This is a genomic window from Erwinia psidii (genome assembly GCF_003846135.1).
Lineage (GTDB): Bacteria > Pseudomonadota > Gammaproteobacteria > Enterobacterales > Enterobacteriaceae > Erwinia > Erwinia psidii.
Map to the genome: position 1 here is coordinate 243,322 of NZ_RHHM01000002.1, position 115,343 is coordinate 358,664.

Annotated in this window: 99 protein-coding genes, 2 pseudogenes and 1 riboswitch (1 of these 102 running past the window's edge); of the genes and pseudogenes, 46 read left to right on the plus strand and 55 right to left on the minus strand. The window is 53.0% G+C overall.

The window, feature by feature from the left end; all coding sequences use genetic code 11:
* The 9 genes from sctL to EB241_RS03810 all read right to left on the minus strand — a co-directional run.
* On the minus strand, positions 1–576 hold a 576-nt coding region (gene sctL, locus EB241_RS03770; RefSeq protein ID WP_124232033.1), incomplete at its 3' end, for a type III secretion system stator protein SctL.
* The gene (locus tag EB241_RS03775) at positions 570–1,160 is read right to left on the minus strand and encodes a type III secretion system protein (RefSeq protein WP_124231874.1); all 591 of its coding nucleotides are present in this window, start codon (positions 1,158–1,160) and stop codon (positions 570–572) included. The genes EB241_RS03775 and sctL, both read right to left, overlap by 7 nt.
* Positions 1,153–1,926, minus strand: a complete 774-nt coding sequence (sctJ, locus tag EB241_RS03780; RefSeq protein WP_124231875.1) for a type III secretion system inner membrane ring lipoprotein SctJ — start codon at positions 1,924–1,926, stop codon at positions 1,153–1,155. Before sctJ ends, EB241_RS03775 begins: the two co-directional genes overlap by 8 nt.
* Positions 1,927–1,932: 6 nt before the next feature.
* On the minus strand, positions 1,933–2,298 hold the full coding sequence (locus EB241_RS03785) for an EscI/YscI/HrpB family type III secretion system inner rod protein (protein ID WP_124231876.1): 366 nt from the start codon (positions 2,296–2,298) through the stop codon (positions 1,933–1,935).
* Positions 2,299–2,365: 67 nt separating this feature from the next.
* Positions 2,366–2,596 carry a hypothetical protein gene (locus EB241_RS03790; protein ID WP_124231877.1) on the minus strand — a complete coding sequence of 77 codons (231 nt, stop codon included), beginning with the start codon at positions 2,594–2,596 and terminating at the stop codon, positions 2,366–2,368.
* Positions 2,597–2,845: 249 nt separating this feature from the next.
* A complete protein-coding gene (locus tag EB241_RS03795; protein WP_124231878.1) occupies positions 2,846–3,826 on the minus strand; it encodes a sigma 54-interacting transcriptional regulator in 981 nt (326 codons plus the stop codon).
* A 359-nt stretch (positions 3,827–4,185) separates the two neighbouring features.
* Positions 4,186–4,827, minus strand: coding sequence for a response regulator (locus EB241_RS03800; protein WP_124231879.1), 642 nt, complete (start codon positions 4,825–4,827; stop codon positions 4,186–4,188).
* Positions 4,820–6,316 (minus strand): PAS domain-containing sensor histidine kinase, encoded by a 1,497-nt coding sequence (locus EB241_RS03805; protein WP_124231880.1) that lies wholly within the window; start codon positions 6,314–6,316, stop codon positions 4,820–4,822. Before EB241_RS03805 ends, EB241_RS03800 begins: the two co-directional genes overlap by 8 nt.
* Positions 6,317–6,463: 147 nt before the next feature.
* Positions 6,464–7,012 carry an RNA polymerase sigma factor gene (locus EB241_RS03810; RefSeq protein ID WP_124231881.1) on the minus strand — a complete coding sequence of 183 codons (549 nt, stop codon included), beginning with the start codon at positions 7,010–7,012 and terminating at the stop codon, positions 6,464–6,466.
* Between the two features lie 276 nt (positions 7,013–7,288).
* On the opposite strand from EB241_RS03810, the gene sctW reads away from it, so the two are divergent.
* From sctW to EB241_RS03875, 13 genes are all read left to right on the plus strand, one after another.
* The gene (gene sctW / locus EB241_RS03815; protein ID WP_124231882.1) at positions 7,289–8,455 is read left to right on the plus strand and encodes a type III secretion system gatekeeper subunit SctW; all 1,167 of its coding nucleotides are present in this window, start codon (positions 7,289–7,291) and stop codon (positions 8,453–8,455) included.
* Positions 8,456–10,609 (plus strand): type III secretion system export apparatus subunit SctV, encoded by a 2,154-nt coding sequence (sctV, locus tag EB241_RS03820; protein WP_124231883.1) that lies wholly within the window; start codon positions 8,456–8,458, stop codon positions 10,607–10,609.
* Positions 10,588–11,526, plus strand: a complete 939-nt coding sequence (gene sctD / locus EB241_RS03825) for a type III secretion system inner membrane ring subunit SctD (RefSeq protein ID WP_124231884.1) — start codon at positions 10,588–10,590, stop codon at positions 11,524–11,526. The genes sctV and sctD overlap by 22 nt, the downstream gene beginning before the upstream one ends.
* Positions 11,520–12,884 carry a type III secretion system ATPase SctN gene (sctN, locus tag EB241_RS03830; RefSeq protein WP_124231885.1) on the plus strand — a complete coding sequence of 455 codons (1,365 nt, stop codon included), beginning with the start codon at positions 11,520–11,522 and terminating at the stop codon, positions 12,882–12,884. Before sctD ends, sctN begins: the two co-directional genes overlap by 7 nt.
* Complete coding sequence (locus EB241_RS03835) at positions 12,871–13,314, plus strand: type III secretion system protein (protein ID WP_124231886.1); 444 nt, start codon at positions 12,871–12,873, stop codon at positions 13,312–13,314. Before sctN ends, EB241_RS03835 begins: the two co-directional genes overlap by 14 nt.
* Positions 13,314–13,784, plus strand: coding sequence for a type III secretion system HrpP C-terminal domain-containing protein (locus tag EB241_RS03840; RefSeq protein WP_124231887.1), 471 nt, complete (start codon positions 13,314–13,316; stop codon positions 13,782–13,784). Before EB241_RS03835 ends, EB241_RS03840 begins: the two co-directional genes overlap by 1 nt.
* Positions 13,784–14,800 (plus strand): FliM/FliN family flagellar motor switch protein, encoded by a 1,017-nt coding sequence (locus EB241_RS03845; protein ID WP_124231888.1) that lies wholly within the window; start codon positions 13,784–13,786, stop codon positions 14,798–14,800. Before EB241_RS03840 ends, EB241_RS03845 begins: the two co-directional genes overlap by 1 nt.
* Complete coding sequence (sctR, locus tag EB241_RS03850) at positions 14,797–15,450, plus strand: type III secretion system export apparatus subunit SctR (RefSeq protein ID WP_124231889.1); 654 nt, start codon at positions 14,797–14,799, stop codon at positions 15,448–15,450. The genes EB241_RS03845 and sctR overlap by 4 nt, the downstream gene beginning before the upstream one ends.
* Positions 15,451–15,457: 7 nt before the next feature.
* Positions 15,458–15,718, plus strand: a complete 261-nt coding sequence (gene sctS, locus EB241_RS03855; protein WP_124231890.1) for a type III secretion system export apparatus subunit SctS — start codon at positions 15,458–15,460, stop codon at positions 15,716–15,718.
* Between the two features lies 1 nt (position 15,719).
* A complete protein-coding gene (gene sctT / locus EB241_RS03860; protein ID WP_124231891.1) occupies positions 15,720–16,517 on the plus strand; it encodes a type III secretion system export apparatus subunit SctT in 798 nt (265 codons plus the stop codon).
* A complete protein-coding gene (gene sctU / locus EB241_RS03865; protein ID WP_124231892.1) occupies positions 16,517–17,599 on the plus strand; it encodes a type III secretion system export apparatus subunit SctU in 1,083 nt (360 codons plus the stop codon). Before sctT ends, sctU begins: the two co-directional genes overlap by 1 nt.
* Positions 17,600–17,716: 117 nt before the next feature.
* The gene (locus EB241_RS03870; protein WP_124231893.1) at positions 17,717–18,154 is read left to right on the plus strand and encodes a GNAT family N-acetyltransferase; all 438 of its coding nucleotides are present in this window, start codon (positions 17,717–17,719) and stop codon (positions 18,152–18,154) included.
* An 18-nt stretch (positions 18,155–18,172) separates the two neighbouring features.
* Positions 18,173–18,556 (plus strand): acyl-CoA thioesterase, encoded by a 384-nt coding sequence (locus tag EB241_RS03875; protein WP_124231894.1) that lies wholly within the window; start codon positions 18,173–18,175, stop codon positions 18,554–18,556.
* A 1,047-nt stretch (positions 18,557–19,603) separates the two neighbouring features.
* Here the strand turns inward: EB241_RS03875 and EB241_RS03880 are convergent.
* Positions 19,604–22,093, minus strand: coding sequence for a type III effector HrpK domain-containing protein (locus EB241_RS03880; RefSeq protein WP_124231895.1), 2,490 nt, complete (start codon positions 22,091–22,093; stop codon positions 19,604–19,606).
* A gap of 685 nt (positions 22,094–22,778) precedes the next feature.
* On the opposite strand from EB241_RS03880, the gene EB241_RS03885 reads away from it, so the two are divergent.
* Entirely contained in the window at positions 22,779–23,963 is a 1,185-nt protein-coding gene (locus EB241_RS03885) for a diguanylate phosphodiesterase (protein ID WP_124231896.1), read from the plus strand.
* 73 nt (positions 23,964–24,036) lie between these two features.
* Here EB241_RS03885 and EB241_RS03890 read toward each other — a convergent pair whose 3' ends face one another.
* The 7 genes from EB241_RS03890 to pdhR all read right to left on the minus strand — a co-directional run bounded on the left by EB241_RS03890 (position 24,037) and on the right by pdhR (position 32,949).
* Positions 24,037–24,315, minus strand: coding sequence for a biofilm development regulator YmgB/AriR family protein (locus tag EB241_RS03890; RefSeq protein ID WP_124231897.1), 279 nt, complete (start codon positions 24,313–24,315; stop codon positions 24,037–24,039).
* A 34-nt stretch (positions 24,316–24,349) separates the two neighbouring features.
* Positions 24,350–24,625 carry a hypothetical protein gene (locus EB241_RS03895; RefSeq protein ID WP_124231898.1) on the minus strand — a complete coding sequence of 92 codons (276 nt, stop codon included), beginning with the start codon at positions 24,623–24,625 and terminating at the stop codon, positions 24,350–24,352.
* A 62-nt stretch (positions 24,626–24,687) separates the two neighbouring features.
* Entirely contained in the window at positions 24,688–24,927 is a 240-nt protein-coding gene (gene ycgZ, locus EB241_RS03900) for a regulatory protein YcgZ (protein ID WP_124231899.1), read from the minus strand.
* Positions 24,928–25,855: 928 nt separating this feature from the next.
* Positions 25,856–27,280, minus strand: coding sequence for a dihydrolipoyl dehydrogenase (gene lpdA, locus EB241_RS03905; RefSeq protein ID WP_124231900.1), 1,425 nt, complete (start codon positions 27,278–27,280; stop codon positions 25,856–25,858).
* Positions 27,281–27,467: 187 nt separating this feature from the next.
* On the minus strand, positions 27,468–29,357 hold the full coding sequence (aceF, locus tag EB241_RS03910; protein ID WP_124231901.1) for a pyruvate dehydrogenase complex dihydrolipoyllysine-residue acetyltransferase: 1,890 nt from the start codon (positions 29,355–29,357) through the stop codon (positions 27,468–27,470).
* A gap of 13 nt (positions 29,358–29,370) precedes the next feature.
* The gene (aceE, locus tag EB241_RS03915) at positions 29,371–32,034 is read right to left on the minus strand and encodes a pyruvate dehydrogenase (acetyl-transferring), homodimeric type (protein WP_124231902.1); all 2,664 of its coding nucleotides are present in this window, start codon (positions 32,032–32,034) and stop codon (positions 29,371–29,373) included.
* 150 nt (positions 32,035–32,184) lie between these two features.
* Entirely contained in the window at positions 32,185–32,949 is a 765-nt protein-coding gene (gene pdhR, locus EB241_RS03920; protein ID WP_124231903.1) for a pyruvate dehydrogenase complex transcriptional repressor PdhR, read from the minus strand.
* A 355-nt stretch (positions 32,950–33,304) separates the two neighbouring features.
* On the opposite strand from pdhR, the gene aroP reads away from it, so the two are divergent.
* The 4 genes and pseudogenes from aroP to EB241_RS03940 all read left to right on the plus strand — a co-directional run bounded on the left by aroP (position 33,305) and on the right by EB241_RS03940 (position 37,310).
* Positions 33,305–34,660: an aromatic amino acid transporter AroP gene (aroP, locus tag EB241_RS03925; protein ID WP_124231904.1), complete on the plus strand. Its 1,356-nt coding sequence runs from the start codon at positions 33,305–33,307 to the stop codon at positions 34,658–34,660.
* 207 nt (positions 34,661–34,867) lie between these two features.
* Positions 34,868–35,567: pseudogene (locus tag EB241_RS03930) on the plus strand (IS6 family transposase).
* 124 nt (positions 35,568–35,691) lie between these two features.
* Positions 35,692–36,616, plus strand: a pseudogene (locus EB241_RS03935) (IS630 family transposase); the annotation flags it as partial.
* Between the two features lie 424 nt (positions 36,617–37,040).
* Complete coding sequence (locus EB241_RS03940) at positions 37,041–37,310, plus strand: hypothetical protein (RefSeq protein WP_124231905.1); 270 nt, start codon at positions 37,041–37,043, stop codon at positions 37,308–37,310.
* Positions 37,311–37,364: 54 nt separating this feature from the next.
* Here the strand turns inward: EB241_RS03940 and ampE are convergent, their stop codons facing one another.
* Positions 37,365–38,219: a beta-lactamase regulator AmpE gene (ampE, locus tag EB241_RS03945; protein WP_124231906.1), complete on the minus strand. Its 855-nt coding sequence runs from the start codon at positions 38,217–38,219 to the stop codon at positions 37,365–37,367.
* Positions 38,216–38,791 (minus strand): 1,6-anhydro-N-acetylmuramyl-L-alanine amidase AmpD, encoded by a 576-nt coding sequence (gene ampD, locus EB241_RS03950; protein ID WP_124231907.1) that lies wholly within the window; start codon positions 38,789–38,791, stop codon positions 38,216–38,218. Before ampD ends, ampE begins: the two co-directional genes overlap by 4 nt.
* Positions 38,792–38,938: 147 nt before the next feature.
* Here ampD and nadC point away from each other — a divergent pair, with 147 nt between their 5' ends.
* From nadC to yacG, 7 genes are all read left to right on the plus strand, one after another.
* Entirely contained in the window at positions 38,939–39,829 is an 891-nt protein-coding gene (gene nadC, locus EB241_RS03955; RefSeq protein ID WP_124232034.1) for a carboxylating nicotinate-nucleotide diphosphorylase, read from the plus strand.
* 196 nt (positions 39,830–40,025) lie between these two features.
* Positions 40,026–40,478, plus strand: a complete 453-nt coding sequence (gene ppdD / locus EB241_RS03960; protein WP_124231908.1) for a prepilin peptidase-dependent pilin — start codon at positions 40,026–40,028, stop codon at positions 40,476–40,478.
* Positions 40,475–41,866 (plus strand): type II secretion system protein GspE, encoded by a 1,392-nt coding sequence (gspE, locus tag EB241_RS03965; RefSeq protein WP_407644251.1) that lies wholly within the window; start codon positions 40,475–40,477, stop codon positions 41,864–41,866. Before ppdD ends, gspE begins: the two co-directional genes overlap by 4 nt.
* Positions 41,859–43,058 carry a protein transport protein HofC gene (gene hofC, locus EB241_RS03970; protein WP_124231909.1) on the plus strand — a complete coding sequence of 400 codons (1,200 nt, stop codon included), beginning with the start codon at positions 41,859–41,861 and terminating at the stop codon, positions 43,056–43,058. Before gspE ends, hofC begins: the two co-directional genes overlap by 8 nt.
* 318 nt (positions 43,059–43,376) lie before the next feature.
* Positions 43,377–43,988 carry a dephospho-CoA kinase gene (gene coaE, locus EB241_RS03975; RefSeq protein ID WP_124231910.1) on the plus strand — a complete coding sequence of 204 codons (612 nt, stop codon included), beginning with the start codon at positions 43,377–43,379 and terminating at the stop codon, positions 43,986–43,988.
* Between the two features lie 4 nt (positions 43,989–43,992).
* Entirely contained in the window at positions 43,993–44,736 is a 744-nt protein-coding gene (zapD, locus tag EB241_RS03980; protein ID WP_124231911.1) for a cell division protein ZapD, read from the plus strand.
* An 11-nt stretch (positions 44,737–44,747) separates the two neighbouring features.
* Positions 44,748–44,954, plus strand: coding sequence for a DNA gyrase inhibitor YacG (gene yacG, locus EB241_RS03985; RefSeq protein WP_124231912.1), 207 nt, complete (start codon positions 44,748–44,750; stop codon positions 44,952–44,954).
* Positions 44,955–44,985: 31 nt separating this feature from the next.
* On the opposite strand, the gene mutT is transcribed toward yacG, so the two are convergent.
* The 3 genes from mutT to secM form a co-directional block, all read right to left on the minus strand.
* The gene (mutT, locus tag EB241_RS03990) at positions 44,986–45,381 is read right to left on the minus strand and encodes an 8-oxo-dGTP diphosphatase MutT (protein WP_124231913.1); all 396 of its coding nucleotides are present in this window, start codon (positions 45,379–45,381) and stop codon (positions 44,986–44,988) included.
* A gap of 123 nt (positions 45,382–45,504) precedes the next feature.
* A complete protein-coding gene (gene secA / locus EB241_RS03995; RefSeq protein WP_124231914.1) occupies positions 45,505–48,210 on the minus strand; it encodes a preprotein translocase subunit SecA in 2,706 nt (901 codons plus the stop codon).
* Between the two features lie 52 nt (positions 48,211–48,262).
* A complete protein-coding gene (gene secM, locus EB241_RS04000) occupies positions 48,263–48,784 on the minus strand; it encodes a secA translation cis-regulator SecM (protein ID WP_124231915.1) in 522 nt (173 codons plus the stop codon).
* Between the two features lie 21 nt (positions 48,785–48,805).
* Here secM and EB241_RS04005 point away from each other — a divergent pair, with 21 nt between their 5' ends.
* Positions 48,806–49,315, plus strand: coding sequence for a DUF721 domain-containing protein (locus tag EB241_RS04005; RefSeq protein WP_124231916.1), 510 nt, complete (start codon positions 48,806–48,808; stop codon positions 49,313–49,315).
* Between the two features lie 7 nt (positions 49,316–49,322).
* Here the strand turns inward: EB241_RS04005 and lpxC are convergent, their stop codons facing one another.
* The 19 genes from lpxC to ilvI all read right to left on the minus strand — a co-directional run bounded on the left by lpxC (position 49,323) and on the right by ilvI (position 71,198).
* A complete protein-coding gene (gene lpxC, locus EB241_RS04010; protein ID WP_124231917.1) occupies positions 49,323–50,240 on the minus strand; it encodes a UDP-3-O-acyl-N-acetylglucosamine deacetylase in 918 nt (305 codons plus the stop codon).
* 101 nt (positions 50,241–50,341) lie between these two features.
* Positions 50,342–51,496, minus strand: coding sequence for a cell division protein FtsZ (gene ftsZ / locus EB241_RS04015; RefSeq protein ID WP_124231918.1), 1,155 nt, complete (start codon positions 51,494–51,496; stop codon positions 50,342–50,344).
* A 70-nt stretch (positions 51,497–51,566) separates the two neighbouring features.
* Complete coding sequence (gene ftsA, locus EB241_RS04020; RefSeq protein ID WP_124231919.1) at positions 51,567–52,823, minus strand: cell division protein FtsA; 1,257 nt, start codon at positions 52,821–52,823, stop codon at positions 51,567–51,569.
* Complete coding sequence (gene ftsQ / locus EB241_RS04025; protein ID WP_124231920.1) at positions 52,820–53,659, minus strand: cell division protein FtsQ; 840 nt, start codon at positions 53,657–53,659, stop codon at positions 52,820–52,822. The genes ftsA and ftsQ overlap by 4 nt, the downstream gene beginning before the upstream one ends.
* 1 nt (position 53,660) lies before the next feature.
* A complete protein-coding gene (locus EB241_RS04030; RefSeq protein WP_124231921.1) occupies positions 53,661–54,581 on the minus strand; it encodes a D-alanine--D-alanine ligase in 921 nt (306 codons plus the stop codon).
* The gene (murC, locus tag EB241_RS04035; protein WP_124231922.1) at positions 54,574–56,049 is read right to left on the minus strand and encodes a UDP-N-acetylmuramate--L-alanine ligase; all 1,476 of its coding nucleotides are present in this window, start codon (positions 56,047–56,049) and stop codon (positions 54,574–54,576) included. The genes EB241_RS04030 and murC overlap by 8 nt, the downstream gene beginning before the upstream one ends.
* Positions 56,050–56,229: 180 nt before the next feature.
* Positions 56,230–57,288 carry an undecaprenyldiphospho-muramoylpentapeptide beta-N-acetylglucosaminyltransferase gene (gene murG, locus EB241_RS04040; protein ID WP_124231923.1) on the minus strand — a complete coding sequence of 353 codons (1,059 nt, stop codon included), beginning with the start codon at positions 57,286–57,288 and terminating at the stop codon, positions 56,230–56,232.
* Positions 57,285–58,499, minus strand: a complete 1,215-nt coding sequence (ftsW, locus tag EB241_RS04045; protein WP_124231924.1) for a cell division protein FtsW — start codon at positions 58,497–58,499, stop codon at positions 57,285–57,287. The genes murG and ftsW overlap by 4 nt, the downstream gene beginning before the upstream one ends.
* Complete coding sequence (gene murD, locus EB241_RS04050; protein WP_124231925.1) at positions 58,499–59,815, minus strand: UDP-N-acetylmuramoyl-L-alanine--D-glutamate ligase; 1,317 nt, start codon at positions 59,813–59,815, stop codon at positions 58,499–58,501. Before murD ends, ftsW begins: the two co-directional genes overlap by 1 nt.
* A gap of 2 nt (positions 59,816–59,817) precedes the next feature.
* Entirely contained in the window at positions 59,818–60,900 is a 1,083-nt protein-coding gene (gene mraY / locus EB241_RS04055) for a phospho-N-acetylmuramoyl-pentapeptide-transferase (RefSeq protein WP_124231926.1), read from the minus strand.
* Complete coding sequence (murF, locus tag EB241_RS04060) at positions 60,894–62,255, minus strand: UDP-N-acetylmuramoyl-tripeptide--D-alanyl-D-alanine ligase (RefSeq protein ID WP_124231927.1); 1,362 nt, start codon at positions 62,253–62,255, stop codon at positions 60,894–60,896. The genes mraY and murF overlap by 7 nt, the downstream gene beginning before the upstream one ends.
* Positions 62,252–63,739, minus strand: a complete 1,488-nt coding sequence (gene murE, locus EB241_RS04065; RefSeq protein WP_124232036.1) for a UDP-N-acetylmuramoyl-L-alanyl-D-glutamate--2,6-diaminopimelate ligase — start codon at positions 63,737–63,739, stop codon at positions 62,252–62,254. The genes murF and murE overlap by 4 nt, the downstream gene beginning before the upstream one ends.
* The gene (locus tag EB241_RS04070) at positions 63,726–65,498 is read right to left on the minus strand and encodes a peptidoglycan glycosyltransferase FtsI (protein ID WP_124231928.1); all 1,773 of its coding nucleotides are present in this window, start codon (positions 65,496–65,498) and stop codon (positions 63,726–63,728) included. The genes murE and EB241_RS04070 overlap by 14 nt, the downstream gene beginning before the upstream one ends.
* An 8-nt stretch (positions 65,499–65,506) precedes the next feature.
* Entirely contained in the window at positions 65,507–65,827 is a 321-nt protein-coding gene (gene ftsL / locus EB241_RS04075; RefSeq protein ID WP_124231929.1) for a cell division protein FtsL, read from the minus strand.
* Positions 65,824–66,765, minus strand: coding sequence for a 16S rRNA (cytosine(1402)-N(4))-methyltransferase RsmH (rsmH, locus tag EB241_RS04080; protein ID WP_124231930.1), 942 nt, complete (start codon positions 66,763–66,765; stop codon positions 65,824–65,826). The genes ftsL and rsmH overlap by 4 nt, the downstream gene beginning before the upstream one ends.
* 3 nt (positions 66,766–66,768) lie before the next feature.
* Positions 66,769–67,227, minus strand: coding sequence for a division/cell wall cluster transcriptional repressor MraZ (gene mraZ / locus EB241_RS04085; RefSeq protein ID WP_124231931.1), 459 nt, complete (start codon positions 67,225–67,227; stop codon positions 66,769–66,771).
* A 544-nt stretch (positions 67,228–67,771) separates the two neighbouring features.
* The gene (gene cra, locus EB241_RS04090) at positions 67,772–68,782 is read right to left on the minus strand and encodes a catabolite repressor/activator (RefSeq protein ID WP_124231932.1); all 1,011 of its coding nucleotides are present in this window, start codon (positions 68,780–68,782) and stop codon (positions 67,772–67,774) included.
* Between the two features lie 197 nt (positions 68,783–68,979).
* Entirely contained in the window at positions 68,980–69,471 is a 492-nt protein-coding gene (gene ilvN, locus EB241_RS04095; protein WP_124231933.1) for an acetolactate synthase small subunit, read from the minus strand.
* Positions 69,472–69,473: 2 nt separating this feature from the next.
* A complete protein-coding gene (gene ilvI / locus EB241_RS04100) occupies positions 69,474–71,198 on the minus strand; it encodes an acetolactate synthase 3 large subunit (protein ID WP_124231934.1) in 1,725 nt (574 codons plus the stop codon).
* A gap of 726 nt (positions 71,199–71,924) precedes the next feature.
* Between ilvI and leuL the strand changes: the two genes are divergently transcribed.
* The 5 genes from leuL (at position 71,925) to leuD (ending at position 76,788) form a co-directional block, all read left to right on the plus strand.
* Entirely contained in the window at positions 71,925–72,011 is an 87-nt protein-coding gene (leuL, locus tag EB241_RS21915) for a leu operon leader peptide (protein ID WP_124232037.1), read from the plus strand.
* Between the two features lie 90 nt (positions 72,012–72,101).
* The gene (gene leuA, locus EB241_RS04110; RefSeq protein WP_124231935.1) at positions 72,102–73,670 is read left to right on the plus strand and encodes a 2-isopropylmalate synthase; all 1,569 of its coding nucleotides are present in this window, start codon (positions 72,102–72,104) and stop codon (positions 73,668–73,670) included.
* A 2-nt stretch (positions 73,671–73,672) separates the two neighbouring features.
* Positions 73,673–74,761: a 3-isopropylmalate dehydrogenase gene (leuB, locus tag EB241_RS04115; RefSeq protein ID WP_124231936.1), complete on the plus strand. Its 1,089-nt coding sequence runs from the start codon at positions 73,673–73,675 to the stop codon at positions 74,759–74,761.
* A gap of 2 nt (positions 74,762–74,763) precedes the next feature.
* The gene (leuC, locus tag EB241_RS04120) at positions 74,764–76,173 is read left to right on the plus strand and encodes a 3-isopropylmalate dehydratase large subunit (protein ID WP_124231937.1); all 1,410 of its coding nucleotides are present in this window, start codon (positions 74,764–74,766) and stop codon (positions 76,171–76,173) included.
* Positions 76,174–76,182: 9 nt separating this feature from the next.
* Positions 76,183–76,788: a 3-isopropylmalate dehydratase small subunit gene (leuD, locus tag EB241_RS04125; RefSeq protein WP_124231938.1), complete on the plus strand. Its 606-nt coding sequence runs from the start codon at positions 76,183–76,185 to the stop codon at positions 76,786–76,788.
* A gap of 60 nt (positions 76,789–76,848) precedes the next feature.
* On the opposite strand, the gene EB241_RS04130 is transcribed toward leuD, so the two are convergent.
* Positions 76,849–77,754: an MFS transporter gene (locus EB241_RS04130; protein WP_124231939.1), complete on the minus strand. Its 906-nt coding sequence runs from the start codon at positions 77,752–77,754 to the stop codon at positions 76,849–76,851.
* Between the two features lie 258 nt (positions 77,755–78,012).
* Between EB241_RS04130 and sgrR the strand changes: the two genes are divergently transcribed.
* From sgrR to thiQ, 4 genes are all read left to right on the plus strand, one after another.
* Positions 78,013–79,674 carry an HTH-type transcriptional regulator SgrR gene (gene sgrR, locus EB241_RS04135; RefSeq protein ID WP_124231940.1) on the plus strand — a complete coding sequence of 554 codons (1,662 nt, stop codon included), beginning with the start codon at positions 78,013–78,015 and terminating at the stop codon, positions 79,672–79,674.
* A 37-nt stretch (positions 79,675–79,711) separates the two neighbouring features.
* Positions 79,712–79,819, plus strand: a riboswitch (TPP riboswitch).
* Positions 79,820–79,857: 38 nt separating this feature from the next.
* Positions 79,858–80,844 (plus strand): thiamine ABC transporter substrate binding subunit, encoded by a 987-nt coding sequence (thiB, locus tag EB241_RS04140; protein ID WP_124231941.1) that lies wholly within the window; start codon positions 79,858–79,860, stop codon positions 80,842–80,844.
* Positions 80,820–82,430, plus strand: coding sequence for a thiamine/thiamine pyrophosphate ABC transporter permease ThiP (thiP, locus tag EB241_RS04145; RefSeq protein ID WP_124231942.1), 1,611 nt, complete (start codon positions 80,820–80,822; stop codon positions 82,428–82,430). Before thiB ends, thiP begins: the two co-directional genes overlap by 25 nt.
* Positions 82,414–83,115: a thiamine ABC transporter ATP-binding protein ThiQ gene (thiQ, locus tag EB241_RS04150; RefSeq protein ID WP_124231943.1), complete on the plus strand. Its 702-nt coding sequence runs from the start codon at positions 82,414–82,416 to the stop codon at positions 83,113–83,115. The genes thiP and thiQ overlap by 17 nt, the downstream gene beginning before the upstream one ends.
* On the opposite strand, the gene EB241_RS04155 is transcribed toward thiQ, so the two are convergent.
* The gene (locus EB241_RS04155) at positions 83,102–83,869 is read right to left on the minus strand and encodes a DedA family protein (protein ID WP_124231944.1); all 768 of its coding nucleotides are present in this window, start codon (positions 83,867–83,869) and stop codon (positions 83,102–83,104) included. The genes thiQ and EB241_RS04155 overlap by 14 nt on opposite strands.
* Positions 83,870–84,042: 173 nt before the next feature.
* Here EB241_RS04155 and polB point away from each other — a divergent pair, with 173 nt between their 5' ends.
* The 3 genes from polB (at position 84,043) to rluA (ending at position 90,135) form a co-directional block, all read left to right on the plus strand.
* Positions 84,043–86,403, plus strand: a complete 2,361-nt coding sequence (gene polB / locus EB241_RS04160) for a DNA polymerase II (protein WP_124231945.1) — start codon at positions 84,043–84,045, stop codon at positions 86,401–86,403.
* Between the two features lie 133 nt (positions 86,404–86,536).
* Positions 86,537–89,443 carry an RNA polymerase-associated protein RapA gene (rapA, locus tag EB241_RS04165; RefSeq protein WP_124231946.1) on the plus strand — a complete coding sequence of 969 codons (2,907 nt, stop codon included), beginning with the start codon at positions 86,537–86,539 and terminating at the stop codon, positions 89,441–89,443.
* 38 nt (positions 89,444–89,481) lie between these two features.
* Positions 89,482–90,135 (plus strand): bifunctional tRNA pseudouridine(32) synthase/23S rRNA pseudouridine(746) synthase RluA, encoded by a 654-nt coding sequence (gene rluA / locus EB241_RS04170; RefSeq protein ID WP_124231947.1) that lies wholly within the window; start codon positions 89,482–89,484, stop codon positions 90,133–90,135.
* Positions 90,136–90,157: 22 nt separating this feature from the next.
* On the opposite strand, the gene EB241_RS04175 is transcribed toward rluA, so the two are convergent.
* Both EB241_RS04175 and djlA read right to left on the minus strand, forming a co-directional pair.
* Positions 90,158–90,448 carry a hypothetical protein gene (locus tag EB241_RS04175; RefSeq protein WP_124231948.1) on the minus strand — a complete coding sequence of 97 codons (291 nt, stop codon included), beginning with the start codon at positions 90,446–90,448 and terminating at the stop codon, positions 90,158–90,160.
* A 1,040-nt stretch (positions 90,449–91,488) separates the two neighbouring features.
* Complete coding sequence (gene djlA / locus EB241_RS04180) at positions 91,489–92,316, minus strand: co-chaperone DjlA (RefSeq protein ID WP_124231949.1); 828 nt, start codon at positions 92,314–92,316, stop codon at positions 91,489–91,491.
* A 274-nt stretch (positions 92,317–92,590) separates the two neighbouring features.
* On the opposite strand from djlA, the gene lptD reads away from it, so the two are divergent.
* Genes lptD through apaH form a run of 6 tightly spaced genes read left to right on the plus strand, consistent with a single transcriptional unit; the run spans position 92,591 to position 99,405 of the window.
* On the plus strand, positions 92,591–94,993 hold the full coding sequence (gene lptD / locus EB241_RS04185; protein WP_124231950.1) for an LPS assembly protein LptD: 2,403 nt from the start codon (positions 92,591–92,593) through the stop codon (positions 94,991–94,993).
* A gap of 55 nt (positions 94,994–95,048) precedes the next feature.
* Complete coding sequence (gene surA, locus EB241_RS04190) at positions 95,049–96,344, plus strand: peptidylprolyl isomerase SurA (RefSeq protein ID WP_124231951.1); 1,296 nt, start codon at positions 95,049–95,051, stop codon at positions 96,342–96,344.
* A complete protein-coding gene (gene pdxA / locus EB241_RS04195) occupies positions 96,334–97,320 on the plus strand; it encodes a 4-hydroxythreonine-4-phosphate dehydrogenase PdxA (protein ID WP_124232038.1) in 987 nt (328 codons plus the stop codon). The genes surA and pdxA overlap by 11 nt, the downstream gene beginning before the upstream one ends.
* Positions 97,317–98,144 carry a 16S rRNA (adenine(1518)-N(6)/adenine(1519)-N(6))-dimethyltransferase RsmA gene (rsmA, locus tag EB241_RS04200; RefSeq protein ID WP_124231952.1) on the plus strand — a complete coding sequence of 276 codons (828 nt, stop codon included), beginning with the start codon at positions 97,317–97,319 and terminating at the stop codon, positions 98,142–98,144. Before pdxA ends, rsmA begins: the two co-directional genes overlap by 4 nt.
* 4 nt (positions 98,145–98,148) lie before the next feature.
* On the plus strand, positions 98,149–98,526 hold the full coding sequence (gene apaG, locus EB241_RS04205) for a Co2+/Mg2+ efflux protein ApaG (protein WP_124231953.1): 378 nt from the start codon (positions 98,149–98,151) through the stop codon (positions 98,524–98,526).
* A 48-nt stretch (positions 98,527–98,574) separates the two neighbouring features.
* Positions 98,575–99,405: a bis(5'-nucleosyl)-tetraphosphatase (symmetrical) ApaH gene (gene apaH / locus EB241_RS04210; RefSeq protein WP_124231954.1), complete on the plus strand. Its 831-nt coding sequence runs from the start codon at positions 98,575–98,577 to the stop codon at positions 99,403–99,405.
* A gap of 113 nt (positions 99,406–99,518) precedes the next feature.
* Here the strand turns inward: apaH and folA are convergent, their stop codons facing one another.
* On the minus strand, positions 99,519–99,998 hold the full coding sequence (folA, locus tag EB241_RS04215) for a type 3 dihydrofolate reductase (protein WP_124231955.1): 480 nt from the start codon (positions 99,996–99,998) through the stop codon (positions 99,519–99,521).
* 97 nt (positions 99,999–100,095) lie between these two features.
* Between folA and EB241_RS21745 the strand changes: the two genes are divergently transcribed.
* Both EB241_RS21745 and EB241_RS04220 read left to right on the plus strand, forming a co-directional pair.
* Positions 100,096–100,224 (plus strand): hypothetical protein, encoded by a 129-nt coding sequence (locus tag EB241_RS21745; protein ID WP_267432113.1) that lies wholly within the window; start codon positions 100,096–100,098, stop codon positions 100,222–100,224.
* A 986-nt stretch (positions 100,225–101,210) separates the two neighbouring features.
* Positions 101,211–102,032, plus strand: a complete 822-nt coding sequence (locus EB241_RS04220; RefSeq protein WP_124231956.1) for a hypothetical protein — start codon at positions 101,211–101,213, stop codon at positions 102,030–102,032.
* An 864-nt stretch (positions 102,033–102,896) separates the two neighbouring features.
* Here the strand turns inward: EB241_RS04220 and EB241_RS04225 are convergent.
* The 9 genes from EB241_RS04225 to ileS all read right to left on the minus strand — a co-directional run.
* A complete protein-coding gene (locus tag EB241_RS04225) occupies positions 102,897–103,637 on the minus strand; it encodes an acid phosphatase (protein ID WP_124231957.1) in 741 nt (246 codons plus the stop codon).
* A gap of 187 nt (positions 103,638–103,824) precedes the next feature.
* Positions 103,825–107,049 carry a carbamoyl-phosphate synthase large subunit gene (carB, locus tag EB241_RS04230; protein ID WP_124231958.1) on the minus strand — a complete coding sequence of 1,075 codons (3,225 nt, stop codon included), beginning with the start codon at positions 107,047–107,049 and terminating at the stop codon, positions 103,825–103,827.
* Between the two features lie 14 nt (positions 107,050–107,063).
* Positions 107,064–108,209, minus strand: coding sequence for a glutamine-hydrolyzing carbamoyl-phosphate synthase small subunit (carA, locus tag EB241_RS04235; RefSeq protein WP_124231959.1), 1,146 nt, complete (start codon positions 108,207–108,209; stop codon positions 107,064–107,066).
* A gap of 468 nt (positions 108,210–108,677) precedes the next feature.
* Positions 108,678–109,499, minus strand: a complete 822-nt coding sequence (dapB, locus tag EB241_RS04245) for a 4-hydroxy-tetrahydrodipicolinate reductase (RefSeq protein ID WP_124231960.1) — start codon at positions 109,497–109,499, stop codon at positions 108,678–108,680.
* Positions 109,500–109,710: 211 nt separating this feature from the next.
* Positions 109,711–109,890: a hypothetical protein gene (locus EB241_RS04250; protein WP_233592531.1), complete on the minus strand. Its 180-nt coding sequence runs from the start codon at positions 109,888–109,890 to the stop codon at positions 109,711–109,713.
* An 899-nt stretch (positions 109,891–110,789) separates the two neighbouring features.
* Positions 110,790–111,743, minus strand: a complete 954-nt coding sequence (gene ispH / locus EB241_RS04255) for a 4-hydroxy-3-methylbut-2-enyl diphosphate reductase (protein WP_124231962.1) — start codon at positions 111,741–111,743, stop codon at positions 110,790–110,792.
* Complete coding sequence (gene fkpB / locus EB241_RS04260) at positions 111,724–112,194, minus strand: FKBP-type peptidyl-prolyl cis-trans isomerase (RefSeq protein ID WP_124231963.1); 471 nt, start codon at positions 112,192–112,194, stop codon at positions 111,724–111,726. The genes ispH and fkpB overlap by 20 nt, the downstream gene beginning before the upstream one ends.
* Positions 112,195–112,205: 11 nt before the next feature.
* Positions 112,206–112,700: a signal peptidase II gene (lspA, locus tag EB241_RS04265; protein ID WP_124231964.1), complete on the minus strand. Its 495-nt coding sequence runs from the start codon at positions 112,698–112,700 to the stop codon at positions 112,206–112,208.
* A protein-coding gene (ileS, locus tag EB241_RS04270) for an isoleucine--tRNA ligase (RefSeq protein WP_124231965.1) crosses the window boundary here: on the minus strand, positions 112,701–115,343 show its 3' portion. 174 nt of this gene lie beyond the right edge of the window; 2,643 of the gene's 2,817 nt are visible here — the last part of the coding sequence; its start codon lies beyond the right edge, outside the window; the stop codon is at positions 112,701–112,703. It abuts the gene before it with no gap.

Genomic DNA, 115,343 nt, shown 5'->3' on the forward strand with positions numbered 1-115,343 from the left:
TTCAGGCAGTAGCTGACTCACGGCCTGTTGCCAGTCAAGGTACAATTCACCCTGCGAGGTGACCAGTTTCAGGCTTTCGGGCTGCATTGACTCATCAGGTTGCAGCTGCCAGTCCAGATGTGAATGCCGCTGTAACCATTCCGCGACGGAGGACTGTTGTGATGGGTGACAGTATAAACTGCCCTGGTCTGCCTGGGTTTTCTCACGGAGCAACTGACGCAGTAAGGCGTTTAAACGCGCTGGCTCAGGAATATCCGACAGTAACTGGCCCAGCGCCTGCGACAGCACCTCATCCATCACCGCCAACACATCGGTTTCAATCCGTTGCTGTTGCTGCTGCCAGTCAGACAGCAGGGTATTGGCCTGCTGCCAAAAATCCTGCTCGGCACTTTGCTGCGCGTGCAGCCTGATGCTTTCCGCTTCCTGTTCTGCGTCGGCCAGTAGCTGTTCAGCCTGCTGCTGTGCCTGCTGCAGGATATCACGCGCCTGCTGCTCTTTTTGTAGCCGCGCCAGGTCGATCACGGGTGCCAGATCGGCCTCACCATTCAACAGAGTGATTCTTTTGCGCGTTAACATTGTGGCTCCTGCGAGGCATACCAGAAAACAGCCTGCCACAGCGGTAAAAGACGTGATGGAAATGCACTCAGTTGCGTTAACTGTTCTACTGCCAGAACCTTCTCCTGAGGGAACGCCAGCCGTAACCGTCCCCAACAATCAGGACCAGCACGCTGACGCAGTAGCCACAGACCATTGGTATCGCCGTCACTGACCGGTAGCCCTTCAGCATCCGTTAACCACAGACCCGGACGCATCGCCTGAGCGACACGGCGACACCAGCGCTGTTGATCTGGTGACAGCGTTTCCCCGGTCGATCCCCGCCAGCACACTTCCGCTGCCAGAGACAAAGCGAGCTGACGTTGTTCTGCGGTTATCTCCAGCCAGTTAAGCAGTTCTTCATCCACCGGCGAAAGCCGGGTGGTCAACTGCAACTGCTGACAAATCATCGGATGATGCGTTTGCGCCAGAGCAGCCAGACGGGTGTCATCCAGCTGATAAAATGCGGCCTGCCGCCACTGCTCATCAGCGGCCAGCCAGCTGTCGATGCACCACCAGCGTAACCAGCGCAGGGTCGGGTCGTCAGCAGGCAGCATCTCACTCATCTTTTGCTACCGGCTGCTGGCGTTGACGATAGCGTTTCCAGTGCGGCCAGCCGAAGAATCCCACTACCACTAACAGAATCAGCGTACCGACGAAGCCAGATATCCAGCTTAACTGAGCAGAGCGCTCAGGCGTGACCATAAATGGCCCAAAAGAGACTTCCGGCGGCTTGTCCTGATAGGTTTCGGCAGGGACAAATACAATCGCAAGGTCTTTATCTGCCCGTCCAGCCAGGCCTGGCAGGCTGCTGGCGACCATCTGTCGGATACGTGGCTCAATGACATCCGGGTCGAGGTCGGGACGGTATTTAATAAACACCGCCGCACTGGCCGGTTGTACCGGTTCACCTGGGGCGATACGTTCAGGCAACACCACATGAACCCTGGCGACAATCACACCGTCAATCTGGCTGAGGGTCGATTCCACTTCCTGCGACAGGGCATAGATGTAGCGCGCCCGCTCTTCCAGCGGCGTCGAGATCACGCCATTTTTCTGGAACACTTCACCCAGGTTGGTTCGGGCAGGTCGTGGGAGTCCTGCGGCATCAAGAATATGTACAGCACGGTTTAATTCGGCGGCATCCACCAGTACGGTTATCCCGTCTTTGCTGGTACGTTTGTCTGCCTGGATATGATAGCGTCCGAGTTCTGCCGCAACTTCGTTAGCGTCGTTTTCTGTCAGGCCGTGGTTAAGTTCGACCTGGTCATTACAGCCGAGCAGTAAGAATACCGGCAGTAAGAGCAGTAACTTGAAAGATAATTTAGCCATAGGGAGTTACTGCAAGTTGGTCAGTTTTTCCAGACTCTGGACACCTTTGCCAACCAGTTTTGCGTTGAGCAGGCTTTCCAGGTAGTAGGAAGATAGTGTACGGTTAGCATCCATAATGCTTCTTGAGTCAAGGCTGCGTGATGCTTTTGCCAGTGCCCTGTCGGCGTTATTTGACTGTCCACTTGCGGTTTCAGACAGGCTGGTGAGTTTGTTGATCCATGATTGATTGTCAGGGGTTTCCGCGCTCTTGCCCGGCGCTTGCAGTGCGGCGCTGAACCAGGAAGCATCTGCCGTATTCGTGGCAGCCGAACTGAGGTCACTATCCCCGGTGCTGATGGCTAAAGAGGGGGTATTTCCGGCATTGATTTTCATGACTGGTCCTCATCGGCAGCGAAAACAAACCGGGCGCGGGTGCTGAAACCACACGCCCGGCCATTTATCAGAACTGAATGGCTTTTGCGGCGTTGTGGCCGGAGTTGATTTCTTTGGTAGCAGAGTCCATTTTTCCATCAAGAATGGAGTTCTGAGTATCCAGCTTCATTTTAGATGCCTGGGCATTGGCAGATTGAGTCAGTGAGTCACTCATCGCTCCTTCCAGAGTTTGTGATGCAGACTGGCTCGCGCTTGACAAAGATGAACCACTGGTAAGGCTGGTAAGTAAACCGCTCATATTAATCTCTCCGATTGTTTAGGTTGTGCTCAGGAACATCACACAATGTTCGTTAATTAAGTGGTGGTCCTTCTGTATCGGTTCCAGGGTAATTCGATTTTTTCTTTATTTTTTTGCGCTTTTTTTTAAATCTGTACCATCATTTATCATTCTCACTGTTTATCTGCAGACAAACAGAAGGAAAAAACCCTGATGCACCGGAGCACATCAGGGTTTGCGGTCGTTCCCGACGTCAAAAGAGACAGGCGGTCACTGGGTGATAATACCACCGGTGGAAACGTTTACGTTGAGTAATTTGATACGGTGATAGAGCGTGCGTAAAGGCATTCCCAGCTCCTGCGCGGCATTATCAATACTGTGCCCGTGACGCACCAGACAATCGTGAATAAGGGTTTTTTCAATGCGGCGCATCATCTCTTTCAGCTGCGGTTTTTCCTTGCTGCACTGACATGTCAGTCCCAAAGGGGACAATCCCAGTGCAAAACGTTCAGCGGCCGCTTTCAGCTCACGAATGTTGCCAGGCCAGTTGTAACTCAGCAGGCATTCGTAATGTTCCTGAGTGATTTCAGGTGGCGTAATTTGCAGTTCGGCGGCTGCCTTGTCGATGAATTGACGAAACAGCGGGATAATCATCTCAATGCGTGAGCGAAGCGGCAGAAGCTGGATGCTGACCGTATTAAGTCTGAAGTAGAGATCGCGGCGGAAAGTGCCGCGTTCAACCAGCGTCAGTAACGGCGTCTGAGTTGCAACAATCACCCGCATATTTACCGGCGTAAAACGGGTTCCACCAAGACGTTCGACACCTCTGTTTTCCAGCACTCGCAACATCTTGGCCTGCAATGACAATGGCATACTGTCAATTTCATCGAGAAACAGAATGCCATTGTTGGCTTCTTCAACATAACCCGCACGCGCCTGTCCTGCTCCGGTGTAGGCCCCGTTATTAATGCCAAACAGCTCGCTTTCTGCGAGCGTTTCAGGAATTGCCGCGCAGTTCACCGCGACCAGTTTTCCCGTACAACCAGAAAGCTGATGAATTTTTCGTGCCAACGTGTCTTTACCAGTCCCGGTTTCCCCTTCAAGGACTAAATCTATTTTTAATGGCGCAACGGTTTTAATCATCTCCGCCAGCGGATCGTGGATATCGATAGGTTGTTCTTCTCTCAAAGAGATGCGCTCCCCCTGTCCCGGCCATGACCGGAAAGAGTGCCCACTATTCCTGATGTTCATAAAAAGTTACCCCTGACTATCCATTATTTTAATTAACGTCACTTACCAACACAGCAATGTTACCGTTCGTGTATCAGACATACAAAGTTACAATTGGGGTCATAATTTTTACTGTCGTCTCACACTTGCATTAAGAATTACCCATCGCAACGTTAAGAAACCATCATCATATGCTGAAGATTAAGTAAGGGATTTTCGGGGATACGGGTAAGGATCGCCCTACTTTTTGTCAGCAAAATGGTAGCGGTTACACACCGCATCCATTTTATTTACCTGTTAAATAAGGATATTTTTTAGGGAGACTTGCAAGAAATGAACAACTGAGGCGGGTAGTACCAGAATGCAATATAGGAGCAATCCTACGTAATCAACCGATGGCTGATAGCATATTTCACGATGTCTGCATTGGTGGTAAACATCATTTTGTCCATTAAGCGCGATTTATGGGTGCTGACCGTTTTGTTACTGATTGCCAACGCCTCGGCAATATGGTTGACGCCTTCTCCACGCGCCAACATCAGCATGATTTGCATCTCACGCGATGTCAGACGCTCGTGCAGTACTTCGCCTGACTGCGTGTACTCATCAAACACAATCTGCTCTGCCAGAACGTGATCGATAAAGCGCTGCCCCCTTGCCACACGATGAATCGCGGCCAGCAGCGTTTCCGGGTCGTTATCTTTGGTGATATAGCCAAGTGCACCACATTTCAGCACGCGCCGCGCAATCTGCGGCTCGCTGTACATGGTCAGGATCAGGATCGGCAGCTTTGGGTACTGAAGGTGGATACGGGTGATCAGATCCTCACCACAGAGTCCCGGCATACTCATATCCAGCAGCAGTAAATCAACCTGTTCACTTCGCAGACCTTCCATCACCTGAATACCATTGCCGGCTTCAGCAACCACCACCAGACGTTCATCAAGCGAAAATATCTGCTTTAGCCCCTCACGCATGATGACATGGTCATCCACGATCATCAGACGAATATTATTATCCATTGTATGATTCCAAATCTTCAATGTTATGAGTAACTTGATTTAGGGGAATAGTCAGCGTGACCCGGGTACCCACTGACGGATGACTTTCAATTTCCACGTTGCCACCCAGCATCCGGCCACGTTCTCTCATACTCATTAACCCAAAGGCATTATCTTTACGCTGTTCGCAGTCAAAACCGCGTCCGTTGTCACGCACGGTCAGTACCACCGAGTTGGTATGCCGCACAATCAAAATAATCACTTCGGTGGCCTGAGCATGGCGGGAAATATTAGTTAACGATTCCTGCGCCACACGGAACGCCGCCGTCGCTTGCTCATCATTCAGCCGCACTTCCTGTTCAGGCGCAATCAACCGACAGCAACAGCCAATATGACGGCTGATAAATTCATCCCGCAACCACTCCAGCGCCGGGGTTAGCCCCATATCCAGCACATTTGGTCGCAGTCGGGTCGCCACATTGCGTACCACCTGAATGGTTTTGTCAGCCAGCCCCATCAAATGCACCACCCGCTCATGCAGCTGGGGGTTGTCTTTGCTGAACTGGATACGAAGCAGTGAAATACCCATTCTCAGTGACGTTAAATGCTGCCCAAGTTCATCGTGGATCTCACGTGCGATGCGCTTACGCTCCTCTTCGCGTGATACTTCACGCTGTTGGGCCAACAGCCGCAGTCGCATATGCGAATCTTCCAGCTTTTTCTCCGCGTAATGGATAGCCGTGATATCACGCCCGACCACCATCACCGAAACCAGGCAGCCATGTTGATCAAATTCCGGCACACAGCGGGTATGGTTGATAATCGTCCCGCCAGTTAACGGACTGTCAGACTCCACCAGCTCACCTTCTGCTTCAATCTGACTGACGATCACTTCCCTGATCAGACGTTCGATATGCTGAACGCAGGGCAGATCGCCCAATAATTCACGTAAGGTGCGTCCACGCAACTCCTCCGCTGACAGATGCAGATGCCGTAGTGCCGCTGGATTGGCATACTGACATTTAAGATTCGTATCAAAACGAACCACCATATCCGGTGAGTTCTCAACTAATACCCGGAATTCCTGTTCCCGCACATGAGCCATCTGTTCAAGATGTTTGCGCTCTCTGATGTCCTTAACCACGCACATGCTGTAATCGCCCTCTTCATAGATAAAAGGATTTGAACTGACCTCAACCGGTATCATCTCGCCCTGTTTGCTTTTATGATACGTTTCAAAGGAGTAAGATCCGCCGCTGCTCTGCCCCCGAACCCGTCGCCACATGGCAAGTATATCTTCCTTGCTCCACCCCGGGTCGATATCTGAAACGGACATTTCCAGTAATTCTTTGCTGCTATAACCCAGGATACGACACGCCTCGTCATTGACGTAGAAAAAGCGGGTCTGGCTGTCAATAAGAAAGACCGCGTCTCTCACCATGTTCAGTGCAAACTCGACCAATTTAAGCGGCTCACTGCTGGTCTTTAACTGTCGCTCAGAAAATTGCATCTCGTCTCCTTTCAGTAAACATCGTTTACCTGATCTGGTTGCACAACTGCAATCTGGCAGCGTTGCATTGAGGTTGTGTCCAGACAACACTACAGGACACGGTGCAAATCACTTTACGATTTAGCGGATTTTTCGTCTATCCAACTTTCATGAAAAAACGGACTGTTTTAAAGAAACGCGCACCCGCGAGAGACGGGAACGTACCGTACCAATCGGAATATTCAAATCCGCCGCGATGTCCTGATAGCTGCCATCTTTCTCCACCAGCATACTCAGCAGGTTGCGAGTATCTTCTGGCAGCACGGCGATGGAATTAAGGGTGGAGTGTAAAATTCTTTGATGTTCAGTAATTTGGCTAGGATCGTCGCCCTGGGTCAGGACAATATCATCTTCCAGTTCATCATAACGTGGACGCCCGGATTGCAAGCGAAAATGGTTACGAATCAGATTCAACGCGATACCAAACACCCAGGTTTCCGGTCGTGACGCGCCGGCGAACTTGTCACGATTGCGAAACACTTCCAGCCAGGTCATCTGCACAAGGTCTTCTGCATCCTCCCGATGGGAAACACGTTTGCGGATAAAATGATGCACACGACGTCCATGTTCGCGAAAGATCCTTTCCCAGTCGATATTCATCGGTAACGTATTACTGACTGATAACTGTTCTGTGGACTGCAAATGAATTTCTGACATAACAAGCTCCATTATTTTACCCATTCTGCCCCATCGGCAATATGGCTATAGCAAGGCTTGTGCCAATCAAATAAAACAATTCAATTCATTGATTAATATGTGTTTTAAATTTTCCCCCTGCCTTTTTATGGCAAGTTATTGCCAGGGTTGAACAGGGGAATTTGCAACTACTTGCAAAGCGCCTCGCTGACTTTTTCCGACAGCAAAATCATCAGGGAACCAGGGCGCTAATCGCGCCACACATTAGCAACAAGTCTCATAATCGAGGTCGCCAGGATGAAAATCGCTCCCGTTATACCCGGCATTCAACCAACACATATGCTCCCGGTCAGCGAGGTGGAAGATGCCATGCCACCGATCAGTGTTGCGCCAGCGGCGGCTGTCGGCGCGTCGGCACGTATGCCGTCCTCTCCGTTGGAGGACTCAATGGAAGAGGTTTCAATGACCTTCGCTGAACACGTTGAGCGGAAAACCAAAGCACTGAATCAGCGTAAAGTCGTGGCACAGCCTGGCAGCCGGGCAATGCAGCATATTGAACGTATTGAGAAATTAGACGAGTTACTTAAGCTGCTGGAACATCCACAGCATGCGCAGCTGGAAATGCAAAATCAGAAGATGCAAACCCTGCTGCAAAACAACGGATCCCCGCATCTGGACGACTTATTGCAGGCCGCCGGAGGAGACCCGGCACGCTGTGACGTGCTGTTGCGCCACACGCTGCTTCAGGCACAACGCGCGCAAGACACTGAACTGACCACGAATGCGGCAAAGAGCCTTGAACTGCTGCATCAGGAAAAAGGTGCCGAAGTCAGTGCCGGGGTGAATACCGCCCACGCCATTGCCAGCTTCAGTACCGATCCGACGCAGAAACAGGCAATGCGCCAGCTCTATTACCAGACGGTCGTCCATTTACAATCGGGCAATGCGATGCTGGAGGCGCTGCTGAACAGCTTTGGCAGCGTACATTTCAATCAGGGGCTACGCACGTTACAGCGCGCGCTGTCTGATGATATTGCTGCACGAAGTTCCTCTATCCCACGTCGCGCACTGCAAAAAATTCTCGCCAGCCTTCAGGATGCCGGCAATATCAGTCAGACACTTACCGCCAGTAAAATTCTGCTGAAGCGGCTGGCAGGAAAACTGCCTGATGTCAGTTTCAGTCCGTTAGAGCTGACCCGCCGTCTGCTAAATCTGAGCGGAAATGGCGCTTACCTGCGCGATTTGCAAAACCTGTCGCGCGATGTGGCTGGCCAGCATCCTGAACATCAGGTGCTGTTCCTCAGCGGACTGGTACCGCTGGTTTATCATCTTCCACTGGGACTGTGGCGGGATGATAAAAGCAAAAACCGCCAGATGGCGTTAAATCTCCTGCGCACGGTAATCAGTGAATACGCTGCACATGAGCCGCGCGCCACTCTGTCACAACCCAGGGCGGCGTTGTAAATGAATTCTCTGTTTGTCTGGCTGAACCGTCTCGCCATCAGCGCGATGCAGCGCTCCGAAGTGGTGGGCGCAACGATTGTCATGTCGATCGTTTTCATGATGATCATTCCGCTGCCTACGGGCCTTATCGATGTGCTGATTGCGCTCAACATCTGCATTTCATCGCTATTGATCGTGCTGGCGATGTATCTGCCAAAACCGCTGGCTTTCTCGACGTTTCCGTCGGTACTGCTGTTAACCACCATGTTCCGTCTGGCGCTGTCGATCTCCACCACGCGACAAATTCTGCTGCAACAGGATGCCGGTCATATCGTCGAAGCCTTCGGTAATTTCGTGGTCGGCGGTAATCTGGCGGTGGGTCTGGTTATCTTCCTGATCCTGACCGTAGTGAACTTTCTGGTGATCACCAAAGGGTCGGAGCGTGTGGCGGAAGTGGCCGCACGTTTCACCCTCGATGCGATGCCGGGCAAACAGATGTCCATTGACAGCGACCTGCGCGCGGGACTGATTGAAGCACATCAGGCGCGTCAGCGCCGGGAAAACCTGGCGAAAGAGAGTCAGCTGTTCGGTGCAATGGACGGCGCGATGAAGTTTGTAAAAGGCGATGCCATTGCCGGACTGGTGATTGTGTTTATCAACATGATCGGCGGTTTTGCCATCGGCGTACTGCAAAATGGCATGGATGCCAGCTCCGCCATGCATATCTATTCAGTACTGACCATCGGTGACGGTCTTATCGCACAGATCCCCGCACTGCTTATCTCCCTGACCGCCGGGATGATCATTACCCGCGTTTCCGCCGACGGCCAGCAGGTTGACGCGAATATTGGTCGCGAAATCGCCGAGCAGCTGACCAGCCAGCCGAAAGCCTGGATTATGTCAGCCGCCGGGATGCTGGGTTTCGCACTGCTGCCGGGAATGCCCACCGCCGTCTTTATTGTTATCAGTATCGTGGCACTCAGCAGCGGTCTGTTTCAGCTGTGGCGAACCAGGCAAGAAACCAGTCAGCAGGAAGCGGATCAGCGCCAGGCGCAACAGTTGTCACCAGAGGACAACGGCCATCAGGATCTCCGCCGCTTCAACCCTACCCGTGCCTTTCTGTTGCAGTTCAGCCAGAGCCACCACAGCAGTGCGGCGGCCTCGGCCCTGATTCAGGATATACGCCGACTGCGTAACCGGCTGGTTTACCACTTTGGCTTTACCCTGCCCAGCTTTGATATCGAATTTTCACCGATGCTGGGCGATGATGAATTTCGTTTCTGTGTGTATGAAATTCCGCTGGTCACCGCCACCTTTGCCGTTGAGGAACTGGCGGTAAGAACCGGCGCAATGGAAGCCTATATCAGTGAGCATGGGGTAAATGATGACTACCCGGCGATACCCGGTGTGGCTGAGCGAGATGAAACGCACTGGTACTGGCTGAATCCACAGCATCCGATGCTGCAACAGGACGACCAGCGCGCGTGGAATGCCTCACAACTGATCATGTTACGCATGGAACAGGCTATTCATCAGAGCGGTGCGCAATTTATCGGCTTGCAGGAGAGTAAATCGATCCTTAACTGGCTGGAAAGCGAGCAGCCGGAGCTGGCACAGGAGCTGCAACGCATTATGCCACTTTCCCGCTTTGCGGCCGTGTTGCAGCGTCTGGCCTCGGAGCGTATTCCACTGCGTTCAGTGCGAACCATCGCTGAAACCCTGATTGAGCATGGCCAGCACGAGCGTGACAGCGCGGCGCTGACTGATTTCGTGCGCATCGCGTTGAAGGAACATATCTGCCACCAGTATCTACAACCTAACGGGCTGGATGTCTGGCTGCTGACGCCGGAAACCGAAGAGCTGTTGCGCGACTCCCTACGCCAGGCACAAAGTGAAACCTTCTTCGCGCTGGCTCAGGACTATGGCATCAACCTGCTGCATCAGATGCGCCAGGCGTTCCCCGCTTACCATAATAATCAGGCGCTGATCCTTGTCGCCCAGGATTTACGCAGTCCACTGCGCTCACTGCTGAAAGATGAGTTCCATGCTGTACCGGTGCTCTCCTTTGCAGAATTAACCAGCAATGTTGCCATTAATGTGCTGGGACGGTTCGATTTACAACAATCACCGCCAGACCTCCAGGAAAATGACTCATGCATGAATTACGCGTACTGACCGGGCTGCACCGCGGTGCAGCGTTGCCCCTGAGCGGCGAACAATGGTGGATTGGTGCGGCAGAAGATGCCGATCTCGCGCTGTACGATCCGGGAATTAAAGATCGCCACTGCCAGCTGCTCAAAACCCTGCAGGGTTGGGTTGTAAAAGCGCTTGAAGGGCCACTGAACGACAATGAGGGCCAGCGCTGCGAAGAGCTGACCGATGTACAGCCCGGCACGGCTTTTGCCATCGGCCATATCTGGCTGAGTATTGTCAACGCCGCCACCCCCTGGCCGGAAGAGGCCGACGAATCGGTGCAGGAACAGGGACAGGAGCAGGCAGCGCCACAGGCCGATGAACCGGCGATGCTCGCCACGACGCAGGAAACGTCGGTTGTCGCCGTGGCAGAGAAAAAGCCGCTGCCGATCTGGGCAAAAGCCATTTATCTGCTACTGACCCTGCTGCTGGTGATGCTGCTGGGCAGCTGGCTGTTAAACGCCAGTATGGCATCTCCTTCCGCCCCACCGACACCGGGCAAACCCGCGCTGGCCGGCGTGGAGCGTACCCGCCAGGTACTGACCAGTATGCTGTTAGACCGCGGGCTGGAAAAGAATGTCACCATCTCTTCCGACAAAAACAGCCTGACGTTAAACGGTAATCTCAGCGATGAGGACAACCAGCGCCTGCAACGCATGATGAGAACTTTTTACCACCATTTTGACGTCCGTCTGGCCATTCATAACCAGGCAAGTCCGATTAACTCACGTCTGCCGTTTAACATCGTCCAGATCACCAGCGGTCCTCATGCCAATATTGTGACCGATGGTGGACAGCGCATTTTTATCGGCGATGAAGTGGATCAGCTGCGTCTGGTATCCATTAACACCGACAGCATTGAATTTGCCGGACGTGAAAACATCAGGGTGAAATGGTAATGAGTGCGTTACAGCAGGATCTGACGCACTGGGCACAACAACAGCGGCAGCGTCTGGGCAACTATGCGCCGGTCAAACGTTACGGCAGGGTGACCGGCATTAGCGGCATCCTGATCGAATGCAGCCTGCCGGATGCGCGAATCGGTGATTTGTGCCGTATTCAGCGCAGCGATGGCAGCAGCGTGCTGTCAGAGATTGTTGGCTTCAGCCCGGAAAAAATTCTGCTCTCGGCACTGGGGGCGCTGGATGGGATTTCTCAGGGCGCCACCATTATTCCCCTCTATTTACCGCACAGCATCTGCGTCAGCGACCGGCTGCTTGGCAGCGTGCTGGATGGTTTTGGTCGTCCGCTGGAGCCGGATGGCCACAGTGCATTTGCCGAGCCGGGCACAGAAGTGCGTGCCGTGCCGGTACTCAGTGATGCGCCACCGCCGACCGAACGCCCGCGTATCGCCACCCCGCTCCCTACCGGGTTACGGGCCATTGACGGCCTGCTGACCATCGGCAACGGTCAACGTGTCGGCATCTTTGCCGGTGCCGGCTGTGGTAAAACCACCCTACTGGCAGAGCTGGCGCGTAACACCCCCTGCGATGTGATCGTCTTTGGGCTAATCGGTGAACGTGGTCGTGAACTGCGTGAATTTCTCGATCACGAGTTGGATGACGAATTACGTAGCCGTACCGTACTGCTGTGTGCGACTTCTGATCGAAGCAGTATGGAACGTGCCAGAGCGGCATTTACCGCCACCGCCATTGCGGAAGCCTTCCGTGCCGAAGGCAAAAGCGTGCTGTTGATCGTCGATTCACTGACCCGCTTTGCCCGTGCCCAGCGTGAGATCGGTCTGGCGCTCGGTGAACCACCGGGCCGCGGCGGACTTCCTCCGTCGGTTTATACTCTGCTGCCACGGCTGGTGGAACGGGCGGGACAGACCCTACAGGGCTCAATTACCGCGCTCTATTCCGTGCTGATCGAACAGGACTCGATGAACGATCCGGTAGCCGATGAGGTACGCTCGCTGATTGACGGCCATATCGTACTCAGCCGCCGTCTGGCGGAACGCAATCACTACCCCGCGATTGATATTCTGGCCAGCCTGAGCCGTACCATGAGCAACGTGGTACAACGTCAACATATGATGCAGGCCGGGCGCATACGCAGCCTGATGGCGGCGTATCAGCAGGTGGAGATGCTGATCCGCCTGGGAGAGTACCAGCCTGGCAATGACAGCCTGACTGATGCCGCCGTTAATGCTAACGACATTATTAATCGCTTTCTGCGTCAGTCGATGCGCGAGCCTGACGATTTAGAACAAATCCTGTATCAACTTGCGGAGGTCAGCGCCCATGCCCCTGATTAACGATGAATTTGAGCCGCAGCCGGACATCCAGCGACTGAGCCTGCAACAGGCGTTGAACGTGCTGATGCCCATCCGTCGCCAGCGGCTTAATCGTGCGCAACGTTTGCAACGTCAACAGCAGGCCGGGCTGCAACAGGCTCAGACTGAGCAACAGGCCCATGAAGAACAACTGGTACAGGATCAGCAACACTACCAGCAGCAGCGTGAACGTTTACAGCAGCAGTCTTCAAAGGAAAAACTTACCCGCCACCTGAACAATGAAATGAGCGCTTTACAGGCGGTGGGCCAGCAACAGCAGCAATGCCATCAGGCGGAACGCGCCTGTGAAAAGGCCTCTTTTGAACTGGAACAGGCGACCCAATGGGCGCGTGAACAGCAAAAAGCGGTGGAAAAGCTGGAATACTTATCTGAACACCTGGAGGAAGCGTGATGAATACGTCAGGATATCCTGAACGACTGCCGCCCACACAGCGACAGCCTCAGCCGGATGAGCGCTACCGTGAACGTCTGCCAGCAACCCGATTGCGCCATCAGGACAATAAAGAGGCACTGACCGCACCAGGCTCGCTGTTTTTTGCCAGTAATACTGAATTTACGCCGGAAGAACTTACGGTTCACGATGAAGCGCCCTCCCCTGACTGGCAGATGCTGCACCAGGAGCTGCACGAACACATCGCCAATAACGCAGATGAAGACTGTGCGTTTACGCTGCTGTTACCGGAGGCAGGTGAAGTCGATGTGACGCTGGCGCGAGGCCAGCCGGTGGGCTGGGAAATTTCGTTGCGTTTTTCACCGCAGGTGTGGCGTTTCTGGCAGCGGCGGGAAATTCAGTGCCGCCGTCAGTTGAGCCAGTCGCTTTCCGCCCCGGTTCGTCTGAGAATTGAGCAGGGAAACGCATAATGAGTGAAGTGACCCGGCTGCATTTTCCCCGTATCAGTCGCGCCAGCGCACGGTCGCAAAACCAGCTTGCGCGCGCGCATTATTTCCCTTTTACCCTGGGCGGTGAAGCGGGGGCTGTCTGTCTGCTGCCAGGCCACCATTCACCCGCAGAGGCTACCAGTCACTGGCAGTGCGCACTTGGCAATTTTTCGCTGGCAAATGCCGCGCCAGTGCTTAATATGCTGTCATTGTCCCCGCTGTCGTTCCAGGGCACGGTTCCGGCGCAGGACGACTGGCAATGGGCTTTATATAATCAGTATCTCAGCCCGGAACTGGCACTGTTATTTGGCGAACTTAAACCCGGTGAAGCGCAGGAAGAGGATCGGCTGTGCGTCCGCTTGCACGTCAGGTTGGGCGAGCGCCATGCGGAATGTCAGCTATATTTCAGTCACGCCAGTTTGTCACACTGGCTGAATCAGCCTGGCTGGCACGCAAACCAGGTCGCGTTACCCACGCGGCTGGCCTATACCCAGCCGTTAGTATTGGGGCGCATCACCCTGAGCACTCACCAGTTGCAGGCACTGAGTACCGGCTGTCTGCTGGTTCCGCCGGTCAGTTTTTTTACCCCGGATGGCCAGGGAAGCCTGATCGTTGCCGGGCAGCAGTTATATGGCGAATTGCAGTTGCCCCACCATTTTTTGATTAATCATCTGGAGAGTACCGCCTTGAATCCTCATGCTGCTGATGAATTTCACTCTGATCCGCAACCTGAACACGTCAGTGCTGACGATGCTCCCCAGCTGGCCTCGCTGCCGCTGTCGCTGGAGGTTCGCTGTGGCCGTACCATCCTCAGCCTGGGCGAGCTGCAACAGTTACAGGCAGGTAGCGTGCTGACCCTGGAAAACGTGACGCCAGGAGAGGCCGGGTTATATCACGGCGAGACGCTGATTGCCCGTGGCGAGTTGGTGGATGTGGAAGGCCATTTGGGATTACAGCTCACCCAGCTGCTGCTGAACTCGCAGCAGGAGGCAGGATGAATACAGAACAGTTTGATCCGATGACCTTTGCCCTGTTTCTTGGGGCATTGTCTCTGATCCCAATGTTGATGATCGTCTGCACCTGCTTTTTAAAGATTTCCATGGTGCTGCTGATCACCCGCAATGCCATCGGTGTGCAGCAGGTGCCACCGAATATGGCGCTCTATGGCATTGCGCTGGCCGCTACGCTGTTTGTGATGGCACCGGTATTTAACCAGATGCAACAGCAATTCACCCAGGCTCCCGCTGATTTATCCAGTATGGACAACCTGAAAACCAGTGTCACCAATGGCGTGGCACCGTTACAGAAATTTATGACCCACAATACCGACCCCGATATTTTGATCCATTTGCAGGAAAACAGCGTACAGATGTGGCCAAAAGAGATGTCGGAGAATGTCAGCAAAGATAACCTGCTGCTGGTGATCCCGGCCTTTGTGCTGTCTGAATTGCAGGCCGGTTTCAAGATTGGCTTTTTGATTTACATTCCGTTTATCGTTATCGATCTGATTGTCTCTAACGTGCTGCTGGCGTTGGGTATGCAGATGGTGGCCCCCATGACGCTGTCACTGCCGCTGAAAATGCTGCTGTTTGTGCTGATCAATGGCTGGACCCGCCTGCTCGACGGCTTATTTTACAGTTATCTCTGAGGCACGCATGGAAATACTGAATCTGTTCAAACAGGCTATGTTGCTGGTGGTGCTGCTCTCGGCACCGCCACTGATGGTGGCAGTGATTGTTGGCGTACTGGTGTCATTGTTGCAGGCGGTGATGCAGTTGCAGGATCAGACATTGCCGTTCGCCATCAAACTGGTCGCGGTGGGGATTGCGCTGGCGCTCAGTGGCCGCTGGATCGGTGTAGAGCTGATTGAACTGGCGCAGCAGGCGTTCGCCATGATCCCTCAGACCGGGGCATAATATGGCCAGCGATGCCATTCACACCATCTACCAGTACCTGTTTGCACTGACGCTGGGTGCGGCACGCATTTATCCCTGTCTTATCCTCGTCCCGGTATTTTCATTCAATATCCTCAAGGGCATGGTTCGTACCGGGGTAGTGCTGGCGCTGGCGCTGATGCCTGCTCTCGGCCTTCAGGCCCAGCTGGCGATGCAGATGCCAGAATGGCCGCAGCTTATCGGTCTGATCCTGAAAGAGGTGGTGGTCGGTATTATGCTGGGGTTGATGCTCGGTATGCCCTTCTGGCTGTTTCAGTCCGTTGGCGCCCTGTTTGATAACCAGCGCGGCGCGCTGATTGGTGGCCAGCTGAACCCGGCGCTGGGCAGCGATGTGACGCCGCTCGGCCTGCTGTTACAGCAAACGCTCATCCTGCTGCTGATCCTCTCGCTCGGTTTAAGCGGCGTTACGCAGATTATCTGGGACAGTTACCGTATCTGGCCGGTGATGCAATGGTTACCTCTGCCGCATGAGGAAGGTTTTCAGCAATACCTGTCGATGCTGGCAGACACCTTCAGCCATATTATTATTTATGCCGGCCCGCTGGTGGCGCTGCTGCTGTTGCTCGATTTCAGTATTGCGGTGCTCAGCCTTTACAGTCCTCAGTTACAGGCGTTTGTTCTCTCCGTACCGGCAAAATGCCTGGTCGGCCTGCTGTTTTTTGTGCTTTATATCCCCACGCTGAATGCCCTCGGCGAGAGTCGTTTACAATTGCTCCCGGACCTGAGCAAACTGTTACCCTTGATGCTGGGAGTACACTGATGTCAGAAAAAACGGAAAAACCCACGGCGAAAAAGCTTCAGGACGCACGCCGTAAAGGTCAGGTTCCCCAAAGCCAGGACGTACCGAAACTGCTGATTTGCGCCGGCGTGGTGGAAATGGTGCTGGCACTGGATGATGTTGGGATGCAAAAGCTGCAGGCGCTGATGATGCTGCCATTGTCCCGCCTTAATGAACCTTTCGAACTGGCGGCTAACGAAGTGGTCGGCACCGCGTTGACCCTGGTCGCCACGTTCTGTGGTCTGACCGTGGCGGTGGCGGCACTGCTGCGTATTATCGGGGGCTGGATCCAGTACGGTCCGCTGTTTGCCCCGGAAGCGCTGACGCCAGACTTTAACCGCCTGAATCCCATCAACCAGTTTAAGCAGATGTTTTCGGTCAAAAAACTGACCGATATGCTCAACAGCATTCTGAAAGCCGCCGCCATCAGTACCATTTTTTATCTGGTGCTCACGCCGGATCTTGAATCTCTCGCCCGGCTCGCTTACGGCGATTTGAACAGCTTCTGGCCCGCAGTGGAGGTGATGCTGACCCGCGTCTCACGTCAGACGCTGCTGACGCTGCTGGTGCTGACCATGCTCGACTTCGGCCTGCAAAAATACTTTTTTATCAAGCAGCAACGAATGAGCCATCAGGACATTCGTGACGAACATAAACAGTCTGAGGGCGATCCGCACATGAAAGGCCACCGTCACGCGGTGGCTCATGAGTTACTGAATGCACCGGCGGCTCCCGTCAAGAGCAAGCCGGTGGAAGAGGCCGATCTCCTGCTGGTCAACCCTACGCACTATGCGGTGGCGCTCTATTACCGCCCGGAGTTAACCCCACTGCCGCGCATTATCTGTAAAGGTGAGGATAAGGACGCCAAAGAACTGATTGCCAGAGCACAGAAGGCCAATATTCCGGTGATCCGCTTTATCTGGTTGGCACGGACGCTGTACCGTTCAGACGAAGGACAGATGATCCCACGTCATACATTGCAGGCGGTCGCTCAGGTTTACCGGGTGTTACGTGAGCTGGACGATCAAATTATCGATGAGGTGATCGAGCTGGAAGTGGAATAACGGGAACTTTTGCCGGTCCTGCGCCACCTATCTTCTGAAGGTTCCGGTTCTCGCCCGGCGCGGATAACCGGGATCGGCACAGGTCACTCCAGAGAATAATGTGAAGGAATATGGCTGATGAATATGATCATGACCGCCACCCCCAATCCTGACGATGTTAACCATATCCGCCAGAAGATGATGGCGTTTAATGCACAACATGTTGATGTTGGCGAAATAAAGGACATGGCCGTATTTATTGATGATAACGACGGGAATAAAATTGCCGGGCTGCTTGGTGTTACCTGGGGAAACTGGATGCATATTCATTTTTTATGGGTGGATGAAGCGCTCCGTGGCAATGGACATGGTGCCAGACTGCTCCAGGCAGCCGAACAGGAAGCTATCGTCCGTGGCTGCCAGCGCGTTTGCGTCGACACCTTCAGTTTTCAGGCGCGGGACTTTTATGAAAAGCAGGGCTACCGGCTGCAAATGACGCTGGAACAGATGCCGCAACACCATCGCCAGCATTATCTGGTTAAGCAGCTGGCGCCTGCGACTCATCTGTTTTCATAAAGCAATTAAGGAACAGGCATGTTTTGCAAACACTACGACGTTGATCCAAGCCATGTCGATTTTCAGGGCGTGGTGGATGGTCTTTACTACCCTTTCTATTTTGAATGGGCGCGTCATGCTTATATGGCGGAAGCAGTGGGGCTGGATCCTGAAGAAGAGTTTAAGCAGGGCCGGATTCATATGCTGATTGAATACCAACTCAGCTTTAAGAAAAGCCTCAAAGCAGGTGACAGGATGATTGTCACCTGCCAGCCGGTGAAAAACGAAAAGCGCAGCCGGGTTAATTTTTTCCAGCAGATCCTGGTTAATGACGTGGTATTTTCTGAAGCAACCTTTACCGCTACCTGCCTGATCAATGGTCGTCCCGGCATTCCCACAAGCCTCGCGGCAATCCTCGAATAGCCCCTCCTTTGTACAGGCGCACATGCGCCTGCTTTGCCGTCATAAAAGATATCCCGTTACTGATATCTTTATTTAAACCGCCGCATGGAATCGCCCGCCTCCATTAGCGAGGTTGTCCCTGACACCCCATGCCGCAGAATCAGGGCCTGTTGCCTTTGTCACCCATCAACGTTGCCGGGGTCGGGCCGTTTAACGGTCAGTAAACGGTTTATCGTGCAGTACCGGTGATATTGAGAGCCTGGCCACCAGAGATAATTGTCACGGTCCGACTGGCGAAGTCCAAAATATAAAGCGGACACGGCCAGCGGAATCTACGCCCGTTACGTGAAGATGGCGTGCGCTGCCCGCAGACCTTCAGGCAGCGCACGCCGTGAAGACAGAAAATATCTGTTGTGGTGTGCAGCAGTTCATGGGATGCACTGTCAATAAATGATAAAAAGAAGATACAGCCATTATATCTCTTATATTAACACCCCTCATAAAACGCTTATTATCAGATTTTTTCATCATTAAAAACAAACCAAAACAGCCATATACAGCACTCAGGTTATTATTTAAAAAATGAATAAAGATAAAAACATTAAATCTGAAAGGAGTTATTTTGTTGTGAACAGTCAATTACCTGTGGGCAAAGCAGCGAAGCTGCTTTCAAACTGGCCATTCATGACATTAAATACATTCCCTTCGCACAAAAGCTTATTGCAGTTAAAAATGAAAAAGCCCTTCACGATCTGAAAAAATATTCGTCTTCAGAGCAAAATAACCCAATATGAAAATTTTTAGAAAAAATCCATTATGTCCTTCCAGAGCTAAACCCGTGCTTCTGATCAGAAAATGCGCTTTCTGCTGATCATCATCTACCAGGGCTTGCCGTAATCTCTCCCGGCGGCAGAACACCCCCAAAATGATATTGCATTACTGCCGTGAAGGAACGTCTTATCCCGGCTGTTGATTATGTTTCCTGCCGTATATTGCCGGTATCGACGTAAAAAATCAGCGCACGGAAAGTGCGCTGATAAGCCGAACATCGCCCAGGCTGAGACCGGTTTAGTGCGCCTTAGGAATGCCAAACTGATCCAGTACCGGATCGACGTTATGGTCAAAACGCTTTTGCTCTTTGTGTTTGTTCACCGCGCCAACGAGTGAATTGATACCAAAACCAATCGCCAGTGCGCCATCTACCACCCAGCCCACCGGTCCGGCTGCGGCACCAATGGTGCTGGCCGCCGCCATAGCGCTACCTTCTCCCGCCACCATGCCGACTGCCCTTCCGGCCGCCATACCGGCCATTCTTCCAAAGCTGGCCGTCGCTTCTCTGCCACTACTTTTCAGCGCGGTATCCACACCCAGCTTGGTCAGTTCACTGCTGCCATGCACGCCATCATAGATGGCTTTCGCGGCGGCAGCCTTATCACCTTTGGCCAGCAGGCTTGAGACCGAAAACAATCCCGCGACACCGGCGGCGCTGCTCATGCCGGTTTTCATCAGACCTTTCATCCCGGTTGCCGGGCCATCCTTGTTCAGGGTGTTGTTAACGGAGTTCAGCATCTCTTTGCCGCTCATTTTTTTAACATTACCGGAAAGCAATCCGGCCTGCTTGAGGGTTTTCAGCATATCAACCCCTCGCTTGCCCACTTTCAGCGCATCCATCACCGCGGCGGTATAGCCATCCTGCTTCAGCGTGGTGGCCTGTTTTGGCAGCACCGCTTCATAGAGCGACTTTTTCATATCGGACAGCGACAGGATCTGCTGCGCGTCAGCGTGTTTGTCTTTGATATGGTCTTTGACATATCCCCCCTGAGCAATCTGCTGTTGAAAGGCACTGGTCAGCTGCTGGCTGAGCGCCGGTTGTTTGGCAACAACCTCTTTCGCCGTCGGCACGCTGTCCCCGCGAAGCGCGTGCTGCAAAGTCAGTTCATCATTTAACCCCTGTAGCGCGTCGCTGTAATCCGGCGCGGATTTTTTGTCTTTCTGCTGCGTCTGGATACGCTGCATATCATCGCTAAGGGTTTTTCCTGACGCCACCTCACCGTAACGCTGATCCATCGCCTGACGCAGGCCTTTATCGCCGTTGATTAAGGCACGGCTTTGCGCCGGAACCGCTTTGTTCAGGTAGCTCTTCACATCCTTATCGTTTTGCAATTGATCGATCTTATCATTGAGCGCCTGCTCCGTTTTTTGCGTGTTACGCAGGCCGCGTCCGGCCTGAACCGAAGTGAGAGTCTGTTGCAGTTTAACCATCACCGCGGCTTTTTCCGCGCCGCTGTATTTGTCAGGATGCGCAAATACATCTTTGTTCAGACGGCTGGTGTCAACATTAGCGGTGGCGTTGACCAACGCGGCCTGATCGATCAGGCGGGCAAAGGAGGCACCGTCAGTGGGTGCCTGTTTCTTAATCCAGTTATCAATATTTTTACTGCTGAAACGGTTATCGAAGCCGTGCTCTGCCAGCTTCTTACCACTGACGCCGCCCTGATCAAGCTGCTCAAGCAGACCCGGTGAAGAGAAACTGCTGGCCGCCTGACGCAGGGATCCCGCCAGCCCCGGATTTTGTTTCACCAGGTTTTTCAGGTCGTCTGCGGACATATCCTGACCGGCTTTACCGTTTTCCAGTCCCGCAACGCGCAACAACGGGCCGTTGGCACGCAGCATCGCCGCCTCTGCCACCATCTGTCTTGAGCCTTCATCGGCATTAGGATTCTTTTTCAGGTAATCAGTAATATCTTTATCCGCTGCATCCTGCGCTTTGCTCATCCGCGAGATAAACCCTTTGTAATCTGCTTTGGTGATTTTGCCATCGGGATTATCGCCATGCTTGCCGGCATCAATGGCATTCTTCAGCGCCGGGTTGGCATTGATATATGCCTGTGCGCGCTCTGCGTCCGCGCCACCATTGAGCACCATCTGCGCCGCCGCCAGCGGACGGTTAAGTTCTTTTTCCGCCTGTAAACGCTGATCGGCCGGCAGGTTGGCCACCATAGGCTCCCATTTTTTTAATTTGTCCGGCGATGACAACGGCGAGTTATCGAGAAAATCGCCTGAGTGATCGGTGCTGGCCACCGCGTCGGATGACGATGTTGCCTGCGCGGCGCTGCCTGTTACCGGGGCGGCAGCTTTGGTTTCACCAACGCCTGCGGTGGAGACGGCCGGGCTGGAGCTGGTCGCACCAGAGGCACCGGTCGATGGTGCCGGAGTGGCCTCAGTGCCCGCTATCGCTGACGTGGTACTGCGGGTGGCCTGTGGTGAACTGCTTTGACGGGTCTGGGCCGTGGCGGTGGAATTATTGCCCTGGGGTGAACTCTTCACGCCCGCCGCATTTTTGGTCGCATCCCCGCGTTGGGCAACAACCGCTTGTAACACAGCTCTGATCATCCCGGTCAGCGTGGCGGCCACCATCGCCTGCTGCTGTTGACCGGACATAGCGCCAAACTGGACAGGCTGACCAGCGGGCGGTTTGGCGGTAGTTTGTGATGTCGGTATTTCAGACTGGATAAGTGAGTTCTGACTGCAAGATGATGGTGTTGACGAAATGCGCATGCTGATTCCCCCAAAAAAAAGCCGGCCGCATGGCACGGCAAAAAAGTTTCTTTACTGGGCTTATGTTGTTCACTTTGAGACTGGGTTCCCATAAATAACGCATTCTGCTGTTAATGATGCTTTATGCTGCGTTAATGGGGGATTGTAGCTTTAATGACCAGTTTGGTTGCTATCTGCAATCAGCCATTCTTTGCTGTTCGCAGGACCACTCACCGGCCAACCGGCAGGAAGGTATCAGGAAAGGTGATCCGCACCGGACAGGAGTCTGTCCCATCTGGCTATTTTATTTGCCCGTTTGTCCCTGGGCAGTGTTCAACATCCGCACGTACCTGATGTACGCTCCGTTTTTTGCACGCTGTCCGTGTCCAAACAGCCTGCGACAATGACGCCTGGAGGGACAGGCTCGAAATATCAACATGATTTATTTATTTTTTATTGGGCCAACTATTCCCACTTCGTTTGCACCAATATTACTGCACGGTGGAGAGCTTATTGCGAACGGTAAATAATAATAACCCGATTATATTATTTATTAAATTTTATGGACGACATTTTTGTTGCTAAGTGCAATGGCGTCCCGTCGTTTTTTATGTCGCTGTCTGTGGCATTTTTATTACCCGGCAAAATGTTTTGCTCATAAATTTAATGGTAATGTAGCCCCATGCTCGAATAACCGGACTCATAAATGCTGACCACCATAATTTATCGCAGCCACATCTCAGACTTCGTTCCCATCAGGGCGCTTCCCGGAATGGTGGGGGCGGCAAGCATGCTTAATGCTTCTCATGACGTCACAGGCATCCTGTTGTTTAACGGCACGCATTTTTTTCAGCTGCTCGAAGGACCGGAGCAAGGCGTACTCACTGTTTACCAGCGTATTTGCCGCGACCGGCGACACCATAACGTGGTTGAGCTGATGCGCGACTATGCCCCTTTCCGCCGGTTTGGTAATACCGGAATGGAATTATTTGATTTGCGCGAACATGAGCGCTCATCCGTGCTTCAGGCCGTGCTCAATAAAGGCACCTCAAAATACCAGCTGACTTATGATGACCGCGCACTGAAGTTCCTGCGCACGTTTGTCGAATCGCGCGAAAAAGAAAATTATTATGAAGTGCAACCATCAGAACTGTGGGAGTTCATCCCTGACTGGCACAGTTCTCCTTGCCCGGTCAGTGCAAACCTGACTTTACGTCCGGTGGTTGATCCGATGGCCAGAGTGATCACCGCTATTGAAATGGCGATCCCGCACGCTGATAGTAGCGTAAAGCAAGGGAGTGGCATCGCTCATACCGGTATGCAGGCATTTAAGCAGGCGCTGGCAGAGACAGGTAAAATATTCCCGCCGGGAATGACGTTGCATATCAGCCAGCTGCCGGTGAGTTTGCTGGTGATGCCAGAGGCAGTGCGTACCCTCGTTTCAGAGATTGAAATGGCCGGACTTGTGCCTGAACAGGTGGTCATTGGGGTGAGTGAAACGGACGTTATCCCCGACTCAGATATATTTTCCGAAACCGTACGCGCGCTAAAAGGCGTGGGTATCAGCCTGTCCCTCGACGACTTTGGCCGTGGTTCGGCGGGGCTGTCACTGTTGACCCATATCCAGCCAGACCGCATTCGCATCGATGCCAGCATTACCGCTGACGTCCACCGCAGTGGCCCCAGACAGGCGGTAGTACAGGCGATTATCAAATGCTGTTCTGCACTTGAAATTTTAGTCACGGTGGCAGGCATTACCAGAGCAGAAGAGTGGATGTGGCTGGAGGCCGCAGGGATCATCCACTTTCAGGGCGAGCTCTTTACCTCTGACGAAAATGGCCCGTCACAGGCCGTGACCTGGCCGGAGTTTCGCGAGACTCTTCAGCCATGAGCTGATAATGGGGCTTCAGGGCAAGAGGCGAGTTACCGAGGGCCACTCGCCCTTGCCTGCGCGGTACATCATTTCAGGCGTCGCGGTTGCCCTGAGCACATCCGACCACCAGCTTCAGGCAGTTCCTCAGCAGGTCAAGCTGGGCTGCATCAGTGCTCCTGTCCAGCTCACCGATTAAATACATAATAAGGGCTTTGCTGGTAACGCGTGCTTTTCCTGCCAGCAGGCTTTTAATAATTTTTCCCAGAACTTCCTTTTCCGCGGCGTACTGATCGCCAGCTGCCATAATACAGGCGTGGATTTCTGTTGTTGTTATCTGTTGCATAGCTGTGTCTTTCTCACGATCTGCCATTATTTTATAACCTGCCGGTTATCTGATAAAGGGTTCAGTGTTTTGTAGAACTGCATGACGTACCGGACAGACGGATAGTGTCGTTCGGGTTATCAATGCTAATGCCGGAAGTATAACGCGATGCCATGCCCGCTTTTACTTCCTCAATCGCCATCTTCGCAATGCGCACCTCGACGTCACCCGCGTCCAGCGCTGCCTGTAATTTTCCAAGCAGCGAACCCCATGAAATGGCCTCATTTCGGGCCAGTAACTCCACTACGGCTTCACCGATAAGGATGTCACAGAGTTTTTCGTCATCACTGTTTTTCATAATCTGTCTCTTAACGCATCCCCGCGGAACTGCATAACGGGATTAAAACCTTTACTACCGGATTACTGACGGAAAAGCAGGTTAAACAGCTCGTGATAGTGGCGTTCTTCCTCCGGGCCTGATGCCAGTTCAAAGCGTTTAAGCAATTTACAGCAGATAGCCTTACGGTTAAGATTTTGTCCTGAACGCAAAATTTCAACCACAATAGACCCCAGCGTTTCCTGTTGTGAAGGCAGGGAGGCCTTACTGAAGTAAGCGGCAATATCGTTGGCAGAACTGGGTGAACTTGATGTCTGACGCATGAATGTTCCCAATAGTGTGTAAAGCAGGCAGTTAATGTCCTGTAAACTTATACACAACCAGGCATCTTGTACAGAAATTTCGAAAATTAATCACGTGACTAATTTAGCCACAATAAAAAACTATTTATTACATACACTTATAAATTTGCAGCATAATGATTTACTGCCGAAAACTTTGGTAAAGTAGGGCCTGGGTAACATTCTCTGCCACCAGCGCACCATACTGCCAGCACCGTCGCATTTTGTAAGCAGCCTGCACGGTGTCAGCGAGCCGTCCTCGCGTACCCTTTGTGGTGAGGAAACGTTCACCATTTGCCGGATTACTTTTTTTGTAATGACATTTCAGCTGTCACTTTTTTCCGACAAAAAGACAGGACTGATGCCGTATCAGTTGTTACGCACTCCAATAACAGACGTTTTATCTTATTCATTTAATCAACAGCGGATATATAATTAATACCGGAAGGTATTATCAGCAATAAAAAGCTGCCGGAGATTTCCATTATTAACAAGATAAAAATAATATCAATTACCAGATATATATTATCATTTGCCCTATAGTACATTGATTTTGCTGAAGTTAAAAAAACAACCACAACAACAACCTGCCGCTTCCGCTCTCACCGCCAGTGTGAAACCGATGCTGCCATTAATAACGCGCCAGGCCAGAGTGCCAATACAGTTAAACCATCAACGGACGGTTAATGACGGTTTATATTTTTACCGACAGGAATATTTTCATTACTGGTTGTTACTCACCCGTTTATCTGCACGGCCCGCAGAATCGTCAGACATTACCCGTGACTGATTAATCCAGCCATGGACAGACTGGAAGTCAGTTCCATTAATAAAAAACTGCACCCTATTTCGTTGGATAACCAACTTTTCAGGTGCAGCTCAGTCAGGGTGCCTTCGGCAGGAAAAAGATTTACTTCTTCTTAGCCTTCGCGTTTGGCAGGTCAGTAATGCTGCCTTCGAAAATTTCTGCCGCCAGACCAACGGACTCATGCAACGTTGGGTGGGCATGGATGGTCAGCGCGATATCTTCAGCATCACAGCCCATCTCAATGGCCAGACCGATTTCACCCAGCAGCTCGCCGCCGTTGGTACCGACAATCGCACCACCGATAACACGATGAGATTCTTTGTCGAAAATCAGTTTGGTCATGCCATCTGCACAGTCTGAAGCGATAGCGCGGCCAGAGGCTGCCCACGGGAAGGTCGCCGTCTCATAGCTGATACCCTTCTCTTTTGCTTCTTTCTCGGTCAGCCCCACCCAGGCAACTTCCGGCTCGGTGTATGCGATAGAAGGGATGACTTTCGGATCGAAGTAATGTTTCTTACCCGAGATGACTTCGGCAGCGACATGGCCTTCATGAACGCCTTTGTGTGCCAGCATTGGCTGACCGACGATATCACCAATGGCGAAGATGTGCGGCACGTTGGTGCGCATCTGCTTGTCGACGCGAATAAAACCACGGTCATCCACTTCAACACCCGCTTTACCCGCATCCAGGCCTTTGCCGTTTGGCACGCGACCAATTGCCACCAGCACCGCGTCGTAACGTTGCGGTTCGGCCGGCGCTTTTTTACCTTCCATCGTCACCCAGATACCGTCTTCTTTCGCTTCCACGGCGGTCACTTTGGTTTCCAGCATCAGGTTGAACTGTTTGCTGATACGCTTGGTGAACACTTTCACCACGTCTTTGTCCGCTGCCGGGATAACCTGGTCAAACATTTCGACCACATCAATCTCTGAACCCAGCGCGTGGTAAACGGTACCCATTTCCAGACCGATGATGCCGCCGCCCATGACCAGCAGGCGCTCAGGGACTTCTTTCAGCTCCAGCGCATCGGTGGAGTCCCACACACGGGGATCATCATGCGGAATAAACGGCAGCTGGATCGGACGGGAGCCGGCGGCGATAATAGCATTGTCAAAGTTAATGGTGGTGGCACCATTTTCACCTTCAACCACCAGCGTATTGGCACCGGTAAATTTACCCAGGCCATTCACCACCTTCACTTTGCGGCCTTTTGCCATCCCCGCCAGACCGCCGGTCAGTTGGGTGATGACTTTTTCTTTCCAGCTACGAATTTTGGTGATATCGGTCTGCGGCTTACCAAAGACGATGCCGTGTTCTTCCAGCGCTTTTGCCTCTTCAATCACTTTTGCCACATGCAGCAGGGCTTTGGAAGGGATACAGCCGACGTTCAGACAAACCCCGCCCAGGGTGCTGAAACGTTCAACAATAACGGTCTCAAGACCTAAATCAGCAGCACGGAACGCTGCGGAATAGCCTGCGGGACCAGCCCCAAGTACCACGACCTGAGTTTTAATTTCAGTACTCATCATGACCTCTTAGTTAACTGGGGGATGCCCCTCCCCCGGTTCGTATTCAGGGCAAGAGTTTACAGAATTGTTAACAGACTGCAAACAGCATGGTCACCCTGATTACCCGTATCCTGATCCATATCAGATTAGCGTCACCGCTAAAGCCAATATGCGATAAGGCCGGCATAAGCCGGCCTTGTTGCTGTTACATCACCAGACGGCGAATATCCGCCATGATGGTGGCAATATAAGCCGCAAAACGCGCACCCGCCGCACCATCGATCACCCGATGGTCAAAGGAGAGTGACAGCGGCAGCATCAGGCGAGGAACAAACTCTTTACCGTTCCACACCGGCTCCATCGACGATTTGGAGACGCCAAGAATTGCCACTTCCGGTGCGTTGACGATAGGCGTAAACGACGTCCCGCCAATACCGCCCAGGCTGGAGATGGTGAAACAGCCGCCCTGCATATCGCCAGCGGTCAGTTTGCCATCACGCGCTTTCTTCGAAATCACCGCCAGTTCGTTGGACAGCTCAACAATGCCTTTCTTGTTGACGTCCTTAAATACCGGCACCACCAGCCCGTTTGGCGTATCCACCGCCACACCGATATTGATGTATTTCTTCAGCGTCAGCTTCTGGCCATCTTCAGACAGGGAACTGTTGAAGCGTGGGAACTCCTCCAGCGCTTTGGCCGCCGCCTTCATAATAAACACCAGCGGCGTGATTTTCAGATCCTGCTTCTTCTTCGCGGCTTCGTCATTCTGCTGTTTGCGGAAAGCTTCAACGTCAGTGATATCGGCTTTGTCGTGCTGCGTAACGTGCGGGATCACTACCCAGTTACGGCTCAGGTTAGCACCAGAAATTTTCTGGATGCGGCCCATTTCGACTTCTTCAATTTCACCGAACTTGCTGAAATCAACTTTCGGCCACGGCAACATACCTGGCAGGCCGCCACCGGTTGCCTGTGCAGGGGCAGTTTCGGCGCGTTTGATCGCGTCCTTAACGTAAGTCTGCACGTCTTCTTTCAGAATACGGCCTTTACGACCGGTGCCTTTCACCTTCGCCAGATTTACGCCGAACTCGCGGGCCAGCCGACGGATAACCGGCGTCGCATGGACGTAAGCGTCGTTCTCGGAGAACTCGCCCTTCGTTTCCGCTTTCGCCGCAACAGCGGCCGGTTTGGCATCCTGTTTAGCCGGAGCAACCTCTTCTTTTTTCTCTGCCGGAGCCGTTGCCGGAGCAGCGCCTTCGACGTCGAACACCATAATCAGCGAGCCGGTGCTCACTTTATCGCCGGTGGAAATTTTGATCTCTTTCACCGTGCCGGCAAAAGGTGCCGGGACTTCCATTGAAGCTTTATCGCCTTCAACGGTGATAAGCGACTGCTCGGCAGCCACTTTATCGCCCACTTTCACCATCACTTCGGTCACTTCAACTTCGTCACCGCCGATGTCAGGAACGGCAACCTCTTTCGGACCGCTGGCTGCCTGCGCCGCAGGTGCGGCTTCTGTTGCAGCAGGTTTCTCTTCAGAGACGGCGGCTGTGCCGGAAGCGGCAGTTTCAAAGACCATAATCAGTGAACCGGTACTAACTTTGTCACCGGTGGCGATGTTGATCTCTTTCACCGTACCGGCAAACGGGGCAGGCACTTCCATTGAGGCTTTGTCGCCTTCAACGGTGAGCAGTGACTGCTCGGCTTCCACGATGTCGCCCACCTTAACCAGGATTTCAGTGACTTCCACTTCGTCACCACCAATATCCGGCACGTTCACGTCTTTACTTTCTGCTTTGGCTGCGGCGGCGGGTTTCGCTTCTTCTTTTTTCGCTTCGGCTTTGGCTGGAGCAGGCGCTGCACCTTCAGCGGATTCGAACACCATAATCAGCGAACCGGTTTCCACTTTGTCACCGGCAGCAATTTTGATCTCTTTCACCACGCCAGCTTCTGGCGAAGGCACTTCCATTGAGGCCTTGTCGCCCTCGACGGTGATCAGCGACTGTTCCACTGCAACGTTGTCGCCCACCTTAACCAGAATTTCAGTGACTTCCACTTCGTCTGCACCGATATCCGGCACCTTGATTTCGATAGCCATTACTCTTTACCTCTTATGCCAGACGCGGGTTGACTTTATCGGCATCGATATTGAATTTGGTGATGGCCTGCGCAACCACTTTCTTATCAATTTCACCGCGTTTGGCCAGTTCGCCCAGCGCGGCAACCACCACGTAAGACGCATCGACTTCAAAGTGGTGACGCAGGTTTTCACGGCTGTCAGAACGGCCAAAGCCATCGGTACCCAGTACACGATAGTCGCTGGCCGGAATGTAAGTACGGATCTGTTCAGCAAACAGCTTCATGTAGTCAGTCGAGGCGACGGCCGGTGCATCGCTCATGATCTGCGTAACATATGGCACGCGCGGTTCAGCGGTTGGATGCAGCATGTTCCAGCGCTCGCAGTCCTGGCCATCGCGGGCCAGCTCGGTAAAGGAAGTGACGCTGTAAACGTCAGAGCCAATCCCATAGTCTTTCGCCAGGATCTGCGCTGCTTCACGGACGTGACGCAGGATAGAACCCGATCCCAGCAGCTGCACTTTGCCTTTGCTACCTTCAACGGTTTCGAGCCGGTAGATACCCTTACGAATACCCTCTTCCGCGCCCTGCGGCATCGCAGGCATATGGTAGTTTTCGTTCAGCGTGGTGATGTAGTAATAAATGTTTTCCTGCGCGTCGCCGTACATACGCACCAGGCCGTCGTGCATGATAACCGCCACTTCGTAGGCATATGCCGGATCGTAAGAGACGCAGTTAGGGATGGTCAGCGACTGAATGTGGCTGTGACCATCTTCGTGCTGCAAGCCTTCGCCATTCAGCGTGGTACGACCGGAAGTGCCGCCAACCAGGAAGCCGCGCGCCTGCTGGTCGCCTGCTGCCCAGCACAGATCGCCAATGCGCTGAAATCCGAACATAGAGTAGTAAATATAGAACGGGATCATCGGCAGATTGTTGGTGCTGTAAGACGTTGCCGCTGCCAGCCATGAGGCGCCTGCGCCCAGTTCGTTAATCCCTTCCTGGAGAATTTGGCCTTTCTCGTCTTCTTTATAGTAAGCAACCTGCTCGCGGTCCTGCGGGGTATACTGCTGACCATTCGGACTGTAGATACCAATCTGACGGAACAGACCTTCCATACCGAAAGTACGGGCTTCATCGGCAATGATCGGCACCAGACGATCTTTGATCGACGGATTCTTCAGCATCACGTTCAGTGCACGAACAAACGCGATGGTGGTGGAAATCTCTTTATTCTGCTCGTCCAGCAACTGACGGAAGTCTTCCAGTGCAGGCATCGATAGTTTTTCACTGAAGTTTGGCTGACGGGTTGGCAGGTAGCCACCCAGTTTCTGGCGCTGACCGTGCAGATAGTTGTACTCTTCAGAGTCTTTTTCGAAGGTCACATAAGGCAGTTTTTCAAGGTCAGCGTCATCGACCGGCACGTTGAAACGATCACGGATATAGCGCACGCCATCCATGTTCATTTTCTTCACCTGGTGAGCAATGTTCTTGCCTTCCGCCGTCTCGCCCATGCCATAGCCTTTGACGGTATGCGCCAGAATAACCACTGGTTTGCCTTTGGTGTCCTGCGCTTTTTTCAGTGCTGCATAAACTTTCTTCGGATCGTGGCCACCACGGTTCAGCGCCCAAATTTCGTCGTCGGTCATCTCTTTGACCAGCGCCGCGGTTTCAGGATATTTACCAAAGAAGTGCTCACGAACGTAAGCACCATTGCGGGATTTGAAGGTCTGGTAGTCACCGTCAACGGTTTCATTCATCAGCTGAATAAGTTTGCCGCTGGTGTCGCGACGAAGCAGTTCGTCCCAGCGTCCGCCCCAGATAACTTTGATCACTTCCCAGCCCGCACCACCGAAGATGCCTTCAAGCTCGTTGATGATTTTACCGTTGCCAGTAACCGGGCCATCCAGACGTTGCAGGTTACAGTTGATGACAAACACCAGGTTATCGAGTTTCTCACGGGTCGCGATGGTGATCGCGCCTTTGGATTCAGGCTCATCCATCTCACCGTCGCCAAGGAAAGCATAAACGGTTTGCTGTGAAGTGTCTTTCAGGCCACGGTGTTCCAGATATTTCAGGAATTTCGCCTGATAGATTGCACCCAGCGGACCAAGGCCCATCGAAACCGTGGGGAACTGCCAGAATTCAGGCATCAGTTTCGGGTGCGGATAAGAAGAAAGTCCTTTGCCGTGAACTTCCTGGCGGAAGTTGTTCATCTGCTCTTCAGTCAGACGGCCTTCAAGGAAAGCACGGGCGTATACGCCAGGAGAAATGTGGCCCTGGAAATACACCAGATCGCCACCGTCGTGCTCGCTGCGAGCACGGAAGAAGTGGTTAAAGCACACTTCATAAAAAGTCGCGGAAGACTGGAAAGAGGACATATGACCGCCCAGCTCCAGGTCTTTTTTGGAAGCACGCAGAACGGTCATGATAGCGTTCCAGCGAATTGCAGAACGAATGCGGCGCTCCAGTGAAGTATTACCTGGGTATTCCGGCTCATCTTCAACAGCGATAGAGTTGATGTAATTGCTGGCTCCAGCGCCTGCTGCAACCTTCACACCACCTTTGCGCGCTTCGCTCAACACCTGGTCAATCAGGAATTGCGCACGCTCAACACCTTCTTCACGGATGACCGATTCGATCGCCTGTAGCCAGTCGCGGGTTTCGATCGGATCCACGTCATTATGTAGACGTTCTGACATGGGGTATTCCTTATCTGTGTCTAATACGTTGAATTATCTGGTGCCTGTCTCTCTGAACTCTGGACCGTAAGAGCACAGAGAGACAGGCACATCGTTATCCCCACATCCCTGACGTGACTCAGGCCTGTCGGGGTTGGACCAGTTGCCGCGTTATTCCTCACGTTGCTGTATACGTCGTAAGGAGCGCTCCCTGCGGCTCTGCTCCCGACTTCGGTCCAGCAATATTTCCTCAATAAACGCCAGGTGACGATGTGAGGCCTCGCGTGCCTGTTCAGGTTCGCGTGCCACTATTGCCTCAAAAATACTGGCGCGGTGACCGCTCACTGTTGCCAGCATTTCGCGGCGCGAGTAGAGCAATTCAAAATTCTGTCGGACGTTTCTCTCAAGCATTGGCCCCATTGAACGCAGCAGATGCAGCAGCACCACATTGTGCGCTGCTTCTGTGACAGCAATCTGATACTGCATCACGGCGTCTGCTTCGGCATCCAGATCGCCACTGTCCTGAGCAGCCTGAATCTGTATATGGCAATGGCGGATGCGCTCTATATCCTGTTCGGTACCACGTAATGCCGCATAATAGGCCGCAATCCCTTCCAGCGCATGTCGCGTTTCCAGCAAATCGAACTGGGTTTCAGGATGACCAGCCAACAGTTCGACAAGGGGATCGCTCACGCTTTGCCATAGATTTGCCTGCACAAAAGTGCCACCGCCCTGACGCCGCAATAGCAGACCTTTCGCTTCCAGACGTTGGATAGCTTCACGGAGTGAAGGACGGGAAACGTCAAACTGTTTAGCCAGTTCACGCTCAGGGAGTAGCTTCTCACCCGGACGCAGCGTCCCTTCCATTATCAGGGATTCAAGCTGTTGCTCAATGGCGTCGGATAGCTTTGGTTGGCGGATTTTGCTGTAGGCCATCTTCCCTTCTTCTGGCGGAATCCTGAGTTAATTGGTAATACCAATTACCATAAGATGGCGGTAAAAGTAACAAAGTATTCACCTGATGTCTATACGCCCACCGAGCGAAAATAAACGGCTGTCTCGTTTTGACAGCAGATAAATAATGTCAGGACGCTCTTTTTTTCAGCACTCTCCGATACAAAAAAGAGAAAGCATGTGCAATGCGCACTGCTTATCACTATTCTGAGCAAGAAGGTAGTCTCACCCTTTTTTTCCTGATAACACCACTGTACAAAATCCTGTACAGCAGGGATTGTAACCACCGACAAAGGCGCGTCCTGAGTTAGAAAAATAACGAAACCATGAGGTCTATATGGAACAACAGCATAGCGAAACGCTGAAGCGCGGACTTAAAAACCGCCATATTCAGCTGATCGCATTAGGGGGTGCCGTCGGTACCGGCCTGTTTCTCGGCATTGCAGACACCATCAAAATGGCCGGTCCGTCTGTCCTGTTGGGCTACGCTATCGGCGGTTTTATCGCCTTTATGATTATGCGCCAGCTTGGTGAAATGGTGGTGGAGGAGCCAGTTGCCGGCTCTTTCAGCCACTTTGCCTATAAATACTGGGGCAACTTTGCCGGTTTCGCGTCTGGCTGGAACTACTGGATCCTCTACGTGCTGGTGGCCATGGCGGAACTGACCGCAGTGGGAAAATATATTCAGTACTGGTACCCGGAAATCCCCACCTGGGTTTCTGCCGCCGTCTTTTTTCTGCTGATTAACGCTATCAATCTCACCAATGTGAAAGTCTTTGGTGAGATGGAATTCTGGTTTGCCATCATTAAGGTGGTTGCCGTTATCGGGATGATTGTCTTTGGTGCCTGGCTACTGTTTGGTGGTCAGGCAGGCCCTGATGCCACAGTGACTAATCTGTGGAACAAAGGGGGATTCTTCCCTAACGGTATCTCCGGCATGGTGATGGCGATGGCGGTGATCATGTTCTCATTTGGCGGCCTGGAGCTGGTCGGTATTACCGCTGCCGAGGCCGATGACCCGGAGACAAGTATTCCTAAAGCCACCAATCAGGTGCTGTTCCGCATCCTCATTTTCTACATCGGCTCACTTGCCATCCTGCTGTCGCTCTATCCCTGGACCAAAGTGATTGGCGGTGCCAGCCCATTTGTCATGATTTTCCACGATCTGGGTGACAGCCTGGTCGCGAATGCCCTGAATGTGGTGATACTGACGGCCGCACTCTCTGTATATAACAGCTGTGTTTACTGTAACAGCCGGATGTTATTCGGTCTTGCGAAACAGGGTAACGGCCCAAAATCGCTGATGAAAGTTGATGGACGTGGCGTACCGGTTGTGGCGATCGGCGTTTCTGCCGCGGCAACCGCCCTCTGCGTGCTGATTAACTATCTGATGCCGGGCGAGGCATTTGGACTGTTGATGGCGCTGGTAGTCTCTGCGCTGGTGATTAACTGGGCGATGATCAGTCTGGCCCACCTTAAGTTCCGCCGTAAGAAGGATCAACAGGGTGTGCAGACCCGTTTCAAAGCCCTGTTATATCCCGTCGGTAACTGGATTTGCCTGCTATTTTTGGCCAGTATACTGGTGATTATGGCGCTAACGCCCGGCATGGCCATCTCAGTCTGGCTGATCCCAGTCTGGCTGGGGATCCTGGCCGCAGGCTACGCGATAAAAAATCGCGCACAAAAAGCCTGATTACCAAGCATAAGGGTAAACCTCGCAGGCTCTACGGTTAAGCCATCTCATCAGAGATGGCTTACCGCAGTAACCAGAAGGGCGAAGTTTACTGATGTTGAACTGCCCCAAAAAACATGCTGATTCTCTCAGACCATGTTCATTGGCTATGTTGCAAAAAGCTGGAGCTGATAAACTTATTGCCCTTTTTTGCTGACAGAGCTGCACATAACCCCATGCAAAGGCCGGCTTTTCAGTGCGACACCATCCTGTAGGCGGGTACGCTGGTACTGCAAATTCGGCATCAGCTACCGTGAGCTACAGGAGATACTGGCCGAACGTGGCCTGAACGTCGATCACTCCACAATTTATCGCTGGATTCAGCGTGATGCCCATGAAACAGAAAAGCGACTGCGTTGCTACTGGCGTAACCCTTCCGAGCTCTGCCCGTGGCACACTGATGAAACGTACGTGAAGGTGAATGGCCGGCGGACCTGGCTGTACCGCGCGGCTAACAGCAGAGGGTGTACTCTCGACTTCTGTCTTTCACCGCACCAAACAGCAAAGCCGCATACCGTTTTCTGGGAAAGGTTTTAAAATGGCAGATCCCACGCTTGATCAATACGGATTACGGATAAGGCCCCCGACATATGGCCGGGCGCTCGCGCTGCTCAAACGCACAGGCCGTTCTCCGCCAGACGTTGAACACCGACAGATCAAGTACCAGAACGACGTGATTGAATGTGATCATGGGAAGCTGAAAAGGATAATCAGCGCCACGCTGGGCTTTAAATCGATGAAGACGGCTTATGCCACAATTAAGGGGATTAAAGTAATGCGGGCACTGCGCAAAGGCCAGGCTTCACCGTTTTATTATGGTGATTACCTGGGCGAGATGCGTCTGGTAAGCAGAGTTTTTAAAATGTAAGGCCTTAGAATAAAAAAATGCTGAATACGTGTTCTGAACAGTAGATCACATTGAAGGAACTCAGCCCGGATTGCGCGAGTCTTTTCAATCGCCAAACATCCCAAATCACCAACCTGACTGAGCGATGCCGATCATAGCACCCACACTCCGCAGCGAACGACGACTGATACAGAAAACGGCTCATAAAACCCGCGATAAACACCACGCATGCAGGCTGATGCTCCATCGCGGGGAGCGTGTCAGCGATGTCGTCAGGACGCTTTGCAGCGCACGTTAATCCGTCGGGCGATGGATTAACTGGTTCACACTTTACGGACCGGAAGGTCTTAACTCGCTCTCACCAGGGCGTGTGCTCCGCTGGCCGTTTGAGTACATATGTACTCTGTTGAGGCGGCTTGTTGAGCATTCTCCCTGCGATTTTGGTTATCCGCATTCGTACTGGAGTACAAATTTATTTACGATAAAAGTCAATGATATAACGGGTTGCAGACTGCATGCTTCCACCCTCCGGCGCTGGTTGCCCGCAGCCGGTCTGGTCTGGTCTGGTCTGGTCTGGTCTGGCGCGGGGTTGTACCAACCTGACGTATCCGTGATCCACAGCGGGACGAGAAAATGGCGACAATCAATGCGGCACTCGCCAATTGTTGTGCGGAGCACCCGGTATTTTATAAGGACGAGGTGGACATTCACCTGAATCCAAAAATCGGTGCAGACTGGCAGGGCCGTGGTCAGCAAAAGCGGGTGGTAACGCCCGGACAGAATGAAAAACATTACCTTGCCGGAGCGCTTAATACCGGTACTGGCCGGGTCAACTATGTAGGCGCTGCAGTAAAAGCTCAGCGCTGTTTATCAGCCTGCTGAAGCACCCGAAAACCACATACCGACCGGCAAAAACCATCACGCTAATGGGGGATAACCACATTATCCATAAGTGCCAGAAAACGCGGCACTGGCTGAAAGCGAATCCGAACGTTACGGTGATATATCAGCCGGTTTATTCGCCGTGGGTCAATCATATCGAACGGTTATGCCTGGGATCACATCAGAGTGCACGATTGAAAGAGGTTGGATTGCTGCCTGTCTCTCTGTTTCATATTGTTTTTCATTTAAAAATCGGAATAAACAAACCATTTATTGCATATAACAAAAAATTAACAACCCCCCTCTACAATGAAGATTGGAATGACTCTAATTGCAATGAAAGCCATTCTGAACGGTTATTTACCATAAAACACATGACAATATAAAAATGCATTAAATAATATAAAGAACAATCAATCATCAATAAAAATGAAATAATAGCCTGTTATTACTAATAACAACACCGGATATATAAAAAAATCAAAATAAGAAACATTGACACCCACAATAAAAAAAATAAATCAGAAGAAAATGAGAAAAATAATTGCAAGGGAAATAAAAATAAATTAAAAAATACCCCGCTCATCTTGAGCATTTACAAGGAGATAAATAATGAGAGAACTATCCTTACAGGAAGTTGAAATAGTTAGCGGCTCAGGTGCTATTCGCGATACCACTGGTCAGATTGGCAGCATGGCTGGTAGCTTTATTGGTAAATCAATAGGTAGCATGATTACCATCCCGGTGCTTTCCACCCTGATTTCAAATATTACAGGCAGAGTCGGTGAGCAACTCGGTCAGTTTATCGGGGATAGCTTAGGATCGCTTATTGAGAATCTTTTAGGTATTACAGACAGCAGTAGTGATGAGGCAACAGCATAATTTTGCTGTTGAACAACGTAACATCCAGCCTGACGGCTGGGTGTTACGGTCGAATTACACCAGCGTGCCGTAAATTGTTAGCAGTGCCACCACCACCACCACCACCAGCGAAACTTTCTTTGCCAGCGCTACCGCAATCTGCGGTGTTGCCACTTTATCAGTATGTGGATCGCGCGCCAGAGAATACTGTGCCAGTCTGGTCAGCACCTGATATTGTCCGGTGTGTCTGTCTCCCAGCGAAGCGAACCAGGCCGGCAACGCCCGTTCACCGTGGCCCATTAACGCGTAAGCAGCCCCCACCAGCCGAACCGGGAGCCAGTCGATAATATGCAGCAATGCATCCACGCCTGACTGGGCACGCGCTAACGGCGAATGGTGACGAGCCAGCGCGCTCTGCCAGGCACGCAGAAAAGCATAGCCTATCAGCAAAACCGGCCCCCAGAAGCCTCCCACCACAAACCAGAACAGCGGTGCAAGGTAAAAACGATAGTTAATCCACAACAGCGCATTTTGTAGCTCACGTAAATATGCGCGTTCATCACACGCCGTCGGCAGCCCGTGGATCAGCGTCAGCTCCTCTGCCATCATGTTGTGGGCGGCAGTATCATTACGGCTGGCCGCTTTGAGATAGGCATGATAATGCAGGCGAACTGAACCTGCCCCAACCGACAACAACCCGACGGCAATCCAGAAGATCAACAGCGGCAAGCCAAAAAACAGCCCCCGGAGCAACAGCAAACAGACCGCCACCACCGCCATCGCGACCAACATCATCATCAGCGTTCGCGTAAGGGAAAAACGCTGGCGCCGGAGGAAAAAACCGGCCAGATGATGATCCAGTTGCCAGTGCTCTCCCAGTTTAAACAATCGTTCCCAGCCTAACACCAGTAACAAACTAAACAGCGTCATACTGGTTGCTCCTGCTCTGAGATACTGGCAGGCTGACTCAGTGCCGTACGAAATCGTGCCCAGTCAAATGACGGGCCAGGATCGCTCTTTCTTCCCGGCGCAATATCGCTGTGCCCGGTTATATGTCCGGCGATTTGCGGATAATTCGCTATCAGCAGCCGGGTGATCTCCTCCAGCGCACGGTACTGCGCATCGGTATAGGGCAGCGTATCCGTACCCTCCAGTTCAATACCAATTGAGAAATCATTGCAGGAGTCGCGTCCCTGATAAACAGAGACCCCCGCATGCCAGGCCCGAAGCTGAAAAGGAACATACTGAATAACCTCACCATCACGGCGAATCAGGCAGTGGGCGGAAACCCGCAGATGGGCAATGTCAGCAAAATAAGGATTGCCAGCAGGATCGAGCGTGCCGGTAAAGAGGGCATCAATCCACGGGCCACCAAACTCGCCCGGCGGCAGACTGATATTATGGATAACCAGCAGCGTGGGAACCTCGTTTGCCGGTCGCTCATTAAAATGGGGGGATGGAACCTGCTTTACACCAGGGATCCAGCCTGATTGCAACTGCATGCTCTGCTCTCCTGTAAGAAATATTTCCAGAGTAGCATGATTAAGGGATCACGAGGCAGATAGCGTTGCCAGAAAATAACACCGGCTGGCAAGCCTGCAGCAAACAGGCTAGCATAGCCGCAATTTCTACCCTGCCGGAGTTCAATGATGACAACCCGCCGCTACGATCCAGACAGCCGCCGTGCCGTATTACTTGGACGTATTGAGGATGATATCCCTCCCAGCGTGGCACAGGCTCTGCGTGAAGATTTGGGGGGAGAAGTGGCCCCCGAAAATGACATTACCGCCAACCTGCTCCCCGCAGATACCCTTTCTCATGCCGTCGTAATTACCCGGGAACCGGGCATTTTTTGCGGCAAACGTTGGGTGGAAGAGGTCTTTATTCAACTGGGCAACCGAACGCAGATTCACTGGCACGTTAACGATGGCGACAGCATCCGGGCCGACCAGTTGCTGTTCGAGGTTAGCGGGCCTGCCGCGCTTATCCTCACCGCTGAGCGAACCGCACTCAACTTCGTGCAAACACTGTCCGGCGTGGCAACCGAGGTCAGTCGTTATGTGGCGCTTTTACAGGGTACGAATGCGCAGCTACTGGATACCCGTAAAACCATGCCGGGTCTGCGCACCGCATTAAAATACGCGGTAATGTGCGGCGGCGGTAATAATCATCGTCTTGGCTTATCTGACGCTTACCTGATTAAAGAAAACCACATTATCGCCACCGGTTCGATCCGTCAGGCGGTGGAAAAAGCCAACTGGTATCATCCTGATGTTCCTGTTGAAGTGGAAGTGGAATCACTGGATGAACTGAATCAGGCCATTGAGGCCGGGGCTGATATCGTGATGCTGGATAATTTCAGCGTGGAGAAAATGCGTGAGGCCGTTAAATTGAATGCGGGCCGCGCCCTGTTGGAAGTCTCTGGCAATGTCACCCACCAAACGTTGCGTATCTACGCTGAAACTGGCGTCGATTACATCTCCGTTGGGGCACTCACCAAGCATATCCACGCACTGGATTTGTCAATGCGTTTTCGTTAAATCACCCATGTCATCGGTTTTCTGATGGCATGCTCCTTTCCCTGTCCATTTGTGAGCGTTGTTCCACCAGCACTGCATAATCATACCATCGGCTGAAAAGTCTTGCGTGCCTTGCCGACAAACTGGTTTTCGCCGCTGGCACAGGCAAACTCATGGCGATACCTTGCCTGTCTCTAAAACAGCAAGGAGCTACGCCATGAAGATGCAGCAAGGATTTACCCTGATTGAACTGATGATTGTCATAGCTATCATCGCCATCCTCAGTGCCATCGGACTCCCCGCTTATCAGAACTACCTGCAAAAGGCGGCGCTGACCGACATGTTACAGGCCGCCATGCCGTTTAAAACCGCCATTGAGATTTGTGCAATAGAGCATGGCAGCACCGGTGACTGTTCAGCGGGAAGCAATGGCATTCCCTCAGGTAAAGGCTCACGTTACGTTTCCACGGTAACGGTACAGGCCGGAACGGTCACCCTGATCGGTCAGGAAAGTCTTAACGGCCTCACGGTGACGCTGAAGCCGGTTTGGGATCGGTCAGAAGGGCTGCTCAGCTGGCAGCGTAGCTGTACCAGTTCACAAGACGGCCTTAAAGAAGCGTGCAACGCCGTCTTCCGCTTCGATGACGAAACGAGTGGAGATGCCTCATGATCTCTCTGGCTGCGCAACGGGCAGTAGAGCAAATCTGTCAGCAAAATCATGCTGTGATGCTGGAATTTACACCACAACGGCTCCAAATCGCCACGGTGGAACCGCTTCCCCTGGATGCCATGGCCGCATTACGTTTTGCCGCGCACAACCGCATTGACGTAGAATATTGGCCGCCCGCACAGATTGAACAGTTTCGTCAGAAAAAAAGCCCCGCTGTTGGGACGATAACAAAAAGCAGCATAACGGTTACAGAACGGGTTGAGCAGCTACTCTTTCTGGCAATCCAACAACGCGCCTCCGATATTCATATCGAACCCCAGGCCGACAGGTTACAAATCCGTCTGCGAATAGATGGCGTATTGCAGTCAGTCCCAACCCCTGAAAGTGATAACAGTTCCGCCATGCTGGCCCGGCTTAAGATCCTCGCCAGTCTTGATATCGCTGAACGCCGTATGCCTCAGGATGGGCAATTTACGCTGACGCTGAAAGGAAAATCAGCCTCGTTTCGGCTGTCAACACTGCCTGTGCACTTTGGCGAAAAAGCGGTTATTCGGCTATTACAGAATGAAACGCAGTCTGTCGCGCTTGAAAATCTGGGGATGACACAGGCTTCGCTCAGGCTTTTTCGCCAGGCGCTCAATCTGCCACAGGGGCTGATACTGGTGACAGGCCCCACCGGCAGCGGAAAAACCTTTACGCTGTACAGCGGATTAAGCTTCCTCAATCAGCCCGGAAGAAATGTTTGTAGCGTAGAAGATCCTATAGAGATCCCTCTCGATGGCGTTAATCAAACACAAATACAGCCGAAAACGGCCCTGGATTTTAACCGGGTGCTGCGTGCACTTTTGCGCCAGGATCCCGACGTAATTATGATCGGTGAGATCCGCGACGCCGAAACGGCGGAGATAGCCATTAAGGCAGCACAAACAGGGCATCTGGTTCTGTCGACTCTTCACACTAACTCAACGGTGGAGACACTGATACGGCTGAAACAAATCGGCATCCCCGGCTATTTGCTGGCCTCGGCATTAAAGCTGGTGATTGCTCAGCGTTTGATTCGCCGTCTTTGCCAACACTGCCGCAAACCTGCCGAAGCCGTCGCACATTTTCCACACGGCGTCTGGCCAGACACCGTGCAAAACTGGCGCGCTGTGGGTTGCCCGCGCTGCTACTCCGGCTATTACGGACGGCTGGCCCTGTTTGAACTGCTTCCCGTTACTGCGACGTTGCAAAACGCCATTGCCGCTGGTTTATCTCAGGAAAAACTTCTGGCACTGATACACAAGCAGGGTGGGAACTCGCTTTTTGTGGAAGGGTTACACTGCGTCAACCGTGGTGATACCACGCTGGCAGAGCTGAACCGAATTGTGGGAAGTGAATATGACTAACCTGCTGCTGTTCTACTGGCAGGCAGTGGGCAGTGAAGGGCAACTGCTCCGTGGCGCTTTTTTTTGTCAACATCGCCAGGAGGCGATGGATAAACTGGTCGCGCTCGACATGGTTCCTGTAAAACTTACCGCCGGACGGCGGTATCGTGCCAGAGACTGGCGGTGGCAGGATAAAATCAGTTTTTTCCGTCAGATAGCAACGTTACTGACAGCCGGTTTGTCACTTTCGGACGCCTTGCAACTGACCCGCGACGGGCACAACCATGTGAGCTGGCAGGCATTGCTTACCCACCTCCAACATCAGGTCAGTAACGGAATTCCTTTTTCAGATGCGTTGGCACAATGGCCGCTGATCTTTCCAGCGCTTTTCCCTGCTCTGATGCAGGTAGGTGAAATGACCGGACAAATGGATGAATGCTGTCTGCGACTGGCTTATCAACAGGAGCGACAGCTTCAGCTGCAAAAAAAAGTGACAAAAGCACTGCGCTATCCACTGATCGTACTGGCTATAGCACTGCTGGTCAGCATTGGGATGCTGATATTTGTTCTGCCGGAATTTGTCGCAGTGTATCGGGCTTTTGATACTCCCCTGCCCTGGTTTACCGCTGCGATCATCTCTTGCTCTGAAGTACTGCAACACTATGGACCGATATTGCTGCCCTTCTCATTTATTGCCTTCGCTGGCTGGCAATGGCAACACCGGCGATCGCCAGCCTGGCAACGTAAGCAACAGCAGACAATAATAAAGCTTCCTCTGGCAGGAGAGCTGGTTCGTGGCAGACAGCTCAGTAAAATATTTATGACGCTGGCACTGACACAGCAAGCCGGTCTGACACTGTTGCAAGGTTTACAGGCGGTGGAGAAAACCCTGAATCAGAGGCTATGGCAGGAAGCCATAGCAAATCTGCAAAAAAATATATCTGCGGGCAATCCTCTGTCGCAGGCGTTGGCTGGACATACGCTATTCACGCCGATCTGTTATCAGCTGGTCAAAGTGGGAGAAGAAGCAGGTTCTCTGGACGGCATGTTTTCCAGGCTGGGAGAACTGTATGAAAGCACCACCAACGAACTCGCTGACAGCCTGGCCAGCGCGCTGGAACCGGTGGTGATGGTTATAACGGGAATCATCGTCGGTACGCTGGTGGTCGCAATGTACTTACCTGTTTTTAACCTGGGGAACGCGTTAGGTTAAACCCACTTCAGCTGCCGGTTCAGGAGACATGTAAGGAAAACAAATGGTTAAAAAACATGCTTTATATCTTCTTATCTGCAAGTAAGCCACGTGCTGGTTGATGGCATAAATCTTAAGCTGCGCGCTGCTGCCCGCTTCGGGGACGCTATCATATATGATAAATACAGACCGACAGGAGTGCGAAAACAGGTTTATTTAGGCTACAATCCGCAGAATTTATCAGAAATTTGTTCAGGTACTCTGAATCTCTTTTCGACCAGCTGATAGCTGTTTCAGCAACGGCGGGACGTTTCACAGCAAACCTGAGATACGAGGCTTATGCGATATACTGTTGCATTGACTGGCGGTATTGGCAGTGGAAAAACAACCATCGCTAATGCATTCGCCGCCCGGGGCGTGGATATTGTTGACGCGGATATTATTGCCCGTCAAATCGTAAGGCCCGGTCAGCCTGCTCTCAGCGCCATTGCTGCCCGGTTTGGCAATGCGGTTTTACAGCAGGACGGCGCACTTAATCGGACAGCGTTAAGGCAACGTATTTTCACTTCTCCGAAAGATAAAACCTGGCTGAATGACCTGCTACACCCGCTGATCCATGCAGAAACCCGCCGTCAGCTGGCACTGGCGCAATCTGAATGGTGTTTATGGGTTGTGCCCTTGTTGATTGAAAATAATTTACAGCATCTGGCAAACCGGGTGCTGGTGGTTGATGTTGACAGCCATACGCAACTGATGCGCACTGTCGCCCGCGACGGTATGAGTACCGAAGAGGCTGAACATATTCTGGCTGCACAGGTTACACGCGAACAGCGTCTTGCAGTGGCCGATGACATTATTGATAACAGCGGGCGACCTGAAGATATAGCCGCCCACGTTGCTCTGCTGGATCAGCGCTATCGCCAGCTTTCCAGAGCAACAGACCAGGATTAACAGCATGAATACGAGCGTTTTATTTGAGTACCCCCTGAATGAGAAAATGCGTACCTGGTTGCGGATAGAATTTTTAATCAACCAGTTAGAACAAAGCCGGGACATCACCGATCCACTCAGCGCATTGACGTTTTTTCGCAATGTGGCCGAACTGTTGGACGTATTCGAACGAGGAGAGCTGCGCACCGAAATTGTCAAAGAGCTTGATAAACAGCAGCAGAAGCTCTCTTCCTGGTCCGACGTGCCGGGCGTTGACAGAGACCTTATCACCAATCTGAGTGAGAACCTGAAATCCTGTTCCTCCTGTCTGATGGCTGCTCCGCGCATTGGCCAGTTGCTGCGTGAGGATCGCCTGATTGCTCTGGTACGCCAGCGTCTGAGCATTCCCGGAGGTTGCTGTAGCTTTGACTTGCCAACGCTGCATGTCTGGCTGCACATTGGGCAGGAAATCAGGGATATTCAGGTTGGCCTGTGGATGGAGTCGCTGGCCCCCATAGGCGACGCGTTGAAATTGATCCTGAATCTGATCCGTCAGTCCGGTGAATTTCATCTCCAGACCAGTCTGAACGGTTTTTTCCAGGACAATGCTGAAGGTGCCGATTTATTACGTCTGCAACTGGCGTTGGACGACTCGCTGTATCCCCAGGTTTCTGGCCACAAAAGCCGTTATGCCATTCGTTTTCTTCCACTGGACAGTGAGCGCGGAGTGGTTCCGGCACGTCTCGATTTTCAACTTGCCTGTTGTTAAGGTTCCAACTAATGAATGAAGAAGTGATGAGCGTTAAGTGTCCAACCTGTTCAACCGCAGTTATCTGGCATGAACTGAGCGCATGGCGGCCCTTTTGCAGTAAACGCTGCCAGCTGATTGATCTTGGTGAGTGGGCAAATGAGGAAAAACGTATCCCCAGCGAAGGAGAACATTCGGAAAGCGATGACTGGAGCGAGCAGCCTTTGAGTCACGAGTAATCTGTGCCCGCTCTGCAATGTGGGCGATGCCTTATTTCGCTTCTTTCAGCAGCCGTGCCACGATGGGTATATTGGCGGGCGGAAACTCATCAGCCACCAGATCGCATTGCGCAACCCATCGCTGAGGCTGTCCTTCACGACCGTAAGGTTCTCCACGCCACTCGTCAACCATAAAAAAATGCAGCGTGACGTGTAGCTGGGCATCAGTATGTTCTGACCGATCCCAGGCAACGGCATGAATAACGTCAATCCCCGTCTCTTCGCTTAACTCACGTTTAAGCGCCTGTTCCGCTGTTTCACCCGGTTCAATTTTACCGCCCGGAAACTCCCATCTGTTGCCCATATGCGAACTGGCAGAACGCTTTGCCAGAAAAATATTCTGGTTTTTATCACGTATAATGCCGACCACTACCTGCAGATGTTTCATTGACTTTCTCTCTCAACACTTAAGCACATCAGGATCGCTTTCTCAGCGCTTTCAGGCCCGGATTGCCGTTAAGCCAGTAAAAAGGCCGGGATTTCCCCAGCCTTTTGTACCACGTTGGCAGTATTATGCCAGGCGACCGTGGCACTGCTTATATTTTTTTCCTGAACCACACGGACATGAATCATTTCTGCCAATTTTGCGTTCGCCGGTTCGTTCCGCCAGTGCAGAGGCCGCTTCCGTTTCGGGATCGACATGGCTCAGCTGCTGCTGCTGGGCCAGACGCTCAGCTTCTTCGCGACGCTGCTCTTCCATCGCTTCAACTTCTTCCGGCATACGAACCTGAACCTTGCTCAGGGTGCTGATCACCTCATACTTCAGTGATTCCAGCATTGCAGCGAACATGGCGAAAGATTCACGCTTATATTCCTGTTTAGGATCTTTCTGTGCATAACCACGTAAATGGATGCCCTGACGCAGATAGTCCATTGCGGCAAGGTGCTCTTTCCACAGGCTGTCCAGCGTTTGCAACATCACGCCTTTTTCGAAGCTGCGCATCATCTCGATACCAACAACCTGTTCTTTATCCTGATATTGCTCTTTAGCCTGTTCCATGATGCGCTCACGAAGGGTTTCTTCATGCAGCTCCGGCTCTTTATCAAGCCATTCGGCAATCGGCAGTTGCAGATCAAAATCGCTATGCAAACGTTCCTGCAATCCAGGTATATCCCACATTTCTTCCAGGGACTGCGGCGGAATATAACTGTCAATAGTGGCTTTGAAAACGTCTTCACGAATGCTGGCAATGGTTTCAGACACATCAGATACATCAAGCAATTCATTACGTTGAGTATATATCGCACGACGCTGATCGTTAGCCACATCATCATATTCCAGCAGCTGCTTACGAATATCAAAGTTACGGCTTTCCACTTTCCGCTGGGCATTGGCAATCGCCTTGGTTACCCATGGATGTTCGATCGCTTCGCCCGGTTTCATCCCCAATTTGCGCATCATATTGGTGACTCGATCGGAGGCAAAAATACGCATCAGGGCATCTTCCATCGACAGGTAGAAGCGGGAAGAACCATTGTCACCCTGACGACCAGAACGTCCACGCAGCTGGTTATCGATACGCCGGGACTCATGGCGCTCAGTGCCGATAATGTGCAGGCCGCCAGAGGCCAACACTGCATCATGACGAACTTTCCATGCGCGCTTGATCTCTTCAATCTGTTCCGTCGTTGGCGCGTCCAGTTCAGCAATTTCTGCCTGCCAGCTACCACCCAGCACGATATCCGTACCACGACCGGCCATGTTGGTGGCGATAGTCACCGCAGCTGGCTGACCGGCCTGAGCAACGATATCTGCTTCACGTGCGTGGAACTTGGCGTTCAGCACCGCGTGCCTGATACCGGCGCGGGTTAGCTCTTCTGACACCACTTCAGATTTCTCGATGGAGATGGTCCCCACCAGCACCGGCTGCCCCTTGGCAGTACGCTCACGGATATCTTCAATGATCGCATCGATCTTCTCTTTTTCAGTCATGTAGACCAGATCAGGCAGATCTTTGCGCACCATTGGGCGGTTGGTCGGCACTACGATGGTTTCCAGCTTATAGATTGAGCTGAATTCAAACGCTTCGGTATCTGCCGTACCGGTCATCCCGGCCAGCTTGTTGTACAGGCGGAAGTAATTCTGGAAAGTGATGGAAGCCAGCGTCTGGTTTTCGTTCTGGATCTCCACGCCTTCTTTCGCTTCCACAGCCTGGTGCAGACCGTCAGACCAGCGGCGACCCTGCATGGTACGCCCGGTATGTTCATCAACGATAATCACTTCACCGTCTTTAACGATGTAGTCGACGTCACGGGTGAACAGCACGTGCGCGCGCAGCGCTGCTGTGACGTGATGCATCATCATGATATTGCCCGGCGAGTACAGAGACTCACCCTCATTCATGATACCTTCGCTAACCATTAGCTCTTCAATAGCAACCAGGCCGCGTTCGGTCAGGTGTACCTGGCGGGCCTTCTCATCCACGGAGAAATGACCTTCACCCTGGAAGGTGTCGGAGTCTTCTTTTTCCTGACGGATCAGGCCTGGAATGATTTTGTTAACTTTGATATACAGCTCAGAGCTGTCTTCGGCAGGACCAGAAATAATCAGCGGTGTACGCGCTTCATCAATCAGGATCGAGTCAACCTCATCCACCAGCGCATAGTTCAGCTTGCGCTGTACACGGTCTTCAGGGCTGAATGCCATGTTGTCACGCAGGTAGTCAAAACCGTATTCGTTGTTAGTACCGTAGGTGATGTCCGCAGCATAAGCTTCACGCTTGGCCGGTGCAGGCATACCTGGCAGGTTGATGCCGATAGTCAGACCGAGGAATTCAAACAGACCACGGTTGTTTTCCGCATCACGCTGGGCAAGATAGTCGTTCACGGTAACCACGTGAACACCTTTGCCGCTCAGGGCATTCAGATAAGCAGGCAGCGTTGCCGTCAGCGTTTTACCTTCACCCGTGCGCATTTCTGCAATGCAACGATCGTTCAGAACCATCCCGCCCAGCAACTGGACATCAAAGTGGCGCATACCGAACACGCGTTTACTGGCCTCGCGGACGGTGGCGAAGGCTTCAGGGATAAGGTTTTCAAGGACTTCTCCCTTTTCCAACCGTGCCCGGAACTCACTGGTTTTTGCTTTCAGTTCGTCATCGGACAGTTTTTCAAAATCCGGTTCCATCTTGTTGATCTGATCAACGACTTTACGCATACGGCGCAGCGTACGATCGTTACTGCTGCCAAAAACTTTGGTTAATAGTTTGATGAACATAGTCAATAAATTCTCTTAGACACCGCAGGCGCGGTGCAGTACTAAACTGTGATTACAGGAATGAAAACGATGAAATGGAAAAAGCTGGCCCGGCACGAATACCCGAAACCTGTGCCAGCCACAGACCAGCTTTCCAGGTAAATCGGGTTGTAAACTGAGGTTGCGTCGTCTGACGAACGATAGCCGGCGGTTTTACCTCACGAGTCAGTAATGCATTAAGCGTATCCAGCAAGGCCAGCTTATGCGCTTCAAGCGGCATGGCCTGCTCAGCGGCAGGCAAGCTCGCAGGGGTCAGGGTAAAAGAGAGGTGACGAATGACAGTACGAATTGCATGCTGGTGCCAGTAATCATTATTCAGATTTGGCCAGCGGGCGTTTGCCTGTAACAACGCGAGACGATCAACATGTACGCCAAGGCTACTGTTCAGGCTGCGGAACGCGGTCTCAGAAATGGCTGTCCGATCGCTGCTCACTCCGTGAGGCAGACCAAGACTCGCCGCGACCATCCCCAACAGGAGATGCGGCCAAAAATAACGTCTGCCAAATTGTCGCCAACGATTTAGAATACCAATCACTGTTTTCCGCCGGAGTCAGCTATGCGCGATAATCGCCCGCAATCAATAGAGAATTTATTCGAAGCAACTGAAGGTAAGGGAACGCTGCAATCTCTTCAGCAACGGGCCATCATGCTGAATAAATTAAACCGTGCAGTACAAGGGGTTCTCCCGGCACCGCTGCATCCCTGGTGCCGCGTGGCAAACTTCCGCCAGGGCATTCTGGTGCTTGAAACCGCTAACGCCAGCTGGATGATGCGCCTACGCTATGAACAATCCAGTTTGCTGTCAGCTTTACGAGCGCAAATATTACCATCATTGACGGCAATCGACATCAGGATAAATCCATCGTTAGCCGCAAAAGGGCAGGAAAACGCACATGAAAGCAGCAAACAGGATGCGCAGCCATCAGCAGGGCGGCAGCTAAGTGAACAAAGTGCAGAGATGTTGCGAAGTATTGCGGACCGAAGCCCGGAAAAACTGAAGAGAGTTATAGAACGACTGGCATCACTGGCCGGAGAGAGTACCAGCTCAACCAGTCGTAATAAGTGATTCTGACTTATGCCAGAACCAGATTAGGTGCCCTGAAGGTCACCGGCAGCTCAGCTTCATCTTCGAAGGTTGCCCACTCCCAGGCTTCCTGCCTGGCAAGAACAGCCTGTAGCAGCTTGTTGTTCAGTGCATGACCACCTTTGAATGCGGTAAACGCACCAATGATGTTATGACCACACATAAACAGATCGCCAATCGCATCAAGCATTTTGTGGCGCACGAATTCGTCTTCAAAGCGTAAGCCGTCTTCGTTCAGTACGCGGTAGTCATCCACCACGATTGCACAGTCAAAACTGCCGCCAAGACACAGGCCACGCGACTGGAGTGCTTCGATGTCGCGCATAAAGCCAAACGTACGGGCACGGCTGATCTGACGTGCAAAGGCGTCCGCAGAGAAGTCCATGCTGTAGCGTTGCGAACTGGCATCGATCGCCGGGTGGTTAAAGTCAATAGTGAAATCCAACGTAAAACCGTTGTGGGGAGAAAGCTCGGCCCATTTATCACCATCTTCAACACGCACAGTTTTTTTGATGCGCACAAACTTTTTCGCGCTGTTAAGCTCTTCGATACCTGCATCCATTAACAGATAGATGAAGGGCGCGGCGCTGCCGTCCATGATTGGGACTTCCGGCGCATTCACTTCCACCACAATGTTGTCAATACCGAGTCCAGCCAACGCTGCATTCAAATGCTCAACGGTTGATATACGTACATCATGCTCATTAACCAGGCAAGTACAAAGCATGGTGTCACGCACAGATTTAGCATCAGCCGGGAAATCAACGGGTGGATTTAAATCAGTGCGACGATAGATGACCCCGGTATTAGCCGGCGCAGGTCGTAATGTCAGCGTGACTTTTTTGCCGGTATGCAAACCAACACCAGTCGTCTGAACAATACGTTTTAATGTCCGTTGTTTGATCATCGTATTATCTCGCAAAATTACTCATCCGACCGCCAGTATACCTTACTGGCAGACCAACACTTTAGCACAAAGAGCGCAGAACCCCAATTCTCAGGAAATTCTTAGTCAGCCTGTTTACGCAGGAAGGCCGGAATATCCAGATAATCTGGCTCTTTGTTAGATTGCACGCTCTGGTCGTTGACCACTTTCGCTGCCGGTTTCTGCTCCTGAGGCAGTGGCGTCATGCCGTGTTGCTGATAGCGATGATCCATGACTGGCTGGCTCTGCTGCTTGTTGGTCACCAGCGTGATTTCCGGGCGTTTATCCATGCCGATACCCGTCGCCACAACGGTAACCCGCAGCTCGTCGTTCATTTCCGGGTCCAGAGAGGTACCGATCACCACCGTCGCATTATCGGACGCAAAAGCACGAATGGTGTTACCCACGGTTTCGAACTCATCCAGGCGCAAATCAAAGCCAGCCGTGATGTTAACCAGAACCCCACGTGCGCCAGACAGATCGATATCTTCCAGCAGTGGGCTGGAAATCGCCATTTCAGCCGCTTCTTCAGCACGGTCTTCACCACAGGCAACGCCAGAACCCATCATTGCGTAACCCATTTCAGACATTACCGTGCGCACGTCAGCAAAGTCGACGTTCATCAGACCAGGGCGGGTAATCAGCTCGGCAATACCCTGCACCGCGCCTTTCAGCACATCGTTGGCGGCACCAAAAGCGTCCAGCAGAGAGATACCTCGACCCAATACTTTTAACAGCTTGTCATTTGGAATGGTAATCAGAGAATCAACATGCCGGGACAGCTCGGCAATGCCCTGCTCAGCAAACGCCATACGCTTTTTGCCTTCGAAATTGAAGGGCTTGGTGACGACAGCAACGGTCAGGATGCCTAAATCCTTAGCGACTTCCGCGACCACAGGTGCAGCACCCGTACCCGTGCCGCCGCCCATGCCAGCCGCGATGAATACCATGTCAGCACCTTCCAGCGCCTGACGCAGTGCTTCGCGATCTTCTTCCGCAGAGTTACGGCCTACTTCCGGGTTTGCGCCAGCGCCCAAACCTTTCGTAATGCCATTACCTATCTGGATAGTCTGGCCGACTGCCGTTTTACGCAGCGCCTGAGCATCAGTGTTAACGGCAAAGAACTCGACACCTTCGATGCGCTCGCGCACCATGTGCTCTACGGCATTACCGCCGCCGCCGCCGACGCCGATGACTTTAATCACCGCGTCATTGGTTAATTCCATAGGTTCAAACATAATTTCTCTCCGTTATGTGCCTGTCGCCTGGAGATCATCAAAAAACCGGGCATGATCCCCTTTTTCAAAATTAAAACTCTTTTCTCAGCCAGCTGTTGATTCGTTTAAACCAGTTGCCCACTGAGGCTCTTTTTTCCACATCAGCATCACCATTCAGATGAGACTCTTTACCGTAATGCAATAAGCCTACGGCTGTTGAATAGTATGGTTCCTGCGCATAATCGGTTAATCCGGTAATATTAAGCGGCTGTCCGATACGCACCTGGGTATGGAATACACGCTGGGCACAGGCCGCAAGACCGTCAATCTGTGCTGCACCACCGGTCAGCACAATACCTGCCGCCAGATGATGCTTTACTCCCTGCTGACGCAGTTGTTCCTGCAATTGCAGGATCTCGTCGTTCACCAGATTCAGCAATTCGGTGTAGCGAGGCTCAATCACTTCAGCCAACGTTTGGCGTTGCAGGCTTCTTGGTGGGCGGCCTCCCACGCTTGGCACTTCAACATTTTCATCTTTGCCAACAATTGAACCCAACGCACAGCCGTGGCGCACTTTAATCGCTTCTGCATCCGTTGGTGGCGTACCAAAAGCGTAAGCAATATCGCTGGTAACTACATTACCTGCATAAGGAATAACTTTCGTGTGACGTAATGCCCCACCGGTATAGACCGCGATATCCATCGTGCCACCACCGACATCCACCACGCAGACGCCCAGCTCACGTTCATCTTCCGTTAACACGGCAAAGCTTGCCGCCAGACCTGCAAAAATAAGTTGGTCAACTTTAAGCCCACATCGTTCAACTGCTTTCACAATGTTTTTCGCCATATCATTATGACAGGTGATCAGATGCACTTTTGCCTGCATCCTGACACCGGACAGGCCAACCGGATTCTTGATACCTTCCTGATAATCGATCGCGTATTCCTGCGGAATAACATGCAAAATGCGATGTTCATCACGCACGCGAACCGATTTAGCAGTATGCACCACGTTTTCCACATCTTCCTGGGTCACTTCCTCTTCTGAAATAGGAACCATCCCTATTTCATTCTGGCAACTGATGTGTTTTCCAGATAATGCAAGATATACCGAGGAAATCTGGCAATCAGCCATCAATTCTGCCTGGTCAATAGCGCGCTGTACGCACTTCACGACGGATTCCAGATCGTTAACACCGCCTTTATCCATTCCACGGGAAGGACAGCTCCCTACGCCGATGATATTAACCATGCCATCGGGCAGAATCTCGCCTACTAACGCGGCGACTTTTGCAGTGCCGATTTCGAGCCCAACTACCAGTTTTCTGTCCGTCGCCTTAATCATTGTTGTTTAACCTGTGCCTGATTCTGTTGCTTGTTACCGTCAGTGTTCTGGACTAATGGCATTACCCAACCTACCGCTGCGCCCGCGTCATATCGTAAATCAACATAGCTGACACGTTTGTTTTCTGTCTGCGCCTGCTGCTGTAACGTTGAGTTCAGCTGGATAAATCGCTTCAGCCGCTTCATATCATCATTACGCCCTAACTCCAGACGAACATCGTCTGACAGGACCAGCTGCCATGAACGCCGCGCCGTCATGGACGCCGCTTTCAGCTTAAATTTGCTGACAGCCAGCAGGTCGCTCATTTGATGATAGCCAGTCAACACTTCTGATTCGCTGCCCTCCGGTCCATAAAGCATGGGGAGCGCCTCTTTACCAATAAAGCGGGTGGGTACACTGAAGGATTTTCCTTCTGCATCAACCATATGCAAATCATTCCAGCGGGCAACGGGGACATATTCAACCAGATGAATTTTCAATTCGTCTGGCCATTGCTTACGCACACTGACCTGTTGGATCCACGGCAGACGCTCTATCTGCTGCTGGATTACGTCCACATTCTGCGACATAAATGTACCCGGCGGGCCTAATGACAGGATGGCCTGACGAATATCATCATGTGTGGTGTAGTGCATTTGCCCCGTCACTACCAGCTTCGACAACGGCAAACGGGAAGCATCATTCATCCACTTCAGCACCACCAGCCCGGCCGCCAACATTACGCCCAGTACCATCATCAGAAAGATGATACCGGCCAACCGGGAGCCATTACTCCGCCCGGAGCTGGCTTTTTTCTGCGCCTCGCGGTTGCGAACATTCATAGCCGCCTGAGACATATCAGTCGGCCAGCTCCAGAATGCGAACCACCAGCTGGGAAAAACTCATCCCGGCCTCTTTTCCCGCCATAGGCACCAAACTGTGGCTGGTCATCCCTGGCGAGGTATTCACTTCCAGCAGATAAAATGCGCCATCACCGCCCTTCATCACATCCACACGCCCCCAGCCACTACAACCAAGTGCCCGCCAGGCTTTCAGTACCATCTCGCTGAGTTCCGCTTCTTCTGCAACCGACAAACCGCTTGGGCAGAAGTATTGCGTATCGTCAGAAAAGTATTTGGCTTCGTAATCGTAAAACTCCGAAGCCACCTGAATTTTTATTGAAGGCAGGATGCTGTCGCCAATAACCCCCACGGTGTATTCAGGCCCGCTGAGAAAAGCTTCAATCAGCACATCATCGTCATGACGAAAAGCTTCATCCAGTGCCGCCTGAAGCGCATCAGCCTGATTTACCCGTGAGATGCCAACACTTGAGCCTTCGCTGCTCGGCTTGACAAACAGCGGCAGCCCCAGGGCAGCAATACGCGCCTGGGTGTCTTCACTCAGGCCCGCCTCCTTCTCCTGACGGGTAATTGCCACATAAGGTGAAACGGGCAGGCCACATCCCTGCCACAGACACTTGGTGCGCAATTTATCCATGGTGATAGCGGAGGCCATCACGCCACTGCCGGTATAGGGAATATCGAGGAACTCCAGCACGCCCTGAAGCGTACCGTCTTCACCACCACGTCCATGCAGCGCAATAAACGCCTTGTTGAAGCCCTCTTCTTTCAGACGTAATACCGGAAAATCACGCACATCCACGGCGTGCGCATTGATACCCGCCTCTTTTAATCCCGCCAGCACGGCGTTTCCTGACATCAGTGACACTTCACGTTCAGCTGAAGTACCCCCCAATAATACGGCGACTTTATCAGCCATGATCATCCCCTTCTGTGCCCTGTGGTTGTAACTTCAGGTCGGCCAACTTGCGGGCAATACGTCCGACGTTACCCGCCCCCTGGATCAGGATTAAATCGTTACCACTCAGTTTTGGGGCAAGCATTTCCAGCACCGTGTCATGGTCAGACACCAGAATCGGATCGACCTTACCGCGTCCACGTATGCTGCGGCACAGCGAACGGCTGTCGGCTCCGGGTATCGGCGTTTCACCGGCGGCGTACACATCCAGCAACAGCAGAACATCAACCTGAGACAGCACATTGGCAAAATCGTCGTAAAGATCGCGGGTACGTGTATAGCGATGAGGCTGGAAAACCATCACCAGCTGACGATCAGGCCAACCTGCCCGTGCCGCTTTAATCGTGGCATCGACTTCCGTCGGATGATGGCCATAGTCATCAACCAACATCGCCGTGCCGTCCATACCGTTCACATCCTGCAACGGATATTCACCAAGAAAGTCAAAGCGACGCCCCGTCCCCTGGAAGCTTTCCAGCGCACTGAGGATCTCCTCATCATCAATGCCCTCTTCCGTGGCCACGGCTACCGCCGCCGCCGCATTAAGCGCATTGTGGCGGCCAGGTGCATTCAGAGTGACCCGCAGTAACGGCTTGTCATTACGCGCCAAAGTAAAATGCCCCTGTGCGCCGTGCTGCTCATAGCTGGCGATACGCACATCGGCATCTTCACTGAAGCCGTAAGTCGTGATTTGACGCCCCACGCGCGGGATCAGATCGCGGATTACCGCATCATCAACACAGAGCACAGCGCGGCCATAAAACGGTAAATTGTGCAAAAAGTTGATGAACGTCTGTTTCAGGTTCTCGAAGTCGCCCTGGTAGGTATCCATATGGTCGGCTTCAATGTTGGTCACAATCGCCACCATCGGTTGCAGATGTAAAAATGAGGCATCGCTCTCATCGGCTTCTGCTATCAGATAGCGGCTGCTACCCAGTCGGGCATGTGTTCCCGCCGCCTTGACCAGACCACCGTTAACAAATGTCGGATCGAGGCCACCCTCAGCGTAAATACTGGAAACCATCGCCGTTGTGGTGGTTTTTCCGTGCGTACCGGCCACCGCGATACCGTGACGAAAACGCATCAGCTCTGCCAACATCTCTGCCCGCCGGATCACCGGAATACGCGCTTCGCGGGCGGCAATGATTTCGGGATTGTCCTGTGATACCGCCGTAGATACCACCACCACGCTGGCGTCACTGACGTTTTCAGGGCGATGGTTAAAATAGATGGTGGCACCCAGCCTGGTCAGATGCTGCGTCACCGCGTTGGGTGCCAGATCTGAACCGCTGATTTCATAACCTTCATTGGCCAACACTTCGGCAATACCGCCCATGCCGGCACCACCGATGCCAACAAAGTGGATGTGCCGGACGCGACGCATCTCGGGCACGATAGAACGCAGTTTTGCCAGTTGTTGTGTATTCATCTCTTCTGCCTGTGGTATCCCTTAATGCTTCATGTTGCCGGATGTGCAGCTGCCTTAATTTTGCCGTTACTCACTTAAGTTAGTAGTGGGCTAAGTTGCCGTTTTCCTGCAACAGGAAATCAATCAGGATACATCTCGTATAACCATTTGGGTCGGCAAAACCAACCCTGCATATTCTTTTTACAGCGCGGCCCTGGCCACTTCCGCTGCGACCCGTTCCGTCGCATCCGGGATTGCAACAGCCCGCGCTTTTTCAGCCATTGCCATTAACACCGGACGATCCCAACCGGCCAGCGTTTCAGCCACCGCCTGCGCCGTGAACTGCGGCTGCTCATAAATTTTCGCGGCACCTGCCTGCTCAAGCGGCAGTGCGTTCCAGTACTGCTGACGATCTTTATGTTGAAATGGAACGAAGATCGCCGGTAAGCCGGCGGCCGCCACCTCACTCACCGTCAGCGCACCGGAGCGACAGACCACCACATCAGCCCAGGCGTAGGCTGCCGCCATATCGTCAATAAACTCCGTCACTTTGTGGTCAGTTTGGCCCACCTGCCGGTAAGCCTGATTCACGCTTTCCAGCGCGCCCTTCCCGACCTGGTGCCAGAGCGTAATTTTATCACCAAGCCGGGCAGCGACCTCAGGCATGGTCTGGTTCAGTACGCGAGCCCCCTGGCTGCCACCGATCGTCAGTACCCGAATTTCCTCTGTACGACCCGCCATCCGAACCGCCGGCAGTGGCAGCGCCAGCACATCGGTTCTGACCGGATTACCGACCACCTCCGCATCTGCAAACGCACCGGGAAACGCCTGCATCACTTTTTTAGCGATCTTTGCCAGCCATTTATTGGTCAGGCCGGCAATACCGTTCTGTTCGTGCAACACCACAGGGATGCCACAGGTCCAGGCCGCCAGGCCGCCAGGCCCGGAAACGTAACCGCCCATGCCAAGCACCACATCGGGCCGCCAGCGCCTGATAATAGCTCTGGCCTGACAAACGGCGCTAACGATGCGCCACGGTGCGGCAATCATCGCCCCAATTCCTTTACCGCGCAGGCCGCTGATGCGAATAAATTCAATGTCGATACCGTGTTTCGGTACCAGATCGGCTTCCATGCGATCTGCCGTGCCAAGCCAGCGGACCTGCCAGCCCTGGGCCATCAGATGGTGAGCAACGGCCAGACCGGGAAACACATGGCCTCCCGTGCCTCCAGCCATAACCAACAGCCGTTTTCCTTTCATCGGGCACCCCGCGTGAATGCCTGTGCTTTTGCCAGACGCGTTTCGTAATCTATCCGTAATAAAAATACGATAGCGGTAGACATGATAATCAGACTGGAACCACCGTAGCTGATCAGTGGCAGCGTAAGACCTTTGGTTGGCAGCATACCCGCAGCAGCACCGACGTTTACCAGCGCCTGGAAGCTGAACCACACGCCGATTGAACAGCCAAGAAAACCAGAAAAACGCTGATCGATTTCCAGGGCACGTCGGCCAATGGACATTGCGCGGAAAGCGACGAAGAATACCATTACCAGCGCCAGAACCACACCGATATAACCCAGTTCTTCCCCGATAATGGAAAAGATAAAGTCGGTATGTGCTTCGGGAAGATATTCCAGTTTTTGCACTGAGTTACCCAGCCCCTGCCCCCAGAACTCGCCGCGCCCAAAGGCCATCAGTGATTGGGTCAACTGATAACCACTGCCAAAGGGATCGTCCCAGGGATTCCAGAAAGAAGTCACACGGCGCATACGATAAGGCTCTGCCACAATCAGCAGACACACGGCAAACATCCCGGAACCGATAATTGCCAGAAACTGCCATAATTTCGCGCCGGCCAGGAACAGCATCGCCAGGGTGGTGACAAACAGTACTACCACGGTGCCCAAATCCGGTTGTGCCAGCAGCAGAACCGCCAGCACGACCATCACGCCCATCGGCTTACAGAAACCCCAGAAGTTGTTGCGTACCTCATCCACCTTGCGTACCAGATAACTGGCGAGGTAGCAAAAAAGCGACAGTTTGGACAGTTCCGCAGGCTGGATACGAAGTGGGCCAAGGGCAATCCAGCGGGATGCACCATTTACCGAACTGCCCACCACTAACACAATAAGCAACATCACAATGGTCACCAGCAGCATAATGTTGCTGTAACGCTGCCAGAAATCCATCGGCATACGTAGCGTCACCAGCGAAATACCCAGCGCCAGCACAAGGTAAAAAGCATCGCGTTTGGCAAAATAAAACGGATCGTCTGAAAGACGCTGGCCGACTGGCATTGATGCCGAGGTAACCATCACAAAACCAATGATCGCCAGTCCAAGGGTCAGCCACAGCAGAGTGCGATCGTAGAGAACCATTGACGTGGCATCGCTTTCCCGCGGCCCCATTACCCACTCTTTCAGCCGGTCAGACAGTCCACCGGCAAGGCGCAATCCTGGCAGTCGCATCAGCCAAGCTCCTTAGCCAGTTGAGCAAACAGATCGCCGCGTTGCTCAAAGTTCTTAAACTGATCCAGGCTGGCACAGGCCGGAGAAAGTAATACCATGTCTCCGGGCTGCACTTTCGCGGCGATCTGCGTCATTGCCTCGGCCAGCGTTTCTGTCAGCACTGCTTTTTCCGCGGCGAGTTCAGCCAGTTGCGCACCATCACGCCCAAAACAGTAAAGCTGCACGTTTTCAGGCTGCACAAAGCGGCTCAGGGGGCTGAAATCAGCTGACTTGCCGTCGCCTCCCAGTAACAGCCAGAGGGTACCTTTCACCTGTAAACCGCTCAGGGCCGCCTCTGTACTGCCAACATTGGTTGCTTTCGAATCATTTATCCAGCGCACATCATTATGCTGGTAAGCCAGCTGGAAACGATGAGGCAGGCCGGTAAACGTAGTCAGCGCTTTCAGGCTGGACGCGCGCGGCAGCCTCACCGCATCAGCCAGCGCCAGCGCAGCCAGCGCGTTGGTATAATTGTGCTGCCCGACCAGCATCATCTCGTCGGTGTTAAGCACTTTCTCCCCACTGACTCTCAGCCAGGTACTGCCCTGCTGATGATTGAGATGATAATCACCGACGTCCACGCCAAAGCTGACACAGCGTTTATCCGCGCCGCGAACCGGCATAGTCATCGCGTCATCGGCATTCACCACGCAGACCGTCGCCTGCTCGTAAATGCGGAGTTTCGCCGCGCGGTATTGCTGCATCCCCAATGGATAGCGATCCATATGATCTTCAGTAACATTGAGAATGGTTGCCGCAGCGGCTTTCAGACTGTGGGTAGTCTCCAACTGAAAGCTGGACAGTTCCAGTACATAGAGCTGTGCAGGTTGCTCCAGCAGCATCAGCGCTGGCAGGCCGATATTGCCGCCCACTCCGACCTGCCAGCCGGCGGCTTTCGCCATTTCCCCCACCAGCATGGTCACGGTGCTCTTACCGTTAGAGCCGGTAATCGCCACAATCGGTGCCTGTGCTTCACGGCAGAACAGTTCAATATCACCGATAATGTCCACACCTGCATCAGCGGCATCCATCAGAGAAGGATGCGCCAGCGACATGCCCGGACTGGCGATAATCAGATCGGCGTCAAGCAGCCAGCGATCGTTGAGTGAGCCAAGCCAGCACTCAACGCTTTTGGGCAGCCTGTTGAGGCCAGGCGGCACGACTCGGGTATCCATCACGCGGGGTGTGACGCCGCGCGCCAAAAAGAAATCGACACAGGACAGGCCGGTCAGACCCAGTCCAATGATGACCACTTTTTTACCCTGATAGTCTGCCATAGTTAACGTACCTTCAGCGTTGCCAGGCCAATCAGCACCAGCATCAGTGAAATAATCCAGAAGCGCACAATAACGCGAGGTTCAGGCCAGCCTTTCAGTTCGTAATGGTGGTGGATCGGCGCCATGCGGAAGATGCGCTGACCGCGCAGTTTGAACGAACCAACCTGTAGCACCACAGAAAGGGTTTCCACCACAAACACGCCGCCCATAATCACCAGCAGAAACTCCTGACGCAGCAGCACGGCAATGGTACCCAATGCGCCACCCAGCGCCAGTGAACCGACATCTCCCATAAACACCTGTGCCGGATAGGTGTTGAACCACAGAAAGCCCAGGCCAGCGCCAACAATGGCCGTGCAGACAATCACCAGTTCCCCGGCATGACGCAGATAAGGAATATGCAGGTACTCCGCAAACTTAACGTTACCGGTCGCCCAGGCAACCAGCGCAAAGCCTGCCGCAACAAATACGGTGGGCATAATGGCAAGACCATCAAGACCATCGGTCAGATTAACCGCATTACCGGTACCAACAATCACAAAATAGGCCAGTACAACATAGAACAGGCCCAGCTGCGGCATGATGTCTTTAAAGAAAGGCACCACCAGTTGCGTCGCAGGCGTATCATTACCCGCCGCATAGAGCGCAAAGGCAACACCCAGCGAGATAACCGACATCCAGAAATACTTCCAGCGCGCAATCAGGCCTTTGGTATCTTTACGCACCACCTTACGGTAGTCGTCAATAAAGCCGATGATGCCGAAGCCAATCAACACAAAGAGCACGCACCAGACATAAGGGTTTGAGGGATAAGCCCACATCAGTACAGAAACGGTGATGGAAAACAGGATCATAATCCCGCCCATCGTCGGCGTACCGCGCTTGCTAAAGTGTGACTCAGGCCCGTCGTTGCGTACCACCTGACCAAAAGACATCTCCTGCAGGCGGGCAATCATACGCGGTCCCATCCACAATGAGATAAACAGGGCGGTCAGCAGGCTGACAATGGCCCTGAACGTCAGATATGAAAAGACGTTAAAGCCTGAATATAAAGCGACCAGATGTTCGGCCAGCCAGACTAACATGTTTCTTTCTCCTGTAAGCTTTGTACCACCTGTTCCATGGCAGCACTACGTGAGCCTTTAACTAAAATAGTGATAATGGCGTGCCGCGACAGCAACGCCCTGAGGCGCGCAATGACGGCGGCTTTATCACTGAAATGTTCACCGACCCCGCTGGCCTCGCCGATATGCCGACTCAGGGAACCAACGCTCAGCACTTTATCAATCCCGGCCTGACGGGCGGCTTCACCCACCTCATGATGACAGGCTTTGGCTTCCTCACCCAGTTCAGCCATGTCGCCAACCACCATCACCCGGTAGCCCGGCATATCGCCCAACACCTGAGCCGCCGCCGTCATTGAGCCAACATTCGCGTTGTAGCTGTCATCCAGCAGCAACTTGCCCTGCGTCAGTTCAATCGGAAACAGGCGACCCGGAACAGCACTCAGGCTGGACAGCCCTTGCTTAACAGCGTTGAGCGGCGCATCAACGGACAGTGCCAGCGCCGCCGCCGCCAGTGCATTAGCCACATTGTGTCGTCCGGGGAGGGGCAAATGCACCTGAATACGGCCTGCCGGCGTGTGCATCACAAAGTCCGTACCGGCGCTGCTCACCACAATATCGCTGGCGCTGAAATCACCGTCAGTCTCTGCCAGCGCGGAAAAACGCCAGACGCGCTTACCGTGCAGCATGGTCTGCCAGTGTGGCCAGTCGTTACTGTGCGCATTCAGGATCGCCGTGCCGTTAACCGGCAAGCCCTGGAAAATTTCTCCCTTCGCTTTCGCCACGCCAGCCAGCGAACCAAAGCCTTCGAGGTGAGCGGCGGCGAGATTATTCACCAGCGCGGCTTCAGGACGGGTAAGGTCGGTGGTGTAAGCAATTTCACCCTGGTGGTTAGCCCCCAGTTCAATCACCGCGTATTGATGTTCTGCGGTCAGACGCAGCAAGGTAAGGGGTACGCCGATGTCGTTATTCAGATTACCGGCGGTATGGAGCGTCTCACCGCATTCCCGCAGGATCGCGGCGGTCATCTCTTTTACTGAGGTTTTGCCAGACGACCCGGTCAGCGCCACTACGCGGGCAGACGATTGCTGGCGTACCCAGCCTGCCAGCTGACCCAGCGCAATATGGGTATCAGCTACCACCACCTGCGGGACCGCGACAGGTAAGTGTTTACTGACCAAAACAGCTGTCGCCCCGGCAGAAAGCGCCTCGGCCACAAAATCATGGGCATCAAAACGTTCGCCCTTCAGCGCAATAAACAGGCAGCCGGCACGCACATTGCGCGTATCAGTCGTGACGTCGGCAAAGGAGATATCGCCACCAAAGCGTTCCCCCCCGGTCAGTTCAGCCAGCATCTGCATGGAGAGCGCGATCATGCCACCACCCCCAGCAATCCGGCGACGGTCAGCCGATCGGAATAGTCCAGACGGCGATTACCGATAATCTGATAATCTTCATGACCTTTACCAGCGACCAGCACGATATCACCCTCTTTCGCCTGCATTACAGTGTGAGTGACCGCTTGCGCACGTCCCGGCATCACCCGGGCGCGCCCGGCATCCAGCAGCCCGGTCAACACATCCGCCACAATAGCCGCGGGATCTTCGCCACGCGGATTGTCATCGGTGAGAACCACCACATCGGAGAACTGTTCCGCAATGGCTCCCATGAGTGGGCGTTTGCCTTTGTCACGATCCCCACCACAGCCAAACACGCACCAGAGTTGACCAGTACAGTGTAAACGTGCGGCCTGTAGCGCTTTTTCCAGCGCATCAGGCGTATGCGCGTAATCAACCACCACGGTTGGCTTACCCGGCGCCGTAAAAACTTCCATCCGGCCGGTGACCGGCTGTAGCTGATTACCGGTAGCGATTAAGGATGCCAGCGGGTAATCCAGCGCCAACAACGTGGCAAGCGCAATCAGCAAATTGCTAACATTAAACGCTCCCATCAGGCGGCTCTCTATCGTTCCCTGGCCCCAGCTGGAATCAACATCGATCGTCGCGCCATTATCGTGATAGTTCACACGGACAGCTTGCAACCAACGGCCACGGCAACCCGGCTGAAGATTATTTTCCATCGTCACCGCAACCGCGTCCGGGAGCTTCGCCAGCCAACGGCGGCCTGTTTCATCATCCGCATTGATGATGGCCTGGCCTGTCTGGTGTTCAGAAAACAGCAACCACTTTGCAGCCTCATAGCGCGTCATATCGCCATGATAGTCCAGGTGATCGCGGCTAAGATTGGTAAATGCTGCGGCAGCGAAGGGTAACGCCGCCACCCGGTGCTGCACCAGACCGTGGGAAGATACTTCCATCGCGGCAACGCTGGCGCCCTCTTCGACCAACGTGCTCAGCATATGCTGAACGTCCACCGCTGAACCGGTAGTATTCTCTGCCGGGGTCAGATGGCCATAAATGCCATTACCTACCGTCCCCATCACCGCACCGGTTTCTCCCAGCAGCTGTGCCCACTGGGCCAACAGCTGTGTGGTGGTCGTTTTACCATTCGTCCCTGTGACGCCAACCAGACGTAGTTTTTCGGCAGGTTGCTGGTAAAAACGCCCAGCCAGAGCGGAAAGGCGCTGTGCCAGCTGGGCGAGGTAAATCACCGGTACGCCGTGCATCTCGCTTATCTGACCATCTTCAGCTTTGCCTTGCGCTTCAGCAATAACCGCCGCCACGCCCTGAGCAACCGCCTGAGGTATAAAGCGACGCCCATCCACCGCATGACCGTTTACGGCCACAAACAGGTCACCAGACGCCGCCAGACGGCTGTCCAGTATCATTTCGCGCAGCACCCGCTCAGGCGCATCAGACACCCACGGGGCCAGTAAATTGCGCAGATTACGATCTGTCACCGGATGCCTCACTTCTGTTCTGTGCCATCTCATTTTTATCATCCTGGGGCACGGGCAGCGTCAGCGCATCAGGTTCAATATTCATTGTGCGTAAAACGCCCCCCATAATGGCACCGAATACCGGGGCGGAAACGGCACCACCGTAATATTTGCCTGCCTGAGGATCGTTAATGACCACCACCAGCGCAAAACGGGGACGACTTGCAGGCGCAACCCCTGCGGTATAGGCAATGTACTTATTGACGTATTTGCCGTCCGGGCCGACTTTTTTGGCCGTACCCGTTTTGATGGCAATACGATATCCCTTGATGGCAGCTTTCACACCGCCGCCACCGGGCAGTGCAACACTTTCCATCATGTGCATCACTGTGCGCACCAGATCTTCCGAAAAAACGCGCTGACCCGCCACAGGCGGGTCGACTTTGGTGATGGACAGCGGGCGATAGACGCCATAGCTGCCTATCGTTGCGTAGACCCGCGCTAACTGTAACGGCGTTACCATTAGCCCGTAGCCGAAAGAGAAGGTGGCCCTCTCTATGTCAGACCACCGTTGTTTTTGAGGATATAAGCCACTACTTTCTCCGACCAACCCCAAATTGGTCGCCTTACCCAATCCAAAGCGCGAGTAAGTCTCTACTAACGCTGAGGATGGCATCGCTAACGCCAGCCTTGAAACGCCAACGTTACTCGATTTTTGCAGAACCCCGGTGAGGGTCAGTTCATTGTAGCGGGCCACGTCTTTTATTTCGTGGCCATTAATCCGGTATGGGATGGTGTTCAACACGCTGTTTTCTTTCACCACACCACGCTGCAACGCGGTCATCACCACCATGGGTTTCACCGTTGAACCGGGTTCAAAAATATCGGTAATTGCCCGGTTACGCATCACATCTTTCGTGGTGTCGGCAAGATTATTTGGGTTATAGGCCGGGCTGTTCGCCATTGCCAGCACCTCGCCCGTATTCACATCCACCAGCACCGCCGTACCTGATTCTGCTTTATTGAAAGCGACCGCGTTATTCAGTTCACGATAAACCAGCGCCTGCAATCGTTCATCAATACTGAGCGCGAGATTATGTGCCGCACGGCTGTCGACGGAAGAGATATCTTCAATCACGCGACCATGACGATCGCGTCTGACGGTGCGCTCACCGGGTTGTCCGGTCAGCCATTTATCAAAGCTTTTTTCAACGCCCTCAATGCCCTGCCCGTCAATATTGGTGAAACCAATCAGATGCGATGTCACCTGCCCGGCAGGATAATAGCGACGGGATTCTTCTCGCAGGTTAATACCAGGAAGTTTGAGTTTCTTGATGTAATCGCTGACGGCAGGATTCACCTGGCGGGCCAGATACACAAAGCGGCCTTTCGGGTTGGCATTCACACGCGCCGCCAGTTGATCGAGTGGAATGGACAATGCGTCTGAAAGCGCCTTCCAGCGGCTGTCCAGTGTAATACCGCCTTTGTCGTGAAGTTCTTTCGGATCTGCCCAGATGGCATTCACCGGGACGCTCACCGCCAGGGGACGTCCGGCACGGTCGGTAATCATCCCGCGCGACGTAGGCACCGCCTGTACACGCAGGGAACGCATATCACCTTCACGCACCAGCCTGTCGGGATTAATCACCTGCAAATACGCCACGCGGGCAAGCAATCCAATCAGTCCGAGCAGAATGCAACCGCAAAGCAACGCAAAGCGCCAGCTAACAAAGCTGGCCTGATCTTCAGGGCGTTTTAACTTCACGGCGATCTTTCTCATTCAGTCTCTTATGGCTGTACCACTATATTTTCCTGAGACGGATCGACATGCTGCATTTGCAGTTTATCCGTCGCCGTTCTCTCCACCCGGCTGTGATCGCCAAGGGCATTCTCTTCCAGGATCAAATTGCGCCACTCAATATCCAGCGCATCCCGCTCCAGCACCAGTTGCTCACGCTGCGCGGTCAACAGACGCGTTTTATGCGCCGTGGTAACCACCAGAACCGATGAAACCAATACGGCAGCGGCAAAGATCACCGGAAATTTGCCATGGCGCAAAAGATCGCCAGCGATAATGCCGGGTAAGCTATGACGTTCATTGCCAATCATAACGCCGTCCTCTCTGCGATACGCAAAACAGAGCTGCGTGCTCTTGGATTCTCTGCCACTTCGGCTTCTCCTGGCATCATTTTACCCAGCGCTTTCAGCTGACGGCCCCCCAGATGACTTAACTGCGCCTCAGTGACTGGCAGGCCAGCCGGCACCTGTGGACCGCGACTTTGCTCACGCATAAAGCGTTTTACAATACGGTCTTCCAGCGAGTGAAAGCTGATTACCGATAAACGACCTGAAGGGGCCAGAGCACTCAACGCCCCTTTAAGAGCCTGTTCAATCTCCTCCAGCTCACTGTTGATCCAGATGCGAATTGCCTGGAAACTGCGGGTGGCAGGATGTTTAAATTTGTCCTTCACCGGCGTTGCCTGATAAATCACTTCCGCCAGCTCTTTAGTGCGCGTCATTGGCTGCTCACGATTGCGTTGCACGATGGCACGGGCAATACGTTTGGCAAAACGCTCTTCGCCAAAGGTTTTCAACACAAACGCGATGTCATTTTCTTCTGCCTGTAGCAGCCACTCTGCCGCCGACAATCCTTTGTTGGGGTCCATGCGCATATCCAGCGGTCCGTCCCGCATAAAGGAAAAACCGCGCCCTGCGTCATCCAGCTGCGGGGACGATACGCCCAGGTCCAGCAGAATGCCATCAATCTTCCCGGTCAGACCTCGTTCCTGCGCATACTCAGCAAGTGATGAAAAAGGGCCGTAGATAATGTTAAAGCGTGGATCGGTAATTTCAGCAGCGGCAGCAATCGCTTGTGGATCGCGGTCAATGGCAAACAGCCGACCGTGTTCCCCAAGCTTTGCCAGGATTAAACGCGAATGGCCACCTCGTCCAAAAGTGCCATCAATATAGATGCCATCAGCTTTGATATTGAGGCCGTTAACCGCCTCGTCCAATAGCACCGTGGTATGTTTAAAATTTTCCTGCATAAGCTATAGCGACAAATCCTGCAAACGATCAGATAGCGGTTCCTGAGTCGACTGCTCCGCGTTAATATCTTCCCTAACTTGTTGATACCAGGTCTGTTCATCCCACAATTCAAATTTATTGAACTGTCCAACCAGCATCACTTCTTTGGTCAGGTTCGCATGGTGGCGAAGCGTATTTGCCACCAGAAGTCGGCCTGCATTATCCATCTGACATTCACTGGCATGTCCCAGTAACAAACGCTGAACGCGGCGTTCGGCGGGATTCATCGTCGACAGACGGGCCAACTTGCGTTCAATAATTTCCCATTCAGGCAGGGTATAAAGCAGCAGACATGGCTGGTGGAGGTCAATGGTACACACCATTTGCCCCTCTGATTCCCCGACAAGCGTTTCGCGATAACGCGTAGGCACGGCAAGCCGCCCCTTGCTGTCGAGATTGACTAACGTTGCTCCACGGAACATGCCAGTCTCACCCTCCAGTTACCCTCTTTCACCACTTTACACCACAAATTCCCACCAGGTGAGTTTACGGAGCGGAGGAAAACATTGTCAAGCCGCAGCAGACGTCGAACAGGATTATTTCTTAAGATTAAAAACGCAGATAAGTTTTAAAAAAACGCGATTTACTGAGTAATTTAAAAATAAACTAATGAATAATGGCAGGAATTTCTGCAAGAATTTAACATTGGTCAAAAATATGCCCGGTTCTCGCTACAAAGATTTGTGCCCCCGGTTGATTGAGCAGGCGCTACTTTAAGGTATTTCCTAACAAAATCCCAACATGGCCCTGTGGCACCTGCCGCCAGGTCTCACCCTGGCCGGTAAACTGTAATTAACATAAAGGTTTCTATTAAATAAATGTTAACGTCACCCACCTTTACTTTTATTTGCTCTTTGCTGAGAAATTAATGTTAACAATTTACGTGTGGCACTGATTCGTGAAGGAAAGACGAAAGAAAAGAGGGAAGTAAAAAAGGCAGGTCAGCCATCTGCCTTTAGTAAATGATTAACTATCGTGACGACTTAACCGGCCACGGCGATAAAGATTACGGCGAATTCGGGTTAAGCCTGGCTTTGGTTTACGCGGCTCGTCAAGGCTTGCCAGCACCAGTTCCAGCACCCGTTCGGCGACATCACGATGGCGCTGCCCAACGGCAAGTACCGGGCATTCCAGGAAATCAAGCAGCTCATGATCGCCAAAAGTGGCAATTGCCAGATCGCCAGGCAGACGACCTTCACGACGCAGGGTCACATCCATCACGCCCTGGAGCAAACCGAAAGAGGTGGTGAACAGGGCGTCAGGCATGGGATTGGTTTCCAGCCAGCTTTCGAACCGTGTCGCTGCGGCACTTCGTTCAAAACTGTTGGCATAGATAAACTCGATTTTACGCCGGTCGTCCTTCCACGCCTGACGAAATCCCATTTCACGCAGGAAGCTGACTGACAGTTCAGGCAGCGCGCCAAGGAACAGGACGGTTTCCACTGCCTGTTTGCTCAGTTCAGCAGCCAGCATTTCTGAGTCATCCTGATCTGCACCCACTACGCTGGTGAAATGTTCGCGATCCAACGCGCGATCCAGCGCGATTATTGGTAACGGATCGTTTATCCAGCGCTGATAAAAGGGATGCTCAGGCGGCAACGAGGTAGAAACAATAATGGCATCTACCTGACGTTGCAGCAGGTGTTCAACACAGCGCATTTCGTTCTCGGGCTGATCCTCTGAGCAGGCAATCAGCAGCTGGTAACCGCGCTGACGCGCCTGGCGTTCGAGATAATTAGCAATGCGGGTATAGCTGGTATTTTCCAGATCGGGAATAACCAAACCGATCGATCGCGTCCGTCCGGCACGCAGACCCGCAGCAACCGCGTTTGGGTGGTAGTTATGCTCACGCACAACCGCCATTACCTTTTCCACCGTTTTATCGCTGACACGATACTGCCTGGCTTTACCATTGATAACGTAGCTGGCCGTCGTGCGCGATACACCGGCCAGGCGCGCAATTTCATCCAGTTTCACAATAACCCCACGCTAGCACCGCGAAGGCGCAAAAAAATAGCCACGTCATGGCCATGGATAAGTCATTTATCACATCTAACAGCAGATTAGATTGGCGAGCAACTGCTTTTGTTTCTGCCTGACTGTTTTGCGACAAAACTAAAAAAACCCGACATTACGTCGGGTTAGCGGAAGATGATGATAGTCAACTGTAGAAATTATCTCATGATACGCTCGCCACGTGAGACGCCAACGATGCCGGAGCGGGCAACTTCAACAATTTCTGCCACTTCACGCACGGTGTTAAGGAAAGCATCCAGCTTGTCACTGGTTCCCGCAAGCTGAACCGTGTAAAGCGACGGCGTGACATCCACGATCTGGCCACGAAAGATTTCCGCGCTTCGTTTCACCTCTTCCCGGCCATACCCTGTTGCCTGAACTTTTACCAGCATAACCTCACGCTCAACAAAAGCCCCCTGGCCCAACTCGCTGACACGAAGCACATCGACCAGTTTGTGCAGCTGTTTTTCGATCTGCTCCAGCGCTTTATCATCGCCGACAGTCTGAATAGTCATCCGCGACAGGGTGGGATCATCAGTGGGTGCCACCGTAAGGCTCTCAATGTTGTAACCGCGCTGCGAAAACAGCCCCACCACGCGAGATAATGCGCCGGACTCGTTTTCCAGCAGTACCGATAAAACACGACGCATAATTAAGTCCTCTCCGTTTTGCTCAGCCACATTTCGTCCATCCCACCGCCACGAATCTGCATAGGGTATACGTGCTCACTACCATCAACATTCACATCCACAAACACCAGGCGTCCTTTACCCAGGGCATCCAGCGCTTCAGCCAGCTTCGGCTCCAGCTCATGTGGATGGTTGATACCAATACCAACATGACCATAGGCCTCCGCAAGGCGGACAAAATCGGGCAGTGACTGCATATAAGATTGTGAATGGCGACCAGAATAGATCATGTCCTGCCACTGCTTGACCATCCCCAGAAAACGGTTGTTCAGGCTCAATACCAGTACCGGAAGGTCATACTGCAACGCCGTGGAAAGCTCCTGAATATTCATCTGAATACTGCCGTCACCGGTGACACAGATGACCGTTTCTTCCGGCAATGCCAGCTTCACACCCAAAGCAGCTGGCAGGCCAAATCCCATCGTGCCAAGGCCGCCTGAGTTGATCCAGCGACGCGGCTTATCGAACGGGTAATAAAGCGCGGCAAACATCTGATGCTGACCCACGTCAGACGTGACATAGGCTTCGCCTTTGGTCAGACGCCAAATGGTTTCAATGACGGCCTGAGGCTTAATTTTCTCGCTGGTCCTGTCATAGGAGAGGCAATCACGTGCACGCCATTGCTCAATACTCTGCCACCAGTCGCGCAGGCTGTCGTAATCCTGCTCTTTTTCACCTTGCGCCAGCAACTCCAGGATCTGGTTCAGTACCTGTTTTGCATCGCCAACAATCGGCACATCTGCTGACACCGTTTTCGAGATTGACGTCGGATCGATATCAATATGCAGCACGGTAGCATTCGGGCAGTATTTGGCGAGATTATTCGTGGTACGGTCATCAAAGCGCACGCCAACGGCAAAAATCACATCGGCGTTATGCATGGTCATATTAGCTTCAAACGTGCCGTGCATCCCCAACATGCCCACACTCTGACGATGCGTGCCCGGAAAAGCACCCAGCCCCATCAGTGAGCAGGTTACCGGCAAATTCAACTGTTCCGCTATCTGACGCAGTTCTTCATGGCAGACGGCGTTAATTACCCCACCACCGGCATATATAACCGGTTTTTTAGCGGCAAGAAGGCTTTGCAATGCGCGCTTAATCTGTCCTTTGTGACCCTGTGTCGTTGGGTTGTAAGAGCGCATAGTGACCGATTCCGGCCAGGCATAGGGTACTTTACTCGCCGGGCTCATCACATCTTTAGGCAGGTCGACAACCACCGGGCCGGGACGTCCACTGGCGGCCAGCCAGAAAGCCTTTTTCATCACGACAGGAATATCTTCGGCCTTCCTGATCATAAAGCTGTGTTTCACCACTGGCCGGGAAATACCGACCATGTCGCACTCCTGGAAAGCGTCATAACCGATCAGCGTGGAAGGCACCTGCCCGGAGAGCACCACCATCGGGATGGAATCCATATAGGCCGTGGCGATACCGGTGATTGCATTGGTAGCACCGGGACCGGAAGTCACCAGCACCACGCCCACGTCACCGGTTGAACGGGCGTAGCCGTCTGCCATATGCACTGCGCCCTGTTCATGGCGGACCAAAATATGGTCAATCCCACCAACGGTCTGCAATGCATCGTAGATATCAAGCACGGCCCCGCCGGGATACCCGAATACATGTTTAACCCCCTGGTCGATCAGCGATCGAACGACCATTTCTGCTCCTGACAACATCTCCATTTTTGCCTCCAGGCTTTAACTTTAAGGTGCTGAATTATCTGGCAGAAAATCCTGTCGCTTGCAAAAAACAGGATGCCGCACGGATAAGGTCAAAACCAGTATTTAGTTTGAGTAGGGAATGTTTTCCAACATCCGGGGAACGGCGTGCGCCCCGGTATTTTTTACTTTTATGAGCAGTACCATAACCGCAGAAAACCTGGCAGGCAAACGCCATCCCGACGGCGCCGTTGCGGCACAGGGCCGCAAGGCACTACTTCCCGACCTGACTTGGCGATAATTACACTTACCATCCGGCGAAAGAAAAGCGCTTTATACTGAAAAAAAGTGTAAGTTCAGTGTTATCGTTTTGTCACCAAAACAAAGTCGGGCGTAATTAAAGCGTAGCTATTTAAATATCGTCACTCTTTTAGTGTTATATGCTGCTTAATTTAACAAAAAAAGACAATCAGCCTGCCCCGGGTAAGCACCATCCCGTAAAACCTATCAAACATATCACGCAAGTATTTAATATTTATAAAATTCATAACATCACGACACCGAAGCTATTTCACTTTGTACTGTCAACACCTGACCACGACCTAACAGGACATTTTTTCTTCTGTCGCCTGCTTCACCTTCAGCATTATTTTCCTCAGCGACTGCATCATAACCTTACTGCTAAAGTTGACATCGCACCCTGCTTTCAAGTATCAATACCGGAACAGTGAATTTATAAGGTCTGAGCCAATGATCCGTATCACCCGCCTTCCAGGTCTACTACTACTAAACGCATCCTCTGTGCGCGGTGGACCTTTGGGCGGAATGAATCACTGATTCAGACTTGTAACCCTTAAAACCCGCGCCAATGCGCGGGTTTTTTTATGCCCGCATCCAGTGCGCAGTAACCATGACAAGGAATATCCAATGAGCCAACAGGTCATTATTTTCGATACCACCCTGCGTGACGGCGAACAGGCGTTACAGGCAAGCCTGAGTGTGAAAGAGAAATTGCAAATAGCGCTGGCGCTGGAACGTTTGGGCGTTGACGTAATGGAGGTCGGTTTTCCCATCTCCTCTCCCGGCGACTTCGAGTCAGTACAAACGATTGCCCGTCAGGTCAAAAACAGCCGCGTTTGCGCGCTGGCACGCTGCGTTGAGAAAGACATTGATGCCGCTTATGAATCACTGAAAGTGGCAGACGCCTACCGCATTCACACTTTTCTGGCGACATCGCCAATGCACATCGCCACCAAGCTGAAAAGCACCTTACCGGAAGTAATTGAGCGTGCGACGAGAATGATAAAACGCGCCCGCAACTACACCGACGATGTGGAATTCTCCTGTGAAGATGGTGGACGCACGCCTATTGACGACCTGTGCCGTGTGGTTGAAGCGGCGATTAACGCTGGCGCGACGACCATTAATATCCCGGATACCGTGGGCTACACCCTGCCCGGTGAGTACAGTAATATCTTCGCGCAAATACGCAGCCGTGTGCCCAATATCGATAAAGCCATTCTCTCCGTCCATACCCACGATGATTTAGGTATGGCGGTTGGCAACGCGCTTGCCGCCGTGCAGGCCGGTGCACGCCAGGTTGAGGGGACCCTCAATGGACTGGGTGAACGTGCGGGTAACTGTGCTCTGGAAGAAGTGATCATGGCCATCAAGTTGCGCAGCCAGTTAATGGATGTGCATACCCGTATCAACCACCATGAAATCTACCGTACCAGCCAGATGGTCAGCCAGATTTGCAACATGCCCATCCCGGCCAACAAAGCGGTGGTCGGCTCCGGGGCCTTCGCGCACTCTTCCGGCATTCATCAGGATGGCGTGCTGAAGAACCGCGAGAATTATGAAATCATGACCCCGGAATCCATCGGGCTGAATCAGATACAGTTGAACCTGACCTCCCGGTCAGGCCGCGCCGCAGTAAAACACCGTATGGATGAAATGGGCTACAAAGAAGATGATTACAGCCTGGATGCCTTGTATGACGCATTTCTGAAACTGGCAGATAAAAAAGGTCAGGTGTTTGACTACGATCTGGAAGCCCTGGCCTTTATTAACAAACAAAACGAAGAACCGGAACACTTCCGTCTGGATTATTTCAGCGTTCAGTCTGGTTCCAGCGTGATGGCCACTGCCTCTGTCAAACTGGGATGCGGTGAAGAATCAAAGGCCGAAGCGGCTACGGGCAATGGTCCGGTGGATGCCGTTTATCAGGCCATTAACCGTATTACCGATTTTGATGCCGAGCTGGTGAAATACCAGCTGAGCGCAAAAGGCCACGGTAAAGATGCACTGGGCCAGGTGGATATTGTGGTGAATTACAATGGCAGGAAATTCCACGGCGTCGGTCTGGCTACCGATATTGTGGAATCTTCAGCCAAGGCAATGATTAATGCGCTCAACCATATCTGGCGCGCCCGTCAGGTTGAGCAGGAATTGCAACGCAAATCAAAAACCAAAGACCAGAAGGAAACGGTGTAATCATGTCCAGGACTTATCATATTGCAGTATTACCCGGTGACGGCATTGGGCCAGAAGTGATGGCACAGGCAGGTAAAGTACTGGATGCCGTACGTCAGCGTTTTGCGATGCACATCACCACCAGTGAATATGATGTCGGTGGCGCGGCTATCGATCGTCACGGTAAACCACTTCCCCTGGCGACCGTGGCCGGTTGTGAGCAAGCCGATGCCATTCTGTTTGGCTCTGTCGGCGGTCCAAAATGGGAGCATCTGCCCCCCGCAGAACAGCCAGAGCGTGGTGCCCTGCTGCCATTACGTAAGCACTTTAAACTGTTCAGTAACCTGCGTCCGGCCAGCCTGCATCAGGGGCTGGAAGCTTTCTGCCCACTGCGAAGCGACATCGCGGCCCAGGGCTTTGATATTCTGGTGGTCAGGGAACTGACCGGCGGCATCTATTTTGGTCAGCCTAAAGGCCGCGAAGGCAGCGGACAGCATGAACGTGCGTTCGATACCGAGGTTTATCACCGTTTTGAAATCGAACGCATCGCCCGTATCGCTTTTGAATCCGCCCGTAAACGCCGCAAAAAAGTGACCTCCATTGATAAGGCCAACGTGTTGCAATCCTCCATTCTGTGGCGGCAGATTGTGAATGAAGTAGCGGCAGATTACCCGGACGTTGAACTGAGCCACATGTACATCGATAACGCCACCATGCAGTTGATCAAAGCACCCTCGCAATTCGACGTAATGCTTTGTTCTAACCTGTTCGGTGACATTCTTTCTGACGAATGCGCGATGATCACCGGTTCGATGGGCATGTTGCCTTCTGCCAGCCTCAATGAACAGGGTTTCGGCCTGTTTGAACCTGCTGGCGGCTCCGCACCGGATATTGCCGGTAAAAACATTGCCAACCCCATTGCCCAAATCCTCTCGCTGTCGCTGCTGTTGCGCTTCAGTCTGGATGCGGCCGACGCCGCCGATGCCATCGAACAGGCGGTCAGCCGTGCCCTGGCCGAAGGCTATCGCACTGGTGACCTGGCGGGTGGCGGTAGCGCCATCACCACTGAAGAGATGGGTTCGATTATTGCCCGATTTATCAGCGAAACCTGATTATGAAAACATTATACGAGAAGCTGTTTGATGCTCACCTGGTGCGTGAAGCGCCCGGAGAAACCCCGCTGCTGTATATCGACAGGCATCTGGTTCATGAAGTGACCTCGGCACAGGCTTTTGATGGCCTGCGGGCACACGGTCGTCCGGTGCGCCAGCCATCGAAAACCTTCGCCACGATGGACCACAATGTCTCGACGCAAACCCGTGACATTAACGCCAGCGGCGAAATGGCCCGCATCCAGATGTCGCTGTTGATCAACAACTGTAAAGCGTTTGGCGTCACCCTGTATGACCTTAAACATCCTTATCAGGGCATCGTCCACGTTATTGGCCCGGAGCAGGGATTATCGCTACCGGGTATGACCATTGTCTGTGGTGATTCACACACCTCAACCCATGGCGCCGTAGGTGCGCTGGCGTTTGGTATCGGCACTTCTGAAGTGGAGCACGTGCTGGCGACGCAGACGCTGAAACAGTCCCGCGCCAAAACCATGAAGGTCGAGGTTGTTGGTAACATCGCGCCGGGCATTACCGCGAAAGATATCGCGCTGGCGGTCATCGGCAAAACCGGCAGTGGCGGTGGCAACGGACATGTGGTGGAGTTTTGCGGGGCGGCGATTGAACAGCTCAGTATGGAAGGCCGGATGACGCTGTGCAATATGGCCATCGAGCTGGGCGCAAAAGCGGGTCTGATCGCCCCTGACGACACCACCTTCGATTATGTTAAAGGCCGTCAGTTTGCTCCCCAAGGCGATGCCTGGGATCAGGCCGTCGCCTGGTGGCGCACGCTGAAATCCGACAGCGGCGCGCACTTTGATAAAGTGGTCACCGTCAATGCCGCTGAAATAGCGCCACAGGTCACATGGGGAACCAATCCGGGCCAGGTCATCGCTGTCGATCAGTGCATTCCCGATCCGGCGTCGTTCAGCGATCCGGTTGAGCGGGCGTCCGCGGAAAAAGCGCTGGCCTATATGGATCTGAAACCCGGAATCAGGCTGACTGAGGTCAGGATCGATAAAGTCTTTATCGGCTCCTGCACCAATTCTCGTATTGAAGATCTGCGGGCAGCCGCAGCGGTGGTAAAAGGTCAGAAGCTCGCCGAGGGCGTGCAGGCCTATGTGGTACCGGGTTCCGGTCCGGTAAAAGCACAGGCAGAGGCGGAAGGACTGGATAAAATTTTTCTTGATGCCGGATTTGAATGGCGTCTGCCAGGCTGTTCGATGTGCCTTGCAATGAATAACGATCGCTTAAGCCCCGGAGAACGCTGTGCTTCCACCAGCAACCGCAACTTTGAAGGTCGTCAGGGTCGCGGTGGCAGGACGCATCTGCTCAGTCCTGCGATGGCAGCGGCAGCGGCGATAGCCGGGCATTTTGCCGATATTCGTCAACCAACAGCATCGACCCGTTAAGGAGGCAGCATGGCGAAGAAATTTACTCAGCACACCGGCATCGTGGTGCCGATGGATGCGGCCAATGTGGATACCGATGCGATTATCCCCAAACAGTTTTTGCAGATGGTGACGCGCACCGGTTTTGGCCGCAACCTGTTCTATGACTGGCGCTACAGTGACCCGGATGGCCAGATCCCCAACCCGGATTTTGTGCTTAACCAGCCTGTCTTTCGCGGTGCCAGTATTATGCTGACCAGAGAGAATTTTGGCTGCGGCTCCTCACGTGAACATGCTCCCTGGGCGCTGACCGACTATGGCATTCAGGCGATTATCGGCAGCGATTTTGCAGACATCTTTGCCAATAACGCGTTTAATAATCAGCTGTTGCTGGTAACGCTCAGCGAAGAGGATGTTGACGAGCTTTTCCGCCTGGTGGCGGCAGAACCGGGGATCGTTTTTACCGTTGATCTGGAAAAACAACTGATTTCAGCCGCCAGCAAGCAGTATGCCTTCACCATTGACAGCTTTCGCCGTCATTGCCTGCTTAATGGACTGGATAATATTGGCCTCACGCTGCAACACGATGCAGACATCGACGCTTACGAGCAGCAACAGCCTGCCTTTTTGCGCTGACATCATCGCAGCGCCGGTTCCACTGGCCTGTGGCCTTTTTTCCCAGTGAATGCCGTTGCTTTAACGCTGTAAAGCAACGGCTTTTCTGACCGCAATAAAACAGAGCAGTGCCAACCAATACCCGCCCAGCACTACCACATTCATCGACAGTCCTGAAATACCGCCAATCCCGGTCAGCGGAGCACTGACGCCGCCCATCGCAAACATCAGCATCCCCATCCATGCAGAGGCCGTACCGGAATGCTCTCCCTGACGCTGCATGGCGATGGCGCTGGCAAGCGTACCAATGCCGCTGTTGATTGAGACAGTAAAAAACAGCATGGTGAGCACCAGCCACAACGGACAGCCAGCGACAAATATCAGCATCAGCAGCAGAGCGAAAACCGCAGCGGCTGGCAGGGAGAAGGTCAAAACACCGGTTTCTCCCCACTTCGCTGCCCAGTTTGCCAACAGCAGAAAGCAGACCACCAGGCCAAAGCCATTCACCGCAAAGGTGTAACTGTATTGCAGTGCAGAAAGCGGGTAAACCTGCTGGAAAACGTACGATGACGCACCGATATAAGCAAACAGGCCCGCCATCATAAACCCCTGCAACAGGCACGACATCATAAAGGTACGATCGCGGAACACGCTGCCTGAGCCAGATGAAGCATTGATCACCGGCTTGCCAACATGGGTTTCCGGTAATCTGAACCACGTCAGCAAAAAAAGTACCGCACCCGCTGCCGCCAGTGAAAGAAACAGCCCCCGCCAGCTGGTAATGGATAGCTGAAGACCACCGAGAACTGGGGCGGCAACAGGCGCGATACCATCAATGGTCATCAGCAGGGCAAAAAATCCCGTCAACGCCGTGCCACTGTATAAATCACGGGCAATGGCACGGGATAACACGGCGCCACCCGCTCCCGCAACGCCCTGAAAAAATCGTGCGGCAATCAGCTGCGAGATACACAGGGTTGATACGATAGCGGCGCAATAAAAACGATTTCATACTGATCCTTCGGCAGAGGCGATATCACCGCAAGGTACAGAGGGCAGAAAGGGAAGACAAAAAAAGCCAGCGGCTGGATCCCCGCTGGCTGGTGAAGTTGCACCATACTCAGATTAAGAAACGATGTCACAACGTCATTCAAAGAATGTCTCCCGCTCTTTCATCGTCCACGATTATTGCCTTAATATAGGGCAGGAAAAAACAGACCGCTTTTGTATAAGAGTTCCTCTTTTATGCCGTCACCCCGTCTGAAGCAACAGTTTATCCGCCTCTGGCAAAGCTGTGAGGGGCAGTCACAACAGACCACGCTTGATGATTTAGCCATCAGGCTGAACTGTTCACGTCGCCATATGCGTAACCTGCTCAATGCCATGCAACAGCAGGGATGGCTGGAATGGCATGCCGAACCCGGACGGAGTAAACGTTCACGGCTGAACTTTCTCTACACCGGACTGGCATTGCAACAGCAACGCGCTGAAGACCTTCTGGAGCAGGATCGTATCGATCAGCTGATACAACTGGTCGGGGATAAAAACGCGGTCCGGCACATGCTGGTTTCACGCCTGGGCCGCAGTTTCCGTCAGGGCAGGCATATTTTGCGCGTCCTCTATTACCGTTCTCTGCTTAACCTGCTTCCCGGCACGCCGCTCAGGCGCTCAGAAACCCATCTGGCCAGACAAATCTTCAGCGGACTGACCCGCATAAATGAGGAAAACGGCGAAATCGAAGCGGACATTGCCCACCACTGGCAGCAAATCACGCCGCTGCACTGGCGATTTTTCTTACGTCCGGCCATTCATTTTCATCATGGTCGTGAGCTGGAAATGGCCGACGTGATCGCCACCCTGGAGAGACTGAAAAGCCAGCCGCTTTATGCCAATCTGCAACAGATTTCCTCACCCGCGCCCTGGATGCTGGATATTTATCTGCATCAGCCAGACTGTTGGCTGGCGTGGCTGCTTGGCAGCGTTAACAGCATGATCCTGCCAAAAGAATGGCCGTCGATGCCCGACTTTTCCCGCCAGCCCATCGGCACCGGTCCTTACCAGGTGGTGCGCAACCAGCAAAGCCAGTTGCGCATTGAGGCTTTTGACGACTATTTTGGCTACCGGGCGCTGATTGATGAAGTCAATATCTGGGTTCTGCCGGAAATCAGTGAAGAACTGGTTTATTCCGGCGTAAAACTCCAGAGCGGCAGCGTCGGCGAAAAATCAGAAGAGAGCAGACTGGAAGAAGGCTGTTATTTTTTGCTGTTCGATCAGCGTTCAGAACAGGGCCGCGATGAACAGGTGCGCCGCTGGGTGAATATGATCTGCAATCCGGTTGCCCTGCTGAATCAGGCCAGTATTGGCTATCAACGCTACTGGTTTCCTGCTTATGGTCTGCTACCCCGCTGGCACCACCGGCGGGATCTGACCGTGGTCGCCAAACCGGCAGGATTAACGTCGCTAACGCTCACCTGGTACCACGATCATATCGAACACCAGGGGATTGCTGACGCGCTGAGACCGCTGCTCGCCGCCCAGGGCGTCACACTGAAAGCCCGCCAGGTGGACTACGCCACCTGGCACCGTGGCGATGCCGACAGCGATATCTGGCTGGGCAGCGCCAACTTCACTCTGCCACTGGCATTTTCACTGTTTGCCCTGCTGTATGAGATCCCTCTGATGCATCACTGCCTGACCACCGACTGGGAAAAAGACGCACAGAGGTGGCGGCAACAAACCCTGTCACTGGCCGACTGGAGCAAACGGCTGATTGATTCACATACGCTGCACCCGCTGTTTCATCACTGGTTGCTGCTGGAAGGAGAACGCAGTATGCAGGGGGTACGGATGAACACCCTGGGCTGGTTTGACTTTAAATCCGCCTGGTTTGCCCCCTCCGCAACATGACGCTTTCGCTGTCAACGGGAAATCACTAGAATAGCTCCCGTTCTCAACGGGGTGCGCCACAGAGAATCACGCTGATTGCGCTGAGAAAAACCCGTCGAACCTGATCCGGCTAATACCGGCGTAGGGATTTGAGAGTGTTACCAGCTCAGATCATGCGTCCTCACAACCCTCAAGGAACGCAACGTGTTAAAGAAAGTGCTTCCCCTGCTTATTCTGTGCTCACTGCCGGCTTTCGCCGGTAAACCTCAACTGACGGTTTACACCTACGATTCATTCTCCGCCGACTGGGGTCCTGGCCCGGCAATTAAAAAAGCCTTTGAAGCCCGCTGTAACTGCGAACTGAAATACGTGGCGCTGGAAGATGGCGTCTCGCTGCTTAATCGCCTGCGGCTGGAGGGAAAAAACAGTAAAGCGGATGTGGTGCTGGGGCTGGATAACAATCTGCTGGATGCGGCAGAAAAAACCGGCCTGTTCGCACCGAGCCATACGGACACCAGTCGGCTGAACATTCCCGGCGGTTGGCAAGACAGGACCTTCGTACCTTACGACTACGGCTGGTTCGCCTTTGTTTATGATAAAACCCGTCTGCAAAACCCGCCGACCAGCCTGAAAGCACTGGTAGAGAGCGACCGGCCACTGAAAATCATTTATGAAGATCCCCGTACCAGCACACCGGGACTGGGACTGCTGCTGTGGATGCAAAAGGTGTTCGGCGATAACGCCCCTGAGGCATGGCAGAAACTGGCCGCTAAAACCGTCACCGTCACCAAAGGCTGGAGCGAGGCTTATGGCCTGTTCCTGAAAGGCGAAGCCGATATGGTGCTGAGCTATACCACTTCACCGGCTTACCATCTGATTGAAGAGAAAAAATCACAGTACGTCGCCGCCAGCTTCAGCGAAGGGCACTACCTGCAGGTTGAGGTGGCGGGCCAGCTGAAAGCCAGCAAACAGCCGCAGCTGGCACAGGCGTTTATGCGGTTTATGCTGGATAAACCGTTTCAGGACGCGATACCCACCGGTAACTGGATGTATCCGGTAGTGAAAAGCCCACTGCCCGCGGGTTTTGAGACGCTGACGGTGCCGACCACCTCGCTACAGTTCACGCCGCAGGACGTCGCCAGTCATCGCAGTCAGTGGATCAGTGCATGGCAACGCGCCGTCAGCCACTGAGTAAAGCCACTTTAGCACCCGGTCTGCTCGCCGCCACGCTGCTGATAAGCGTGGCGTTGTTGGCCTTTGGCGCACTGTGGCAACAGGCTCCTGTTACCGGGAGCCTCGCGCTCTGGCGGGATGAATATCTGATGACCGTGCTGCGCTTCTCCTTCTTTCAGGCGCTGCTCTCCACGACGCTTTCCGTCTTGCCTGCCATTCCCCTTGCCAGAGCGCTCTGTCGTCGGCGGTTTTGGGGAAAAACAACCCTGCTGAGGCTGTGCGCCATGACGCTGGTATTGCCAGTGCTGGTGGTGATATTCGGTATTCTCAGTGTCTATGGCCGCAGTGGCTGGTTAGCGGCGCTTTGTTCCCTGCTGGCGGTGCCTTACACTTTTACACCCTATGGCTTACAGGGCATCCTGCTGGCCCACGTTTTTTTTAATCTGCCGCTGGCAACACGGTTGCTGTTGCAGGCACTGGAGCAGATCCCGGGCGAACAGCGCCAGCTGGCGGCTCAGTTAGGCATACGCGGCTGGAACCATTTCCGCATCGTGGAATGGCCGTGGCTGCGACGCCAGCTCCTCCCCACCGCTGCGCTGATTTTTATGCTCTGCTTCGCCAGCTTTGCCACCGTGCTGGCACTGGGCGGCGGTCCCAAAGCCACCACCCTGGAACTGGCGATTTTTCAGGCGCTCAGTTTTGACTTCGATCCCGGACGCGCGGCCTTACTGGCCTTGCTGCAAATCATTTGCTGTCTGGGACTGGTGATCCTCAGTCAGCGACTCAGTAAGGGAATGCCTTCCGGCAGCGCCAACGTTCACGGCTGGATCAACCCCGAAGACAGCATTACGGCCAGGGTAATTGATACCGTACTTATCGCGGCCGCCCTGCTGCTGCTGCTACCGCCTTTGCTGGCGGTAATGGTCGATGGCCTTAACCGGGGACTACCCGGCGTATTGCGACAGCCAGCACTGTGGCAGGCCACCTTTACCTCGCTGCGGATCGCGCTGGGAGCAGGTATCCTCTGCGTGGTCCTCACCCTGATGCTGTTGTGGACCAGCCGGGAGCTTCGATTACATCAACAGCTGTGGATGGGGCAGGCGCTGGAGCTGAGCGGTATGTTGATCCTCGCCATGCCCGGCATCGTTCTGGCCACCGGTTTTTTTCTGCTGTTAAACAACACTATCGGCCTGCCGCAGTCGGCGGAAGGTATCGTCATTTTTACCAATGCGCTGATGGCCGTGCCCTACGCCATGAAAGTGCTGGAAAATCCACTGCAAGACACCGCCGCCCGTTATAACCTGCTCTGCCTGTCGCTCGGCATTCGCGGCTGGAACCGGCTGTGGCTGGTCGAACTGCGGGCGCTCAGGCATCCCGTAGCTCAGGCGCTGGCTTTTTCCTGCGTGCTGTCCGTGGGAGACTTTGGCGTGGTGGCGCTGTTTGGTAACGAAAGCTTCCGTACCCTGCCCTTCTGGCTTTATCAACAGATCGGCGCTTATCGCAGCGCCGACGGCGCGGTGACTGCCCTGCTGCTGCTGCTGCTCTGTTTTTTGCTGTTCACCCTGATTGAAAAACTGCCGGACCGCCATGCTGACACTGAGTAACCTGACCTGGATCTATCAACATCTGCCGATGCGTTTTTCTCTGGCCCTGGCCGCGGGGGAAAGAGTGGCGGTACTTGGCCCCAGCGGCGCGGGAAAAAGCACCCTGCTGAGCCTGATTGCCGGTTTTCTTAGCGCCGACAGCGGCAGCCTGCTGCTGAACGGTGAGGAGCACCGCGCCACGCCACCTGCCCGCCGTCCGGTATCCATGCTGTTTCAGGAAAACAACCTTTTTCCCCACCTGACGGTGGCACAAAATATTGCCCTGGGGTTGCATCCGGGCCTGCGACTGGACAAAAAACAGCAACAGGCGCTGCAGGCTATCGCGCAGCGGGTCGGCCTGCAGGATCACCTGCAGCGCCTGCCCGGTCAGTTATCTGGCGGGCAACGACAGCGTACCGCGCTGGCCCGTTGTCTGGTGCGCAGGCAGCCGCTGCTGCTGCTTGATGAACCCTTTTCGGCCCTTGATCCCGCACTGCGTCAGGAGATGCTCCAGCTGGTGGATGAAGTGTGCGCGGAGCGAAATATCACCCTGCTGATGGTTTCTCACAGTATGGAAGACGCGGCGCGCATCGCGCCACGTAGCATCCTGATTGTTGATGGTCGGGTATTCTGGGATGGGGCCACCGCTTCGCTGTTGCAGGGGGAGATCGATGCAGCGGCGGTACTGGGGATCACCGTCCGATAAACACGTTCCACAACAGCTGGCGGAACAGCGGCATCATTGGGTGGAACTGAATGGTGATGAAACCGGCCACCGCCAGCAGCATCGTCAGGGGCGCCAGCCAGCGCAGGCGCGTGGCTGGCAGATAAGGTGTCGCCCAGTCCGACTGTTTCTTTGCCCGGAGCCAGCGCCAGCATAGCCAGCAGCCCAGCCAGAGCATCAGCGCCTCCGCCAGCAGCAGCCATCTGAACATATCGCTGTTAGTGTCTTTCGGCACATCAATAGCCACCCCGGCAAGGATCCCAGGCAGCAGGTAAAGCGGCGGCCAGAGTACGCAGCCAGTAATGTTAGGGGGGATAAATTTCCTTATCGGCAACTCAAGCATCCCCGCCACCAGCGGGATCAACGGACGGGTTGGCCCAACAAAGCGCCCGACAATAATGGTGAACATACTGTGCTGATGCAGCGCGTGCTCGGTCTTATCCATCAGCGCCTGATGCTTTTTGATAAACGACCAGCGGTGCAATGGCCCCTTAAACTGCCAGCCAATAAAATAGGAGATCCAGTCGCCAAGCAGGCAGCCAAGGGTGCCTGCCAGCCACACAGGATATAAACCGATTTGTCCGCTGCCAATTAACGCGCCAAATGAAGCCATCAGCACCGTCCCCGGCAACAGCAACCCCACCAGTGCCAGCGACTCAAAAAAGGTAACCAACCCAACGGCCAGCAACGACCAGGCAACGGACTGGGTAACAAGATGTTGCAGCCAGGCTTCCATACTTCCACTCGGTTTTTTTCAGGAAAGCGGATTGTCCAGAGACGCCCGGAATACGTCAAGCCCTGTTTTCGACAAAAGTGTCGCCATACCTTACAGCGCAAGGTACGCACCGATGAGAACTGTATAAATAAACATGCTATTATCAGACATTATCGGGTCAATAAGGGCTTCAGGTGAATAACGCGCGCACAGGCTTTCTGTTAACCCGCCACTGGCGGGACACCTCATCCGGCACGGAAGTGGTGCTGTGGCTGGCAACCGATACGGGTCCGCAACGGGTGGAGCTGCCACCACAGGAGTCGGTGGCATTTATTCCTCAGGCCGCACTGGCTGAGGCAGAAGCATTACTGAGACAGGAACGCCACTACCGCCTGGTGTCACTTGCGCTGAAGGATTTTCACCAGCGCCCGGTGGCCGCGCTCTATTGCAGACAGTATCGCCAGTTACAGCGGCTGGAAAAGCTGCTACGCGAAAACGGCGTGCCGGTGTACGAAGCCGATATCCGGCCCCCTGAGCGCTTTCTGATGGAGCGCTATATCACGTCGCCGGTGTGGTTCAGCGGAGAACCCGCCGGTCACAGCCTGATCAATGCCCGCCTCAAGCCCTGCCCTGACTACCGTCCACCACTGAAGTGGGTATCACTGGATATCGAAACCAACCGCCACGGTGAGCTTTACTGTATCGGGCTGGAAGGCTGCGGACAGCGTGATGTATACATGCTCGGCCCGGAAAACGGCGATGCCAGCGGTCTGGATTTCTCTCTGCAATATGTTTCCAACCGCCCGCAGCTGTTGGAAAAGCTGAATGACTGGTTTGCCCAACATGACCCGGACGTGATCGTCGGCTGGAACCTGGTACAGTTCGATCTGAGGATGTTGCAAAAACACGCTGACCGCTACGCTATACCGCTGCGGCTGGGCCGCAATAATGAGGTGTTGGAGTGGCGTGAACACGGTTTCAAGCCCGGCGTGTTCTTCGCCCAGGCAACGGGGCGGTTGATTATTGATGGCATTGAAGCACTGAAATCCGCCTTCTGGAACTTTGACTCATTCAGCCTGGAAGCCGTGTCGCGCCAGCTGTTGGGGGAAGGCAAATCCATCGACAATCCGTGGGACAGGATGCAGGAAATAGATCGGCGCTTTGCCGAGGATAAACCGGCGCTGGCGCGTTATAACCTGAAAGACTGTGAGTTGGTGACGCGCATTTTCCAGCATACCGAGCTGATGCCCTTCCTGCTGGAGCGGGCGTCGGTGACCGGTCTGGCGGCTGACCGGCATGGTGGCTCGGTCGCGGCCTTCAGCCATCTGTATTTGCCCAGAATGCACCGCGCGGGTTACGTAGCGCCGGGGCTTGGGGAAATCACACCAGAGGCAAGCCCCGGCGGTTATGTGATGGATTCGCGTCCCGGTCTGTATGATTCCGTGCTGGTGCTGGATTACAAAAGCCTCTACCCCTCCATTATTCGCACTTTCCTGATCGATCCGGTGGGCTTGATCGAGGGTATCGCCCACCCCGATGAACGTGACTCAGTGAGCGGCTTTCGCGGCGCGCGTTTCTCACGGAGCCATCACTGTCTGCCGGAAATTGTCAGCCAGATCTGGCAGGGGCGCGAAGCGGCGAAAAAACAGGGCAACAGGCCGCTTTCACAGGCGCTGAAGATTATTATGAACGCTTTTTACGGCGTGCTGGGCACCAGTGCCTGCCGCTTTTTCGATCCGCGACTGGCTTCATCAATTACGCTGCGTGGCCATGAGATCATGCGTCAAACAAGGGCACTGGTGGAAGCCGAAGGCTATGACGTGATTTATGGCGATACCGACTCCACCTTTGTCTGGCTGAAAACCCCCCACGATGAACAGACCGCCGCTGAAATTGGACAGCGGCTGGTGGCCAGGATCAACGACTGGTGGCGCGATCATCTGCGCCAGCAATACGCGCTCGACAGCGCGCTGGAGCTGGAATATGAAACGCATTATTGTCGCTTTCTGATGCCCACCATTCGTGGCGCGGAGCAGGGCAGCAAAAAACGCTATGCCGGCCTGATCCGTGAAGGAGAGCATGAACATATGGTGTTTAAAGGACTGGAAACCGTACGCACCGACTGGACGCCGCTGGCACAGCATTTTCAGCAGGCCCTCTACCTGAAGATCTTCAAAAATCAGCCCTACCAGGCGTATATCCGTGAGACGGTGCGCCAGTTGCTGGACGGCGAACTCGACGATCAACTCATTTACAGCAAAAGGTTGCGTCGCCCGCTGGATGATTATCAACGCAACGTCCCGCCACATGTGCGGGCCGCGCGCATAGCCGATGCGCAAAACCTGAAGCTGGACCGTCCGTTGCAGTATCAGAACGGTGGGAAAATTCGCTATGTGATGGCCACCAGCGGGCCGGAGCCGCTGGAGGCACGGGTTACGCCGCTGGACTACGATCACTACCTATCCCGCCAGCTCCAGCCCGTGGCAGAAGGGATACTCCCCTTCCTCGACGATGATTTTGCTACACTTGTCACCGGACAGTTGGGGCTTTTTTGACAGGTGACGAATCTCTCTCCTTCCAGTACCATAGCGCCCTTCCTGATTCACTGAATTGTTTTGCCGGGCCGCCGTTGCCTGGCTGAAGTGCTTTTGCCTGCACCCACCATTAAGAGAGCCGAGCCGAATATTTATGCCTTTTACACTTGGTCAGCGCTGGATCAGCGATACCGAAAGCGAACTGGGACTGGGAACCGTGGTTGCCATCGACACACGCATGGTCACGCTGCTTTTTCCGGCCACCGGCGAAAACCGACTCTATGCAAAAAATGACTCCCCTATCACCCGTGTGATCTTTAACCCAGGCGATACCATTACCAGCCACGAAAGCTGGCAGATGGAGATAACCGCGATAAACAGCGACAACGGACTGATGACCTACATCGGCACTCGCGCTGACACCGGGGAAACCGACGTGGTGATGCGGGAAGTGATGCTCGACAGCAAGCTGGTATTCAGTAAGCCGCAGGATCGTTTGTTTGCCGGACAGCTGGATCGAATGGATCGTTTCGCCCTGCGCTTTCGCGCCCGCAAATATCAGAGTGAGCAGTACCATCTGGCCACCAGCGGCCTGCGCGGAATGCGCACCAGCCTGATCCCACATCAGCTACATATTGCCCACGATGTTGGCCGCCGCCACGCGCCGCGCGTGCTGCTGGCTGATGAAGTGGGTCTGGGAAAAACCATCGAAGCCGGAATGATCATTCATCAGCAGCTGCTGGCGGGACGCGCCGAGCGGGTGCTGATCATTGTGCCGGAAACGCTGCAACACCAGTGGCTGGTCGAAATGATGCGCCGTTTCAATCTGCACTTCGCGCTGTTTGACGACGACCGCTACGCCCAGGCACAGCTTGACAGCGACAATGCATTTGATACCGAACAGCTGGTGATCTGCTCGCTTGACTTCGTGCGCCGTAATAAACAACGTCTGGAAAAACTGGCCGATGCCGCCTGGGACCTGATGATTGTGGACGAAGCCCATCACCTTGCATGGCAGGAGGGCCAGCCCAGCCGTGAATATCAGGTGGTTGAACAGCTGGCAGAGCAGATCCCTGGCGTGCTGCTGTTAACCGCCACGCCAGAACAGCTCGGAATGGAAAGCCATTTCGCCCGTCTGCGCCTGCTCGATCCCAGCCGTTTCCATGACTTTGCCGCCTTTGTGGAAGAACAACAGCATTTTCGCCCGGTGGCAGACGCCGTGACCTCGTTACTGGCCGACAATGCCATCAGCCAGCCGCAGATGAATATGCTTAACGATCTGGTCGGCGAGCAGGATATCGAACCACTGTTGCAGGTCGCTAACGGCGAGGGTGAAAACAAGCTGGCCGCCCGTCAGGAGCTGATCGCCATGCTGATGGATCGTCACGGCACCAGCCGCGTACTGTTTCGCAATACCCGTAACGGGGTGAAGGGGTTTCCGCAGCGCGAACTGCATCAGATCCGGCTCCCGCTGCCGACGCAGTATCAGACCGCGATCAAAGTCTCCGGCATTATGGCCGCGCGTAAGAGCGCCGATGAACGCGCACGCGACATGCTCTATCCCGAACAGATCTATCAGGAATTTGAAGGCGACAGCGGCACCTGGTGGAACTTCGATCCCCGTGTTGAATGGCTGCTGGGCTTTCTTACCAGCCATCGCCAGCACAAAGTGCTGGTGATCTGTGCCAAGGCAAACACCGCGCTACAACTGGAGCAGGTATTACGCGAGCGCGAAGGTATCCGTGCTGCCGTGTTTCATGAAGGCCTGTCGATTATTGAACGCGATCGCGCCGCCGCGTGGTTCGCCTCAGAAGAAGATGGCGCACAGGTTCTGCTCTGCTCAGAGATCGGCTCCGAAGGGCGTAACTTCCAGTTTGCCAGTCAGATGGTGATGTTCGATCTGCCCGCCAACCCGGATCTGCTGGAGCAGCGTATTGGTCGTCTGGATCGTATCGGCCAGGCGCACGATATCAGGATCCATGTGCCTTATCTGGAAAAGACCGCCCAGGCGGTGCTGATCCGTTGGTATCACGAAGGGCTGGATGCGTTTGAACACACCTGTCCTACCGGCCGGTCGGTGTATGACCGGGTTGCTTCGCAGCTGACGGCGTATCTGTCCGCGCCGGAAAATACCGAAGGACTGGATCGGTTTATCAGTGAATGCCGCCAGCAGCATGAAACACTGAAAAGCCAGCTGGAACAGGGCCGTGACCGTCTGCTGGAACTGAACTCCAACGGCGGTGAAAAAGCACAGGCGCTGGCAGAACAGATTGCCGGACAGGACAATAATATTGAGCTGGTTAACTTCGCGCTCAATCTGTTTGATATTGTTGGGATCAATCAGGAAGATCGCAGTGATAACCTGATCGTCCTGACGCCCGGCGATCATATGCTGGTCCCGGACTTTCCTGGCCTGCCGGAAGATGGCTGCACCATTACCTTCGATCGCCACCAGGCGCTTTCCCGTGAAGATGCGCAATATGTCACCTGGGAACATCCAATCATTCGCAACGGGCTGGATCTGATCCTCTCCGGCGATACCGGTAGCTGTGCGCTGTCGCTGCTGAAAAACAAAGCGCTGCCGGTGGGCACGCTGCTGGTGGAGCTGATCTACGTGGTGGAGGCGCAGGCCCCCAAACATCTGCAACTGACCCGCTTCCTGCCCCCGACGCCGGTGCGCATGCTGGTGGATCGTAAAGGCACCAACCTCGCGGAGAAGGTGGAGTTCGAAAGCTTCAACCGTCAGCTGAACGCCGTTAACCGTCATACCGGCAGTAAACTGGTTAACGCGGTCCAGCAGGATGTTCATGCCATCCTGCAACTGGCGGAAGATCAGGCAGCGGCAGAAGCCCGCAAACTGATTGAAACCGCCCGTCAGCAGGCTAACGAGAAACTCACGGCGGAACTGTCGCGGCTGGAAGCATTGCAGGCGGTCAATCCGAACATCCGTCAGGATGAAATTGATGCGCTGGAAAACAATCGTGAACAGGTTCTGGCGGCGCTGAGCGAGGCCAACTGGCGTCTTGACGCGCTACGCCTGATTGTTGTCACGCACCAGTAATCTTCAGGGCGGTACGTCCGCCCTGCACAGGTAAAAAGATGGAACCCTACAATCCACCGCAGGACCCCTGGCTGCATGTCCTGTACCGGGATCAACACATTATCGTGGTCAACAAGCCCAGCGGGCTGCTCTCCGTTCCGGGCCGTCTGGCTGAACACCACGACAGCGTAATGAGCCGTATCCAACAGGATTTTCCCGCAGCGGAATCGGTTCACCGACTGGATATGGCCACCAGCGGCGTGATCGTGGTGGCGCTGACCAAAGCAGCCGAGCGCGAACTTAAACGACAGTTCCGCGAACGGGAACCGCAGAAAACCTACGTGGCGAGAGTCTGGGGACACCCGGCAGAGGAAAAAGGGGTGATCGATCTGCCGCTGATTTGCGACTGGCCGAACCGCCCAAAACAGAAAGTCTGCCTGGAAACCGGCAAAGCCGCGCAAACGGCATATGAAGTGCTGGAATACGCAGCCGATCACAGCGCGCGCCTGCAACTGAAGCCGCTGACCGGACGCTCTCACCAGCTCAGGGTGCATCTGCTGGCGCTGGGCCATCCCATCCTTGGGGATAATTTTTATGCCCATGAACAGGCCAGAGCCATGGCACCGCGCCTGCAACTCCATGCCGAAGCGTTGACCATCACTCATCCGGCATTTCAGTCAGCCATGACCTTTCGCCAGCCCGCGGATTTTTAACCAGGCCTGCCGTCACCTTACCTCAACCAATACAATGGGATAAGGTGTTGGTCGGCAAACCGTATTGCCCGGCGATGCGGGCCACCCGCTCCACCAGCGGCTTGCCGTGGTTCGGATGCATCTCATCAAAGCGGCACGGTTTACCTGACAGGTCATATTTTCGCTTACCGAAGTGATGGTAAGGCAGCAGATCGATTCCCCGGAAGCAAGGCTTATCCCGTACCATCGAGGCTATCAGGGCCATGATATTGTGCGCCTCTTGCTCAGTGTCGTTTACCTGCGGGATCACCGGGATACGGATACGCAATGGCACCTGTTGCTCAAGGAGCCTCTTCAGGTTCTTCAGAATGCTGCGATTGCTGACGCCGGTGTAACGCTGATGCAGCGTCTCGTTGGCCCCCCACGCCAGGCAATTTCCATTGAAATTTCGCCACCGCGCGCAGTAGCAAAACTGGCATCCCCGGAAAGGCGCGACAGGCCCAGGTGACTGCTCTGGCTCATGACGCAGAAATAAAGTAAATAATGCTAACGCCGGCCAGAAATACGTGGAGGAAGCGTATCATTCGTCATTTAACTGTTCTCATGATAATACCGCCATTAATAATTAATAATGCCTGCCAGAACAGGTTCTTCGGTTGGCATTAAATCCCGGACATTTTGTTAACCGATATTATTCACGCCCCACCAGCAGATAACGAGTAACATCCGAGCATGTTTCCCTGATAACCAGAGGCACTCCATACAGAAAACCGGCACTGTTTTTTTCCATTGGCACTATATTTTCGTTGAAGTCATTTCTGTTAAAAAATGAATCATCAGCATCCCGGAGATAATCAGCAGGCTGCTGGCGTGCAGTACAATACCGAACCGGAAAAGCGTCAGAAACGCGGGTATGCCGCTATACAGGTAAGGTCAGCCTGGCTCTCTTTCAGGACCGCCACAGCAGAAAGTGTGCAGATATCAGTACCGACGCAGTATCCGCTGACAGTCATCCTGTCATACCAGCGGATAAATGCAGAAAGGGGGCGGGTAAAAAAATGGCCAGCGCCAGCCCCCCATTTTACCACCGGTTATATTGTTACCCGGTCCAGAAAACAGATTAAAAATACCTGATGCCGTGTCTTTTGCGCATACTATAACACTGGATTTTAAATCAGGCATAAACCACAAAACTGTTTGCGGAGAATAAGCAGGAGACATTCACTGCAAAAGAAGTCACTCTGAATGCCATGCAGAAATAATTAAAAAAACACAACGTATTTATTTTAAATAACCGTCCCACCGCAAATATAAGCGTGCGTATTTTCACAAAATAATAAAGGGAGGTTTACTCCCTTTATAGCAATAAAAATGCTATTTAAACCCTTTTTCACGCTTAATCAAATCGTAAGCGGCCTGGATTTTTTGCGCTTTCTGCTTGGCCATTTCCATCATCTGGGGCGGCAAGCCTTTCGCCACCAGTTTATCCGGGTGATGTTCACTCATCAGCTTGCGGTAAGCTCGTTTAATACTGGCCGCATCGTCACTGCTTTTCACGCCCAGCACACTACAGGCATCAGCAAGCGTTGGCCCACGCTGGCCGGTGTTGAATCCTCCCTGGGAACCGGAATGCCCATGTGAATAGCCGTCGCCGCCAAACTGCTGACCACTCTCCATCATGCGCAGGAATTGCTCAAACTGCATACGGGAAATACCCAACTCTTCCGCGATCACATACAGTACCTGTCGCTCATTGGGATGCAGGGAACCATCGGCAAAGGCTGCCTGAATTTGAATTTCAAGAAACATCCGAATCAGGTCGAAGCGGCCGAAGCAGGCGCTGCGAAGCTCGCGTAGCTTGCTACGTAACGGATAGCCCGCTTCCTTGCCTTCGCGAAAAGCGCCCTGGGCGGAAGCACGTGCTTCACCATGCAGCTGCATACGGTCCATCAGTAATGATGCCATCTGAATATCTGCGTCGGTCACCCGCCCTTTTGATTTAGTCAAATGCCCCATAACCTGGAAGGTGGTACTGAAAAACAGCGTCTGTCGGGCCTGTTGATTAGTGAAATATCCCTGCCCCCGCACCGCCCGTACTTTGTCGACAAGGTGACCAATCAGCAAACCAAATGCCAATCCCCAAAAGCCCATGCCGCTTAATAAACCCAGCACAAGCCCAATTACTTTTCCCCAATAGCGCATATACTCCTCAATTCGCCATGCTGAAGGCTGAAAATTGCATTATCATACCTGTCATTTATCTCAGCGCCTAACGACAACGCGGCCAAACAATCAGAAGTTACCTGACAGATTTCAGATTTACAGGAAGACAGCAACTGCACGAACTTACCTGAAGCTTACAAAAATAAGTGACAAAGGAGAGTAAGTGAAGCCAGGACACCTGCAATTTGCAAGATGAAAGGTATAGCACTGGCGCTACGCTGTTGAGTGCGTTAGTCTCTGACCGTTTGTCGGCATGATGCCTGCTATCACGGAATTTTCGATACCGCGTATGAAAAAACGATTACCTACTCTGCTGGCCTCGCTTATCGGCTCAGCACTTTACAGCCAGCAGGGTCTGGCCGACGACCTCGCATCACAGTGCATGTTGGGTGTGCCGAGCTACACCCGTCCTCTGGTGCAGGCTAAAAATAACAATGACCTTCCGGTAACCATTAACGCGGATCGGGCAAAAGGTAACTATCCCGATAACGCGGTGTTCACCGGTAACGTGGATGTTCAGCAAGGTAACGGTCGCCTTCAGTCTGACGAAATGCAATTGCACCAGAAGCAGACACCGGGCGAGGCCACACCGGTTCGCACCGTCGATGCGTTGGGGAATGTGCACTACGACGACAATCAGGTGGTACTGAAAGGCCCGAAAGGCTGGTCGAACCTCAATACCAAAGACACCAACGTCTGGGATGGAACTTATCAGATGGTGGGACGCCAGGGACGGGGAACCGGCGATCAGATGAAGCTGCGAGGCCAGAACCGCTACACCATTCTGGAAAACGGTACCTTTACCTCCTGTCTGCCTGGCGATAACAGCTGGAGCGTTGCCGGGACCGAAGTGATTGAAGACCGTGAAGAGCAGGTAGCAGAAATCTGGAACGCACGCTTTAAAATTGGCAAAGTTCCGGTGCTCTACAGCCCTTATTTACAGCTGCCAATTGGCGATCGCCGTCGCTCCGGTTTCCTGATCCCTAACGCCAAATACGACAGCTCCAACGGTTTTGAATTTATTCTGCCTTACTACTGGAACATCGCGCCGCAGGTCGATGCCACCATCACGCCACATTACATGAGTAATCGTGGTACGCAGTTACAGAATGAATTCCGCTATCTGACCAAAGCGGGTGAAGGCCTGATGGAATTTGACTATCTGCCATCAGACAGTCAGTTCACCAAAGATGCGACGGCCCGCAACATTGCCAATGGCGAAGACGCCGATCGCTGGATGTTCACCTGGAAGCACAACGGGGTTTACGACCAGAACTGGCGCTTTAACATTGATTACACCAAGGTCAGTGATGTTTATTATTTCACCGACCTGGCCTCCCCCTACGCGAGTTCAACCGACGGCTATGTTACGCAGAAATTCAGTGTGGGTTACGCAGAGCAAAATTGGGATGCGACGCTGTCAACCAAACAGTTCCAGATTTTCTCCACGCAAACCAGCAACGATGTGTACCGCGCTGAGCCACAGTTTGATTTTAACTACTATCAGAACGATGTCGGTCCGTTTGACACTCATCTGTATGCCCAGGCGGTGAAATTCACCAACGTGAATGAAAAATACCCGGACGCTATCCGTTTGCATCTGGAACCGACCATCAACCTGCCGATGTCCAACCGCTGGGGAAGCCTGAATACCGAGGCCAAACTGCTGGCGACCCACTATCAGCAGGATGACACTGAATACTGGAATGAAAACGTCGATACCACCAAAGTCAACCAGTTAAAAAGCACGGTAAACCGTGTAATGCCACAATTTAAAGTCGACGGCAAAATGGTATTTGACCGCGATATGGACTGGTCACCGGGCTATACGCAGACGCTGGAACCTCGCGTACAGTACCTGTATGTGCCCTATCGTGATCAGAGCAATATCCGCGCTTACGACTCAACGCTGCTGCAAAGTGACTATACCGGCCTGTTCCGCGATCGCACTTACAGCGGTCTGGACCGTATCGCCTCCGCCAATCAAATCACCACGGGCGTGACCACCCGAATATTTGATAACGATCTGGTTGAACGTTTTAATGCATCCGTTGGTCAAATCTACTCGTTTACGCCATCCCGAACCGGTCTGGAAACGACCGATTCAGACAATCGTGGCAGTATCGAGTGGGCCGGTGACTCGTTCTGGAAAATCAGCGATCGTTGGAATGCGCGCGGTGGTATTCAGTACGACACCCGACTGAACGCCGTTTCGCAAGGAAATGCGGTGCTGGAATACCGTCGTGATGCAGACCGTTTGGTGCAGCTGAATTACCGCTACACCAGCCCGGAATACATCCAGCAGACGTTAAGCCAGATTACCAACCCTGGTTATCAACAGGGCATTTCCCAGGTGGGTGCCACCGCCAGCTGGCCGATTGCTGATTCATGGGCTGTGGTGGGCGCATGGTATTACGATACCAAGGCTAAACAGCCCGCCGATCAGTTGCTTGGCTTACAGTACAGCTCTTGTTGCTATGCCATCCGTATGGGGTACGAGCGCAAAATCACCAGCTGGGACAGCACCAACAGTAAAAGTAATTATGACAACAAAATCTCGTTCAACATTGAGCTACGTGGCCTGAGTCCGTCTTACAGTCTGGGTTCCGGTGAAATGCTGCGTCAGGGCATCTTGCCTTATCAGCGCTCTTTCTGATGTTGTGATAACTCGTTTGCAAAACCCGCAAAGCGGATAGAAGAATGGAAAAAGTATGAAGAACTGGAGAATGCTGATCCTTGGTGCGGCGCTGACAGCCAGCACCGCGTTTGCAGCCCCACAGGTAGTTGATAAAGTTGCAGCCGTCGTCAATAACGGCGTGGTTCTGGAGAGTGACGTCGACGGCATGATGCGGTCGGTAAAAAGTCAGGCTCAGGAGGCTGGCCAGCAGCTTCCCGATGATAAAACACTTCGTCATCAAATCGTTGAACGTCTGGTGATGGATAATATTTTGCTGCAAATGGCGAAGCAGGGCGGCCTTCAGGTCCAGGATGCTCAGGTCGATCAGGCCATTGCCAATATTGCGCAACAAAACAAAATGACCGTCGATCAGCTGCGTAGCCGTCTGGCTTACGACGGGATGAACTATGCCACTTATCATGAGCAGATCCGTAAAGAGATGACGATTGCGGAAGTGCGCAACAATGAAGTGCGTCGCCGCATCACCATCCTGCCACAGGAGGTGGATTCTCTGGCTAAACAGGTCTCCTCTCAAAACAGCGATACCGCCGAACTGAACCTCAGTCATATCCTGCTGGCGCTGCCTGAGAACCCTACCCAACAGCAGGTGGACTCCCAGGAAAAACTGGCTAATCAGCTGGTGAGTGAAGCGAAAAACGGCGGTGATTTCGGCAAGCTGGCGATCGCGTACTCTGCTGACGCACAGGCGCTGAAGGGTGGCAACATGGGCTGGGGCCGCATTCAGGAACTGCCATCCCTGTTCGCACAGGCGCTTATCACCGCGAAAAAAGGCGACATAATCGGTCCGGTGCGCTCAGGCGTGGGTTTCCACATCCTGAAGGTCAATGATATTCGTGGCGACAACCAAAGTATCTCCGTCACCGAAGTACATGCCCGTCATATTCTACTCAAGCCATCACCCGTACTGACCGACGAACAGGCGCGTCAGAAACTGGAGCAGGTTGCCATGGAGATCAACAGTGGCAAAACCACGTTTGCTCAGGCAGCGAAAGATATGTCTGAGGATCCCGGTTCGGCTAACCAGGGCGGCGATCTGGGCTGGAGTTCTCCAGAGATGTTCGATCCGGCGTTTCGTGATGCCCTGCTGAAACTGAAAAAAGGCCAGATGAGTGGTCCGGTTCACTCCTCCTTCGGCTGGCACCTTATTCAGCTGATGGATACGCGCCAGGTTGACAAAACTGACGCCGCACAGAAAGAACGCGCCTATCGCCTGCTGTTTAATCGTAAGTTTGCCGAAGAAGCGCAAACCTGGATGCAGGAACAACGCGCCTCGGCCTATGTGAAAATTCTGGATGGCAATGCTCAGTAATCAGCGAGTGGTAATAACCAGCGGTGAACCCGCTGGTATTGGTCCCGATGTCACCGTGCAACTGGCCCAGCGGGGCTGGCCGGTCGAATTGGTGGTCTGTGCCGATCCAGCGGTGCTGCTGGAGCGGGCGCGGACACTGGGATTGCCTCTTACCCTGCGGCAGTATCAACCCGGCGCGGCGGCACAGCCTCAGGAGGCGGGAACACTGACGGTGCTCCCTGTCGCTACGGCACTCCCGGTTAACCCTGGCGAACTCTGTTCCGCCAACGGTCACTATGTGTTGGAAACACTGGCAACTGCCTGTGATGGCTGCCTGAACGGCGAGTTTGCGGCGCTGATAACCGGCCCGGTGCACAAAGGGGTGATCAACGATACCGGGATCTTTTTCAGCGGACATACCGAATTCTTCGCTGACCGCGCCGGTTGCTCACGCGTGGTGATGATGCTGGCAACGGAGGAACTGCGAGTGGCGCTGGCCACCACACATTTACCCCTGAAAGATGTCTCTGCCGCTATCACCCGCGACAGCCTGCGTGAAGTGATTACCCTTCTTCATGCCGACCTGCAAAGCAAATTTGGCCTGGCAGAGCCTCATATTTTTGTCTGCGGACTGAATCCTCATGCCGGTGAAGGTGGCCATATGGGCCGGGAAGAGATCGACATCATTATTCCTCTGCTGGATGAACTCAGGCAGCGGGGTATGCAACTCACCGGCCCGTTGCCTGCCGATACGCTGTTCCAGCCCAAGTATCTGCAATATGCTGATGCGGTTCTGGCGATGTATCACGATCAAGGCCTGCCGGTGCTGAAATATCAGGGCTTTGGTCGCGCGGTCAATATCACTCTTGGCCTGCCCTTTATCCGCACCTCCGTTGATCACGGCACGGCCTTAGATTTGGCCGGCAAGGGGAAAGCGGATGCGGGCAGCTTTATTACGGCGCTAAATCTCGCCATTACCATGATCTCAAGTCAATGAATAATCGTGTCCATCAGGGTCACTTTGCCCGCAAACGTTTTGGTCAGAACTTTCTGAACGATCGCTATATTATCGACAGTATTGTCGCCGCTATTCATCCACAACCCGGCGAGGCGGTGGTGGAAATCGGCCCCGGTCTAGGGGCGTTAACCGAACCCGTTGGTGAACGTCTGGAGAGCATGACGGTTATTGAGCTTGACCGCGATCTGGCCGCCCGTTTGCAAACGCATCCTTTTCTCGGACCAAAGCTGACCCTGTTCCAACAGGATGCCATGACCTTCAACTTCGCGGAGTATGCCCTTAAAAAAGGCCAGCCGCTGCGCGTTTTTGGTAACCTGCCTTACAATATTTCCACCCCGTTAATGTTCCATCTTTTCAGCTATACTGATGCGATTCTCGACATGCATTTTATGTTGCAGAAAGAGGTGGTTAATCGTCTCGTTGCAGGCCCTGGCAGCAAAGCCTATGGCCGTCTGACGGTGATGGCGCAATATTATTGCCAGGTGATCCCGGTGCTGGAAGTACCGCCTGAATCGTTCACCCCGGCGCCGAAAGTGGACTCTGCCGTGGTTCGACTGGTTCCTCATACCCAGCTTCCTTATCCGGTAGAAAATATCCGTTTGCTTGGCAGGATCACCACGGAAGCTTTTGGTAAGCGGCGCAAAACGTTGCGTAACAGTCTCGGTCACCTGTTCTCACCGGAAGCATTGCAGCAGATGAATATCGATCCGACGCTACGGGCAGAAAACATTTCTGTCGCGCAATACTGTCAACTGGCAAACTGGCTGGCGGCGCATCCCCAGCCTTCTTTGCAGGAGAGTTAATACCATGGCCGATACGCCCCGGATTTGTATTCAGGTGCAGAGCACCTGGATCCCGTCACAGTCAGCACCGGAAGACGATCGTTATGTTTTTGCTTACACCATCACGATCCGCAATCCCAGTCGCAGTTCGGTGCAACTGTTAGGGCGCTACTGGTTGATCACCAACGGCAACGGCAATGAAACGGAGGTCCAGGGCGAAGGCGTGGTGGGTGAACAGCCCCATATTCCCCCAGGCGGTGAGTTTCAGTATACCAGCGGTGCCGTGTTGGAAACGCCGATGGGCACCATGCAGGGCCACTACGATATGATCGACGGCAATGGCGATGGCTTCCAGGTAGCGATTCCGGTGTTCAGGCTGGCAATCCCCAGCCAGATTCATTAATTCATCTTCCCTACCTTGCCCCAGGGCCAGAGCATCCCGGACGGATTTATGAGTACTTATCTGATTGGCGACATCCATGGTTGCTACGATGAACTGCAATCTTTACTGCAGCAGGTCGCCTTCGATCCCTCGTATGACACGCTGTGGCTTACCGGTGATGTGGTCGCACGCGGTCCGGCTTCGCTGGAGGTGTTGCGTTTTGTCCATTCTCTTGGCGATGCCGTGCGCATGGTGCTGGGCAATCACGACCTGCATCTGTTGGCCGTATTTGCCGGGATCAGCCGCAATAAACCGAAAGATCGCCTTACTGCCCTGCTGGAAGCAGACGATGCCGACGTGCTGATCAACTGGCTGCGTCGCCAGCCTTTATTACAGGTGGATCGCGAGAAAAAGCTGGTAATGGCACATGCCGGGATCACCCCGCAATGGGATCTGGAAACGGCCCTCAGCTGCGCCCGTGAAGTAGAGTCCGTACTGGCCAGTGGCACCTATCCACTGTTTCTGGATGCCATGTACGGCGATATGCCCAATAACTGGAGCGAAGAACTGACCGGGCTGGCGCGCCTGCGTTTCAGCACTAACGCCCTGACCAGGATGCGTTACTGCTTTCCGGGCGGTCAACTGGATATGATCTGCAAAGACACACCAGACTCCGCTCCCACACCATTAAAACCCTGGTTCAACATTCCTGGTCCGGTGGCCAGCGATAACACTATTGTGTTTGGTCACTGGGCATCGCTGGAGGGAAAAGGGACGCCGGAAGGCATTCTGGCGCTGGATACCGGATGCTGCTGGGGGGGAGCACTGACCATGCTACGCTGGGAGGATCAGCGGTGGTTTACGCAGCCTGCAAAACGGGAGCAGCCGGCAGAGCAGTGACCTGTGGGAAGGAGGGACGCTCGTTCAGCGAGCAATGCCACACGGCGTAAAAAAAGTCCCGCATCATCAGCGGGAGCTCATTTTTCTGCCCGTGCATCATGCCACAGCCAGGGTTAGCGGCGGTCGAGAATTTCCCAGAACCAACTGTGGCTGTTTTGCTCATCCGCATCACGAAATTCGCTAAAGACAGACTGCCATTCATCCGGCTCGTAGTCGGGGAAAGCAGTGTCACCTTCCACTTCAGCGTCAATATGGGTCAGATACAGTCGATTGGCCTTTGGCAGAAGCTGCTCGTAAACGCGCCCACCACCAATTACCATGATTTCCTCAACGTCTCCGGCAGCGCGGAGCGCCTCATCGACAGACGTCACCCAGATAACGCCAGCATCTTCACCGGATTGACTGCTGATAACAATATTCAGACGTTCAGGCAGTGGACGACCAATCGATTCAAAGGTGCGCCGCCCCATGATCACTGGCTTATTCAGCGTGTTTCTCTTGAACCACGCCAGGTCGGCGGGCAGGTGCCACGGCATGGCATTTTCCATCCCAATAACGCGGTCGGCCGCCATGGCCACAATCAGGCTTATCATCTGGTGTTACTCACAGGGTGTAAAATTGGCGACATCATACGGAAAGGTGAAAGTTTCGTCGATAGCTAAGCAGAGGGAAATGCGTAAAGGTTTTTAAATGCAGGATTTGCCGTTCATCTCACCTGGCGATGCATCAGAATCAGCACCACAAGCGGCGGGACTTTTGTTGCCAGCCGACCCAGAAAATAACTGGCTGGTAAAACCGTTTATTTTTCGGCTGCCGTGATGCTCGCCCGGACCGTCATGGACTTAAAACATCGTTGAACAACCATTTAGCTCAGCAGGGATGCGTCGGTACAACTCAGTTGAGTGTAGAGAAATGCCGGTAATGACAACCTTGTTTCGATTACGATTGCGGTAAGTATGTTCCGGTCTTTGTTATCCAGCAGAGCGAGGAAACATCAGGCTTCGGAGAATAATCTGTACGCTCTGCCACCGGGTGAAATTGCGGGTAGATGATCAGTGGTGTAGCCGGTTTATCCGTTGTGGAAGGCAATGGGGAGCCCCTCAGTTTTCGTCACGGTGCACTGCTGTACAAAGCGATATTGTAAGAGATTCAAGGCAAACAGACCATTATCCTGAAGGGATGGCACAGATTTCAGTCCCTGTATCGGAGAAATCATCATCTGTTAAAAAAATTAAAAAGGGTAGATTTAAATGAAAATAAAATATAGAAATACCGAAACAAACACTACCAAAACACGCTCATAAAATAATAAAATCAGATGAAAAAAACCATCAGGACGTTATAATAAAACCTCAAAAAAAATAGACATTATTATTTCAAACATTGAAAAAGTTGCATGATGATATGGGTAACTTAATAATATTGTTAACCTGATTACACTATGTCGTTAATGTAAAAAACAATAAATCAGATAACTTATTTTCTGTTATCACCTGAAAGTCGCAATCAATGCACTCTGGCTGGCGCCTGAAACCTGACTCTACAAAAGCGTAAATTTACAGACCCGCTATTAACATTGGCAGGAATTCAGAGCAGAAACCGAAAGAAAGCACAGTGCAACAATAAGGTGCTTCAGACCATCATCATCGGGTATGTACAACTCCCAGTAGTCGGACTATATACCGGCACTACGTATAACCCGATAAGCATGATTCCCGATAGTGTTGATGCCGTTTATTGCTACAAACGGATCGTAAAGCACGAGTTATCAGAGTAGTAGCAACAGACAGTTTCATGGAGGTTATATGTTTTTAAGCAAAGCTGGTTCAACGAGTAGAGTAATCATTAATCATTTTAATATTCCGACAAAAAGCACCAAAAATAACATTTTTCTGTCGAATATAAAAAAAATAGAAAACTCAAATAACACAATAAATAACGCTAACAGCGCGTATAATACTATGCTTCACAGACATTACCCTAAACTTACATCACCCTCACTGGTCAGAAACATTGCTCTTCCTCGTTGTGAGGACACCATAAAAAACGTTGGCAACTTTTATGGAAATCCACTTCACAGACCTTTCTCTGAACTTGTATCTCCTTCACTGGTCAGGAATTTAATGCTTCCTTCTTGTGACGCGAGTAATAAAATCATGGATACTGCTCAGAGTAGTGTCCATTCCAAAACTGAAAACAATTTCGTTTTTAAGTCTTCACTTCTGCCCACCACAACTACTGCTGCCAGTCAGAAATCAAAATTGTTACTGGGAAACGAAAAATTTAATAAAATAAAAAATGAGTACCATCAATTTGCATCAAATGCAACGAGTTCTATAATGGATTTTGAAAATACCATTAAACAGGACAATTCAGATATGGATAACACTTTCAAATACCTGACACCTGACACGAATAAAAAAATAATTAACACGATAAAATCAAACAATAAAGAAATGAAGGAATTAATTAAAGATAAAATCACAGATAGCCTTAAGACATTAAAAAAGAGCATTAATAATGCAAAAAGCCCTGATGGAATTGGTAATCCCCGGTTAGATTCTCTGGAAAAAACAGCCGAAGCATTCGCCATAAGGATGCAAAAAAGATTAGAAGAACTATCCTAAAAATTAAATTAAAAAAGATAACTAAATACAACCAGAGAAAAAACTGTAAAGCTCAGAGAGAGATTCATTTCTCTGACGCGCTGCTTGTGTTTTTCAGGATGTCCGATGACGAATATCTATATGCCCCGTCGTATTTTTAACATTTTGGAAGATGTTTTTTCACCATGCGCTAAATAGACAATCATAATTATAAAAACCTGCAATTCTTTTAATACCTGTCAGTTAATTTTTGATAACGCCGCAACGCATAGCGTTGTGGTTTTTTTTGCAACCAGTGAACAATGCCTTTACCACTGGCAGCAGGCTTCCCGACAGTAGCTCTATCTCAGGTCAGACATTTTTAAGGCTGTAAGCCATCGTGAAGAACAACAGATTATAAGCCAGAGCCATCCCCGATAACTTCTGTTTTATTCGCTCCGGTTTCATCAGTTCATGACCATCTCACTGGAGCCATACTCTGCTTACAGTCGAGGGCTGTAGAGATTGACGATATCTGCTTTCTGATAACCGACAGGCATTACGCACATTCTGCCCGCTTTCACTATAAATAAACACCTGAACAATAATCGCTCAACTGATAAATTGCGTCTTTCTCTGTCCGGAGTGAATGTCTTTCTTTTCCATTTAAATAACTACGCGGAACAGTACACCACTTTTCCCCGATTCCTGCAGATGCGGTATGTTACCCTTAATCGACTGGCACAGACCCATAAATGGCCTGTGTGGAAAGATAAGATGCGGCGATTTACCCCTGAGACAGCCTCTGTTCTGTATAAAAAAGCACTCTGCCCCTATCCAGAAGTCTGTTGCCCCAGTCAGAAAGCCCGGGGCAATCTCAACGCAAACAGTGCCTTTAAAATAAGTTTATGACGAGGCGACCGGTAACTTTTTGAACTCTTCTTTCGCTTTTTGCAACTGCTGAGCAAAACCATCATTGGCATGTAAACGGGCGACAATCGCGCTGGCCACAAGCCGTGCCGCCGTCACGTCACTCTGCCAGTGATAGCCACAAATTACCCTGCTTTGACCCAGGTCGTAACCCCGCCGCAGGATCGTATCCTGCCTGGCCGGATTGATCTCTGCCAGCACCAGCGCGGTCGCCCAGCCGATGGTGGTATGGCCAGAGGGATAGGAGCCATTTTTGGAGAGCGTCGCTTCCTCATCGGAACGGCAGGTAGGTTCATTGTAATAAGCGAAGGGGCGAATACGCATATAATGTCGCTTAGCACTGCGCGTGGCGAGATCGCCTGCATCTTCACGCATTTTCATCACCAGGCGATAAATTTCCGGCGTTTTTTCTTTGCTAATCGTATGACCAAAAGCCGCAGAGAAAGCCTCTGCCACACCGTCACCCGCCACATGTGCATCTTTCCATGCCTGCCTGCCGCGCGGCGTATCCCGCAGCAATTTAGCGGCATCATACTGAGCTTTATCATTGAGGAAATCAATGCTGTCACCCGCCGGTGGCGGTGGCAGCAAGGCAAGACTGTCAATGGACTGTGACTCTGTGAGAAAGTAAACCTCAGGATCGGTGGTCACATCAGGCGCTGCACATGCAGTCCTCAGTACCACCAGCGTCAGCGTAGCCAATAAACGTTTTGTCATTATTCAGTTCCTTATTGTTTTCACCGGTAGCGCTCAATAGGTAAATTCCATTACCATGCTGAATAATAAGGTTTTTTCACTCCACACATTGCCACGAAGGTCACAGAAATTTCAGGGTTCCAGGGGCATTGCCAAAAAAAAAGCAAAAAAATCCCCGCCGTGGCGGGGATGACGATGACAGACTGACTTAGCCATTAATCTGCGCGTGCATTTCCTGTACCGAAATTACCTTTTCAGTCGGATCGGCGCTCAGCGACATCACCGTGGCAAAACCACCGTTCAGCGTGGTGTCGTAATGCACTTTATATTGCAGCGCACTGCGGCGGATCACTCTGGAGTCCTCAATGGCCTGCCGTCCCGCCGTGGTATTGACGATATAGGCATATTCTCCATTCTTCAGGCGATCCTGAATGTGTGGACGTCCCTCGTGGACCTTGTTCACCAGGCGGGGATTGATCCCCGCTTCACCCAGCACCACCGCCGTACCGTGGGTGGCATCCAGCTCGAAGCCCAGCTTTTGCAGCTTCGCCGCCAAATCGACGATGCGCTTTTTATCACCTTCGCGTACCGACAGTAGTGCACGACCGCTTTTCTTCATATTGGTCTGTGCGCCCAGCATCGCTTTGCCAAAGGCTTCGGCAAAGGTGCGGCCAACCCCCATCACTTCACCGGTGGAGCGCATTTCCGGGCCAAGGATTGGATCAACGCCCTGGAACTTGTTAAACGGCAGCACCACTTCCTTGACGGAGTAATAAGGCGGGATCACCTCTTTGGTCACGCCCTGTGCCGCCAGCGTTTTGCCTGCCATGACGCGCGCCGCGACCTTCGCCAGCGGCACACCGGTTGCCTTGGAGACAAAGGGAACGGTACGTGCCGCACGTGGGTTTACTTCAATCAGGTAGACTTCGTTGTCCTTCACCGCAAACTGCACGTTCATCAGACCGCGCACGCAAAGTTCGAAGGCCAGTTTCTCAACCTGCTGACGCATCACGTTCTGGATCTCTTTATTCAGCGTATAGGCGGGCAGCGAGCAGGCAGAGTCGCCAGAGTGAACGCCAGCCTGTTCGATATGCTCCATAATGCCGCCAATCAGCACGCGTTCACCGTCGCAGATCGCATCAACGTCCACTTCCACCGCATCATCAAGGAAACGATCCAACAGCACTGGCGCATCGTTGGAAACGGACACCGCCGTCTGGAAATAGCGCTTCAGGTCCGTTTCATCGTAAACGATTTCCATCGCACGGCCGCCCAGCACATAGGAAGGACGCACCACCAGCGGATAACCAATTTTCGCGGCTTTTTCCACCGCCTGTTCCAGCGCGGTCACGGTGGCGTTTGCCGGCTGCTTCAGACCCAGACGCTCCACTGCCTGCTGGAAGCGTTCACGGTCTTCCGCCCGATCAATGGCGTCCGGGCTGGTACCAATCACCGGCACGCCGGCGGCTTCTAAATCACGGGCCAGTTTCAGCGGCGTCTGGCCACCGTACTGCACGATCACCCCTTTTGGCTTCTCAATACGCACGATTTCCAGCACGTCTTCCAGCGTGACCGGTTCGAAATAAAGACGGTCAGAGGTATCGTAATCGGTTGAAACCGTTTCAGGGTTACAGTTCACCATGATGGTTTCAAAACCGTCTTCGCGCAGTGCCAGTGCGGCATGGACGCAACAGTAGTCAAACTCAATACCCTGACCAATACGGTTTGGACCACCGCCCAGCACCATGATTTTTTCACGATCCTGGTTTGGACTGGCTTCGCACTCTTCTTCATAGGTCGAGTACATGTAAGCGGTATCGGTAGAGAATTCAGCGGCACAGGTATCCACACGCTTATAAACCGGGTGCAGGTTGTACTGCTCACGCAGCTTACGCACTTCCGATTCCGCCACGCCAGCCAGCGCTGACAGGCGCGCATCGGCAAAGCCTTTACGCTTCAGCGTCCGCAGGAAATCAGCTGTCAGACCGTTTACCCCTTCACGGGCCACCTGTTCTTCCAGACGGACCAGCTCTTCAATCTGCACCAGGAACCAGCGATCGATGTTGGTCAGGTTAAATACGCCTTCCACCGACATGCCCGCGCGGAACGCATCGGCCACGTACCAGATCCGGTCTGAACCGGCGTCTTTCAGTTCACGACGGATGGTGGTCAGCGCATCCGCATCGTTCAGGTCTACTTTCGGATCGAAGCCGTTTGCACCAACCTCCAGGCCACGCAGCGCTTTCTGCATTGATTCCTGAAGGGTACGGCCAATCGCCATCACTTCCCCGACCGATTTCATCTGGGTGGTCAGACGATCGTTAGCACCGGCGAATTTCTCAAAGTTGAAGCGAGGAATTTTAGTGACCACGTAGTCGATGGACGGTTCGAAGGAGGCCGGTGTACGACCGCCGGTAATGTCGTTCATCAGCTCGTCCAGCGTGTAACCTACCGCCAGTTTGGCCGCAATTTTGGCAATCGGGAAGCCGGTGGCTTTCGACGCCAGTGCGGAAGAACGCGACACGCGCGGGTTCATCTCAATGATAATCAGACGACCATTCTCCGGATTAACCGAAAACTGGACGTTGGAGCCGCCGGTTTCAACGCCAATTTCACGCAGTACCGCCATTGAGGCGTTACGCATGATTTGGTATTCCTTGTCGGTCAGCGTCTGAGCGGGTGCCACGGTAATGGAATCACCGGTGTGGATGCCCATCGCATCGAAGTTTTCGATTGAGCAGACAATAATGCAGTTGTCATTTTTGTCACGCACCACTTCCATTTCGTACTCTTTCCAGCCAATCAGCGATTCGTCAATCAACAGCTCATTGGTCGGAGAAAGGTCGAGGCCACGCTCGCAAATTTCTTCGAATTCTTCACGGTTATAAGCAATACCGCCGCCGGTACCCCCCATAGTAAACGAAGGACGGATAATGCACGGAAAACCGACATCTTCGGCTACTTTCAGCGCTTCTTCCATGGTATGCGCGATGCCGGAACGGGCGGTTTCCAGGCCAATTTTCTTCATTGCCTTATCGAAACGCTGGCGGTCTTCCGCTTTATCAATGGCATCGGCCGTCGCACCGATCATCGCCACGCCAAACGCTTCCAGTACGCCCTGACGCTCCAGTTCCAGCGCACAGTTCAGCGCGGTCTGACCGCCCATTGTCGGCAGCACCGCATCGGGGCGCTCTTTTTCGATGATTTTGCGTACCACTTCCCAGTGGATAGGCTCAATATAGGTGGCATCAGCCATCTCCGGGTCGGTCATGATGGTGGCCGGGTTGGAGTTGACCAGAATAACGCGATACCCCTCTTCACGCAGGGCTTTACAGGCCTGGGCACCAGAGTAGTCAAATTCGCAGGCCTGGCCGATAACAATCGGACCAGCGCCAAGGATCAGGATACTTTTTATGTCGGTACGTTTTGGCATTTTCTCGCTCCTGATTATTTAGCGTTTGAACGGTAGTCGTTGATCAGTTCAATAAAGTGATCAAACAGTGGTGCGGCATCGTGCGGGCCGGGGCTGGCCTCAGGATGCCCCTGGAAGCTGAATGCCGCTTTGTCAGTGCGATGGATGCCCTGTACCGTCTGGTCAAACAGTGAAGTGTGCGTTACGCGCAGACAGGCCGGTAGATCATGTTCATCAACGGCAAAACCGTGGTTTTGAGCAGTGATCATCACCGTGTTATTGTCCAGGTCTTTCACCGGGTGGTTGCCGCCGTGGTGACCAAGTTTCATTTTGACCGTTTTAGCACCGCTGGCGAGCGCCAGCAGCTGGTGTCCCAGACAGATGCCAAAGATCGGCACGTCAGTCTCCAGTAATTTCCGAATCGCCGTAATGGCATAGTCGCAGGGTTCCGGGTCACCCGGTCCATTGGAGAGAAAGACACCATCCGGGTTCAGCTTCAGTACCTCTTCGGCTGGGGTTTGCGCCGGGACCACCGTCAGACGACAGCCACGGTCAACCAGCATACGCAGGATATTGCGCTTAACGCCGTAATCGTAAGCCACCACATGCAAAGGCTGCTCGTCTTCATCTACAGGCGCCGGAAGACCATCCAGCTGCCAGCTGCCCTGCAACCAGCACCAGGTTTCGCTGGTCGTCACTTCTTTTGCCAGATCCATCCCTTTCAGGCCAGGGAATGCCTGTGCCTTTTGCAGCGCCAGCGTGGCATCCGGCGCATCACCGGCAATGATGCAGCCGTTCTGTGCACCTTTTTCACGCAACAGACGGGTTAACTTACGGGTATCGATATCAGCAATAGCGACAATATTATGGCGCTCCAGATAAGCAGACAGTCCTTCTTCACTACGGAAGTTGCTGGCGATAAGCGGCAGGTCGCGGATCACCAGTCCCTGAGCATGTACCTGAGAAGATTCTTCATCTGCGGAATTAGTGCCGACATTGCCGATATGAGGATAAGTAAGAGTAACAATCTGGCGGGAGTAGGAAGGATCAGTGAGGATTTCTTGATAACCGGTCATCGACGTGTTGAAAACAACTTCCCCCACTGCCGATCCCAAAGCCCCGATGGCCCGACCGTGGAATTGGGTTCCGTCTTCCAGAACCAGTAGCGCTGACTTTATCAAAACACCCTCCGAAGAATAAACAGTCATAATATTTGCATATTAATTCATTTCAGGCGCCTGAATCAATGTAAAAACCGCCCAGGTGCTCGATTTTTGGCAAATTGCGCGCATTCTAATGATCGTACCCCTGCTTGTCCAGCGCGGACGGTGTTTTTTCCTGGTTTTTTGGCCAACTGACTGGAAACCAGGACGATTTACTCTGAAAACAACAACTATCCTGCTCATTTAAGCGGTTACATCATTGATTATGTATGACTGAATTAAAACGGCATGAAAAAAGTGGACCAGATGGTAAAAAATAACCATTCACAGGAAAAAAACCTTAAAAAAAGCAAAAAAAATAAGAAAAATAATAAAAAATCACACCAAATCCATAAAAATAAAAAAAAACAAAAAATGGCGAAAAATTATCGCCATAAAATCATCAAGTTAAAAATAAAAAACAAACACTCCACACAGAGAAAAAAATCAAATACTGTCCAGATCAAGCACATTTTTCATATCATAAAACCCTGCTTTATGAGACCCAATCCATTTTGCTGCTTTAACGGCGCCTTTCGCAAAGGTCATACGACTTGATGCTTTGTGAGTAATCTCTACGCGCTCACCAATATCCGCAAACATCGCGGTATGTTCACCCACGATATCGCCAGCACGAACGGTGGCAAAACCGATGGTTTTCGCTTTACGTTCACCGGTATGCCCTTCACGGGCGTATACCGCCTGTTCGGCCAGATCCCAGTCCATTGCATCAGCAATCGCTTCGCCCATCGCCAGCGCGGTACCGGATGGCGCATCCACTTTATGCCGGTGATGTGCCTCAACGATCTCAATGTCAGCATAATCCCCCATTACCCTGGCGGTCTTTTCCAGCAGTTTCAGCACCAGGTTGACCCCAACGCTGAAGTTAGCCGCAAACACAATGCCAATCTCTTCTGAAGCGGCTTTTATTGCCGCCTTGCCCGCCTCATCAAAACCGGTAGTACCAATTACCATCGCTTTGTGGTGCTGCCGACAGAAAGCCAGATATTCCAGCGTTCCTTCCGGGCGGGTAAAATCAATCAGCACGTCAAAATCATTCTTAACCGCCGCAAGATCGCTGGTCACCCTGATATCCAGTGACCCGATCCCCGCCAGCTCACCCGCATCCACCCCTGACAACGAGGAACCTTCACGCACCAGCGCCGCACCGAGGCAAACGCCTTTTGCCTCGTGAGTGGCCTGGATTAACTGACGGCCCATCCGTCCCGAAGCGCCAACGATGGCAAGGCGGATCTGTGCATCTTTCATAATGAATCCCTTAAGTCTGAGCATACAAAGCGAATCAGGTTAACCAGCTGTTAAGCACTGCGCCACTGTAAAAATGCGGAATAAGTATTTTATGACAGCCGAGGAAGATTATCAGTAAAACAAATTCCGGCACCGGACGGGGTTGAAGGAGAAGAGAGGATCGCGCCACAGTCACTGCCACCGTGGCGCCGGTTGAGGTTGGTCAGAGTGATTACGTCGTGGTGTTGGATGTTGTTATGACGCTGAGTGCTGAAATTAACAGTTTGTAGAGCATAACAGCCCCCACATAAGCCGTGCCGATAACCGCCGCGACGGGGCCACCCACAAACCCGCCGACAATAATAACACCACCGCTGACTTCATTTATTTCCAACGCAGTTAATTCTCTCATCATTAATATCCTTTTAATATAAGCACAGTGAGAAGCATTTTTATAACTGGTTAAGAGCCTGGCCCACACTTGGCATTCTGGCCCTGGGCAGCGCCTGAGATCCTCACGTACTTCATGTACGCTGCGGTTTATTCGCTCCACTCCCCTTTCGGATCGCCCAGGAAGGCATTCAAAGGTAAGCATTTGTCTCCGCGCTGTCCTTATCAGGAGTACCTGCGGCAATAATGCCCGGTGGGACAAGCTCTAAGTGATATTGAAATCACTGAGCAGAAAAGATAACACAAGGTAATGCTGATAGCATAAATACTTTTTTGTCAGGAAGAATTGATAGAAAAATAATAAAGCCAGTCAAAACAGAATCAGAAAAAATAAAGATAGCATTCAGAAATAAAATAAAAATAAAACGCAATAAATCAGGATAAATCCTGCGCTGAATTGCATGATAATGCCACTCCAGGTTCCTCGTTACTGGCACAGTAAGACAGCACGGAGGAATTTTATCCCGGATGCCACCAATGATAACTGCCGGTCACCCGGCTGGCCGGCATTATAGCGGGTCGCAAAAACATCGCTGCCGTTTTCTCAGATGTCAGTGCAGAGCTGACGGACTGAGAGCTGGCCCACTGCGGGCAGCTTATCAATAGCATGAGTGCTTTACTGAAATAACAGGGAATCGCGCGCCTCAAAAATATAACCTCTGCGCAACGGGCAGATAATTAAAATCGTCAGCGGGAAACACAGCCCAAGCGGCAATATTTCAGCCCACAGGAATACCCGTTGCTAAACCCGCTGTTGGCTGTCGATCAGGATGACAATAAAAAGGGACCCAGCTTATTTAGCAGGATCCCTTTTAAAACGCTGACGCCGTTTGGCTCAGAAACGGCGAGGCCGCTGTGGAATTACCGGATTTCTTTTATATCAACCCGTAATTCTTTTGGCACTTCGAAAACAATATTTTCTTCCCGGCCAATCAGTTCAATAGCCGTCTGACCGCCCATTTCACACAGCCGCTGAATCACCTGCTGCACCAGTACATCCGGCGCGGACGCGCCCGCTGTCACCCCAACGCAGCTGACGCCTTTAATCCACTCTTCCTGAATATCGTCAGCAGAATCAATTAGCTGTGCCAACTTACCCGCGCGCTGTGCCAGCTCCGCAAGTCGGTTGGAGTTGGAAGAATTACGCGAGCCTACCACCAGCACCACATCCGCATCCTTTGCCAGGGTACGCACCGCTTCCTGACGGTTGGTGGTGGCGTAACAGATATCATCCTTACGGGGCCCGACAATCTTTGGAAAACGATCGCGCAGGGCGTCAATCACCTCGTAAGTGTCATCTACCGACAGCGTCGTCTGGGTCATAAAGCACAAATTGTTTTCGTCTTTTACCTCCAGACTGTAAACGTCCGCAGGTGACTCCACCAGATACATTCCCCCTTTTGGGTTACTGTACTGTCCCATAGTGCCTTCCACTTCAGGATGACCTGCATGTCCGATCAGAATCGCTTCGGTGCCTTTACGGCTGGCCCGCGCCACTTCCATATGCACTTTGGTCACCAGCGGGCAGGTGGCATCAAACAGCATCGTCAGGTCGCGCGCTCTGGCCTCGGCGCGTACCGCCTGCGAAACACCATGTGCGGAGAAAATCAAAATCGACCCATCCGGCACTTCCGCAATATCTTCAATAAAAATCGCCCCACGCTCACGCAGGGTGTTGACGACATAGCGGTTATGAACCACTTCATGGCGAACATAGATAGGTGCGCCATACATTTCCAGCGCCCGCTCCACAATACTGATGGCACGATCGACACCGGCACAGAAGCCACGAGGGTTAGCCAACAGGATTTGCATTCACCGCCTCCAGCTTCGGATTGATTTGCAGCACTTCAACATCAAAGTGAATAGTTTGTCCGGCCAGTGGATGATTGAAATCCACCGTGACCGAGTCGCCAGAGATCTCACGGATCACCCCCGGCATTTCATTACCGTCCATGCCGCTGAACAACATGATCGCGCCAATCTCCGGCTCCCCGGCCTGAGTAAAATCCCGGCGCGAGAAATACTGGATCAGATCGGGGCTGGTATGACCGAAAGCCGACTCTGGCGCCAGTGAAAAGGTTTTCTTGTCACCGGCTTTCAGCTCAAGCAGCTCCGCCTCCAGCCCTGCCGACAGGCTGCCATCACCAAGGCTGAACAGCGCCGGTTTACCGTTGTCGCGGGTGGACTCTGCCGTCGAACCGTCGGAGAGTTTCAGGATAAAATGCACCAGCACCGCGCTGTCACGCTGTACGCAATCACTCATCTGTGCAGCCCTTATTTAGCGTGCTTGCCGGCCGGAGCCAAAAAGCCCTCCAGCACGATAAGCGCCGCACCGACGCAGATGCCGCAGTCAGCGATATTAAAAGTGGCAAAGTGCCAGTCGCCAACGTAGAAGTCGATAAAATCGACCACAAAGCCGTGGTACGCCCGGTCAAACAAATTGCCCAACGCGCCGCCAATGATCAGCGCGTAAGCGATACCGTTCAGCTTCTTGCTGGCCTCGCTGCGATACATCATCACCAGCAACGCCACCACAATGGCCACCGCAATCCCGGCGAAGAACCAGCGCTGCCAGCCCCCTTTATCTGCCAGGAAGCTGAAAGCCGCGCCGTAATTGTGCGCATAGAAGAAGTTAATAAACGGCATCACTGACATTGACTCATGCAGCATCAGCGTGTTCATGATCCACTGCTTACTGGCGAAGTCGATGGCAATCACCACCAGCACCAGCCACAGCCAGCGCAATCCCGTTGAGAGTAATGGCTTCATTTATGCATACTTACGCTGTTCACCAGCGCCCGCTATATTGGTAGCACAACGGCCACAGACATCAGGATGTTCAGCACTCTGGCCGATATCACCAGAATAGTGCCAACAGCGCGGACATTTAACCCCTTTCGCTTTGAGCAGGCCAATTTTCAGACCTTTTACCAGCTCGCTTTGCTGGGCATCGTTGGTAGCCAACGCGTAATCGGCCACCTGCGCACCGGACGTCAGCAGCACAAAACGAAGCTCGTTGCCAAGGCTGGTCAGTTTTTCCGCCAGCGTCGCATCAGCGTAAAGTGTGACCGTTGCTTCAAGCGAGCCGCCCAGACGCTTATCCGCGCGCGCCTGCTCAATAACTTTGTTGACTTCGCCACGCACTTTCAGCAGCTCAGACCAGAAACCATCGTTCATGGCTTCGTTCTCTGCCAGGCCAAACAGTCCACCGTACCACTCTTCAGTGAAAACGTATTTAGCGCGCTTACCCGGTAGCTCATTCCAGATTTCATCCGCCGTGAACGACAGCACTGGCGCTATCCAGCGCACAAGGGCTTCCGCAATATGATACAACGCGGTCTGGCAGCTCCGGCGGGCCAGGCCATCCGCCTTCGCGGTGTACTGGCGATCTTTGATGATATCAAGATAGAACGACCCCATCTCAATGGAGCAGAACTGCATCAGACGCTGCACAACCTCGTGGAAATCATAGCGGGCGTAAGAATCAATAATGTCGTGCTGTGCGGCCTGCGCACAGCCCACGGCCCAGCGATCCAGCACCACCATATCTTCCGCTTTCACGCTGTCGGTTTCCGGGTTGAAGCCGTTCAGGTTGGCCAGCAGGAAACGGGCGGTGTTACGAATGCGACGATAGGCGTCGGCAGCACGTTTAAGAATTTCATCCGATACCGCCATTTCACCGGAGTAGTCCGTGGAGGCCACCCACAGACGCAGGATATCGCCGCCCAGTTTGTTCATGACATCCTGCGGCGAAACGGTATTACCGATGGATTTCGACATTTTACGGCCCTGTCCATCGACGGTGAAGCCGTGTGTCAAAACCTGGCGGTAAGGCGCTTTGCCTTTCATCGCCGTCGAAATCATCAGAGACGACATAAACCAGCCGCGGTGCTGATCGGAACCTTCCAGATACATATCAGAAGCGTGGCCACCAAATTCAGGACGGGCATCCACCACTGAATAGCTGGTTGAGCCAGAGTCAAACCACACATCCAGCGTATCCGGGACTTTGACGTAGTTTTCCGCCTCGTCGCCCATCAACGCTTTTGCATCCAGATCCCACCAGGCCTGGATCCCATCCTGCTCCACGCGCTGCGCGACTTTTTCCATCAGCGACAGGGTATCCGGGTGCAGCTGTTCGGTGTCTTTGTGCACGAACAATGCCATTGGCACACCCCAGGTACGCTGACGCGAGATACACCAGTCGGGACGGCTGGCCACCATCGATTCGATCCGCGCCTGCCCCCAGTCCGGGATCCACTGCACGCCTTTGATCTCAGACAAAGACTGCTGACGCAGGCCCTTTTGATCCATGCTGATAAACCACTGCGGGGTAGCGCGGAAGATGATCGGCGTTTTGTGTCGCCAGCAGTGTGGGTAGCTGTGCAGCATTTTTTCAACGTGCAGCAATGCGCCCTTCTCACGCAGCAGCGCAATCATCATATCGTTTACTTTCAATACGTTAACACCATCAAGCCCTGGATAAGTTCCCGGCAGATAGTTACCGTCGGGTCCTACGGGATTAGCCGCTTCAATGCCATATTTCTGACAGATAACGTAATCATCCGGGCCATGAGCAGGTGCGGTATGCACAGCGCCCGTACCCGCTTCCAGCGTCACATGTTCACCCAGTATCACCATGGAGGTCAGATCGAGGAAGGGATGATAAAAACCAGCCAACTCAAGGGTTGCGCCTTTCGCTTCACCCAGGATCTGCCACTCAGCTATCCCGGCACGTTTCATCACGCTTTCAACCAAATCTTTCGCCAGAATCAACGCGCGGCCATCAATTTGCACCAGCTGATAATCAAATTCAGGATGAAGCGAGATAGCGCGGTTGGCTGGCATGGTCCACGGCGTGGTGGTCCAGATAACCAGCGAAACCGGCCCTTCGACCACGGTGGTACCAAATTTTGCCGCCACGGCGTCTTTATCGATGGCGTTAAACATAACGTCAATAGAAAAGGAAGTTTTGTCGTAATACTCCACTTCCGCTTCAGCCAACGCTGAACGGCAATCAAGACACCAGTGCACCGGCTTCGCGCCTTTATGCAGATGACCATTAGCGATGATTTTTCCCAGCGCGCGGATGATATTGGCTTCTGTTTTGAAGTCCATCGTCAGATAAGGACGATCCCAGTCGCCCAACACGCCCAGACGGATAAAGTCTGCTTTCTGCGCCTCAACCTGTTCAGCAGCATACTTACGGCAGGCTTCACGGAACTCGGCCGCGGTCACTTTCTCGCCTGGCTTACCAATGGTCTGTTCGACTTTGTGTTCGATAGGTAAACCGTGACAGTCCCACCCCGGAACATAGGGCGAGTCAAAACCAGCCAGCCCTTTTGACTTAACGATAATGTCTTTCAGAATCTTGTTAACCGAGTGACCAATATGAATGCTGCCGTTTGCATA

What these genes read in the sequence shown, in the direction of transcription:
- EB241_RS04005 (WP_124231916.1), top strand. Translation starts at nt 48,806, where the DNA reads ATGCGCGATAATCGCCCGCAATCAATAGAGAATTTATTCGAAGCAACT.
- ycgZ (WP_124231899.1), bottom strand. Translation starts at nt 24,927, where the DNA reads ATGCGTCAGACATCAAGTTCACCCAGTTCTGCCAACGATATTGCCGCT.
- carB (WP_124231958.1), bottom strand. Translation starts at nt 107,049, where the DNA reads ATGCCAAAACGTACCGACATAAAAAGTATCCTGATCCTTGGCGCTGGT.
- EB241_RS03845 (WP_124231888.1), top strand. Translation starts at nt 13,784, where the DNA reads ATGAGTGAAGTGACCCGGCTGCATTTTCCCCGTATCAGTCGCGCCAGC.
- djlA (WP_124231949.1), bottom strand. Translation starts at nt 92,316, where the DNA reads ATGCGCTATTGGGGAAAAGTAATTGGGCTTGTGCTGGGTTTATTAAGC.
- rsmH (WP_124231930.1), bottom strand. Translation starts at nt 66,765, where the DNA reads ATGCAGGAAAATTTTAAACATACCACGGTGCTATTGGACGAGGCGGTT.
- EB241_RS03840 (WP_124231887.1), top strand. Translation starts at nt 13,314, where the DNA reads ATGAATACGTCAGGATATCCTGAACGACTGCCGCCCACACAGCGACAG.
- ftsZ (WP_124231918.1), bottom strand. Translation starts at nt 51,496, where the DNA reads ATGTTTGAACCTATGGAATTAACCAATGACGCGGTGATTAAAGTCATC.
- sgrR (WP_124231940.1), top strand. Translation starts at nt 78,013, where the DNA reads ATGCCGTCACCCCGTCTGAAGCAACAGTTTATCCGCCTCTGGCAAAGC.
- sctN (WP_124231885.1), top strand. Translation starts at nt 11,520, where the DNA reads ATGGTAATGAGTGCGTTACAGCAGGATCTGACGCACTGGGCACAACAA.
- sctT (WP_124231891.1), top strand. Translation starts at nt 15,720, where the DNA reads ATGGCCAGCGATGCCATTCACACCATCTACCAGTACCTGTTTGCACTG.
- ppdD (WP_124231908.1), top strand. Translation starts at nt 40,026, where the DNA reads ATGAAGATGCAGCAAGGATTTACCCTGATTGAACTGATGATTGTCATA.
- gspE (WP_407644251.1), top strand. Translation starts at nt 40,475, where the DNA reads ATGATCTCTCTGGCTGCGCAACGGGCAGTAGAGCAAATCTGTCAGCAA.
- EB241_RS03870 (WP_124231893.1), top strand. Translation starts at nt 17,717, where the DNA reads ATGAATATGATCATGACCGCCACCCCCAATCCTGACGATGTTAACCAT.
- hofC (WP_124231909.1), top strand. Translation starts at nt 41,859, where the DNA reads ATGACTAACCTGCTGCTGTTCTACTGGCAGGCAGTGGGCAGTGAAGGG.
- EB241_RS04225 (WP_124231957.1), bottom strand. Translation starts at nt 103,637, where the DNA reads ATGACAAAACGTTTATTGGCTACGCTGACGCTGGTGGTACTGAGGACT.
- sctU (WP_124231892.1), top strand. Translation starts at nt 16,517, where the DNA reads ATGTCAGAAAAAACGGAAAAACCCACGGCGAAAAAGCTTCAGGACGCA.
- apaG (WP_124231953.1), top strand. Translation starts at nt 98,149, where the DNA reads ATGGCCGATACGCCCCGGATTTGTATTCAGGTGCAGAGCACCTGGATC.
- fkpB (WP_124231963.1), bottom strand. Translation starts at nt 112,194, where the DNA reads ATGAGTGATTGCGTACAGCGTGACAGCGCGGTGCTGGTGCATTTTATC.
- sctW (WP_124231882.1), top strand. Translation starts at nt 7,289, where the DNA reads ATGAAAATCGCTCCCGTTATACCCGGCATTCAACCAACACATATGCTC.
- EB241_RS03895 (WP_124231898.1), bottom strand. Translation starts at nt 24,625, where the DNA reads ATGAAAAACAGTGATGACGAAAAACTCTGTGACATCCTTATCGGTGAA.
- ispH (WP_124231962.1), bottom strand. Translation starts at nt 111,743, where the DNA reads ATGCAAATCCTGTTGGCTAACCCTCGTGGCTTCTGTGCCGGTGTCGAT.
- sctR (WP_124231889.1), top strand. Translation starts at nt 14,797, where the DNA reads ATGAATACAGAACAGTTTGATCCGATGACCTTTGCCCTGTTTCTTGGG.
- leuA (WP_124231935.1), top strand. Translation starts at nt 72,102, where the DNA reads ATGAGCCAACAGGTCATTATTTTCGATACCACCCTGCGTGACGGCGAA.
- mraZ (WP_124231931.1), bottom strand. Translation starts at nt 67,227, where the DNA reads ATGTTCCGTGGAGCAACGTTAGTCAATCTCGACAGCAAGGGGCGGCTT.
- ilvI (WP_124231934.1), bottom strand. Translation starts at nt 71,198, where the DNA reads ATGGAGATGTTGTCAGGAGCAGAAATGGTCGTTCGATCGCTGATCGAC.
- sctD (WP_124231884.1), top strand. Translation starts at nt 10,588, where the DNA reads ATGCATGAATTACGCGTACTGACCGGGCTGCACCGCGGTGCAGCGTTG.
- ftsL (WP_124231929.1), bottom strand. Translation starts at nt 65,827, where the DNA reads ATGATTGGCAATGAACGTCATAGCTTACCCGGCATTATCGCTGGCGAT.
- thiP (WP_124231942.1), top strand. Translation starts at nt 80,820, where the DNA reads ATGGCAACGCGCCGTCAGCCACTGAGTAAAGCCACTTTAGCACCCGGT.
- dapB (WP_124231960.1), bottom strand. Translation starts at nt 109,499, where the DNA reads ATGAAAGATGCACAGATCCGCCTTGCCATCGTTGGCGCTTCGGGACGG.
- secA (WP_124231914.1), bottom strand. Translation starts at nt 48,210, where the DNA reads ATGTTCATCAAACTATTAACCAAAGTTTTTGGCAGCAGTAACGATCGT.
- EB241_RS03795 (WP_124231878.1), bottom strand. Translation starts at nt 3,826, where the DNA reads ATGAACATCAGGAATAGTGGGCACTCTTTCCGGTCATGGCCGGGACAG.
- zapD (WP_124231911.1), top strand. Translation starts at nt 43,993, where the DNA reads ATGAATACGAGCGTTTTATTTGAGTACCCCCTGAATGAGAAAATGCGT.
- rluA (WP_124231947.1), top strand. Translation starts at nt 89,482, where the DNA reads ATGGAACCCTACAATCCACCGCAGGACCCCTGGCTGCATGTCCTGTAC.
- EB241_RS03785 (WP_124231876.1), bottom strand. Translation starts at nt 2,298, where the DNA reads ATGAAAATCAATGCCGGAAATACCCCCTCTTTAGCCATCAGCACCGGG.
- murG (WP_124231923.1), bottom strand. Translation starts at nt 57,288, where the DNA reads ATGAAAGGAAAACGGCTGTTGGTTATGGCTGGAGGCACGGGAGGCCAT.
- lspA (WP_124231964.1), bottom strand. Translation starts at nt 112,700, where the DNA reads ATGAAGCCATTACTCTCAACGGGATTGCGCTGGCTGTGGCTGGTGCTG.
- murF (WP_124231927.1), bottom strand. Translation starts at nt 62,255, where the DNA reads ATGATCGCGCTCTCCATGCAGATGCTGGCTGAACTGACCGGGGGGGAA.
- EB241_RS04250 (WP_233592531.1), bottom strand. Translation starts at nt 109,890, where the DNA reads ATGAGAGAATTAACTGCGTTGGAAATAAATGAAGTCAGCGGTGGTGTT.
- aceF (WP_124231901.1), bottom strand. Translation starts at nt 29,357, where the DNA reads ATGGCTATCGAAATCAAGGTGCCGGATATCGGTGCAGACGAAGTGGAA.
- EB241_RS03875 (WP_124231894.1), top strand. Translation starts at nt 18,173, where the DNA reads ATGTTTTGCAAACACTACGACGTTGATCCAAGCCATGTCGATTTTCAG.
- EB241_RS03805 (WP_124231880.1), bottom strand. Translation starts at nt 6,316, where the DNA reads ATGCAATTTTCTGAGCGACAGTTAAAGACCAGCAGTGAGCCGCTTAAA.
- coaE (WP_124231910.1), top strand. Translation starts at nt 43,377, where the DNA reads ATGCGATATACTGTTGCATTGACTGGCGGTATTGGCAGTGGAAAAACA.
- yacG (WP_124231912.1), top strand. Translation starts at nt 44,748, where the DNA reads ATGAATGAAGAAGTGATGAGCGTTAAGTGTCCAACCTGTTCAACCGCA.
- surA (WP_124231951.1), top strand. Translation starts at nt 95,049, where the DNA reads ATGAAGAACTGGAGAATGCTGATCCTTGGTGCGGCGCTGACAGCCAGC.
- EB241_RS03880 (WP_124231895.1), bottom strand. Translation starts at nt 22,093, where the DNA reads ATGCGCATTTCGTCAACACCATCATCTTGCAGTCAGAACTCACTTATC.
- EB241_RS03775 (WP_124231874.1), bottom strand. Translation starts at nt 1,160, where the DNA reads ATGAGTGAGATGCTGCCTGCTGACGACCCGACCCTGCGCTGGTTACGC.
- aceE (WP_124231902.1), bottom strand. Translation starts at nt 32,034, where the DNA reads ATGTCAGAACGTCTACATAATGACGTGGATCCGATCGAAACCCGCGAC.
- leuB (WP_124231936.1), top strand. Translation starts at nt 73,673, where the DNA reads ATGTCCAGGACTTATCATATTGCAGTATTACCCGGTGACGGCATTGGG.
- EB241_RS21745 (WP_267432113.1), top strand. Translation starts at nt 100,096, where the DNA reads ATGCAGGATTTGCCGTTCATCTCACCTGGCGATGCATCAGAATCAGCA.
- aroP (WP_124231904.1), top strand. Translation starts at nt 33,305, where the DNA reads ATGGAACAACAGCATAGCGAAACGCTGAAGCGCGGACTTAAAAACCGC.
- sctJ (WP_124231875.1), bottom strand. Translation starts at nt 1,926, where the DNA reads ATGGCTAAATTATCTTTCAAGTTACTGCTCTTACTGCCGGTATTCTTA.
- rapA (WP_124231946.1), top strand. Translation starts at nt 86,537, where the DNA reads ATGCCTTTTACACTTGGTCAGCGCTGGATCAGCGATACCGAAAGCGAA.
- EB241_RS03940 (WP_124231905.1), top strand. Translation starts at nt 37,041, where the DNA reads ATGAGAGAACTATCCTTACAGGAAGTTGAAATAGTTAGCGGCTCAGGT.
- murC (WP_124231922.1), bottom strand. Translation starts at nt 56,049, where the DNA reads ATGAATACACAACAACTGGCAAAACTGCGTTCTATCGTGCCCGAGATG.
- murD (WP_124231925.1), bottom strand. Translation starts at nt 59,815, where the DNA reads ATGGCAGACTATCAGGGTAAAAAAGTGGTCATCATTGGACTGGGTCTG.
- pdxA (WP_124232038.1), top strand. Translation starts at nt 96,334, where the DNA reads ATGCTCAGTAATCAGCGAGTGGTAATAACCAGCGGTGAACCCGCTGGT.
- mraY (WP_124231926.1), bottom strand. Translation starts at nt 60,900, where the DNA reads ATGTTAGTCTGGCTGGCCGAACATCTGGTCGCTTTATATTCAGGCTTT.
- EB241_RS03885 (WP_124231896.1), top strand. Translation starts at nt 22,779, where the DNA reads ATGCTGACCACCATAATTTATCGCAGCCACATCTCAGACTTCGTTCCC.
- ftsQ (WP_124231920.1), bottom strand. Translation starts at nt 53,659, where the DNA reads ATGTCTCAGGCGGCTATGAATGTTCGCAACCGCGAGGCGCAGAAAAAA.
- pdhR (WP_124231903.1), bottom strand. Translation starts at nt 32,949, where the DNA reads ATGGCCTACAGCAAAATCCGCCAACCAAAGCTATCCGACGCCATTGAG.
- ftsW (WP_124231924.1), bottom strand. Translation starts at nt 58,499, where the DNA reads ATGCGACTGCCAGGATTGCGCCTTGCCGGTGGACTGTCTGACCGGCTG.
- apaH (WP_124231954.1), top strand. Translation starts at nt 98,575, where the DNA reads ATGAGTACTTATCTGATTGGCGACATCCATGGTTGCTACGATGAACTG.
- ampD (WP_124231907.1), bottom strand. Translation starts at nt 38,791, where the DNA reads ATGCAGTTGCAATCAGGCTGGATCCCTGGTGTAAAGCAGGTTCCATCC.
- folA (WP_124231955.1), bottom strand. Translation starts at nt 99,998, where the DNA reads ATGATAAGCCTGATTGTGGCCATGGCGGCCGACCGCGTTATTGGGATG.
- leuD (WP_124231938.1), top strand. Translation starts at nt 76,183, where the DNA reads ATGGCGAAGAAATTTACTCAGCACACCGGCATCGTGGTGCCGATGGAT.
- ampE (WP_124231906.1), bottom strand. Translation starts at nt 38,219, where the DNA reads ATGACGCTGTTTAGTTTGTTACTGGTGTTAGGCTGGGAACGATTGTTT.
- EB241_RS04220 (WP_124231956.1), top strand. Translation starts at nt 101,211, where the DNA reads ATGTTTTTAAGCAAAGCTGGTTCAACGAGTAGAGTAATCATTAATCAT.
- ilvN (WP_124231933.1), bottom strand. Translation starts at nt 69,471, where the DNA reads ATGCGTCGTGTTTTATCGGTACTGCTGGAAAACGAGTCCGGCGCATTA.
- EB241_RS03890 (WP_124231897.1), bottom strand. Translation starts at nt 24,315, where the DNA reads ATGGCAGATCGTGAGAAAGACACAGCTATGCAACAGATAACAACAACA.
- EB241_RS03790 (WP_124231877.1), bottom strand. Translation starts at nt 2,596, where the DNA reads ATGAGCGGTTTACTTACCAGCCTTACCAGTGGTTCATCTTTGTCAAGC.
- lpxC (WP_124231917.1), bottom strand. Translation starts at nt 50,240, where the DNA reads ATGATCAAACAACGGACATTAAAACGTATTGTTCAGACGACTGGTGTT.
- sctS (WP_124231890.1), top strand. Translation starts at nt 15,458, where the DNA reads ATGGAAATACTGAATCTGTTCAAACAGGCTATGTTGCTGGTGGTGCTG.
- lpdA (WP_124231900.1), bottom strand. Translation starts at nt 27,280, where the DNA reads ATGAGTACTGAAATTAAAACTCAGGTCGTGGTACTTGGGGCTGGTCCC.
- sctV (WP_124231883.1), top strand. Translation starts at nt 8,456, where the DNA reads ATGAATTCTCTGTTTGTCTGGCTGAACCGTCTCGCCATCAGCGCGATG.
- nadC (WP_124232034.1), top strand. Translation starts at nt 38,939, where the DNA reads ATGACAACCCGCCGCTACGATCCAGACAGCCGCCGTGCCGTATTACTT.
- EB241_RS04155 (WP_124231944.1), bottom strand. Translation starts at nt 83,869, where the DNA reads ATGGAAGCCTGGCTGCAACATCTTGTTACCCAGTCCGTTGCCTGGTCG.
- ftsA (WP_124231919.1), bottom strand. Translation starts at nt 52,823, where the DNA reads ATGATTAAGGCGACGGACAGAAAACTGGTAGTTGGGCTCGAAATCGGC.
- EB241_RS03800 (WP_124231879.1), bottom strand. Translation starts at nt 4,827, where the DNA reads ATGGATAATAATATTCGTCTGATGATCGTGGATGACCATGTCATCATG.
- mutT (WP_124231913.1), bottom strand. Translation starts at nt 45,381, where the DNA reads ATGAAACATCTGCAGGTAGTGGTCGGCATTATACGTGATAAAAACCAG.
- leuL (WP_124232037.1), top strand. Translation starts at nt 71,925, where the DNA reads ATGATCCGTATCACCCGCCTTCCAGGTCTACTACTACTAAACGCATCC.
- lptD (WP_124231950.1), top strand. Translation starts at nt 92,591, where the DNA reads ATGATGCCTGCTATCACGGAATTTTCGATACCGCGTATGAAAAAACGA.
- thiQ (WP_124231943.1), top strand. Translation starts at nt 82,414, where the DNA reads ATGCTGACACTGAGTAACCTGACCTGGATCTATCAACATCTGCCGATG.
- EB241_RS04030 (WP_124231921.1), bottom strand. Translation starts at nt 54,581, where the DNA reads ATGGCTGATAAAGTCGCCGTATTATTGGGGGGTACTTCAGCTGAACGT.
- rsmA (WP_124231952.1), top strand. Translation starts at nt 97,317, where the DNA reads ATGAATAATCGTGTCCATCAGGGTCACTTTGCCCGCAAACGTTTTGGT.
- EB241_RS03810 (WP_124231881.1), bottom strand. Translation starts at nt 7,012, where the DNA reads ATGTCAGAAATTCATTTGCAGTCCACAGAACAGTTATCAGTCAGTAAT.
- leuC (WP_124231937.1), top strand. Translation starts at nt 74,764, where the DNA reads ATGAAAACATTATACGAGAAGCTGTTTGATGCTCACCTGGTGCGTGAA.
- EB241_RS04070 (WP_124231928.1), bottom strand. Translation starts at nt 65,498, where the DNA reads ATGAGAAAGATCGCCGTGAAGTTAAAACGCCCTGAAGATCAGGCCAGC.
- EB241_RS03835 (WP_124231886.1), top strand. Translation starts at nt 12,871, where the DNA reads ATGCCCCTGATTAACGATGAATTTGAGCCGCAGCCGGACATCCAGCGA.